Annotated in this window: 110 protein-coding genes, 1 pseudogene, 1 riboswitch and 1 other annotated feature (1 of these 113 running past the window's edge); of the genes and pseudogenes, 37 read left to right on the forward strand and 74 right to left on the reverse strand. The window is 37.4% G+C overall.

Features of this window, described 5'->3' with window-relative positions:
* Nucleotides 1-80: 80 nt before the first annotated feature.
* From ACFO5Y_RS05675 to ACFO5Y_RS05705, 7 genes are all read right to left on the reverse strand, one after another.
* Nucleotides 81-1229, reverse strand: a complete 1149-nt coding sequence (locus tag ACFO5Y_RS05675; protein ID WP_197103862.1) for a mannitol-1-phosphate 5-dehydrogenase — start codon at nt 1227-1229, stop codon at nt 81-83.
* A complete protein-coding gene (locus ACFO5Y_RS05680) occupies nt 1229-1672 on the reverse strand; it encodes a PTS mannitol transporter subunit IIA (protein ID WP_197103863.1) in 444 nt (147 codons plus the stop codon). Before ACFO5Y_RS05680 ends, ACFO5Y_RS05675 begins: the two co-directional genes overlap by 1 nt.
* Nucleotides 1673-1685: 13 nt before the next feature.
* Entirely contained in the window at nt 1686-3740 is a 2055-nt protein-coding gene (locus tag ACFO5Y_RS05685; protein WP_197103864.1) for a BglG family transcription antiterminator, read from the reverse strand.
* Between the two features lie 26 nt (nt 3741-3766).
* Nucleotides 3767-5539 (reverse strand): PTS mannitol transporter subunit IIBC, encoded by a 1773-nt coding sequence (locus tag ACFO5Y_RS05690; protein ID WP_331459501.1) that lies wholly within the window; start codon nt 5537-5539, stop codon nt 3767-3769.
* A 168-nt stretch (nt 5540-5707) separates the two neighbouring features.
* Nucleotides 5708-6541: a metal ABC transporter permease gene (locus tag ACFO5Y_RS05695; RefSeq protein WP_138404273.1), complete on the reverse strand. Its 834-nt coding sequence runs from the start codon at nt 6539-6541 to the stop codon at nt 5708-5710.
* Nucleotides 6502-7194, reverse strand: coding sequence for a metal ABC transporter ATP-binding protein (locus tag ACFO5Y_RS05700; protein ID WP_138404274.1), 693 nt, complete (start codon nt 7192-7194; stop codon nt 6502-6504). The genes ACFO5Y_RS05695 and ACFO5Y_RS05700 overlap by 40 nt, the downstream gene beginning before the upstream one ends.
* 27 nt (nt 7195-7221) lie before the next feature.
* Entirely contained in the window at nt 7222-8193 is a 972-nt protein-coding gene (locus ACFO5Y_RS05705) for a metal ABC transporter solute-binding protein, Zn/Mn family (protein WP_197103865.1), read from the reverse strand.
* A 316-nt stretch (nt 8194-8509) separates the two neighbouring features.
* Between ACFO5Y_RS05705 and ACFO5Y_RS05710 the strand changes: the two genes are divergently transcribed.
* Nucleotides 8510-9448, forward strand: coding sequence for an ABC transporter ATP-binding protein (locus ACFO5Y_RS05710; RefSeq protein WP_197103866.1), 939 nt, complete (start codon nt 8510-8512; stop codon nt 9446-9448).
* Nucleotides 9432-10193 carry a hypothetical protein gene (locus tag ACFO5Y_RS05715; RefSeq protein ID WP_197103867.1) on the forward strand — a complete coding sequence of 254 codons (762 nt, stop codon included), beginning with the start codon at nt 9432-9434 and terminating at the stop codon, nt 10191-10193. Before ACFO5Y_RS05710 ends, ACFO5Y_RS05715 begins: the two co-directional genes overlap by 17 nt.
* Before the next feature lie 21 nt (nt 10194-10214).
* Here ACFO5Y_RS05715 and ACFO5Y_RS05720 read toward each other — a convergent pair whose 3' ends face one another.
* The 12 genes from ACFO5Y_RS05720 to ACFO5Y_RS05775 all read right to left on the reverse strand — a co-directional run bounded on the left by ACFO5Y_RS05720 (nt 10215) and on the right by ACFO5Y_RS05775 (nt 23299).
* Nucleotides 10215-10622: a YbaN family protein gene (locus ACFO5Y_RS05720; RefSeq protein ID WP_197103959.1), complete on the reverse strand. Its 408-nt coding sequence runs from the start codon at nt 10620-10622 to the stop codon at nt 10215-10217.
* Between the two features lie 142 nt (nt 10623-10764).
* Nucleotides 10765-11967, reverse strand: a complete 1203-nt coding sequence (locus tag ACFO5Y_RS05725; protein WP_197103868.1) for a YcjF family protein — start codon at nt 11965-11967, stop codon at nt 10765-10767.
* Nucleotides 11968-11993: 26 nt separating this feature from the next.
* Nucleotides 11994-12671, reverse strand: a complete 678-nt coding sequence (locus tag ACFO5Y_RS05730; protein ID WP_197103869.1) for a zinc metallopeptidase — start codon at nt 12669-12671, stop codon at nt 11994-11996.
* 208 nt (nt 12672-12879) lie between these two features.
* The gene (locus ACFO5Y_RS05735; RefSeq protein ID WP_197103870.1) at nt 12880-14160 is read right to left on the reverse strand and encodes a uracil-xanthine permease family protein; all 1281 of its coding nucleotides are present in this window, start codon (nt 14158-14160) and stop codon (nt 12880-12882) included.
* Nucleotides 14161-15066: 906 nt separating this feature from the next.
* Nucleotides 15067-15882: an ABC transporter ATP-binding protein gene (locus tag ACFO5Y_RS05740; protein ID WP_197103871.1), complete on the reverse strand. Its 816-nt coding sequence runs from the start codon at nt 15880-15882 to the stop codon at nt 15067-15069.
* Nucleotides 15882-16799, reverse strand: a complete 918-nt coding sequence (locus ACFO5Y_RS05745) for an ABC transporter permease (RefSeq protein WP_197103872.1) — start codon at nt 16797-16799, stop codon at nt 15882-15884. The genes ACFO5Y_RS05740 and ACFO5Y_RS05745 overlap by 1 nt, the downstream gene beginning before the upstream one ends.
* Before the next feature lie 69 nt (nt 16800-16868).
* Nucleotides 16869-17819 (reverse strand): ABC transporter substrate-binding protein, encoded by a 951-nt coding sequence (locus ACFO5Y_RS05750; RefSeq protein WP_197103873.1) that lies wholly within the window; start codon nt 17817-17819, stop codon nt 16869-16871.
* A gap of 11 nt (nt 17820-17830) precedes the next feature.
* On the reverse strand, nt 17831-18787 hold the full coding sequence (locus ACFO5Y_RS05755; protein WP_197103874.1) for an ABC transporter substrate-binding protein: 957 nt from the start codon (nt 18785-18787) through the stop codon (nt 17831-17833).
* 19 nt (nt 18788-18806) lie between these two features.
* The gene (locus ACFO5Y_RS05760; RefSeq protein WP_197103875.1) at nt 18807-19814 is read right to left on the reverse strand and encodes an ABC transporter substrate-binding protein; all 1008 of its coding nucleotides are present in this window, start codon (nt 19812-19814) and stop codon (nt 18807-18809) included.
* Between the two features lie 395 nt (nt 19815-20209).
* A complete protein-coding gene (locus ACFO5Y_RS05765) occupies nt 20210-21208 on the reverse strand; it encodes a D-2-hydroxyacid dehydrogenase (RefSeq protein WP_269434907.1) in 999 nt (332 codons plus the stop codon).
* A 192-nt stretch (nt 21209-21400) separates the two neighbouring features.
* Nucleotides 21401-22072: a SanA/YdcF family protein gene (locus ACFO5Y_RS05770; RefSeq protein WP_197103876.1), complete on the reverse strand. Its 672-nt coding sequence runs from the start codon at nt 22070-22072 to the stop codon at nt 21401-21403.
* A 186-nt stretch (nt 22073-22258) separates the two neighbouring features.
* A complete protein-coding gene (locus tag ACFO5Y_RS05775; RefSeq protein ID WP_380706375.1) occupies nt 22259-23299 on the reverse strand; it encodes a branched-chain amino acid aminotransferase in 1041 nt (346 codons plus the stop codon).
* 219 nt (nt 23300-23518) lie between these two features.
* Here ACFO5Y_RS05775 and ACFO5Y_RS05780 point away from each other — a divergent pair, with 219 nt between their 5' ends.
* Nucleotides 23519-24187, forward strand: coding sequence for a hypothetical protein (locus ACFO5Y_RS05780; protein ID WP_138404287.1), 669 nt, complete (start codon nt 23519-23521; stop codon nt 24185-24187).
* Between the two features lie 55 nt (nt 24188-24242).
* Here ACFO5Y_RS05780 and ACFO5Y_RS05785 read toward each other — a convergent pair whose 3' ends face one another.
* The 4 genes from ACFO5Y_RS05785 to cls form a co-directional block, all read right to left on the reverse strand.
* The gene (locus ACFO5Y_RS05785; RefSeq protein ID WP_138404288.1) at nt 24243-25544 is read right to left on the reverse strand and encodes an RNA polymerase factor sigma-54; all 1302 of its coding nucleotides are present in this window, start codon (nt 25542-25544) and stop codon (nt 24243-24245) included.
* Between the two features lie 119 nt (nt 25545-25663).
* Complete coding sequence (locus ACFO5Y_RS05790; RefSeq protein ID WP_197103878.1) at nt 25664-27010, reverse strand: polysaccharide deacetylase family protein; 1347 nt, start codon at nt 27008-27010, stop codon at nt 25664-25666.
* A gap of 34 nt (nt 27011-27044) precedes the next feature.
* Entirely contained in the window at nt 27045-27989 is a 945-nt protein-coding gene (gene ypfJ / locus ACFO5Y_RS05795) for a KPN_02809 family neutral zinc metallopeptidase (protein WP_138404290.1), read from the reverse strand.
* A 27-nt stretch (nt 27990-28016) separates the two neighbouring features.
* Complete coding sequence (gene cls / locus ACFO5Y_RS05800; RefSeq protein ID WP_231606832.1) at nt 28017-29585, reverse strand: cardiolipin synthase; 1569 nt, start codon at nt 29583-29585, stop codon at nt 28017-28019.
* A 162-nt stretch (nt 29586-29747) separates the two neighbouring features.
* On the opposite strand from cls, the gene ACFO5Y_RS05805 reads away from it, so the two are divergent.
* Nucleotides 29748-30191 carry a YaiI/YqxD family protein gene (locus ACFO5Y_RS05805; RefSeq protein WP_197103879.1) on the forward strand — a complete coding sequence of 148 codons (444 nt, stop codon included), beginning with the start codon at nt 29748-29750 and terminating at the stop codon, nt 30189-30191.
* 77 nt (nt 30192-30268) lie between these two features.
* Here the strand turns inward: ACFO5Y_RS05805 and ACFO5Y_RS05810 are convergent, their stop codons facing one another.
* The 6 genes from ACFO5Y_RS05810 to ACFO5Y_RS05835 form a co-directional block, all read right to left on the reverse strand.
* The gene (locus ACFO5Y_RS05810; RefSeq protein ID WP_380706379.1) at nt 30269-30886 is read right to left on the reverse strand and encodes a hydrolase; all 618 of its coding nucleotides are present in this window, start codon (nt 30884-30886) and stop codon (nt 30269-30271) included.
* Nucleotides 30887-31194: 308 nt separating this feature from the next.
* A complete protein-coding gene (locus tag ACFO5Y_RS05815; protein WP_197103880.1) occupies nt 31195-31557 on the reverse strand; it encodes an ArsR/SmtB family transcription factor in 363 nt (120 codons plus the stop codon).
* 50 nt (nt 31558-31607) lie between these two features.
* A complete protein-coding gene (locus ACFO5Y_RS05820; RefSeq protein WP_197103881.1) occupies nt 31608-32357 on the reverse strand; it encodes a CPBP family intramembrane glutamic endopeptidase in 750 nt (249 codons plus the stop codon).
* A gap of 9 nt (nt 32358-32366) precedes the next feature.
* The gene (locus ACFO5Y_RS05825) at nt 32367-33518 is read right to left on the reverse strand and encodes a PX domain-containing protein (RefSeq protein ID WP_197103882.1); all 1152 of its coding nucleotides are present in this window, start codon (nt 33516-33518) and stop codon (nt 32367-32369) included.
* Nucleotides 33519-33544: 26 nt separating this feature from the next.
* Nucleotides 33545-34252, reverse strand: coding sequence for an HAD family hydrolase (locus ACFO5Y_RS05830; protein WP_197103883.1), 708 nt, complete (start codon nt 34250-34252; stop codon nt 33545-33547).
* 103 nt (nt 34253-34355) lie between these two features.
* Complete coding sequence (locus ACFO5Y_RS05835) at nt 34356-35045, reverse strand: hypothetical protein (RefSeq protein ID WP_197103884.1); 690 nt, start codon at nt 35043-35045, stop codon at nt 34356-34358.
* A gap of 211 nt (nt 35046-35256) precedes the next feature.
* Between ACFO5Y_RS05835 and ACFO5Y_RS05840 the strand changes: the two genes are divergently transcribed.
* The 4 genes from ACFO5Y_RS05840 (at nt 35257) to mgtA (ending at nt 41002) form a co-directional block, all read left to right on the forward strand.
* Nucleotides 35257-35985 carry a glucosamine-6-phosphate deaminase gene (locus ACFO5Y_RS05840; protein ID WP_197103885.1) on the forward strand — a complete coding sequence of 243 codons (729 nt, stop codon included), beginning with the start codon at nt 35257-35259 and terminating at the stop codon, nt 35983-35985.
* A gap of 18 nt (nt 35986-36003) precedes the next feature.
* On the forward strand, nt 36004-36813 hold the full coding sequence (locus tag ACFO5Y_RS05845) for a helix-turn-helix transcriptional regulator (protein WP_209494299.1): 810 nt from the start codon (nt 36004-36006) through the stop codon (nt 36811-36813).
* Between the two features lie 219 nt (nt 36814-37032).
* The gene (locus tag ACFO5Y_RS05850) at nt 37033-37842 is read left to right on the forward strand and encodes a helix-turn-helix domain-containing protein (RefSeq protein ID WP_197103887.1); all 810 of its coding nucleotides are present in this window, start codon (nt 37033-37035) and stop codon (nt 37840-37842) included.
* A gap of 111 nt (nt 37843-37953) precedes the next feature.
* A riboswitch (M-box (ykoK) riboswitch) is annotated at nt 37954-38120 on the forward strand.
* Nucleotides 38121-38359: 239 nt separating this feature from the next.
* Nucleotides 38360-41002: a magnesium-translocating P-type ATPase gene (gene mgtA / locus ACFO5Y_RS05855; RefSeq protein WP_197103888.1), complete on the forward strand. Its 2643-nt coding sequence runs from the start codon at nt 38360-38362 to the stop codon at nt 41000-41002.
* Between the two features lie 90 nt (nt 41003-41092).
* Here mgtA and ACFO5Y_RS05860 read toward each other — a convergent pair whose 3' ends face one another.
* The 8 genes from ACFO5Y_RS05860 to ACFO5Y_RS05895 all read right to left on the reverse strand — a co-directional run bounded on the left by ACFO5Y_RS05860 (nt 41093) and on the right by ACFO5Y_RS05895 (nt 48906).
* Nucleotides 41093-41917 (reverse strand): helix-turn-helix domain-containing protein, encoded by an 825-nt coding sequence (locus ACFO5Y_RS05860; protein WP_197103889.1) that lies wholly within the window; start codon nt 41915-41917, stop codon nt 41093-41095.
* 257 nt (nt 41918-42174) lie between these two features.
* Nucleotides 42175-43059, reverse strand: coding sequence for a putative RNA methyltransferase (locus tag ACFO5Y_RS05865; RefSeq protein WP_197103890.1), 885 nt, complete (start codon nt 43057-43059; stop codon nt 42175-42177).
* 98 nt (nt 43060-43157) lie between these two features.
* Complete coding sequence (gene glmM, locus ACFO5Y_RS05870) at nt 43158-44510, reverse strand: phosphoglucosamine mutase (RefSeq protein WP_197103891.1); 1353 nt, start codon at nt 44508-44510, stop codon at nt 43158-43160.
* A gap of 27 nt (nt 44511-44537) precedes the next feature.
* The gene (locus ACFO5Y_RS05875; protein WP_197103892.1) at nt 44538-45677 is read right to left on the reverse strand and encodes a CdaR family protein; all 1140 of its coding nucleotides are present in this window, start codon (nt 45675-45677) and stop codon (nt 44538-44540) included.
* The gene (cdaA, locus tag ACFO5Y_RS05880; RefSeq protein WP_197103963.1) at nt 45677-46507 is read right to left on the reverse strand and encodes a diadenylate cyclase CdaA; all 831 of its coding nucleotides are present in this window, start codon (nt 46505-46507) and stop codon (nt 45677-45679) included. Before cdaA ends, ACFO5Y_RS05875 begins: the two co-directional genes overlap by 1 nt.
* Nucleotides 46508-46923: 416 nt before the next feature.
* The gene (locus ACFO5Y_RS05885) at nt 46924-47904 is read right to left on the reverse strand and encodes a nuclease-related domain-containing protein (protein WP_197103893.1); all 981 of its coding nucleotides are present in this window, start codon (nt 47902-47904) and stop codon (nt 46924-46926) included.
* A gap of 111 nt (nt 47905-48015) precedes the next feature.
* The gene (gene yidD, locus ACFO5Y_RS05890) at nt 48016-48279 is read right to left on the reverse strand and encodes a membrane protein insertion efficiency factor YidD (protein WP_231606834.1); all 264 of its coding nucleotides are present in this window, start codon (nt 48277-48279) and stop codon (nt 48016-48018) included.
* A 24-nt stretch (nt 48280-48303) separates the two neighbouring features.
* Nucleotides 48304-48906: a TVP38/TMEM64 family protein gene (locus tag ACFO5Y_RS05895; RefSeq protein WP_197103894.1), complete on the reverse strand. Its 603-nt coding sequence runs from the start codon at nt 48904-48906 to the stop codon at nt 48304-48306.
* 113 nt (nt 48907-49019) lie between these two features.
* Here ACFO5Y_RS05895 and ACFO5Y_RS05900 point away from each other — a divergent pair, with 113 nt between their 5' ends.
* Nucleotides 49020-50096 carry a M24 family metallopeptidase gene (locus tag ACFO5Y_RS05900; RefSeq protein ID WP_197103895.1) on the forward strand — a complete coding sequence of 359 codons (1077 nt, stop codon included), beginning with the start codon at nt 49020-49022 and terminating at the stop codon, nt 50094-50096.
* A 44-nt stretch (nt 50097-50140) separates the two neighbouring features.
* Here the strand turns inward: ACFO5Y_RS05900 and ACFO5Y_RS05905 are convergent, their stop codons facing one another.
* Both ACFO5Y_RS05905 and ACFO5Y_RS05910 read right to left on the reverse strand, forming a co-directional pair.
* Nucleotides 50141-51637 carry an amidase gene (locus tag ACFO5Y_RS05905; protein WP_197103896.1) on the reverse strand — a complete coding sequence of 499 codons (1497 nt, stop codon included), beginning with the start codon at nt 51635-51637 and terminating at the stop codon, nt 50141-50143.
* A 63-nt stretch (nt 51638-51700) separates the two neighbouring features.
* Nucleotides 51701-52510: an aldo/keto reductase family protein gene (locus ACFO5Y_RS05910; RefSeq protein WP_197103897.1), complete on the reverse strand. Its 810-nt coding sequence runs from the start codon at nt 52508-52510 to the stop codon at nt 51701-51703.
* A gap of 228 nt (nt 52511-52738) precedes the next feature.
* On the opposite strand from ACFO5Y_RS05910, the gene ACFO5Y_RS05915 reads away from it, so the two are divergent.
* On the forward strand, nt 52739-55516 hold the full coding sequence (locus tag ACFO5Y_RS05915; RefSeq protein ID WP_197103898.1) for an LPXTG cell wall anchor domain-containing protein: 2778 nt from the start codon (nt 52739-52741) through the stop codon (nt 55514-55516).
* 257 nt (nt 55517-55773) lie between these two features.
* Here the strand turns inward: ACFO5Y_RS05915 and ACFO5Y_RS05920 are convergent, their stop codons facing one another.
* Together ACFO5Y_RS05920 and ACFO5Y_RS05925 are read right to left on the reverse strand one after the other, a co-directional pair.
* Nucleotides 55774-56646: a helix-turn-helix domain-containing protein gene (locus tag ACFO5Y_RS05920; RefSeq protein ID WP_197103899.1), complete on the reverse strand. Its 873-nt coding sequence runs from the start codon at nt 56644-56646 to the stop codon at nt 55774-55776.
* A 23-nt stretch (nt 56647-56669) separates the two neighbouring features.
* Nucleotides 56670-57212 (reverse strand): cysteine hydrolase family protein, encoded by a 543-nt coding sequence (locus ACFO5Y_RS05925; protein WP_197103900.1) that lies wholly within the window; start codon nt 57210-57212, stop codon nt 56670-56672.
* 205 nt (nt 57213-57417) lie between these two features.
* Between ACFO5Y_RS05925 and ACFO5Y_RS05930 the strand changes: the two genes are divergently transcribed.
* On the forward strand, nt 57418-59115 hold the full coding sequence (locus tag ACFO5Y_RS05930) for an aryl-sulfate sulfotransferase (RefSeq protein ID WP_197103901.1): 1698 nt from the start codon (nt 57418-57420) through the stop codon (nt 59113-59115).
* A 45-nt stretch (nt 59116-59160) separates the two neighbouring features.
* Here ACFO5Y_RS05930 and ACFO5Y_RS05935 read toward each other — a convergent pair whose 3' ends face one another.
* The gene (locus tag ACFO5Y_RS05935) at nt 59161-60060 is read right to left on the reverse strand and encodes an acetamidase/formamidase family protein (RefSeq protein WP_197103902.1); all 900 of its coding nucleotides are present in this window, start codon (nt 60058-60060) and stop codon (nt 59161-59163) included.
* 237 nt (nt 60061-60297) lie between these two features.
* On the opposite strand from ACFO5Y_RS05935, the gene ACFO5Y_RS05940 reads away from it, so the two are divergent.
* Nucleotides 60298-60939 carry a hypothetical protein gene (locus ACFO5Y_RS05940; protein ID WP_197103903.1) on the forward strand — a complete coding sequence of 214 codons (642 nt, stop codon included), beginning with the start codon at nt 60298-60300 and terminating at the stop codon, nt 60937-60939.
* Between the two features lie 109 nt (nt 60940-61048).
* Here the strand turns inward: ACFO5Y_RS05940 and ACFO5Y_RS05945 are convergent, their stop codons facing one another.
* From ACFO5Y_RS05945 to ACFO5Y_RS05960, 4 genes are all read right to left on the reverse strand, one after another.
* Complete coding sequence (locus ACFO5Y_RS05945; protein WP_380706376.1) at nt 61049-62029, reverse strand: ROK family glucokinase; 981 nt, start codon at nt 62027-62029, stop codon at nt 61049-61051.
* A 151-nt stretch (nt 62030-62180) separates the two neighbouring features.
* Nucleotides 62181-62747, reverse strand: coding sequence for a chromate transporter (locus ACFO5Y_RS05950; RefSeq protein WP_197103905.1), 567 nt, complete (start codon nt 62745-62747; stop codon nt 62181-62183).
* On the reverse strand, nt 62744-63331 hold the full coding sequence (locus tag ACFO5Y_RS05955; RefSeq protein WP_197103906.1) for a chromate transporter: 588 nt from the start codon (nt 63329-63331) through the stop codon (nt 62744-62746). The genes ACFO5Y_RS05950 and ACFO5Y_RS05955 overlap by 4 nt, the downstream gene beginning before the upstream one ends.
* A 123-nt stretch (nt 63332-63454) precedes the next feature.
* On the reverse strand, nt 63455-64777 hold the full coding sequence (locus ACFO5Y_RS05960) for a LysM peptidoglycan-binding domain-containing protein (protein ID WP_197103907.1): 1323 nt from the start codon (nt 64775-64777) through the stop codon (nt 63455-63457).
* Between the two features lie 407 nt (nt 64778-65184).
* On the opposite strand from ACFO5Y_RS05960, the gene thiW reads away from it, so the two are divergent.
* The 5 genes from thiW (at nt 65185) to ACFO5Y_RS05985 (ending at nt 68823) form a co-directional block, all read left to right on the forward strand.
* Nucleotides 65185-65715 carry an energy coupling factor transporter S component ThiW gene (gene thiW, locus ACFO5Y_RS05965; protein ID WP_197103908.1) on the forward strand — a complete coding sequence of 177 codons (531 nt, stop codon included), beginning with the start codon at nt 65185-65187 and terminating at the stop codon, nt 65713-65715.
* On the forward strand, nt 65702-66523 hold the full coding sequence (gene thiM, locus ACFO5Y_RS05970) for a hydroxyethylthiazole kinase (protein ID WP_197103909.1): 822 nt from the start codon (nt 65702-65704) through the stop codon (nt 66521-66523). Before thiW ends, thiM begins: the two co-directional genes overlap by 14 nt.
* Entirely contained in the window at nt 66513-67148 is a 636-nt protein-coding gene (thiE, locus tag ACFO5Y_RS05975; protein WP_197103910.1) for a thiamine phosphate synthase, read from the forward strand. Before thiM ends, thiE begins: the two co-directional genes overlap by 11 nt.
* A gap of 13 nt (nt 67149-67161) precedes the next feature.
* A complete protein-coding gene (thiD, locus tag ACFO5Y_RS05980; protein ID WP_197103911.1) occupies nt 67162-67980 on the forward strand; it encodes a bifunctional hydroxymethylpyrimidine kinase/phosphomethylpyrimidine kinase in 819 nt (272 codons plus the stop codon).
* Between the two features lie 390 nt (nt 67981-68370).
* The gene (locus ACFO5Y_RS05985; protein WP_197103912.1) at nt 68371-68823 is read left to right on the forward strand and encodes a hypothetical protein; all 453 of its coding nucleotides are present in this window, start codon (nt 68371-68373) and stop codon (nt 68821-68823) included.
* 26 nt (nt 68824-68849) lie between these two features.
* Here the strand turns inward: ACFO5Y_RS05985 and ACFO5Y_RS05990 are convergent, their stop codons facing one another.
* The 3 genes from ACFO5Y_RS05990 to ACFO5Y_RS06000 form a co-directional block, all read right to left on the reverse strand.
* Entirely contained in the window at nt 68850-69476 is a 627-nt protein-coding gene (locus tag ACFO5Y_RS05990) for a TVP38/TMEM64 family protein (RefSeq protein ID WP_197103913.1), read from the reverse strand.
* 235 nt (nt 69477-69711) lie between these two features.
* Nucleotides 69712-70209 (reverse strand): hypothetical protein, encoded by a 498-nt coding sequence (locus tag ACFO5Y_RS05995; protein ID WP_197103914.1) that lies wholly within the window; start codon nt 70207-70209, stop codon nt 69712-69714.
* Between the two features lie 120 nt (nt 70210-70329).
* Nucleotides 70330-70881, reverse strand: a complete 552-nt coding sequence (locus ACFO5Y_RS06000; RefSeq protein WP_197103915.1) for a 3'-5' exonuclease — start codon at nt 70879-70881, stop codon at nt 70330-70332.
* Nucleotides 70882-71031: 150 nt separating this feature from the next.
* On the opposite strand from ACFO5Y_RS06000, the gene ACFO5Y_RS06005 reads away from it, so the two are divergent.
* The 4 genes from ACFO5Y_RS06005 to ACFO5Y_RS06020 all read left to right on the forward strand — a co-directional run bounded on the left by ACFO5Y_RS06005 (nt 71032) and on the right by ACFO5Y_RS06020 (nt 74673).
* Nucleotides 71032-72456, forward strand: coding sequence for a Y-family DNA polymerase (locus ACFO5Y_RS06005; RefSeq protein WP_197103916.1), 1425 nt, complete (start codon nt 71032-71034; stop codon nt 72454-72456).
* Nucleotides 72453-72821 carry a DUF2642 domain-containing protein gene (locus tag ACFO5Y_RS06010; protein WP_197103917.1) on the forward strand — a complete coding sequence of 123 codons (369 nt, stop codon included), beginning with the start codon at nt 72453-72455 and terminating at the stop codon, nt 72819-72821. Before ACFO5Y_RS06005 ends, ACFO5Y_RS06010 begins: the two co-directional genes overlap by 4 nt.
* On the forward strand, nt 72811-73101 hold the full coding sequence (locus ACFO5Y_RS06015; RefSeq protein WP_197103918.1) for a DUF5960 family protein: 291 nt from the start codon (nt 72811-72813) through the stop codon (nt 73099-73101). The genes ACFO5Y_RS06010 and ACFO5Y_RS06015 overlap by 11 nt, the downstream gene beginning before the upstream one ends.
* A 462-nt stretch (nt 73102-73563) precedes the next feature.
* Entirely contained in the window at nt 73564-74673 is a 1110-nt protein-coding gene (locus tag ACFO5Y_RS06020) for an Ldh family oxidoreductase (protein WP_197103919.1), read from the forward strand.
* Between the two features lie 38 nt (nt 74674-74711).
* Here the strand turns inward: ACFO5Y_RS06020 and aroD are convergent, their stop codons facing one another.
* The 5 genes and pseudogenes from aroD to ACFO5Y_RS06045 all read right to left on the reverse strand — a co-directional run bounded on the left by aroD (nt 74712) and on the right by ACFO5Y_RS06045 (nt 80596).
* Entirely contained in the window at nt 74712-75461 is a 750-nt protein-coding gene (gene aroD / locus ACFO5Y_RS06025) for a type I 3-dehydroquinate dehydratase (protein ID WP_197103920.1), read from the reverse strand.
* Nucleotides 75462-75582: 121 nt separating this feature from the next.
* On the reverse strand, nt 75583-76734 hold the full coding sequence (locus ACFO5Y_RS06030) for an NAD(P)-dependent malic enzyme (RefSeq protein ID WP_197103921.1): 1152 nt from the start codon (nt 76732-76734) through the stop codon (nt 75583-75585).
* Nucleotides 76735-76771: 37 nt separating this feature from the next.
* Nucleotides 76772-78184: a hypothetical protein gene (locus ACFO5Y_RS06035; RefSeq protein WP_197103922.1), complete on the reverse strand. Its 1413-nt coding sequence runs from the start codon at nt 78182-78184 to the stop codon at nt 76772-76774.
* A gap of 145 nt (nt 78185-78329) precedes the next feature.
* Nucleotides 78330-79211: pseudogene (locus tag ACFO5Y_RS06040) on the reverse strand (ABC transporter ATP-binding protein); the annotation flags it as partial.
* Between the two features lie 251 nt (nt 79212-79462).
* Entirely contained in the window at nt 79463-80596 is a 1134-nt protein-coding gene (locus ACFO5Y_RS06045) for a glycerate kinase (RefSeq protein WP_197103924.1), read from the reverse strand.
* Between the two features lie 202 nt (nt 80597-80798).
* Here ACFO5Y_RS06045 and ACFO5Y_RS06050 point away from each other — a divergent pair, with 202 nt between their 5' ends.
* Together ACFO5Y_RS06050 and ACFO5Y_RS06055 are read left to right on the forward strand one after the other, a co-directional pair.
* Nucleotides 80799-80984 (forward strand): hypothetical protein, encoded by a 186-nt coding sequence (locus tag ACFO5Y_RS06050; RefSeq protein ID WP_197103925.1) that lies wholly within the window; start codon nt 80799-80801, stop codon nt 80982-80984.
* Nucleotides 80985-81291: 307 nt separating this feature from the next.
* Complete coding sequence (locus ACFO5Y_RS06055; RefSeq protein WP_197103926.1) at nt 81292-81444, forward strand: hypothetical protein; 153 nt, start codon at nt 81292-81294, stop codon at nt 81442-81444.
* An 89-nt stretch (nt 81445-81533) separates the two neighbouring features.
* Here ACFO5Y_RS06055 and ACFO5Y_RS06060 read toward each other — a convergent pair whose 3' ends face one another.
* The 9 genes from ACFO5Y_RS06060 to ACFO5Y_RS06100 form a co-directional block, all read right to left on the reverse strand.
* A complete protein-coding gene (locus tag ACFO5Y_RS06060) occupies nt 81534-82283 on the reverse strand; it encodes an SDR family NAD(P)-dependent oxidoreductase (protein ID WP_197103927.1) in 750 nt (249 codons plus the stop codon).
* Between the two features lie 33 nt (nt 82284-82316).
* Nucleotides 82317-83147, reverse strand: coding sequence for a MetQ/NlpA family ABC transporter substrate-binding protein (locus tag ACFO5Y_RS06065; RefSeq protein ID WP_197103928.1), 831 nt, complete (start codon nt 83145-83147; stop codon nt 82317-82319).
* 3 nt (nt 83148-83150) lie between these two features.
* Nucleotides 83151-83636, reverse strand: coding sequence for an S-ribosylhomocysteine lyase (locus tag ACFO5Y_RS06070; RefSeq protein ID WP_197103929.1), 486 nt, complete (start codon nt 83634-83636; stop codon nt 83151-83153).
* Between the two features lie 672 nt (nt 83637-84308).
* Entirely contained in the window at nt 84309-84596 is a 288-nt protein-coding gene (locus ACFO5Y_RS06075) for a hypothetical protein (RefSeq protein ID WP_197103930.1), read from the reverse strand.
* A 234-nt stretch (nt 84597-84830) separates the two neighbouring features.
* On the reverse strand, nt 84831-86183 hold the full coding sequence (locus ACFO5Y_RS06080) for a CHAP domain-containing protein (protein ID WP_197103931.1): 1353 nt from the start codon (nt 86181-86183) through the stop codon (nt 84831-84833).
* Nucleotides 86158-86388 carry a phage holin gene (locus ACFO5Y_RS06085; RefSeq protein WP_197103932.1) on the reverse strand — a complete coding sequence of 77 codons (231 nt, stop codon included), beginning with the start codon at nt 86386-86388 and terminating at the stop codon, nt 86158-86160. The genes ACFO5Y_RS06080 and ACFO5Y_RS06085 overlap by 26 nt, the downstream gene beginning before the upstream one ends.
* Entirely contained in the window at nt 86375-86641 is a 267-nt protein-coding gene (locus ACFO5Y_RS06090) for a hypothetical protein (protein ID WP_138405217.1), read from the reverse strand. The genes ACFO5Y_RS06085 and ACFO5Y_RS06090 overlap by 14 nt, the downstream gene beginning before the upstream one ends.
* A 73-nt stretch (nt 86642-86714) precedes the next feature.
* A complete protein-coding gene (locus tag ACFO5Y_RS06095) occupies nt 86715-86942 on the reverse strand; it encodes a DUF2922 domain-containing protein (protein WP_138405218.1) in 228 nt (75 codons plus the stop codon).
* A 48-nt stretch (nt 86943-86990) separates the two neighbouring features.
* Nucleotides 86991-87191, reverse strand: a complete 201-nt coding sequence (locus tag ACFO5Y_RS06100; protein WP_138405219.1) for a DUF1659 domain-containing protein — start codon at nt 87189-87191, stop codon at nt 86991-86993.
* A 225-nt stretch (nt 87192-87416) separates the two neighbouring features.
* On the opposite strand from ACFO5Y_RS06100, the gene ACFO5Y_RS06105 reads away from it, so the two are divergent.
* The gene (locus ACFO5Y_RS06105; protein WP_197103933.1) at nt 87417-89060 is read left to right on the forward strand and encodes a peptide ABC transporter substrate-binding protein; all 1644 of its coding nucleotides are present in this window, start codon (nt 87417-87419) and stop codon (nt 89058-89060) included.
* A gap of 61 nt (nt 89061-89121) precedes the next feature.
* Here the strand turns inward: ACFO5Y_RS06105 and pepT are convergent, their stop codons facing one another.
* Nucleotides 89122-90375 carry a peptidase T gene (pepT, locus tag ACFO5Y_RS06110; RefSeq protein ID WP_197103934.1) on the reverse strand — a complete coding sequence of 418 codons (1254 nt, stop codon included), beginning with the start codon at nt 90373-90375 and terminating at the stop codon, nt 89122-89124.
* 163 nt (nt 90376-90538) lie between these two features.
* Nucleotides 90539-90770, forward strand: a binding site (T-box leader).
* A 490-nt stretch (nt 90771-91260) separates the two neighbouring features.
* On the opposite strand from pepT, the gene ACFO5Y_RS06115 reads away from it, so the two are divergent.
* The 5 genes from ACFO5Y_RS06115 to ACFO5Y_RS06135 all read left to right on the forward strand — a co-directional run bounded on the left by ACFO5Y_RS06115 (nt 91261) and on the right by ACFO5Y_RS06135 (nt 95591).
* Nucleotides 91261-91500, forward strand: coding sequence for a hypothetical protein (locus ACFO5Y_RS06115; protein ID WP_197103935.1), 240 nt, complete (start codon nt 91261-91263; stop codon nt 91498-91500).
* Nucleotides 91501-91615: 115 nt separating this feature from the next.
* On the forward strand, nt 91616-92557 hold the full coding sequence (locus ACFO5Y_RS06120; RefSeq protein WP_197103936.1) for an ABC transporter permease: 942 nt from the start codon (nt 91616-91618) through the stop codon (nt 92555-92557).
* A complete protein-coding gene (gene opp3C, locus ACFO5Y_RS06125) occupies nt 92558-93631 on the forward strand; it encodes an oligopeptide ABC transporter permease (RefSeq protein ID WP_197103937.1) in 1074 nt (357 codons plus the stop codon).
* An 8-nt stretch (nt 93632-93639) separates the two neighbouring features.
* The gene (locus ACFO5Y_RS06130) at nt 93640-94689 is read left to right on the forward strand and encodes an ABC transporter ATP-binding protein (protein WP_197103938.1); all 1050 of its coding nucleotides are present in this window, start codon (nt 93640-93642) and stop codon (nt 94687-94689) included.
* The gene (locus tag ACFO5Y_RS06135; RefSeq protein ID WP_197103939.1) at nt 94686-95591 is read left to right on the forward strand and encodes an ABC transporter ATP-binding protein; all 906 of its coding nucleotides are present in this window, start codon (nt 94686-94688) and stop codon (nt 95589-95591) included. Before ACFO5Y_RS06130 ends, ACFO5Y_RS06135 begins: the two co-directional genes overlap by 4 nt.
* 521 nt (nt 95592-96112) lie before the next feature.
* Here the strand turns inward: ACFO5Y_RS06135 and ACFO5Y_RS06140 are convergent.
* On the reverse strand, nt 96113-96343 hold the full coding sequence (locus ACFO5Y_RS06140; RefSeq protein WP_197103940.1) for a helix-turn-helix transcriptional regulator: 231 nt from the start codon (nt 96341-96343) through the stop codon (nt 96113-96115).
* 409 nt (nt 96344-96752) lie between these two features.
* Here ACFO5Y_RS06140 and ACFO5Y_RS06145 point away from each other — a divergent pair, with 409 nt between their 5' ends.
* A complete protein-coding gene (locus ACFO5Y_RS06145; RefSeq protein WP_197103941.1) occupies nt 96753-96980 on the forward strand; it encodes a helix-turn-helix domain-containing protein in 228 nt (75 codons plus the stop codon).
* Nucleotides 96981-97108: 128 nt separating this feature from the next.
* Here the strand turns inward: ACFO5Y_RS06145 and ACFO5Y_RS06150 are convergent, their stop codons facing one another.
* Genes ACFO5Y_RS06150 through ACFO5Y_RS06170 form a run of 5 tightly spaced genes read right to left on the reverse strand, consistent with a single transcriptional unit; the run spans nt 97109 to nt 101357 of the window.
* Nucleotides 97109-98518, reverse strand: a complete 1410-nt coding sequence (locus ACFO5Y_RS06150) for a PTS mannitol transporter subunit IIBC (RefSeq protein ID WP_197103942.1) — start codon at nt 98516-98518, stop codon at nt 97109-97111.
* Nucleotide 98519: 1 nt separating this feature from the next.
* Nucleotides 98520-98942 (reverse strand): PTS sugar transporter subunit IIA, encoded by a 423-nt coding sequence (locus ACFO5Y_RS06155; RefSeq protein ID WP_197103943.1) that lies wholly within the window; start codon nt 98940-98942, stop codon nt 98520-98522.
* Between the two features lie 20 nt (nt 98943-98962).
* Nucleotides 98963-100105: a mannitol dehydrogenase family protein gene (locus tag ACFO5Y_RS06160; protein ID WP_197103944.1), complete on the reverse strand. Its 1143-nt coding sequence runs from the start codon at nt 100103-100105 to the stop codon at nt 98963-98965.
* Nucleotides 100106-100116: 11 nt separating this feature from the next.
* A complete protein-coding gene (gene hxlB / locus ACFO5Y_RS06165) occupies nt 100117-100674 on the reverse strand; it encodes a 6-phospho-3-hexuloisomerase (protein WP_197103945.1) in 558 nt (185 codons plus the stop codon).
* A gap of 2 nt (nt 100675-100676) precedes the next feature.
* Nucleotides 100677-101357 carry a ribulose-phosphate 3-epimerase gene (locus ACFO5Y_RS06170; RefSeq protein WP_197103946.1) on the reverse strand — a complete coding sequence of 227 codons (681 nt, stop codon included), beginning with the start codon at nt 101355-101357 and terminating at the stop codon, nt 100677-100679.
* Nucleotides 101358-101531: 174 nt separating this feature from the next.
* Here ACFO5Y_RS06170 and ACFO5Y_RS06175 point away from each other — a divergent pair, with 174 nt between their 5' ends.
* Nucleotides 101532-102236 (forward strand): DeoR/GlpR family DNA-binding transcription regulator, encoded by a 705-nt coding sequence (locus tag ACFO5Y_RS06175; RefSeq protein ID WP_197103947.1) that lies wholly within the window; start codon nt 101532-101534, stop codon nt 102234-102236.
* A 148-nt stretch (nt 102237-102384) separates the two neighbouring features.
* Here ACFO5Y_RS06175 and ACFO5Y_RS06180 read toward each other — a convergent pair whose 3' ends face one another.
* Nucleotides 102385-103563, reverse strand: a complete 1179-nt coding sequence (locus ACFO5Y_RS06180) for a phospholipase D-like domain-containing protein (RefSeq protein WP_197103948.1) — start codon at nt 103561-103563, stop codon at nt 102385-102387.
* A gap of 165 nt (nt 103564-103728) precedes the next feature.
* Here ACFO5Y_RS06180 and ACFO5Y_RS06185 point away from each other — a divergent pair, with 165 nt between their 5' ends.
* Together ACFO5Y_RS06185 and ACFO5Y_RS06190 are read left to right on the forward strand one after the other, a co-directional pair.
* Entirely contained in the window at nt 103729-104265 is a 537-nt protein-coding gene (locus tag ACFO5Y_RS06185) for a helix-turn-helix domain-containing protein (RefSeq protein ID WP_197103949.1), read from the forward strand.
* Nucleotides 104262-105128, forward strand: a complete 867-nt coding sequence (locus tag ACFO5Y_RS06190; protein WP_331459504.1) for an IS3 family transposase — start codon at nt 104262-104264, stop codon at nt 105126-105128. The genes ACFO5Y_RS06185 and ACFO5Y_RS06190 overlap by 4 nt, the downstream gene beginning before the upstream one ends.
* A 57-nt stretch (nt 105129-105185) precedes the next feature.
* On the opposite strand, the gene dcm (ACFO5Y_RS06195) is transcribed toward ACFO5Y_RS06190, so the two are convergent.
* The 3 genes from dcm (ACFO5Y_RS06195) to dcm (ACFO5Y_RS06205) form a co-directional block, all read right to left on the reverse strand.
* On the reverse strand, nt 105186-106175 hold the full coding sequence (gene dcm, locus ACFO5Y_RS06195) for a DNA cytosine methyltransferase (RefSeq protein WP_197103950.1): 990 nt from the start codon (nt 106173-106175) through the stop codon (nt 105186-105188).
* Between the two features lie 140 nt (nt 106176-106315).
* The gene (locus ACFO5Y_RS06200; protein WP_197103951.1) at nt 106316-106804 is read right to left on the reverse strand and encodes a hypothetical protein; all 489 of its coding nucleotides are present in this window, start codon (nt 106802-106804) and stop codon (nt 106316-106318) included.
* 10 nt (nt 106805-106814) lie between these two features.
* A complete protein-coding gene (gene dcm / locus ACFO5Y_RS06205) occupies nt 106815-108032 on the reverse strand; it encodes a DNA cytosine methyltransferase (RefSeq protein ID WP_197103952.1) in 1218 nt (405 codons plus the stop codon).
* A gap of 393 nt (nt 108033-108425) precedes the next feature.
* Here dcm (ACFO5Y_RS06205) and ACFO5Y_RS06210 point away from each other — a divergent pair, with 393 nt between their 5' ends.
* The 4 genes in view from ACFO5Y_RS06210 to ACFO5Y_RS06225 are tightly spaced (at most 6 nt apart) and all read left to right on the forward strand, a layout consistent with a single transcriptional unit that may run on beyond the window.
* A complete protein-coding gene (locus tag ACFO5Y_RS06210) occupies nt 108426-109892 on the forward strand; it encodes an ATP-binding protein (RefSeq protein WP_197103953.1) in 1467 nt (488 codons plus the stop codon).
* On the forward strand, nt 109889-112672 hold the full coding sequence (locus ACFO5Y_RS06215; RefSeq protein WP_197103954.1) for a Z1 domain-containing protein: 2784 nt from the start codon (nt 109889-109891) through the stop codon (nt 112670-112672). Before ACFO5Y_RS06210 ends, ACFO5Y_RS06215 begins: the two co-directional genes overlap by 4 nt.
* A 6-nt stretch (nt 112673-112678) precedes the next feature.
* On the forward strand, nt 112679-113587 hold the full coding sequence (locus ACFO5Y_RS06220) for a PD-(D/E)XK motif protein (protein ID WP_197103955.1): 909 nt from the start codon (nt 112679-112681) through the stop codon (nt 113585-113587).
* Nucleotides 113577-115343, forward strand: partial view of an AIPR family protein gene (locus ACFO5Y_RS06225; RefSeq protein ID WP_197103956.1) — the 5' portion only. Its footprint extends 297 nt past the window's final position; 1767 of the gene's 2064 nt are visible here — the first part of the coding sequence; it begins with the start codon at nt 113577-113579; the stop codon falls past the right edge of the window. Before ACFO5Y_RS06220 ends, ACFO5Y_RS06225 begins: the two co-directional genes overlap by 11 nt.

Genomic DNA, 115343 nt, shown 5'->3' on the forward strand with positions numbered 1-115343 from the left:
TATAACAAGAAAATGGTGCACAGTGTTTTAAATGTCATTCGGATTGCGAAGCAATCTCATGATTTTTTATTGAAGTAATATTATTTACTTAAATTTGCTTCCGCTGCCACAATACGATTTAAGATAATCTCATCGTCAATCTCTGTAACAGTACGGGCTACTTGCTCAATCGACTGCTCTTTCAACATCGCTTGTAGATGTTCACTTTCTTTGTCCTCTGGATTATCGTAGTGAAAAATCATGCCGACAACATCAATTAAGTTTTGGTACTCTAAGTCACGTTCTTTTGCTTCGCGAATTGGACGAATGAATCGTTCATTAGGCCCTAATTTGCGGATAGGCGTTCTAGCCACACGTGTTACGTCATCTGAAATATGCGGATTTTCAAAACGTCCAACAATCTTTTGAGCATATGCTTTATGTTCTTTCGCATCGAAGTTCCATTTATTAATTAATAATGCACCTGTTTCTTTCAGTACATTTTGTAATAAGTTTAAGATGCGCTCGTCACTAATTGCTTCATCAATTGTTTTGTAACCATAGAAAGCCCCGGCATATGCAACCGTCGCATGCCCCGTATTAACAGAAAATAACTTACGTTCGATAAAGGGTTCTAAATCTTCAACATAATGCACGCCTTCTAAACGAATATCTGTCGCTTTAGAAGCTGTCGTATCAATAACCCATTCTCTAAATGGCTCAACCGAAACAAATAATGGATCTTCATGGTGTTGATCAGGTACGATACGGTCAACTGCTGCATTAGGGAAACCAACGTATTTCTCAACATAAGCCGAATTATCTTCAGTTAAAAACGTTTCAACCTTCTCGCGTAAGAAGTCAGAGCCACCAATCATATTCTCGCACGCGATAATATCAATCCCTTCGGTAATATTTGCCGCTTGACGCGCTTGAATCCCTTGAGCGATCAATTCTGCGATATATGGTAAAACATTGGGTCCGATAGCTGTTGTTACTAGATTCGCTGAAGCGATCGCTTCGACGACTGCTTCAGGTTCTGTTCCGTTATTCAACCCATCAACGTTATCAATGTGAATTGTTTCTCCATCTTTGGCTGCGTATGCTATATCATACTCTTTACTCTCTTTTAAGGCATTGATGATTGATTCATTAATATCAACAAAATCAATGTGAAAACCATTTTTTGATAAGATTTCTCCGATAAAACCGCGGCCAATATTTCCTGCTCCAAAATGAACTGCTTTCATTAAACTTCTTCCTCCTCAAACATGGCGATAATTTCTTCAGCTGTATTAGCATTCGCAAGGCGAACAACATTTTCAACATCTGAACAGAATACGGCAATTTTAGATAGTACATCTAAATGTTCATTCCCAACGCCTGCAATACCGAAAATCATCATGGCCATTTTCTCTTCAGATTCACCGGGTGCAAAGTTTACCCCTTGAGGTACTTGTGCAATCGTAATGCTAGTTGCTTTAACAAATTCTTTTCCTTCGTCTGTTCCGTGTGGAATCGCCACAAAGTTCCCCATATGAGTTGTAACAACTTGTTCACGTGCCAACATTGAGTCGATATAACTTTCCTCAACTGAACCATCTTCAACTAATAGTTTTCCAACCGCTTTTATCGCGTCTTCTTTAGTTGAAAACGACTGATCTAATAATATATTTTTCGTTTTTAACTCCATGTTTATCTCTCCTTTAGTGTAAATGTTGCACTTCTCTAACAAAAAGTGAACTGATTAACTGGTATACCTCTTCTTCTGTACCCTGTTCATAAATAACTGTATTGATATCACTTTCAATAATAGATGAACTGATCAGCCCTAATAATTGTTGTTGATAGGCGCTCATCTTCTCCGGTGCAATCATTAATAGCATCCGTTTCAATTGAATTTCTTGACCATCCATCCCTATTAATGCGAAAGGCTGATCTAATTCATAAATACTAAAATAAGGCTGCTTGACCCACTGATTCGAACTATGGAACAACGCAACACTCGACTTGGGAATCCCAATCGGTGCTTTTAAATAGCGCTCATTCACCTCGCGGCATACACGGTTAGCATCTAAAATTATATTTTTATCAAGTGAGTTAATAATAAGTTCTAATGTTAATTCAACCGTTTCTTGTGATTCAATATGTAACACACTAATTTGATCTAATATTAATTTGGCGTCTTGTAAATAATCATACAACTGGTTGAACTCCACGTCTGTTTGGACCGCAACTTGCATATATTTAGACTCACTTTGTCGACTAATTGCTTGAATATCTTTTCGAATGCCTTCAATTTCTTTATCGGTTAAAAGCGGTGATATCACACGATAATCGCGTTCCATCCCAGATAAATAAATTGTTGATAAGATTAATTGATAATTAGAAAAATCAACATGTTGTAACCTAGATAATTGAATCACTGTCACAGAATTAATTTCGGGTAAGTAGCGTTTCAACCGACTTTCTAAAATCTTACCAGTCCCCACACCGCTTGAAGAAACGACAATCGCATTTACTTCACGCTGGATACTCGGATGTCTTTCAAGACTTGTCGCAAAGTGTATCACAATATAAGCTTTTTCATCATTGGTCAGCATATGTCCATCGAACACTTCATCCCAAGCCATATCTAAAGCGACGGCTAAGTTTGGATATTCTTCATTGATACGTTTTAATACGGGAGTATCTAGTTTGTAATCCAGCAAAACTGGGCGCTTTAAAGTTGCCTGAATATGAGCAACTAAATCATAAAATAAACTATCATCATATCGGAAATCATTCCCAGTGTGCTCTGTAACAACTCTTATGAGCTCTTTGACTTGATAAGTCAACTGCGAGTCAAAGGTTTCAAAAAAGATACTTTGACTTGTCTTATAATTCAACCCCTCAAGTTGCAAAGCAATAAAGTGTCGTTCATCCAAATCAATCGCAAGTGCGATTTTTGATGATATATAACCTAAAATCTCATGCGCTAAATAGATAATCTCTTGGGAGATAGCTTTAGCTGGAATAGGTTCGTTGATTAAATGCCCCGCTTGAATCCGATCAATCGTCATCGCAATCATGATAATCACATGTTGTAATTGATTATCTGTCACCTTACTAAATTGGTGGCTTGAATCATGATTAATTGACTCATTCGCATAATATAATGAGTCTGGTGAGAGTATTGATAGAAAATAATCATTAAATTTACTATCTCGGTCTTCTTTTAAACTGTTTAGATATTTAAAAAAATCATAATCTTCAACACTTCCATAAATAAGTCGACTGGCTATCTCACGACGCTTTCGCTCGGTCGCCAAAACGGTTATACCTTGGAACTTTATTCGGTCAATGTATACATCAAATCGCTCAAGTTCTTCTTCAACATCGGCTAAGTCACTTTGAATCGTGCTTTGACTAACCATTAATTCATCTGCCAAAGCTTCCATTGTCAACTCTTGGCTCAATAAAAGTCTTAATGATACAGCCCGTTGACGTTCTGGAATCGACATCTCGCTTGGATGTTTGTCTTCAACTTGAAGCCTCAGTGAATGAATATTGTCTTGTTCGCCTTCTAATTGATAACCGATTCCCCTCTGATTAATAATAGAAACGTTAGAATGGGCTAAAGTTTCTTCCAGAGTCGATAATTCACGATACACAGTCCGACGGCTTACATCTAGTAAGTCCGTCAATTCCCTTACCTTTACACCGCTTGGTGCATCCAGCAAAATTGACAATATGTGTCTTTCTCGATCTGTTAAGAACATTTCACCCCTCCTAACGTTAGTGTTTTTTAATTAAAATATTCAATTAACTGGTTGTAATGACTCTCATCTAATAGTTTATCATAAGACTCAACCATGACGTTAGCATATTGCTGACGAACTTTCTCTCCAACTTCCGGTGTTGCGATTACAAGTATTGACGCATCATTCGTTAATGCTGTAATATCTTTCGCTTCAACTGGAATTGTGATTCCTTTTTTCGTGAAGTGATTACGTAATTGTGACGCTGCCATTGTACTCGCTCCAACTTTACCGTCGTAAGCGACAACAACTTGTTTCACTGCACTGTAATCAGCTACTACTGGAGCCGGAGCCACTTTTTCAGGCTCATTTGTTGCCACTGGCTCATCTGATTTTTTGTACATATCATTTAAAATCTCATCGTAACGATCGCCATCTAAGAAGTTCTCAACTGATAAGTGAGTCGATGATGGTGATTGTTTGCGCGCACGATTTGTTAATTCTTCTTGAGTAATGACTAAAGTTTTCGAATCATCTTTTAAGTTATTAATCGCTGAATTCGTTACTTTAATATCAATTCCTTGAGATTTCACTTTCTTACGAAGTAATGAAGCTCCCATAGCACTTGACCCCATTCCGGCATCACAAGCGAAGATAATTTGGTCAATCTCTTCAAAGGCTGGTGCAGAATCTGATAATGCTTCTACATCTGTACTTTGACCTTTTGAAGATGCTTTTGCTGCTTGAGTCGCTGCTACTTGTTCTTCAAATGTATCATCGACACCGGCTTTACGATCTGATTTAATAATCACACCTGCAATTAAGAATGACACAATTGCTGAAGCTATCACACCTGCATAAACGCCTAAGTGACTACCTTGAGCAGTCATCGCTGTAATCGCAACAATTGAACCTGGTGACGCTGCACCTGTAAGACCAACATCAAATAGAGAGAATACGAATGTCCCTGTCATACCCCCAGCAATGACTGCTAAGAATAATAATGGTTTCATCATAACGTATGGGAAATAAATTTCGTGAATCCCACCTAAGAAATGAATAATCGCTGCACCCGGTGCTGAACCTTTTGCAGATCCTTTACCAAGGAACATGAAAGCAAGTAGTACCCCTAAACCTGGTCCAGGGTTAGTTTCTAATAGATATAGAATTGATTTTCCTGCTTCAGCTACTTGCTCAGAACCAAGAGGTGTAAAGATACCGTGGTTCAACGCATTATTTAAGAATAAAACTTTCGCTGGTTCGATAAGAATATTTGCTAATGGTAGTAAGCCTGCTTGAACTAAGGCTTCTACCCCAACACCAATCATTGACGTTAAACTAGCAACAACTGGTCCAACAACCACAAAAGCAATTAATGCTAATGCAAATCCAATTAAACCAGATGAGAAGTTATTGACTAACATCTCAAAACCAGATGGAATCTTATCTTGGTATCTCTCATCAAATTTCTTGATTAACCAACCACCTAAAGGTCCCATCACCATTGCACCAATAAACATCGTTACATCTGACCCAACAATCGCACCTACTGTTGCAATCGCACCTACGACCGCTCCGCGATCACCATGTACCATCTTACCTCCAGTGTACCCAATTAAGATTGGAAGTAAGTAAGTTAACATCGGCCCTACAATGCCTGCAAAATCTTCATTCGGGAAATATCCATCCGGAATGAATAGGGCTGTTAAAACACCCCACGCAATAAACGCTCCAATATTTGGCATAACCATACTACTTAAGTAACTACCGAGTTTCTGGACTTTTGCTTTCAGCCCTGCATTATTTTTTGTATTATCCACAACGACGCCTCCTTAATTTAATTTGTATTCAATTATTATAATATAGACTTTTTGGTAACGCTTCAATAGCAAGCAACTAGGAACTTTGGCACACTTCTTTGTGACAATGACACACTCTATATAAAATGACACAAAAAAGCCAAACTCTCACGAGCTTGGCTTTAAAGTTTACGATGGATTATTCTGTTTACGTTTGCGTAAAGTCACAAAGTAAGTAGCCAACGAAACAATGACAAAAATCACGATAAACGCTAAGGTAATCGACGCTCCTGGTGGTGTATCGTATTCGTAACTGGCAAATATTCCAGCAAATATTCCAATTAAATTAATGATAATACCAATTACAATCGACTTCCCAAAACTATCCGATATTTTAATGGCCGTTGCAGATGGGATAACGACTAAAGCTGACACAAGCAATGCCCCAACAATCGGCATCATTATACTAATCGCAACCCCCGTAAATACTGAGAAAATAATTGAAATCAAGCGAACTGGTAAGCCACTTGTATAAGCCGTCGCCTCATCATAACTCATCACATAAAGCGTTCTTCTAAAGATTAGATAGAAGATGACAATAGTAATTGAGAGCCCAACTAGAATTTTTACTTCACTTGGCGAAATTAATAAGATTGAACCAAATAAATATTGATCAATTTGGAAATTACCTGAGTTCGAGTTCAAACTCACCAATACTAAGGCTATCGCCATTCCGGCTGACATCATAATCGCAACGGAAATCTCTGAAAAGGTATTGTAAATCGTTCTTAAGTATTCAATGATAATCGATGCCCCGACAACAAATAATAATGTCGAAAGCGTTGGATCTACTTGCAGGAACATTCCTAAAGCCACTCCTGCTAAGGAAATATGCGATAAAGTATCGGCTAATAATGACTGTCTACGTAAAATTAATAATAAGCCGATGATTGGTGTAATAAAGGAAATCGCCACACCCGCAATTAATGCGCGTTGGATGAAGTCATACTGAAGCAACTCCATGGTGTTCCCCCCTCTCTAACAAGTCGAATTTCACGATCAAAAAAGCCATCAAGTTCATTATCTGCATGTGTGACCATAAGAATCGCTTTCCCATGAACTTTAGATGTATGGCGTAATAATTTATAGAAGGATTTTCTTGACGCGACATCCATCCCGGTTGTCGGCTCATCAAGGACGAAAAAGTCTGGGTCCATTGCAAAAGTACGAGCCAAATTAATTCGCTGCTTTTGACCGCCGGATAATTCCCCGACTTTACGGTCTCTTAAATGATCCATCCCGACAGATTTCAAAGCTCGATCCACATGTTCATAGTCTGTGTCGTCAAGCTTTTTGAACCAACGGCCTTTTGGGTAACGACCGGATTCAACTAATTTCTGAACGGTACTTGGAAAACCCGCATTGAAAGACGTTACGTTTTGCGGAACATATCCTATAGATAACTTCTCTCCAAATTGGTTTAGTTTTGAATAGATCACTCGTCCCGTTGCTGGGTTTAACAAACCGAGTATATTTTTAATTAAAGTTGATTTTGCTGCACCATTTTCCCCGGTTAAGATAACAAATTCACCAGGTTCAATTGTAAAGTTAATGCTGTCTAGCACTTTCTCATCATCATAGTAAAATGATAAGTCATGCACTTCTAATAGAGACATAATGTTACACCTTTCTAATTGTTCGTTTTATTTCGTTAATTGGGCTAAGTTCTCTCTCATTATACTGAAATAATCCTCACCTTGCTCAATTTCTTCTTCTGTAATGAATTCCAACGTTCTTAATGGTCGTAACTCTGCGCCGGTTGCTTGGCTCACTGTTTCTGAAATAGTCGTTGATGTTGTCGGGTCAACATAGATAACTTGGATATTTCTCTCGTTCACTACATTGGTCATTTCAGCTAACTGTTTAGCACTTGGTTCGGCATTATTCGCTAACCCACTAATGGCTAATTGTTCTAAATCATAAGCATGAGCTAAGTATCCGAAAGCTTCATGTTGAACGACAATTGTTCGGTTCTCTAGATCAGCTAAACCGACATTAAATTCTTCATTCAATGCTGTTAATTCTTCAGATAGTTTTGCCGCATTCTCAGTATAAGTTGCTTCATTCGCTGGATCGAGTTCAATTAAAGCATTTTTGACATTCTCTGCCTGCTGAGAGTAAAAGTTTGGATCTAACCACGTATGCGGATCAAACTCATGCGAATGACCTTCTTCGTGTTCATGGTCATGTTCGTGGTCGTGTTCCTCTTCATGGCCTTCCTCATGCTCATGATCATGTTCCTCTTCTTCATGGTTATGGTCACCTGATAATAATTCGATGCCTTCCGTTGATTCAAGCACTTGCGTTGCCTCTTGGTCAACAATACTTAATAAATCACTGACAAAAAACTCCATCTCATCATCTTGATAGATGAATAAATCCGCCTCTTGAACTGCCACAGCATCTTTAGCCGTAGATTCATACGAATGCGCATCTTGTCCACTTTCTAAGAGCATCTCAACATTGATAGCCTCTCCACCTATTCGACTCGCTAAGTAATACATTGGATAAAATGTAGTCATTACCGTCTTTTTGTCTTGGGCATGAACGCTAACTCCAGGTACGATTAAAGCAAAAGCAACAATAAATAAAATAAATTTCTTAAATAATTTCATAATGATTAACCTCTCTTAAATGTAATGGTTACTATTTAGACTTTCACTATGTTACTCCCGAAGTTTACGAAAGTCAAGACTATTAAACATGACAATTTAATCATATGAAAAAGCACACAATTATATACCTTACTCTTCGTATTTATTGTTTGACGGTGTTATTATATATAAAAGGATTAAGTGTGTTAAAAAATAGTCTGAATAATTCACATATATTTCAATATACAACTAGAGACCTATGAAAAATGCATTCAAGTCACGTATATTTAATTAGAAATGATCGCATAGCCAATCATGCGAATGAGAGGATAAGAAAATGAAAAATTCGCTAGTATTAGAAGTGAACAATGTATCTAAACAATACGGAAAACAACAAGCGTTAGACCACTTTAATTTAAAAGTGAACAAAGGTGAAATCGTAGGTGTCGCGGGTCCCAATGGTGCTGGAAAAACAACTTTATTTCGAATTATTACCGGGATGACTCCCGTTTATGATGGGGACTTAAAGTTATTTGGTTCCTTAGATGCGACCGGTTTAAGGGAAAATCGCAAGTATTTAGGGACGATTATTGAAGACCCTGCCTTCTTTCCGGAAATGTCCGCTAAACAAAATTTAGAGTTCTATCGGATTCAAAGAGGCGTTAAAGATAAGAACCGCATCGACGAACTATTAACACTTGTCGGCTTGGCCGATGTTGGAAACAAGAAATTTAAAGGTTTCTCATTAGGTATGAAGCAACGTTTAGCCATTGCTTTAGCTTTAATTCATGAACCTGAACTGCTTGTCTTTGATGAACCAACCAATGGTCTCGACCCCGCAGGTATTATTCAAGTGAGGAAGTTACTGCAAAAATTAGCTAAAGAAACACATTTAACTATTCTTGTCTCATCCCATATTCTTTCGGAGTTAGAAAACTTAGCGACCCGCTTTGTAATCGTAAACCATGGTAAGAAAATCGATGAGTTCACAAAAGAAGAATTACAAGAACGTCTGCAAAGTTACTTTGAGATTAAAGTAGATGACACTGACCGAGCTAGCCAACTGCTTGAAATAGAGTTAAATACAACTGAATTTGAAGTAACAGCTGACGGCGTGATTCATGTATTTGACGCTAATATTGAAGCTAGCGATATCGCTGATACGTTAGTGAAGAACAATCTGAAACTTTCTCATTTATCGCGTAAATCTCATAATCTTGAAGAGATGTTTATTAATTTAACTGAGGAGGCGCATTCTAATGATGAGATTATTTAAAGCTGAATTATACCAACTTTCAACCCGTCTTGCACCAAAAATTTGGTTACTTGTTGGTTTATTACTGGGTGCAGCCATTCCAATAATTTTCTATCTCGGCACTTGGTTAGAAGAAGGCGTTCGCCCGATTATTCAAGTCCTACCGGCAGAGACCTTAATTTACTTTGCCTTTATCCCATTAATGACAAGTACCGCTATTTTCCTATTAATTGGTCTAGGCAATACGGCTTATCACGACGAAACGAGAAACCGTACTTTAATTAATACAGTGAGTACAGGACACTCCCGAGTGAAGATTTATTTAACTAAATACTTGAGTAGTCTATTCTTAGCCTTTTGCTTTTTATTTATAGCTATCTCTGGATTTGCGATTGCCGGTTCTATGATTTTCAATGGAGGAATCTCGATTTATTATGAGATTTTATTTATGGAAACAGTTTTTAGTTACTTACCTATTTGGTTAATGTACTTGGCACTTTTTCAAATCATATATTTCTTCTCAACGAGCAATGCTTTAATGAATTTAACGATACTAGGTATCGTTGCCTTACCTTTAATCTTACAACTCTTGTCACTGCGCTTTGAGTTTATCGAAATGATTGAACCTTACATCTTTACCCAATTAAGTCCAGATAATCCAATCATGATTCAAGGGGTTGATTTCACACCATGGTTAGCCTTGATCTATTTTGCTATCTTTATGTTCATCGGAGTCAGTCTATTCAAACGACGTGAAATAAAATAGAAAAACACGAGCTACTTCGGATTAATTTCCGGTGTGGCTCGTGTTTTTTTCGTTGCAATGATATGACTCTTCCCTGTCAGGAACGACTAAGAACAAGACATATAGAATGCCTAACATTAATAAAGCTAAGATTATTTTTACAAACATGATTGGTGCGAAATAAATTGATATGCCCATTAAAATCACGATATTGACAAGCATTTTGTATTTCTTTTTACGTGGAATAGATTTAGTTTCAACGTAATCTGATACGTAAAACTGATACATTTTAGTTTGTTGCAACCAATTCGTAAAGCGTTCTGAACTTCGTGCAAAAAAGAAACCGGCTAATAATAAAAAGGGCGTCGTCGGCAATACAGGTAAGATAGTCCCGATAAAACCTATCGCAAACGTAATAAACCCGCAGATGATGTAAATATATTTTTTAATCAAATTATATCCCTCCTTTTTTATTATTTTAAGATGGTATCATTGTATACTTAATCACAAACTTTTTCAAAGATTCTTTTTAATTTATACAAAAAAAGTGATTGTTTCCAACATATTGGAAACAATCACTTTACTCTAGCGTCTATTGATTTAAAAATGTACTTAACCATTCAGGTAGATATTTTTCTTTAATGTCTTTAGGTAGATTTTCGTAAACAACATCAAGTTGTTCAGATAAATTTTTGTTCATTATTTGTTGAATTTCTTTAATCTTCATATCGCGTCCAATAATTTCAGCGATCGCAATTTGACGAAGTACTTCAATATAACTGAAAGCTAAAGCTACAGTCAATACACTTGCAGTTGTCCCAGAGATCATCCCACCAGCAACTGTCCCGATACCTGGTATGAGTTTAAAAGCTGATGAGACGAGGATTTTACCGAAGTAAGTCGCCCCACCAGTCCCGCCAATCCCTGCAATAATTGACACAATTTGTGATTTGTCCAATGACAAACCAAATATAGATGTAATGTGCGCTAACATTGTAATTTGCATCGGCACAAGGAGCGTGGCATCGGAAATCGGAATCGGTGAAAAACCAACCCCAAAAGCAGAAGCTACATACTTATTTGCCCAACGCCTAGCGTGTTCCACTTTAATGTTCAAATCTATTTGTTGGGCGTTGATAAAAGCCTTGTGAACCTCTGTTGGTACCACTTCAAGTGTTGTATCAATTAATTCTTGCAATCCATAGGCGGGTATTCTTTGTTCACCACGTATCAAATACGTTTTCGCTAACAATGGAATAATTGACTGAACTGGCATATCAAGCTCGTTTAAATATTTCTCAAAATCACTATTCTTCTCACCAATCGCTTGCGTCAAGATTAGTAACACAGGCACATGCTCAGCCATTGCTTCAATTAACTCTATTTCAAATGGCTCAATCCGCGCCATTGTACTGTTAATACAGTAATAAACTATATCAATGGCTTCATGAGGACCTTTTTCTTTTTGTGATTTAATTAAATCTGAAAGTGCCAGTAAAACTTCATGCTGCGCTTCAGGATTAAGTTCTAAACCTTTTGTGTCATACAAAGTCAGTGGGACACCCTCTTTAGTAATTTTCTCAACATGTTGAGTGATCGGTTGTCCAACACCGGTTTCTGCTAATTTTTCCCGGAAGACAGCATTAATTAAAGTGCTTTTACCGCTTCCTGTTTTTCCAGCAACTAAAATATTAATGGGTTCAATGCGGTCCACTTCTTGCTGAGTCTTCTCCATTAAATTATTCGCGATATCTCGATTCGCTTTTCTTTGTGTGATTTTATTCCATAAGCTCACAATCTACCATCCCTTCCAATTCATTCTTATCTTCTGCGGTTCGATATTAGAATGAGTCGTATTAACTGGAGCGCCGTACTTAACGTGGCTGCAATATATGTGAAAGCCGCTGCATCTAACACTTTTTTCGCTGCGGGCACTTCTTCCTGCACAAATACCCCTGTATCCCCTAAAATCGCTAGGGCTCTTTTACTTGCATCAAATTCTACGGGTAAAGTGACTAATTGGAAAACGACAACTAAACCAAAAGCAAGAATCCCAATATTCACTAAACCAGTAAATTGAAATAATAAACCAATTAAAATTAAAGGCATCGCGATAGATGACCCAATTTGAACGACCGGTGCAATCGCACTTCTTACTTTTAAGAAGGCGTAATCTTTTTGATCTTGAATCGCATGTCCAACCTCATGGGCTGCTACAGCTACAGCAGCTACTGAAGTTTGATTATAAGTTGCTTCTGATAAGCGTAATACTTTATTTCTAGGGTCATAATGGTCAGTTAAACGCCCTCTTACTTGTTCCACTTTTACGTTAGATATTCCGGCTGTTTGCAAGATATGCTCTGCTGCTTGCTTCCCTGTAATTCTTTTTTCTGTATCTAATTGATCGTATTTATTGAATGTCGATTGCACACGATTTTGTGCAAACATAACAATTCCCATCCCGATAAGGACTAAAATGTAAGTCCAATCCATATACATATGTATTCCTCCTTAGTTGAAATCACTATAATTATACCACATTTACCATTTTTCTTTGCATCCGACAACTTGTAATGATTATATAATACTGACATTAATTTAAGATGAATAAAAAATAACCGAAACGCTCTGAACGTTTCGGTTTGTAGATTAGCGTATATTTATTATCACATAATTTGATAAATTGACATCCAACTTAAGGCGGATATTATTTTTCTTCGGCAGGTAAAACTAAGTTTAAGATAATTCCAACAATCGCACTTAAAGCCGTCCCTGAAATAACTAAGGCTGAACCTACTTCAAGAACTGCCCCACCTAAACCAATAACTAGCATCGCACTTGCGATAATTAAGTTACGTGATTGGTTGAAGTCTGTTCTATTACTGATTAAAACTTTTAACCCATTACTTGCGATAACCCCGTAAAGTAAGATTGACATTCCACCTAAAACTGATTGAGGAATTGTCGAAATTAGAGCCGTAAATTTACCTAAGAAACTGATGATAATTGCAATAATAGCAGCGTTACGAATGACTGATATACTCGCAACTTTTGTCATACCAATAACTCCTGTATTTTCCCCGTAAGTTGTATTGGCTGGTCCTCCAATGAAAGCCGAGAATAAAGAGGCAATTCCATCACCGGCTAAAGTTCTGTCTAAACCAGGTTTTTTAATAAAATCATGCCCCGTAATTTCTCCCAGAACCATGACATCTCCCATATGCTCCGCAATTGTTACAAACGCAATTGGAATAATCGCTAATGCTTCAGCACCAAAGTAGAAGTTATATCGATCTGGACTGTTTCCAAATGGTAGGCGGATATCTGGTAACGCAAACCAACTTGCTTCATGAACCGGTGTTAAATCAACAATCCCTAGTAAAATCGCCACAATATAACCCACAATAATTGCGATTAAGAATGGAATCACTTTCGCAAAACCTTTTCCTTTAAATGTAACAAATACAGCTACTGCAAATGTCACCACTGCCGTTAGAATTTGTCTCCAATCCCCACCTTCAATAAAACCAGCATTTTGAACTGCTGTCGCTGATAAGCCTAATCCGATAACTATAATCATCGGACCAATAACGATTGGTGGGAATAATTTATTAATCCAGCCGCTTCCGATTTTATGTATGATAAATGCTACAACAACATAAACAAGTCCAACTAACATAATTCCAGTTTGAGCTGCATCAATACTTCCGCCCATTTGATCAATCGCAAATGACATCGCTGTAATATAAGCAAATGATGAACCTAAATATACCGGTACTTTAAACTGAGTCACAACCATATAAATCAGCGTCCCAACCCCACTTGCTAAAAGTGCCGTCGACACTGGTAAACCTAATACTAAAGGCACTAAAATTGTCGCACCGAACATCGCAAACACATGTTGGAAACTTAATAATAAACCAGGTATTAAAAATGGCTTCTCATGCACATCCAACAACATTCTTTTTTCTTTTCCTGAATTTTCCATATAAACAGCTCCTTTTTGTTTAGGTTCACTTTGGACAAAATAAATAGCCCTTAGCAAAAACAGGGCTTTAAAGAAGTTCATATGTAAATTGATGGCTCGCTCAACGCAATACCCTCTATAAAATGAAGTCTTTAGTAACCTCTCTGGATTACTTTAAAAGTCCCTTTAACCTGTCAAAATTTTACCATGTATAAGGAATATTGCAATAGAAAATGTAGGATTTATTGAATATAAATTTAGGAAAGGATGTTGATGGGGGTATTGGGTGTTGACATGGTTTGTTGGATGGTTAATGGGACGGGTCATTTGGTGACAGGGGAAATTGGACTGTTAACAGGACAGGTCAACACATGACAGGGGAAATTAAACACCTAACTGGACTCGTCATCTCATGACAAGGGATATTGGACGGCTAACAGAACACGTCATCGCATGACAGGGGAAATTAAACACCTAACTGGACTCGTCATCTCATGACAGGGGAAATTAAACACCTAACGGGACACGTCGCCTCTTGACACGGGAAATTAAACACCTAACAGGACTCGTCGCCTCTTGACACGGGAAATTAAACACCTAACGGGACAGGTCATCTCATGACAGTGGAAATTGGACGGTTAACAGGACAGGTCAACACATGACAGGGGAAATTGGACAGCTAACTGGTCACGTCACCTCATGACAGTGGAAATTGGACGGTTAACAGGACAGGCCAACACATGACAGGGGAAATTGGACAGTAAGCAGGACAGGTCATCTCATGACACGGGAAATTAAACATCTAACTGGACAGGTCAACACATGACATGTCCTATTAACCCACTCCCACCTCCAAACCCATCACAAAAACCGGCCAGCAGTTACAATTTGCAGACTGCTGGCCGGTATATTGGAATATGTTTCTAATTAAGATAATAACATTGCATCAGATGCTAATGTTTCACCTGATTCTTGACGGAAGAGTTCCATTAAACGATCAATCGTTAAGTTTTTCTTCTCTTCTCCGCTCACATCAAGGATTATTCTACCTTGGTGGAGCATAATCAGACGGTTACCGTATTTTACCGCATCATTCATATTATGGGTAATCATTAATGCAGTTAATTGTTGTTCGCTCACAATTCTATCTGTTAATCTGAGAACCATTTCACTTGTCTTAGGGTCTAGAGCTGCCGTATGCTCATCAAGTAGTAATACTTGTGGCTTACGTAATGTTGCCATTAATAGCGTTAGCGCTTGGCGTTGTCCACCAGATAAGTAAGCAACGTCCGTAGTTAAACGGTCTTCTAGTCCTAAATCTAATATCTTCAAGCGTTCGATCATTTGTTGGCGATCCGCTTCTTTGACACCTTTACGAAGGCCACGTTTTAAACCACGGCGATTTGCTAGCGCCATATTTTCCTGGATCGTTAAACGCGCGGCTGTTCCCATCTTAGTATCTTGGAACACGTACCCAATTGAGTCTGCACGTTTGTTCATCGGAAGGCGTGTCACGTCTTCGTAATTAATTTTAATTGATCCTTCATCAGGAGTAAGTGAACCGTTAATTGTATTTAGTAAAGTTGATTTACCCGCACCGTTACCACCAATAACCGTTACGAAATCTCCATCATAAAGTGTTAAATCGATGCCTTTAAGAACATGATTCTCATTCACTGTTCCACGTTCGAATGATTTTTGAATGCCTGATAGTTCTAATTTGATTTTTCTTTCTTCAGTCATTATTTCGCACCTCCACTCACTGCGCTCTTCTTCCGACTACCAAAATGTCTTTGAATTTGTGGGAAATACAATACAAATCCAAGTAAAATAGCAGAGAATAGACGTAAGTCTGTTGGTCGAATATCAATCCATGGTTGGTTTAAAATAAAGTCAATAATTAAGCGGTAAATGAAACTACCTAAGATGATTGAAGTTAAACGGAAACCAATTGATTGGTTAGGAATTACTACTTCAGCAATAATAACTGAGGCAAGTCCAATAACAATGGTACCAATTCCCATACTTAGATCAGCGAAGCCGTCTTTTTGTGCTACCATTGCACCACTTAAGGCAATCAACCCGTTACCAATAATATAGCCTAAAGTCTTCATGCGGTTTGTATTAATCCCGTTTGCTTCACTCATTCGTGGGTTATCCCCAGTTGCTCGAAGCGATAGACCCATTTCAGTATGTAGAAACAGAACTAATAAAATAATGATAATCGCTAGGATAATCAAACCAAGAACTGTTACGGACATATTTTTACTGAAACCAAACATATCTTCCATTGGTGTGAAAATCGTTTCTTGACCAAGTAAAGCTAAGTTTGAACGTCCACCCATGACTTGGAAGTTAACCGAATATAAACCTGTTTGAAGTAAAATACCCGTTAATAGTGGTGGGATATGAAGTTTTGTGTGTATCCAACCTGCGAGTAAACCACCGGCTGCCCCACCTGCGAAAGCTGCAGCAGTTGCGAAAAATGGGTTAAGACCATTTGTAATTAAAATGGCTGCGATGGCGCCCCCTAAGGGGAACACTCCTTCGGCTGATAAATCTGCGATATCAAGTAATCTGAAGGTAATGTATACCCCAATAGCCATGACTGCCCATACAACCCCTTGGCTAAAACTTGATGAAATAACATCTAGAATCATAAGTTAAACATACTCCTTTAATAAATTTTAAAAATCTATATTATCTTACCATATTTTAATGAATAAGCACTAATCTATTTGAATTGAACTTGCATCAATATCAACAGCTTCTGCGAATTCTTCATTTACAACTAACTCAAAGTTATTACCAACTTCAACTGGCATATCAGCTGGAGATAAATCTTCATCTAACATACGCTTAACCATGTCAGCTGTTTGTACACCGTAGTCGAAGTAAGAGTTTGAAATTGTTGCTAAACCATTGGCATTAATTGTTGAGTCAGATGAACCAATTAACGCTAAACCAGCTTCTTTTCCGATATCACCTACAAGTGAGATTGAACTATCAATCGTATTATCAGTCACTAATAAAATTGCATCGGATTCATTAACTAAAGCAGCCATGACTTGCGCAATATCATTCGTGTTCGTTACTGATTGGACAATATGATTTAGTCCTTTTTCTTCGATAACTTCTGTCGCAATATCAACTTGATGCTGTGCGTTAACTTCACTTGAATTGTAAATTGTTCCGATGTTTTGTGCATCAGGTACAACTTGTACTAATAAATCTACGTGATCGGCAATTGGACCTAAGTTTGTCGTTCCAGTTAAATTACGTCCGGGTGCTTCCATTGAATCAACTAACATGGCTTCAACGGGTGCTGCTACTGCTGCAAAAAATATTGGCTTCTCCTCTTCAACAGATGCTAAAGCTTGTGCAGCTGGTGTGGCAATCGCAAAGATAATATCATTATCACGCGCGACTTTCTCTGATAATGACTGTAATGTTGTCATATCGCTGTTCGCATTTTGTAAGTCCCACTCGACATTCCCATCTAATAGCTCATCGATGCGCTCTATAAAGCCGTCACGTGTGTCATCTAAAGCTTCATGACTGACATGCTGTAAGATACCGATTTTAATTGGTTCATCTTGGGCTTTAACCGTTTGAGTTGCTGGAAAAATAGATAAGAACGCTAAGGCAATGATTGAAACTAATTGAATTATTTTTTTCATTTTATATGCTCCTATTCAATCGTTGACGGATCGACACCGATGGCTTCAGCAAAATCTTCGTTCACTATGATTTGAAAATCTTTCCCTAATTCAATTTCCATTTCTCCAGGGTTTAAATCTTCATCCAACATGCGAATAACCATTTCTGCTGTTTGAACTCCGTAGTCTTCATAAGAGTTTGATAATGTTGCTAATCCGTTTGTGCGTACTACCGAATCTGATGAACCGATTGTTGGGATTCCCGCTTCTTTAGCAATATCTCCAACTAAAGTAATCGCACTATCAATCGTATTATCCGTTACCATGAACATTGCATCGACATTCCCAACAAGTGCATTCATCACTTGTGCAATATCGTTCGTACTAATCACTGTTTGAACCTCAGTCGCTAACCCTTGCTCTTCAAGTAATTCAACGGCTACACCCGCTTGAACTTGTGAGTTGACCTCACTTGAGTTATAAATTAATCCTACTGTTTTAACATCTGGAAAATTTCGTATTAATAAGTCGACTTGTTCTTCAATCGGAGCCATATCACTTGTACCCGTAATATTTCCTCCAGGTACTTCCATAGAGTCTGCTAAACCGGCTTCAACTGGATCCGTTACTGCTGCTATAAAGATTGGCTTCACTTGTTCAACTGATGCTAAAGTTTGAGCTGCGGGTGTTGCAATGGCAAAGAGTATATCGTTATCACGTGCAACTTTTTCACTTAATGATTGAAGACTCGCTTGGTCACCACTTGCATTATTAATATCCCATTCAATACGGTCGCCGTATGCAGAATCTTCTAGTGTCTCTTGAAAACCTTTCAGAACTGCATCTAAAGCTTCATGCTCTACATATTGAACGACACCAATATTGATTGTTTCTTCTTGCGCTTTGACTGCTTGACCACCTGCTAATATTGGAAGTAAAGCTAATACGACGGTAGTTATAATATTAATAAATTTAAATCGACTTTTCATTTTGAATTCTCCTTATCTTTTATTCGGAATCTTCAGAGCTCTCTTCTTCAGATTCTTCTGTATTTTCTTCTTCTGAACCTAAACTAATATTAGATAGGTCCAGACCTAATGTTTCTGCATTTTCTTCATTAACAACTAATTCTAAAGCATCTGCAGATTCAACTGGGATAATCTCACCTGATTCAATGATTTCCACTAACATTCCCGCTGTTTGTTTACCTAGTTCATAATAATCTAAACCGTATGTCGTTAATCCATTTGCTAACGTCATATCTTTTGATCCACCGATAATTGGTAGCTCAGCTTCTAATGCCAAATCTCCAACCAGTGACATCGCACTTGCGATGGTGTTATCAGTTACCGTAAATACTGCATCAACATCATCATTAACTAAGCCACTCATGATTTGAGAGATATCATTCGTTGAAGTCACAGTTGCTTCCACTACTTCAATGCCTGCTTCTTCTAAAGTGGCTGTTGCTTTTTCCGCTTCACTCACTGAGTTTGCTTCACCTGAGTTATAGATGATTCCAACACGCTCTGCGTCAGGAACAACTGCTTGTAGTAAGGCAACTTGGTCTTCAATTGGACCAGCGTCTGTTGTACCTGTAATATTTGCTTCTGGGTCTTCTAAGTTTTCGACTAAACCAGCACCAACCGGATCACTGACTGATGAGAACAATACGGGTTTCGTTTGTTCAACGTTCGCAATAGCTTGAGCGGCTGGAGTTGCAATAGCGAAGATATAATCACTACTGTTCGTCACATTCTCACTCATAGATTGTAAGTTTGCTGTGTCTCCTGATGCATTTAAATAATTTAAAATAAGATTTTCACCTTCAACATAACCGGCTTCTTCTAAGCCATCAATGAAACCTTGATAGTTTTGGTCTAATGATTCATGCTCTACAAATTGAAGGACACCTACGTTAATTGCTTCTTGATCTTGTGCTTCTGCAGACATTGGCGCTGCGATTGTACCTAATGCTAATAATGAAACTAAGGCTGTTTTTAAATATCGATACATAATTTATTCCTCCATTTTTTCCTATTTTTTATAACAAAAAACCCCTGTCAGATTTGATTAAAATCTAACAGGGGTAAAGAACTTCTCTTATCCTCTATATAGGTGAACCTCTTTGATACACCCGCTTTAGATTTTAATCTTTCGATTATTTATCTATGCGGGCATCATAATTGACAGCTCCTCATAGATACAAACGTTAACGTTTACGGTTTGTATCTATCGTTGTCAGATACAAACACTATCTAAAGTAGCTGTAAAAATATGCTGATAATTGTATGCAAAGATGTTTAGTCATCGAGAATGTTCCTTTCAGTACGTTTTTGTTGTATCTAATATAACTGACTCATTATTAAAAGTCAACACATATTTCAAGTTTATTATAATCTTCTTATCATTTAATTCACACGATGTTGATTTGTTCCCGTTTTGATTACTTCTAAAGCTGAGTTTAATCCACCTTCAACTAAATTTTGAACAGCAATATCTGTATAGTAAGCAATATGTGGTGTGTAATGAATCTTTGGATGATTCAGAATTTGAAGGAAAACTTCATCTTCAATTGTCTTCCCTTCCCAATTTTTAGGAATAAACGGACCTTCATCTTCATAAACATCTAAGGCAGCATTTCTAATTTGTCCACGATCGATGGCTTCAATTAAGTCTTGGGTATTCACTATCTTACCGCGAGCTGCATTGATTAAAGTCGCGCCAGGCTTCATCTGATTGAATAAATCATGGTTAAACTGGTGGTAATTATCTTCAGTCAACGGCATGTGGATGCTCACAATATCAGCATCTTTGATTGCTGTTTGCAAGTCAGGTTGATAAGCTACGTGTGTTTTGAACTCTTCACGTTCGACAATATCATATCCGACCACTTCAGCTCCAAAGCCATGTTTGTAGATTTTGGCTACTCTTGATCCAATTCGACCGACACCAATCACAGCCACTTTTAAGCTTTGAATCGAATGACTTCGAATGCTTGGCTCCCAAGTGAAGTTTTGTGATGCCACTCTTTGGTCAATTTCATCACTATTTCGAATGAGACGCATGGCAGCATAAACAGCAAACTCTGCGATTGATTCTGGAGAGTAACTTGGAACATTTGTAATGATGACATCATTATCACTCGCTGCTTTTATATCATACATCTCATAACCAGCGCTTCTTTGAGCAATAACTGGTATCCCCAATTCTTTGAGCTTCGAGTAGACAGGCTCTACAATATCGGAAGCTTGCATATTCGTTATCCCATCAAAGCCTTCTGCTAAGTGAACTGTCTCTGGCGTTATATATTCTGGTGTCATTTCGACATGAATCGAATGCGCCTTCGACCATTGCTCCATTACCTCTGCTTCTTCTGGTGTCACACCAAATGCGATGATTTTTGTCAAATGAATCTCTCCTTTTAATCTAAAAAAGCCCGTTCAGATTTAACTAAACGGACTTTCAAGTGATGTCGTTGAATCAATTTATGCACCGTTTATTCTTGTTGTCGCTAACCAAGATGGTATAAGATAAATTGTTAAATTCATATTACGCTATTATGTGACTCAAGTCAATTTGTTTTTAATTGAATTCTCATTTTAATTTAATTCTTCTTTGGTGTCGGTTAAATCACCTGAGTGTTTGAGACTAAAGCCGAGATTCATCTCCGGTTGATCATCTTCATATCCTAGGTAAACAATCCCAAAATCCTTCAACCTAGCAAATACCTCTCTAAATTCGCGTTCAAAGCGAGTAGAATTTACTTCTTCAGCAGCTACCCCAAGCGCCTCACAGCCTAAGCCTTTAGCAAGTAGTAGAGCTCGCGGAAGGTGGTAACCTTGAGTGACAATCACAACTTGATCCAAACCAATCACTTCTTTTAATCGGTATAAACTTGCATGTGTGGAATAACCTGCATGATCTAAATAAATTTGCTCACTTGGCACCCCTTTGTCGACTAGATATTGTTTCATAACGCCGACCTCATTGTAGTATTGGTCCGCATGATCTCCACTCATAATCAGCGGATTATCTGGATTCTCCAAATGAATTTCATATGCTTTATCTAAACGATTCGCTAATATTTGACTCGGGTATTCATTATTTACAACGCCCGCTCCAAGTACAAGGATTGGCACATCATCATTCATAGTTTGATTTATTTCGTTCGCATCGACGACATTCGAACTTGTTGAGAGAATAACAAACAAGTTAATTCCAATCACAGCTAGGGCAGCTAATGAAACAACGGTTAAAAGAAACTTGCCCACGCTTTTTATAATAAACCAAATAAAATTAACAATAATAACGATCGATATTCCCTCCCTTGAAATTTGACTGTTTAGTATATTACCAATCATTTTTAAGGGGTTCAATATATAACCGTTATATTTAATAAATAATTATACTTTAATAAAAAAACTACACTATCAAACGATAGTGCAGCTTTAATAAACTTATTTAGTTACATCGACGGTTTGAACCCAGCCTTCAGGTGCTTCAACGTCACCCTTTTGAATTCCTACTAATTCAGCATAAAGTTGTTGGGTAATTTCCCCTACTTTAACACCGTCTGTATAAGTATACTCTTTATCACCATGCGTAATTGAACTGATTGGCGCAATGACCGCAGCTGTACCCATAGCTCCCGTTTCACTGAACTGGTCTAATTCATCCACATAAACATCGCCTTCGACAACTTCTAAGTCTAAACGGTTTTCTGCTAACCAAATTAACGAACGTTTCGTAATACTTGGTAGAATCGATGGCGATTTAGGTGTGACAAATTTATTATCTTTTGTAATACCGAAGAAATTCGCAGAACCAACTTCTTCAATCTTCGTATGAGTCGCTGGATCTAAATAAATCGCGTCACTATACCCTTGGTCCTTCGCAAGTTTTCCTGGTAAGTAACTACTTGCATAGTTTCCACCAACTTTTTGTGCTCCCGTTCCTCTTGGTGCCGCACGGTCAAAATCACTCACTAAGAATTTAGACGGCGCCATTCCACCTTTAAAATACGGTCCCACAGGCGTCACAAAAACAGTGAATAAATATTCTTTTGCAGGTTGAACCCCAACTGTATCGCCGATTCCAATTAATAATGGACGAATATATAAAGTCGCTCCACTTTCATAAGGAGGGACCCACTCTTCATTGGCACGTACAACTTCATGAATTGCGTTAATAAAATCTTCTTCTGGATACGCTGGCATTAGTAATTTTTCAGCTGAATCTATTAAACGTTGTGCATTTAATTCTGGACGGAATAATTGAATTTTGCCTGTTTTAGTGCGGTAAGCTTTCATTCCTTCAAAGGCTTGTTGTCCGTAATGAAGTGCTGTTGATGCTTCAGAGATGAAGACATTCTTTTCTGTTTCAATACGTCCTTCAGACCACTCGCCATCTTTATAATATGCACGGAATTTTTTTCCCGTATCAATATATCCGAAGCCTAACTCGCCCCAATTAATCGTTTCTGGTGTTATCTTAGTCAAAACTCTCATCCTTCCAATAATAAAATCATAGTCATATACTACAACTTATTGATTAAAAAAGCTACAATTCTATGAGAAAACTATTTGAATTGTCTCATAATACTTTATTTATCCCTTATTTAACGTGTATTGCAATATACTTGTTATCTTTCTGTTATAGATTCATGTTACAATGCTTATACAATTTTACAAGAATATGCATGTCGAAAGGAAATATATATGAAGAAACTTTTACTACTCACTCTACTTTTCACTTTAAGTGGGTGTAGTTACTTTACGAGTGAACCTGAAAGTGTCACGACTCCAAATCAAGAAACGCAAACAGAAAGTCAAAGTGAGGAAGTTGCTCAAGAGGCAACTGAATCAACGCCAGCAAATAATACCTTTGACAATGTCTTTAACGAAACAGTTATTGGACAAGATCGCTACCCTGCGACAACGTTACCTGATTCAATTCCCATTAGCGACTTACGTGTAGCCATCGATGAGTTCTACACAGAAGCGATGCCAGAAGACGAAAAAGAAATGAATTATGAAAAAATAGATCCTGAAACGATCGAAACACTTCAAGAAACATTCAGTGAAAATGAAGTCTACGAGCCCCTTGATATTACCGTGGACCAAATTTCGCTTGAATTAGGTGGCGAAACAAATTATATCGCGCGTATCGTTGTTGGTATGCCTTATGAAGAAGCTGAGGATTTAATTGAGGAACATGATATTTTAGTCCTAAATGAAGCTCTCAGCCAATTAGAAAACCGTTTAGTACTCTTAGCTCATTACGATGGAGAGGCTGATACATTAACGCCGTATCATTTAAATAATAGTACAACGAGTATCTTCTCGCTCGCAGATTCTGAAGGCGAAACTTCTTCAGATTCTGAATAATAATTTATGACATAGTAAAAGCCCGTCACACTGTAAAAAGGTGACGGGCTTTTGTTTATTTACCTAAACTTTTACGGTAATTTTTAACAATTTGTTGGCCTACTATGATTTTATCTTCGAGTAAGATGCTTACGATTTCTTCATCCGTGAGCTCTCGATCAGAATCATCAATTATTTGGCTAATCGTATCTTTAATATAATTTGCAGACAATCCATCACGTGTTAGTGAACGGGATGTATTAATAAAGTCTGTAAAGGCTGAAACTTGCTTGTTAAATTCGATATTCTTATTCGATGCAATATGGTACACAATCGGCTCAGGTAAGCGGGTTTCTTTCGCAATATCCTTCATCGATAACGTTGCCTTATATTCATCTTTCCCTAAGAAATAACGTTTATGTGCTTTAACCATACACATGACCACTTCTAAGATGAGCTGTTCGCGAATACGCAAGTTATCTGCTAAGCGTTGGTAGCCTTCTTCATGCGGCTCAATATAATTATTCAGTTCTTCATCTTTTTTTGCAGCCATCTCATCAAAGTAAGTCTGATTAAAAGAAATTTTTGGATAGTATTGGCGGTTATAACGAATCTGTAAACCTTCACCGACCGGAGTAATTGTTACATCCGGAATCAAGTTAATCTTATCGACTTGATTAAATAAAGCAGCTGGGTTAGTACGCAATGTATGGAAGTAATTCACACTCTCCATAATCTCATCATAAGAAATTTGCGTTTGAGCTTGAATCTCAGCGTAATCTTTGTCGCGTAACTCATCGAAAAACACTTCTAATAAGTAGTAAGCTACATTTGGCGCATGTAAATCTTGTTCTGTTTGTAACATCATCGATTCTTGTAGATCATAAGCACCTATACCAGCGGGCTCCAGTTGCTTAATTAACGTCACCGCATCTAATGTAACGATAACTGGCATATCGATTTTCTTGGCTAATTCATCTACCGTGTATGGCAAATAGCCTCTTTCATCTAAATGTTCAATCGCTTTAACCATCGCATCACGAATATCAGTATGGCGATATAACAAAATCTGCTCGAATAAATACGTATCTAAACTTTGGGCACTTTCCTTTAATTCTTCGGCTTGTTTCGTACCTTCAAAGCGCTCAAAAGCAGGGATTTGTTGCTCAATACTATACTCTAAATCGATAAATGGATTATCTAATATCGCATCTTCTAAATAATAAGTTAATTGCTCAGCGTTTAAATCAAGTATATCTAATAATTGCGGATTACTCATAATGGCTGAATTTTTTAACCCTTCAAAGACTTTTACAGACTCATCCTCTTGAATGGTTATTTGATCTAATGGTTCTTTTTGAACGTCTCGTTCTTTCATCTTGTCACTCCTCTCACTTATCTTCTCTTTAATATTATAGATTATTAAAGGGCTTTCGTCTATTATATCAATGCAGCCGTTGCATTTTCACAACGGATGCATTTAGATTATTTTATAAATTATTCCGCAAAGAAACGGTGTTGGAAATCTAATTCCATCGGTGTCACGAATTCATACCCTTGTTCAATTAATTCAGGGACGAAGCGCGCCACAGCATCAACGGTATATTGCGCAGTATCATGCATTAGAACGAGCATATCATTCGATAAATTCGCCATCACATTCTGATAAATTAACTCCGCATCTTGAAGTTCCCAGTCTAAGGAATCCACATTCCAAATAATTGACGTCATATCTGAAAGTAGACGAACAACCCGTGCACCGCCCGCACCAAATGGCATTCGGTATAAGGTTGGTGCAACGCCCGTTGCATCCACAATTGATTCTTGCGTCCATTCGATTTCCTGAATTACTTCTTCATCCGAAATCTGGCTGAAATCAGGATGTGAATAACTATGGTTCGCAATGATATGTCCTTCTTCAACTACGCGTCTTGCCATCTCAGGATGATCATCAACATAGGCTCCGTAGACGAAGAATGTTGCTTTCACACCATTTTCTGCAAGGATTTCCAAAATTTGAGGTGTAAATTCCATATTCGGCCCATCATCAAAAGTTAAAGCAATTTGAGGTGACGGTTTGAGTGGTGTTCCCTTTAATCGTTCACTCAATACTGGGTTTGCGAAAATCGCATCCAAGGTTGGCTGCTCATAATTTCCGTAACTATGCCCGTTTATAATCGCCGCGACTAAATTATCCATTGATAGATGATATGACTCATAAGTTTGCGCCATATACGGCTGATCCGTAAAGTGGCCTGCTTGATGGGTTAACTCATTAGCTAACTGAACAACTTCATATAAGTTGCTACGTGTCACTGTTTCAATGCTTGTAAAATTCTCTAGTTCCCTACTTAATGCATCCATTTCTTGTAGTTTCCCAGGTGCTTGATTTAATAACTCATTGGCCTTAGCAACATATTCACTATCTTCATCTGGTAAAGCACTTTGGGTTTGAGCTATTAAATCCGGTGTAACTCTTTCTCTAACCAAAGGCACTTCATCCATCAAAGGATTCCCTGCGAATACTGGTGATAAAGCTTCTAGGACTTCAAACTGCATTTGAGCATCATCAACTGTAGTATTTAATTCTTCTCTTGATTCTGAAGGTAGCTTATTGACAGATATTTCTGCTTGCTGAATCTCCTCTTGGGTGACATCTGATCTTAATACTTGATTATTTTGATCTTCAAACAAGATACTAATATCTTCCTGGGCTGCTTGTAATCTCTCTTCTTCTGACGGATAGAAAACACTATATAAAACACCCAATACTAAAAACATCCCAAGTACTGATAATAATATTTTTCCTACATCTGATTTTACAAATTCTAATATAAATTTCATTACAACAAGTAGACCTACCTTCATTTTTTACTTTTTATTCATTCTCCAAATACGTATTAAATGTATCTCCGTGTTCAAAATCTCCATATTCAAAGCCGCGCATAAACCAAGCTTGACGTTGCTCTGCTGATCCGTGAGTGAAACTATCTGGTACAACCCGACCGGTTGCCCGTTCTTGAATCGTATCGTCTCCAACCGCAAAAGCTGCTTGTAGGGCTTCATTAATATCCCCGGATTCTAACAAGCCTTCTTCTTGAGCATATTTAGCCCAAACTCCGGCAAAGTAATCCGCTTGTAATTCTAAACGCACATTTAGTTCATTTGCTTCTGTCTCTGACAATGTTTGTCTCACTTCGTTATATTCATCCATCACACCAATTTCATTTTGGATATGATGACCAACCTCATGAGCAACAACATAGGCCATCGCAAAATCTCCTGGCGCCCCGTATTGTTGCGATAAATCACGCCAGAAAGATAAATCAATATAGACATTCGCATCGGCAGGGCAATAGAACGGACCTGCTTGAGAACTTCCAAAACCACAACCAGACGTTGCAGTCCCACCTTCATATATTACCATACCTGGCTCGTCATAAGTCATATTCTCAGTGGAAAATGACTCATTCCAAAAATCTTCTGTACTCGCTAATACAGAAGAGACAAAGTTAAACTCATCATCGGTGACGCCTGTCTCACTTTGTTGCGCCTCATTGTTCACTTGAATTTCATTTGTTGGTTGGTTCATATTGTTGCCACCAAGCAAATCACCAAAGCCACCTAAGGCGCCTCCACCTAAAACGGAGAATAGAATGACAGCAAGGACAACCCACTTACCTTTACCGGGTATTAGAAACAACAGATTTAATAATCCCCCACCCATCGATGAGCGCGAGCCGCCTCTGTTACGACCTGAACCGCCGGATTGTCCACGACGATCTTGAACATTTTTACTACGACGTAAATCTTCCCATTTCATAATTGTTCCTCCATTTTTTTGGTTTTTTTAAACAAATGGTGCTATAAGTCGAAGAACTGCGTCCCAAACACTACCAATGAGACCCACTTTAATATCTTGTAAATGGATACGTCTAGATTTCGCTTGAGAATCTAGAAAATCTTTACTAATATCTTCAATCACTGGGTGATAATAAAACATCGTGCTCGTTTCAAAGTGCAAATAAAGTGACCGATAATCTAAATTAATCGTACCGACGGTCGCTACTTTATCATCTGAAACAAACGTTTTTGCATGCAAGAAGCCGGGTGTATATTCATAAATTTTAATCCCAGCTTTCATTAACGGCCTGTAAAATGAACGCGTCAGCCTAAATACCATCTTTTTGTCCGGAATGCCGGGTGTCATTAAGCGAACATCTACTCCGCGCTTAGCCGCTAATTGCATTGCTGTTTGCAATTCATATGAAATGACGAGATACGGTGTATAAATATATACATAGTCTTGGGCATTATTTAAAATTTCACGGTAGACATTCTCCCCTACAGGTTCAACATCCAAAGGTGTATCTCCAAAAGGCTGAACAAAGCCCATCTCATCCATCGCTGTTTCATCTTCTTGTAATTCGCGTGTTTCATTCATAATATGATCAATTCGAAATGGTTCATAGGATTCGTCCGTATAATAGAAAGAATTCCACATATTTAAGAATAAATTCGTTAAATTCCATGTCGCTGGACCTTGAATTCGAACCATATTATCTTTCCAATAACCAAAGCGTTCCTTCACATTAATATATTCATCCGCAATATTTAAACCACCCGTATAACCAATCTCACTATCAATAATGACAAACTTTCGGTGGTCACGCGTATTATATACCATTGAAATTAACGGTTTTACCGGATTAAATTTCAAGGCTTTAATTCCTAATTCTTCGAGTTGCTCATCAAAGTCTTTGGGTAAGCGTGTAATTGATCCAAAATCATCATATAGGAACCGAACATCCACACCTTCCTTAGCCTTTTCCTTAAGCACTTCAAAAATTGAATCAAACATAACACCTGTTTCGACAATAAAAAACTCAATAAATATCGTCTTCTTAGCATTCTTTAAATCATATAATAATGATGACATCATCGATTCTCCATTCGGAAAATACTTTGCATCAGTATTTGTATACACCGGCATATGCGCATAATTGCTTATATATTGACTTAAAGCAGAAAGTCTTTTATCTTTCTTCTCTAAATATTCTTGCGCTGATGGAACCGATGTCATTTCTTTTGAATGCAGCTTTTGCAATAAATCCATGCTTCGACGCATCCAAATTATTGGTCGCTTGTTACCTATCATTAAATACAGTATCCCACCAAATAAGGGGAATAATGTAATGGCAATGATCCAACTCATTCGATATGCTGGACTCTCATCTTTATTCACTAGATACAAAACCATGATAATTGATGCAAAAGTGAAAGCAAACTGAATATAAGCTGAATAAGCAACAATATTGTTCATAATGATGACAAACCACACAATCTGAACAATAAATGCCACTGCAAGAACACCCACGCGTTCTAGCGTTGACTTTTTCTCTGGTTTCATTCTTTGCATACCCTCCATAATACTTATTTTTAACTACTATTTATTATAGTAAATATTTGCCCAGAAGACTATCAAACTATAGTCTTATTTTAGCTTTTTTGACTTTTTGTCCTTGATTTATCATAATACTCATATGAAATTCAACTATATACTTAAGAAAGGAGTCCCATTATGAAAATACTTATCGATGCAGATGCTAGTCCAGTAAAAAACGAAGTCATCCAACTAGCCGAAGAATTCCAACTAGAAGTAGTTATCGTCTCAAGCATTTCTCATTATACCTTCGACACTTATCCAGATTTCGTCAAAGTCATCTATGTTGAGACCGGTACAGACCGCGCTGACTTTAAAATCGTTCAACTTGCTCAGCCAGGAGACATCATCGTGACTCAAGATTACGGTCTTGCCTCATTATTACTGCCTAAGAAATGTCGCGTCATTCACCACAATAGTTACGAATATACCCAAGAAAATATCGATCTGCTTTTACATCGCCGACACTTTAGTGCTTTGGAAAGACAAAGTGGTATACGTACTAAAGGACCTAAAGCTTTTACAGATGGTGATCGCAAAAAGTTTTCACAATTTCTGTTACACATCTTAGAAAACTCATAAGAATGCCTATGAAAAAAGAGCCAAAAGGTTGAGTGATTCTCAACCCCTTGCTCAATGTAATAATTCTGATTTGTAATTTAGTTAGACTGCGAACGATAATTAACCATGACTTCTGCAAATATTTCAGCACTTGTCGGTGGTGTAAAGGTAATGGCATTCGCACCCGCTTCAATCGTTTCTTCAATTGATTCTTCGGTTGGCCCTCCGGTTGCTATGATTGGCACCATCGGTCCGACTTCATCACGAATTTGTTTAACTAAAGCGGCTGTATTAGCACCTGCCGATACGTTTAGCATGTCTGCCCCAGCGTTTAGCTTCGTGATGTAATCATCTTTGTCACTCGCAATCGTCGCAATCACAGGAATATCAATGCGTTTATTGATTTCTGTAATCACTTCTTTCTTCATCGGCGCATTGACAATAACACCATAAGCTCCCATTTGCTCAGCTTGAAAGGCAAGGTCTACACTTCTTTGACCGGTCGTTGTTCCGCCACCCACTCCTAGGAAAACAGGTACAGAAGCTACGTCAACGATCGATTGCATAATCGTTAATTGTGGTGTAAATGGATAGACAGCAATCACGGATTGAGCATTACTGTTTTTGATAATCGCTACATCCGTTGTAAATAAAAGTGATTTAATTCGCTTTCCTAATATTTTCACTCCAGATGCTTTATAGATCGCATCAGGCATTTCAACAATTCTTGTTTTTAACTCTGCTTGAAATTCTGGAATAAACTTCTCTTTCTTTTCAGGTTGTTCAGAAACAACATCTGTTAAAATTATACGTTGTTCATTGTCTTCTGTTATTTCCGTTGTGACAGCTTGATAACTGGGTCCTGGCTGTTCAAATCGATCACTGTTAAATTTTTCTTCGTTTGTCATAATTCACACTCCTTAATAATACTTCTACCATTCTATACAAAAAAGACCACAAATTAAAGTTTTCTCACCTACGGTTACCGAGAGCACTTTCTTTGCGGTCTTTTATAATTTTCTGATTAAACTTTTTCAGTCATCTTCGAAATATCTTTCGCTACATCTAGTAAAGACATCACTTCTTCATTTTCTAAGGCATAAACAACACGTTTACCGTGTTTTTCTGACGTTATCACACCACTGTTACGTAATGTAATTAAGTGATGAGACGTCGTTGCGACTGACGCATCGATAAATCGTGAAATTTCATACACGCATAATTGCTTATAGTGCGCTAGGAGTTCTACGATTTTAATTCGATTTAAATCACCTAATACTTTAAATATATCAGCTTTACCTTCTACTATATTAGTGTCGATTATATTTTTAACGTTAGCCATTTCCAAATCAATGGCTTCGTCATTTAGGCATTCATATTGAGACATATTGTCACCTCTCATTTTACAAATATTATAATTTGGTTATCACCATAGAATTATAGCATTTGTATTGCCATAAATCCAATGAAGTTTTGAATGATATGTAAAAGAATTGGATATTCAAGGCGTCTCGTATATAAATAAACAAAGGTAAACCCTGCAGATAATACAAAGTACACCATGAAATCAATCCAGTTAGCTGGACCATGTAACATCGTAAAGATGACTGCAGCCACAAATGCCCCAATGATTGGCATTAAAGAGAATGTATACTTCATGATTAGTCCTCTTAAGATATACTCCTCAGTAATCGGCGTTAAAATAACGATATTAATAAACATTAAAATTGGGTTCATATTTTGAACTAAGGACTCGACCGTCGTTTGGTTCCCTGGTTGGACATAATCCAGTGCCACAAACATAATAATCATATTAAGTAGCACTTGAAGTAAATAAATGAATACATATATTTTCAGTGCTGTGGTAACATTTTGCCAACTGAAGGATTTAAAATCAAAAAATTTAAACCCTAACAACTTGCCTGTCACAATGATTAAAACCGCTAGACCGAGCGTCTGTAGAAAATACTCCATCGGTGCATGCGTCATTAAATTAAGTAAATTGCCTTCTGTCAAAGTTTCAACAGTTAATTCAACTTCGGCATTCAGCGCACCTCGGCGAATGACCCATGTTTCAGCTAGGACCCGCACATAAAAGTAGGCGGCAATCAAAAGTGGGGCTTTCCACCAACTCCCTTTTACTTGGTCAGACCACGGTCTCTTTAATTCTTTCCATACACCTTGCATAACTTACCTCTATTCTTCAGTTGTCTCGAACATATCTGGCGTGAGTGTTGCTTCTAATTCATTGATTTCTTGAATAACATCAAAGCCTACAAATTCAGCGAACTCTTCATACGAATAAACGATCTCATCTGTAAAATCAATGATTGTCCCCGCACTTTCAAGTAAGTATAATTCGATACCTGTCATTTGTTCTTCATCGTTCATCGCAACGAGTCCCATACCGAACACACCATTCTCATAGTCGACGTTCATCGTCCCTTCAATCGCCGTTGTCGCTCGATCGAAGAACTCAGATAACTCTGGGTATTCTTCCTGTTTCGCTTGCGCAATTTCATTGTAAAGCGTTCCAATGTCCCCCGCAATCATGACTTGCTCGCCCATCTCGTTCGCTTCAAACGCATTGATGACTTCTTCATGACCTAACCACTCAATCGCAACTTCAGTTAAGAAATCTTCCACTCGAAACATTTCTAAATTGGCACTATTTAAACCACCTTCAGTCGAATCCAATTGCACAACTTTCCCTTGAAGTTCGTCATAGTTTTCTTGAGTGAAGACATAAAAATCTTCCACGACCGTCCCAGCATAAATTTGAGGCTGTGTATTCAAAGCATCGGCAGCATATTGAATTAAATCATCCACTGAAATATGTGCTTCTTGAATGGACTCACGGTCACTTCTTGAGAAGATGGCACTCGGTAAATAAGGAGGTCTTAATTGAGCGGTATAATATTTATCCCCGTCTTTCAATGAGTTTTGAGAGATTAAATCCATTTCCTCACCGACAACAACAAAACTAGCATATTCAACTGAACGTTGTTCTAATTGACTCACACCTTCTAAAAAGGCAAGCGGTGAAGAAGTATCCAAAGCTGATTCCATTGGTACTTCCTCAGTTTCTACAATACTTTCAACTTCCGAACTCTCTTCAGTTGATGCATCCTCTGTTGCCTCTTCTGATGTTTCTTCTGAAGTCTCCTCTACCGATTCATCAGAACTTTCTTGACTTTCTTCTTCAGCTGGAGCTTCCGATGTAGACTCTTGTCCCCACTCAACTGATTCGATGGGTGAGATGTTTTCCGCAAAAGTTGTTATGACAGGTGAAGATAAACCGAATAAAAGCGCCAACACAAGGAGGCTAAGACTTTTTTTATTGTTCATTTACTTTGTTCCTTTCTAAATGACTTTTACTGAGCTGCATTAATAATATCTAACGTATCTAGCAATTCATCAAAGTGGCTAATAATATAATCCGCTTCTTTAAGATGCTCACGGTGACTTTCTTCAGTAGCTAAACCAATCGATGCATGTGTATGCTTTCCATACTCCATATCAACCGTTGAGTCGCCGACATAAATCATCTCATCTAAACGAATATCATATCGTCTGGCAATTTCGTGAAGAGCTGTTGGGTTTGGCTTTGGTCCAAAGTCATCGGCACCGCCAACAAATTCAAAGTATTGATCAATGTTTGCTAACTTTAACGTTTCCTCAGCAATCCGGCGATTATCATTGGTAACAACAGCTAAAATATAATCATCTTTGAGGGCTTCCAGTGCATTCATTGCGCCGTCCATTACCAATACATGCTCACCGTGACCTTTGACATAGTCTAAATAAGTATCTTCTAAGATTTCTTCAATTTCAGAGACCGGCATATCCAAAATCTTACTAAATTCTCTAGCTTGGTCAATGATACTTCCCGCAGCATAAATTGAATTAGCCACAACTATATCACCTTCCACACCCATATGCTTTCTGAATGCTTCTTTGTCTTCATCATTCAAATCGGTTTTATCTAATAATAAGTTAGTCACATCGACACTCGGTTGGTCCCAAGTCCTTCCTAACTCTATTAATGTTCCATCTTTATCTAAAATAATTGCTTTAATCAATTGAAAGTCCTCCTAAAAGTTGTTAGATTCCCATTAATTGTATCATATTTGTATGCAAAAAAAGAATGCAAACAGCGTATGTTTACATTCTTCTAGATATAATTTAAATTTGTAATCCGAAAAAAATTAACTCATAGATATAAGACAATGGCATGAATGAACTTGACCAATACACCGGAACAAAATCCGCACTAATTAAAGCTTTAGAAATCATTGGTAATGAATATCTTTGTCTTCTTCCAAATTCCACCATTATATTAGCAAATTGACGAAATGATGTATTTGAGTTGTTACTGTTTGAAGCCATAACTGTTCCAAATGGTGACGTGTTTGCTTCGTTGTCTTGAGTGGATTCGTCGCCTTCAGGGGTTTCATCCACACTTTCAGAAGAATCCATATCTCCAGGTGTTTCTATTGTTGAAGATTCTGGTCGACTGCTTGAGCTATTATCTTCTTCACTTGATTGTGAAGATGTTTCCTCGTCTTCTTGACTTTCTTGGCCTGAACCTGGATTTGATGACTCTGGTGGTGTTTCTGATTCATCACTGCTCGATTCTTCAGGTTCAGATTCGATGTTTTCAGGTGGGTCTGGTGGAGGTGGTAACTCCCCTTCATCGCCTTCTGCAATGGGTTGTTCATAATCACCGCGACCTTCTTCTAAATAACTCCCTTCGTCTGAAGAGTTATCAATAGCAGCTACTTGAACTTGTGTTGTGTGGCTACTTATAAAAACTAAAAGCAACAAAACGACTAAGCCCAAGAAGAAATTTTGCTTACGCTTATTACAATTCATAAGAGCCTCCTTTGGTTTAATTTTTCCTTAGAATAAATATATCATAATATTTACCAAAGAAGTCGATTAACATACATTTGTAGCCATATCATAATAAATTTAATACAAATAGAAACTATTCTGTCACATTACTGTAAAATACAAATAAAAACTTGCATAATATAGAAGTTATAAAGTAAAATAAATTATATAATTAACAAGGAGGATATACATGAATATTTTTGTATTTGAAACATCCCTAGAAGCATCACAATACGCTTACGATTTAGTCGCAAAAGCTTTAGAATCTGGCGCAAACACATTTGGTCTAGCTACAGGGTCGACACCTGAGGAATTATACTCAATTATCCGTGACTCTGATTTAGACTTTACTGACGCTAAAGCAGTAAACTTAGATGAATATTACGGTTTACCTGCTGATAACGATCAAAGCTATGCTTACTTCATGAAAAAACATTTATTTGATGCAAAACCATTTGCACAAACGCATATTCCTGATGGAACAGCCACAGATGTTGAGAAAGAAATTGAAGATTACAACACAATTTTAAGCGAGAACCCAGTTGATTTACAAATTTTAGGTATTGGTTCAAACGGACACATTGGTTTCAACGAACCAGGTAGTCCTTTCGATTCAAAAACTCGTTTAGTTGATTTAACTGACGAAACAATCCAAGCGAACAAACGTAACTTTGAATCAGAAGCAGACGTTCCTAAAAAAGCTTTCTCAATGGGAATCGGTTCTATCTTAGAATCTAAACAAATTGTATTGATGGCTTTCGGAGAAAACAAAGCAAAAGCAGTTAAAGAAACTGTCCATGGTGAAGTTACTCCTGATGTCCCAGCAAGTGTCTTAAAAAACCATTCAAATACAGTCATCTTATTAGATAAAGCTGCAGCAAGCCAATTAGATCCAAGTGACTACGAAGTTATTGGCTAATTTGTTCATATAAAGATGATGAACAAAAACCAACATAACCGAATGAATCGTTCGGATTCTCTCTATTATCCTTTTCGTATTCAATCAGATACTGTTGCAGCGGGCAATTCAGCGAATTACTCAGGCTTTGCAACTTATACTCTTCTATTTGTTACGCAAGGAGCAGGAGAATTAATAACAAAATATGAGACCTTCAGTTTTGAAGGTCCTTTTTGCATACTTATCCCTAAACTCATCCCCTTTAACCTATCGGCTAAAGATAACTCCCCTTTATATTTACACACAATTGAATATACAGTGAACCAGCGGGAGCAGACTGAGAGAAATCTTGAGCAATTTAAAGTGATTGATATAGACAATGACAGTATAAATCTTTCTGTAACACTCTTGTTGAATGAAATCAATTCCCCTTCGAGACATTTTAATGCTATAATGGAACATATTTTCAATTTAGTTATGATTTATGACAATATTAACACGACTCAAACGTATGATGGCCCTGAACACTTCCATATCAGCGAAAACGTTCGCCAAGCCCAGTATTTTATCGAACATAATTTTCACAAAAAGATTTCAGTCAAAGATGTCGCAGCACAAACACAATTAAGTTCAGATTATTTTATTACTGTTTTTCATGATGAATTGGGCTTGACGCCCCATCAATATATCATTCGCTGTCGGATGGAACATTCACACTTTTTATTAGAAAATACGCACAAATCAATACAAGACATCGCCAAAGAATGTGGTTATAAATCATCGAATCATTTTTCTACAAAATTCAAGGAGTTTTTTGGGTATTCCCCACGAAATTTAAAAACAAAATAATACTTTTATGAAATATATTTAATTTATTTTATTTATTGAAGTTAGCATGTTAATATAGTTTATGAGTTAGGTCTTGATTGCGTTTTCGTAACCATTAGCAAGATACTGATAAAAAAATTGTATGAATTTAGTAAAAAAACATTTATATTATTCACTTTGTGTAATATAATGTATTTATAAAAATGATTACTCAATTTTTGAAAAAAGGAGGTTAGTTTTATGTATATATCAAATATTAATTCGTCTTCAATTAAACTACAGTCAATCGAAACCGAAAGTATTCCAACAACCGGTGAATCTATTACTGTTTTTTCAGAAAACAATTTAACATTATTATACATCGTTAAAGGTGCGGCAGATTTCAATGTGAATGATCGAGAAGGTCAAGTTAAGAAACGCGACATGATTTTACTTAATCCAGAAACAACATTGGAATTAACTACGATTCGTAAAGTTGAATGGATTAAAATCACGTTGACTGGTATTTTATTTACTTCAAGTCTTGATATTGATTCTAAAAGCCAGATGTTCGTGACTGAAGATACATCACAATCAATTAAACGTTACTTAGATCTTGCTATCTTAGAACATACACATCGTTTCCGTGGAACAGAATTAATTCTTAAGAAATTACTTGAGTGTATTATGGTCCATGTACTTAAAAACAGTGAGTTATCAATTAAAGATGCAAGTGTTCAAGTGAAAAATGATGAAATCGAACGTATTCAACAATACATTCGTAAAAATTATTCACAAAAAATCTCATTGGATGATTTATCAGATCATGTTGGAATCAACAAGTATTACTTAATTCGTCTATTCAAGCAAAAAACGGGTCTATCACCCATTGATTACTTGATTCATGTGCGTTTAGCCGAAGCTGAGAAGTTACTCGCTACTTCAAACATTACCATTTCTAAGATTTCTGATATGGTTGGTTTTCACTCACCATCTCATTTCTCAAAGACCTTTAAAGAGTCAAATCACTGTACACCCTCTGCTTTCCGTAAGAAGCACAGTACAGATTAAGTTATTAAGCTAATCTATAGCATTCTGTCTATAAAGTAGATAGAATGCTTATTTTTTAAAATTAAATTTGACTTTTTCTTCCTGCGTGATATGGTTGAGTTTGGAAAATTTAATAAGATTTGTTAGGTGAGGCTCCTATACATACATAGGCTATTGCCCAAAAACGTCCAGAGACGCCAATGGGTATAACAGGAATTGTCGAAATAAGGCTTTTCATAATGTAGCTAACAGTTATTGTTTACGATGTATAGTGCTGAAACTCCACAAAGAATCCGTATAAATTTTTTTGTGCGTTTTTTTGTGTCCTCGCTTGCATAAGTGAGGGCTTTTTCTATTTCTTATGAATTTCCAACGATTAATTAAAAAAGGAGGGAAAACAAATGGACTCGTCCAGGATACAGAGATTTCAAATAAATATCGTCGATGCATCAGGTCGTGCCTATTTGTCGACTGTCATAATCTCCTGATGTCTCACACTTTTGAAGTCTCATTAATATTAATTAAGGAGGCAGTAACAATGAAAGACAATAAATTATTAAATTACTTTGACTTAGCAAGTCTAAGCATTCAAGATTTAATGAAACAATTAGGTATAAAACAAGAGGGCTTTACATATCAAGAAGCCGCAGATATTCAAAGTATTGATGGAAAGAACGAAATTAATTATGGTGCAGATAAACCATTATGGAAAGTGTTTATTGATGCGTTCTCTTCTCCATTTACACTCGTACTTATTGTACTGGCATGCATTTCATTTTTAACTGAGTATATTCTAGTCAATCCAGGCGAGAAAGATGCGACCAGTGCGGTCATTATCATTTTGCTAGTTTTACTTAGTGGCATGATGTCATTTATTCAATCTGTTCGGTCAAACCGTGCGGCTCAAGCTTTAAATCAATTAGTTGAAGTTACTTCAACGGTGAAACGCGAAGGAACGTTTAGAGAAATCCCAACAGAAGATATTGTCTTAGGTGACATTGTACACCTTTCAGCCGGGGATATGATTCCGTCAGATATTCGTTTAATCCAGACGAAAGACTTATTCATCTCTCAAACATCCCTGACTGGAGAAAGTTACCCGGTTGAAAAATTCGCGAACACGATTATTACAGAATCCGACTCCGAAACGAACTACGACACGTTAGCATATATGGGAAGCGAAGTTGTGAGCGGAACTGCTGAAGGTATTGTTGTACGAACTGCAAACAATACTCTATTCGGACAAATTGCTCAAGATCTCAATCAAGAACCGATAAAAACTAGCTTCGATAAAGGAATCGAAAGCACATCTCAATTACTTATTCGCTTCATGATGGTCCTTGCCCCAACTGTCATTCTGATTAATGGCTTAACAAAAGGTGATTGGTTACAAGCTTTACTTTTTGGAATTTCAGTTGCGGTTGGCCTCACCCCAGAAATGTTACCCATGATTGTCACTTCTAACTTAGTCAAAGGTGCAAGTACTATGGCAAAAAAAGGGACAGTCATTCGAAACCTAAACTCAATTCAGAATTTTGGAGCCATAGATGTTCTTTGTACTGATAAAACAGGAACACTTACTCAAGATAAAATCGTCCTACAATATCATCTCGATATTGACGGCAATGAGAATAAACGCGTTCTCCATCATGCATTTTTAAACAGTTATTACCAAACAGGTTTAAAAAACCTCATGGATGTTGCCGTTATTGAAGCAACTGAAAAAGAACTCGAGATTGAAACTTTTAACTATAAAAAAATCGATGAAATTCCCTTTGACTTTAATCGTCGACGCATGAGCGTAGTTGTTGAAGATTTAACTGGGAAAACGCAAATGATTACCAAGGGCGCTATAGAAGAAATGCTTTCAATTAGTCAATACGTTGAAATCAATGGTGAAGTCCAACCACTCACTGAAGAAGCAAAAGTAAATGTACTGAACACAGTGGATGATTTAAATTCTAATGGTTTACGTGTTCTTGGACTTTCACAAAAAACAAATCCCGCAGGAATTGGCGCACTGTCAGTTAAAGATGAGTCTGACATGGTTCTCATTGGGTTCCTAGCCTTTTTAGATCCTCCTAAAGAATCGACGAAGGAAGCTCTGAATGCTTTAAGAGATCATAATGTTAACGTGAAAATATTGACCGGTGACAATGCTTTAGTTACTCAAGCGATTTGTTCACAAGTTGGAATTAATGCGGAACACTACTTAACTGGTGACATCGTGAGTCAAATGAGCGAAAATCAATTAGCCGAAGCTGTCGAAACTTACAATGTCTTCGTAAAACTCAATCCAACACAAAAAGCAGAAATCGTTCGCTTATTACGAAAAAATGATCATGTTGTTGGTTTTTTAGGTGATGGAATCAATGACTCACCTGCTATGAGAGCAGCTGACGTCGGTATTTCTGTAGATAATGCCGTTGATATCGCCAAAGATTCTGCAGATGTTATTCTGTTAGAAAAAGATTTAATGATCCTTGAAAAAGGGATTATTCTAGGCCGAAAAGTGTTTGGAAATATAATGAAGTATATTAATGCGACAACGAGTTCTAACTTCGGAAATATGTTCTCAGTACTGATTGCAAGTATTTTTCTACCATTCTTACCTATGCTACCCATGCAACTCTTATTCTTAAACTTACTATATGACATCTCTTGTATGTCAATGCCTTGGGATAATGTAGATGAAGAATATTTAAAAGCACCAAAAAAATGGGAATCTTCTAGTATTCAACGATTCATGATTTGGTTTGGACCAACAAGTTCAATTTTTGATATTCTGAGTTTTGCTGTTTTGTTCCTAATTATCTTACCGCAGTTTTTAGGTGGTAACTATTCTAGCCTAAATTCAGAAACACAAGAATTATTCATTGCTTTATTCCATTCGGGTTGGTTTGTTGTCTCTTTATGGACACAAACTCTAGTATTATATACATTACGCACTAAAAAGTTACCGTTCATTGAAAGTCGTCCATCAACGGTTATGACCTTTTTCACGTTGTTAGGAATTGTCATTGGGACGATTGTGCCATATACACAATTAGGAACTGCCTTAGACTTAACGGCGCTTCCAGATACTTTTTGGCTTCTGCTCTTAGGTATTGTTATTGCTTACTTAATTCTAGTCACTATCGTAAAGTACTACTATGTCAAACGATACGGTGAACTATTATAATAATTTTTAACGAGTTCTTCGGGACTCGTTTTTATTTACAAAAAAACCTAAAGTATCGGCTTTACCTTACTTTAGGGAGTGTCTGTTATATTATAAAATACGTTTATTCATTTCTTTTGTATTTTTTTTACGATATTCAGACGGCGTACAATCATTCACTTCTTTAAATGATTTTGAGAAATAGGATGGCGAATGAAAACCGACATAATCCGCAATCTTAGAAACCGTATAATTTGATTCTGCTAATAGTTTTTCTGCTTCAGCTAAACGAACTTGAATGAGATAGTCAATTGGCGACAAGCCTGTCCGTTGCTTAAACACACGAATAAAGTAATACTTCTTCATGCCAATATGACTCGCTAGTTGATCTAGCGTCAAACGCTTTGAATAATTCTCTCGAATAAAGCGTTGAACTAATTGAATTTCATCGTCCTCAACTTGCACACTATCATCTTTAATCGTTAAATCTTTACTTCTTAATATATGGGCCACCACGCATTCAATGAGCTTTTTAGTTATTAAAGCAGTCCCTTCAAACTCATTAGCGTCTTCAACAAGCGCTAAATTCAGATAAGCCTTCATTTGGCGCGTCTCATCTTGAGTGACATAAAGCTGTTTAGTCGAATCAATATCGATACTTGAAATAAATAAAATGCCCGACAAGGTAAATTTTATCCACTCGACCTTGCGAAGTGGTTCGATTGTCAATTCCATCCCAGGATTTAATATGATTAAATCTTCTTTTTTAAATTGCCCACTGCTTAACTTGGTTTCGTAATTCCCTCCACCTTTAATGATATAAAGCAATGTCACCTGATCTTCTGAATAAATAGTTATCGGTTGTTTTGTAGTCATTTCTTCTTTATTTATTGCATGTAATTTGATTGATGATGAATTGATATTTGAAATGTACATAACTATCCCCACCCTTTTCTTTAAATATAAAAAAGTGATTTTAGTTTTTAGCACTTACTGATTGACATGTCACTTCCTAAGCCAGAATCCCATAACAAAGCACACTCAATCCTCCATTAAAACATTATTAGCTAGGGTTGGAGCATATCTCACTCAATAAATGTCACATTCTAATCACTACTGAATAGCGTATCATATTCTTGCGAAAATTTCCCCTTAAAATGAACAAATTGTTGTCTAAGTAGTGTTGGGGAAGGTTAATTCTTACCATGTAATACGGTTACATCCAATGTAATGAAGCCATCTAGCTTCGTCAGTAATGTTTGGCGTTCTTCGTCACTTAATTGCCAAGTCAATGGCGTCATAACGACTAAATCTTCCAACTGACTACGGGTTAATTTTTGAGTCGCCTTAATTTCTTTCATCTTGGCATCTGGATAGTGCGTTTTGAAGACCTCGATGACATCTTCATTGGAGTATGGATGAATATTTCCAATTTCCATATCCATGAGAGCTTGTCTTATTTCCTGTAAATAGCCAGAGTTAGGAATGATTTTAATGAGCTCACCTGATGGCTTTAAAATTCGGTCAAATTCCGAGTAATTTGACGGTGAAAATATTGAAAAGACGATATCTATTTGATGATTAGCTACAGGTAACTCTGCCAAATCCGCAATCATCGATAACATATGGCCATTATAATCTGTCGCAGCTTGGACCGCACTTTTTGCTAAATCGACCCCTATCAAGCGATACTCATTATCTTTAACTTGGCGACTCATTTGCCACAAGTGACTGCCTTCTCCACTCCCTGCATCAATCATTGAAATATCTTTTTGATAATTTCCAACTAGATATTGTCCAATATATTCATGCAGAGGTCGATACAGCTTTGTATTTAAAATAATCTCACGTCTTGAGTGAAACAAGGACGCATCATATTTTGTATTCGATGCTTTCCTAGCCATGAAAAAATAGCCTTGTTTCGCCATATCAAAACGGTGACCATTCGTGCACACCAAACTATGCGAGTCTAACTCTAAGGCTTCCTGGCAATGGATACAGCTTAAATTGACAGCTTGATGAGTGTTAAGCCAATGTACTGTTCGGTCTTTCTTATTTAATTCATTTAACTGAGTCATCACGACTTTGCCTCCCATTTTTCTCTACTTTTTAGATGATTTATCATAAAACAAAAAAGTACTGAAGAAAGGACTTCTTCAGTACTAAGTTTAATTGCTTACTCCATACCACGAATGTCACGAATAACGTCTGCGATTTGATCCACGTAACGGTCAACACGTTCAGGTGTTGATGCTTCCGCCATGACACGTAAGATTGGTTCCGTTCCACTTGGACGTACTAAGATACGACCGTCGCCATCCATTTCCGCTTCAACTTTAGCGATGATTTCTTTCACTTCTGGCTCATCCATGACAGTATGTTTGTCGTGAACACGAATATTAACTAATTTTTGTGGGAAGATGGTTACTTCACCCGCTAATTCTGATAATTTCTTACCAGTTTCACGCATCACAGCCATTAATTGAACGGCTGTTAATAAGCCGTCTCCCGTTGTATTGTAATCTAACATCACAATATGACCTGATTGTTCGCCACCTAAAGTGTGGTTACCTTCTCGCATTGCTTCGACAACATATCGGTCTCCAACTTTAGTTTTTAAAGCTGTCATGTTATTTTCTTCAACAGCTTTATGGAATCCAATGTTACTCATAACTGTTGATACGATTGTATTGTTAGCTAAGCGTCCTTGAGATTGTAAATGTTTACCTAAGATAAACATAATTTTATCGCCATCAACAATGGCACCTGTCTCATCAACTGCGATTAAACGGTCTCCGTCGCCATCTAAAGCAACTCCAAGGTCTGCACCTTTTTCTTTAACCATTTCTTGTAAAGCTTCAGGGTGAGTTGATCCGACACCATTATTGATGTTAATTCCGTCAGGACGGTCTCCCATTGTATAGAAATCAGTCTCTAAATCTGCGAACAATTGGTTCACTAATGGGGCTGTTGCACCGTTGGCAGCATCCACACACACTTTTAAATCATCTAAGTTCGCTGAGATGGTTGATTGTAAGTATTGAATATATTTGATTGATCCTTCTGGGAAATCATCGGTTACTCCTAAGCCGTCTGCACTTGGGCGAGGTAGTTCATCAGCATCACTATCTAGTAATGCTTCGATTTCTGCTTCTTGATCATCAGAAAGTTTAAATCCGTTACTTCCGAAGAATTTAATTCCATTGTCTTGTGCTGGATTGTGAGAAGCACTGATCATTACTCCAGCAGCTGCCCCTTGAGTTTTTGTTAAATAAGCTACTGCTGGTGTTGAGATCACACCTAATCGCATAACTTCGATTCCGACAGATAATAATCCTGCTGTTAAAGCGTACTCTAATAATTCTCCAGAGATACGTGTGTCGCGCGCAACTAGTACGCGTGGATGTTCAACGTCAGAGTGTTGAAGTAACACATACCCTCCATAACGACCTAATTTAAAAGCTAATTCAGGTGTTAATTCACTATTTGCTACACCTCTGACACCATCTGTTCCAAAATATTTACCCATTATTGATTAATCTCCTAACTTTTCCTATTAGTTATTTCCTGATTCGTCCTCGACATTTTGCGATTCTACAACGGCTGACTCGTTGCTTTCAGTCGCGTTTTCTTCATCTTCCATTTCAGTTCCAGATTCAGATTCGGGTCCGTTGTTTTCTTCATTATCTTCGCTTGTCTCATTGGTTTCTTCAGAGCTTTGCTCCTCGTTCTCACTTGAAGCGATTGGTGTGATGCTTACTTCGATTTGAACATCGCCACCATTTATCACAGTCATACCTTCTGGCACTTGTAATTCACCCGTGATGGTTGTTGATTCTGTTAAACCACTGACATCAGCAACTACGCCAATTGTGTCAACATTCGGTTGACTCCCTTGAATTACCAAGCTCTGAGGCGTAGTAATCGTATATTCATACGTATACATCGCTTGGTCTTCCCCAAAAGGGATGATATGCATACCTACTTCACTTTGAGGTTGTACTACTTCAACTTGTGCTTCGATTTCCGTGACATTTGAATTCACATCTAATACTTCACCGTTGGCATTCACGATTTGTAAAACATATGATCCACTGAAGCTACTATTGGCTGGTTGTGGATTGGCAATCGTAATATAAACTCGGTCAATTTGTTGAATGGTTTCAACGTCACCAGTTAATTGTACTTCTTGAGGATTTAATGAAACACTTTCCACATTAAAACCGTCTTGAATGGCGTTCGGATCTATTTCATATTCAATTTCAGCCGTAATTTCTTCTAACTGTGATATTTTAACATATCTTCTCGATGGTGTAACTTGGTAATCGACTGTATCCGGTAAATCAGAAACGATAAACTGGATTTGTTGCGTTCCAGACGGGATATCTGTTAAATCTTCCGTTTGGACAGTAATTTCTTTTTCTAATACTTGGTTTATTACATTACGCGGTCCTGTTAATCGTACTTGAACCGATTCTGGTAAGCCACTAATAAATGTATTTTCTGGAATTTCTCCAACAGTAACTGGAACATTATCTATAGTTTCTGTTACGTTGATACTGGCAAACTGCTGGTTTGCTGCACTTTGAAAGACGAACGCATTATTTTCTGATGCGACAAAAATGTACAAGAAAATGGCAAAAAGCAGAGAGATGAGTCTTACGGCCCATTTATTCTCAAATAGTCCTCTATTCATTATTTATCACCTCTTTGTAAACTGTCATTAAGAAAGTCGCGAATGACTTGGAATATATCTTTCGAATCATCTTCATCTACAAACAAGTATTCTTCAAGTATGTTTCTAAATTCGTTTCGGTCAAGTGCGCGGTTCATCTTATCACCTTTAACTACACTAATATCTCCAGTTTCTTCTGATACGATAACTGTTACTGCATCAGAAACTTCACTTAAACCAATGGCAGCACGATGCCTTGTTCCTAACTCTTTCGGTATTAATGTACTGTCTGATAGAGGTAGATAACATGAAGCGGCTGCGATTTGATAATCTCTAATAATCACTGCTCCGTCATGTAAAGGTGTATTTGGAATGAATATGTTAATTAACAATTGATTTGTTATTTCTGCGTCAAGTGGTATCCCGGTTGAAATATAATCTCCCAAGCCGTCTTGACCTTCAATTGAAATCAAGGCACCAATTTTCCTTTTAGACATGTACTGAACTGATTTTTCGATATCATTTATTAATTTTTCACTTGGATTATTCCTACTCTTACGATTTTTAAATAAGTCTCGACCTAATATCTCAAGAGCGCGCCTCAATTCCGGTTGGAATAGAATAATCATCGCCACAACACCCCAAGATAGTACCTGACCTAATAGCCAATCCACTGTCTGAAGTCCTGCAAGTGAACTCACACTTTTGGCAATAAGGAAGATCCCTACCCCTTTTAAAAGATTCATCATCTGAGTTCCACGAGCATACATTAATAAGCGATAAATTAAATACCAGACTAATAAAATATCAAGTATTCGAATTATCGGCTGATTCGTCATAAACTGATTCATAAAATCTAACACCTTGTCACCTTCTTTCTAATCACTCTCTGATATTATAGCATATCAATCTTTCATACTTAATATTTTGAAGCAGAAAATTTGAAATGATTTTCTGAGATGGGGAAGATGTGGGGGTTGTGGTGGATTGGTGGGAGTAGTTGGGTTATCGGGACGGGTCATGTAGTGACAAGGGAAATTAGACGGTTAACGGGACACGTCATGTGATGACAGGGGAAATTAAACGGTTAACGGGACGGGTCATGTAGTGACAAGGGAAATTGGACGGGTAACAGGACGGGTCATCTTATGACAAGGGAAATTGGACGGGTAACAGGACGGGTCATCTTATGACAAGGGAAATTAAACAGCTAACGGGACGGGTCGTACAATGACTCGTCCCGTTAGCCGATTTCCCACTATTAAAATTACTTTGCTTTTGAATTTTTAAACGGAAACTCAACATTTTCGAAGGCATAGTCAAAAGAACTATTTTTATTGGCATAGGCTGCGTATCTTCCGCTATTCATTTTCCCAAAATACTTACTTAATGTGCGTGCGATATACTTTTTACTCACTTGGCCATCAAGAAACACTTCACATTCACTCACAGTGAGCGGTTCTCGGTAACGAATCAGTCCATATTCACATAAAGTACGAACGACCGATTTCTTTTTGACTTCATGATGGCCACATTGATTACAGATGACTTTATACATTGTCAGCGTTATATCAAAACTGTGACATTTAGCACATTTTATACCTCGTTTCATTTGGTTGATCTCTTTCATCGATTTAGGTACAGGTGGGTAAGGATTTTCAATTTGAAACTCATTCAGAATTCGTTCTTTTAAAGCTATTGGCAAGATATTAGCTAGCGGTAAATTTTGTTCATCACGGGCAATTCCTTTAATCCAATGTATAAATTCTGCTCGGTTCATCCCCACTTCTGAGGCCGGCTCATCTAAGCGAATCAATCCTTCTGGGTTTACAAATACAATCTTCCCCTGAATTTCGCCACTATATCTTAAATTATTGAACAGCAAATTAACTTTCTCCATCGAGCGTTCCAGTTGAATAAAAATACTTTTGCTTAATAATTTTCCATTCGCAAATGCTTGTTGATTCTGATGGACATATTCCGTTGCATAATTCTTTGCATCGATAATATAAACCCCACTCCCAGTTAAGACTACAAGATCAAGTTGTGTTGTGCCTCCAGTATTTATCCAAACATCATGGAGATAAATCCAGTTCGCATTGCCATATTTAAGTAATAATTGATAAACTTCCGCTTCCCCCTTAAATCCATCCCTGTTGACTTGATACTGATAGAATTCTTTTTGAGTTAAGCCTTCACGGTAATAGCATTCTTCTTGTTGCTGAAGTTCTAAATTTTTCTGTAACATCATTTTCTCCCTTTCTATAAATAGTTACATATATAGATACAAGAAAAAGAGCTGTTTTCATTTTTTTATTTTAAAATAATTAAAAAACCTACGAGCATCACTGCTAGTAGGTTAATCTTCTGGATGTGGTGGGTCGCCGTATTTTCTAAAATACTGACGTTTCAATGTAAAGTGATCTGGAACGTGATCAATGCCACCTTCTGCAAATGGATGGCATCGGCAAATTCGAGCCACTCCCATCGTCGTTCCCTTCGCCGCACCATGCTTTTCAACGGCTTCAATCATATAACTCGAGCAAGTTGGGTAATAACGGCAACTTGACGGAAGTCCGGGAGAGATAAATTTTTGGTAAAATCTCACTGGTTTGATAATCATATTTTTAATATTCTTCACCTTCTATTAACTAAAATATTCAAAAACAACTTGGATAAAATTCGATGTAAAATACGTATAAATGAAAACTGATACAGGTCGATACGCAATGACCATACCAATAAACTGCTTAAAACGTATGTTGGACACCCCAGCAATCATACAAAAGATATCATCTGGGAAGATTGGCGCGAGAAAGCCAATCCGAAGGAGGCGTTTAAAACGATGGCCATGATTCATAATTCCCATATACTTTATATAATCATCGTCTGAAATAAAAGCCCGTATCACTGCGTGACCGAAACGCGCGCCAATCACAAAGTTAATCGACGAACCAATAATCATTCCGATAGTATTGAACAGAAATCCCCACAGATGCCCAAAAAGTAAATCCCCAATAACATTGGTCAGTCCTAAAGGAATAATCGGGTAAATTATTTGACTGATTTGAACTAAAATAAAGATGATTGGCCCCATAAAGCCTAATCTACTCAGAAAATCAGAAAAGCCACCGTCTGGTTGGAAATATTCGGATTGGCTAATGTAGATTGAACCGACAATTGTAATAATAACACCAATGACTGTCGTGAAGCGAATGATGCGCCGCTTCGTTTCGATAGTTAGTTTCATACACGTACTCCTAAAATATTTTGGGGGTGAGTTGATTCTTTTATATACTTAAAACGCATTGTATACTCTATAATATATTGTAACGCAATTAAATCTTTAAGTGGAGGGATTTTTTGGAAAAATTAAAACAACTTGTAGCGGAAATGAATAATCATGACATTAGTAACATGATTATTACGGACACATACAGTATTCGCTATTTAATCGATTATTATACACAACCAGGTGAACGGTTATTAGCTTTCATAGCTACTGCAGCAGGTAAACATTATTTAGTGCTAAATAACTTATTCCCACGTGCTGATGAAAATGATGATTATTCAGTCATTTATTATCAAGATGGCGAAGCGATTATGGAACAAATTGCTGAAATCTTAACGGATGGTGTAACGAGTATCGATAAAGTATGGCCAAGTCACTTCTTACTTGAATTAATGGGTATCAAGAAAGACTTACAACCAGTCAATGCTTCTTATATCTTAGGCGATATCCGAGCAATTAAATCAGATGAAGAAATTGATATCATGCGTGAAGCTTCTCTGTTAAATGATCAAGTCATGGAAAAATTAATCGACTCTTTAACTACTGGTAAAACAGAAGCTGAATACGCTGAAGAATTAGCTCGATACTATAAAGAATCCGGTCATTCGGGATTTTCATTTGAGCCTATTGTTGGTTACGGACCAAACGGTGCCGATCCTCATCACACAACCGACGATTCCTTACCAAACGTTGGAGACCCAGTCGTTCTTGATATTGGCGGGATGTATAAAGGTTATGCTTCAGATATGACTCGAACAGTATTCTATGGTGAACCAAGTGAAGAAGCTATGGAAGTATATGATATAGTTCGCCAAGCAAATCTAGCGGGAATAGCTGCGGTTAAACCTGGTGTTCCGTTAAGTAGTATAGATTTAGCAGCACGTAAAGTGATTAACGATGCTGGTTACGGTGAATACTTTACACACCGTTTAGGACATTTCATCGGTCAAGAAGCGCATGAAGCTGGTGATGTATCACAATACAATGATGAATTAACTAAGGTAGGACAGGTATTCTCAATTGAACCTGGTGTTTATTTACCTGGTAAATTCGGTGTTCGAATTGAAGACTTAGTCGTTGTGACTGAAGATGGTTGTGAAGTTTTAAACCACGTGACAAAAGAACCTCTTATCATCGAAGTCAATTAAACACAAAAACTAGGACGGTCTAGAATGACCAGTCCTAGTTTTTTTTATAAAACATCTGCAATTGAAGTATCTAAGTATCCAGCATCTTCTAATTGCTTAGACAGTTGAAGTAGTAAGTACTCTCCACCTTTTCGTGTTGAAAATTGAGCACCTAACGGTAACCCATTATCTAGTTTATGCACTGGTAAACTAATTGCAGGTTGACCGGTTAGATTCATTTGCTGAGTAAACGGTGTCCATGCTAAACTTTCTGCAAACATTTCCCAAACTAGATTTTGCTGTTGTTGAACATCGTACTGTTCAATGTTTCTTAAATCATTCAACAGTTTATCCCCTTTAGCAAAAGCTGTATGTAGAGGTGCTGGTCCGTTTGTTGCTGGCATTAACAGTAAATCATAATCCTTGAAGAAGGCTTCAGATACAGCGGTTATGTCATCCCAATAAGATAAAACTTCAGAATACTCTACCCCGCTAATATTTAAACCTAACTGGTAAATCGCCCAACTCATTAATTCCATATCATCTTGAGTCATTGGTCTGTTTAATGCCTGTTCAAACCCTTTAAGCATCGAAGCAGTTTCAACACCATTTACTTTATAATACGTTTGCATTGCTTTAACACCATCGATTTCAGGCTCTGCTTCAACCAATATATGTCCTAATGATTCTAATACACGAATTGTTTCTTGCATTAAACTTTGTGCTTCCTTTGTCATTGGTTCTCCGATTGGTGTATTCATTGAATATGCAATACGAAGTGGTTGCTCTAAATCTACTAGTAACTCATGCGGTATTCGCGGTAATATAAAAGGGGCTTCAAACTGTTCGGTCTGCATCCATTTTAGTAATGTCCATGTATCTCGAACTGATTTAGTCAATGCAAAATTCACCGACGCCCCTTGCCAGCTTCGGTAATCGCTTGGTCCAACCGGTATACGCCCACGACTTGTTTTTAAACCGATTAAACCACTAAAAGATGCAGGAATTCGAATAGAGCCTCCTCCATCACTCGCCGTGACGATGGGAACAATTCCTGCTTTCAATGCTGCCGCCCCTCCACCACTAGATCCTCCAGGGTTTCGCTTTAAATCTAAAGGTGAATTTACACGACCTGTCCACTCAGAATCACTGACATTTTTAAAACCAAATTCTGGAACATTCGTCCGACCTACAACAATAAAGCCAGCAGATTCAATACTCTTGGTAAAATTGTCCGTTTGTGTCGCTTCAAATTGATCCATTAAACGGGCACCGCTTGTTGATTTTTGGCCTGTTTGATTTTGTCCTAGATCTTTTAATAGGATGGGGACACCGAAGAATGGGGGTAAATCTCCATAGCTTCCGGCGTCTAACTGTTCAAAGTAGTGATCAAAGCGATTAGCTATACTCCGTGCAAATTCATATTGCTTGTGTACAACGGCATTCAATGTATCGTTCCACTCTTCAATATTTTGAATGGCTCGTTCTACCAATTCCGTAGCTGTTGTTTCACCGTTTTTTAGTAATTCTGCATAATGAGTGGCATCTTCTTTAAATAACATCTCTTCTCTCCTTAAATATATATAAAAACACCACTTCCCTCTTTCAAAAGAAGTGGCTTGCTATTATAGGTTGTAAATTTCTTGTTTTTCTTCTTCAGTTAATTCAAAATCAAACACTTCTAAGTTGGATTTTTGACGATCGAAGTTGTGTGATTTTGGAATGACAATCACTTCGCGGTCAATTTGGAAATTTAAGACAACTAGTGCCCAAGATTTACCGTATTTTTCACCGATAGCATTTAGTCGTTCACGATCAGCATCACTTACACCAGATAGAGGTGACCATGCTTCCGCAAAGATATCATGTTCGCGACCAAATTCAATCACATCATGATTCCATTCTCCAGGATGAGACTTAATTTGGTTGACTGTCGGTTTAATTGTTGCATTATCTAATATTAATTGTAATTGTTCTTTAGAGAAGTTTGATACACCAATTGATTTTAAAGTACCTGCTTTTGCATGTTTCTCTAACACTTTCCAAGTCGCAACCATTTCTTCATCATTATCCCAGGGGTGGTGAATTAAATATAAATCAATATAATCTGTTTGGAATGCTTCTAAAGAGTTTTTCACAGCTTCATCAATCGTCGCTTCATCTTTCGTGTACTCTGGTTTACCTGGTAATTTTGAAGTTATAAAAAATTCTTCCCGAGGAACATTTGATTCTGCAATAGCTTTTCCAATAACTGCTTCATTGCGATAAGAAATAGCCGTATCGAAATGTCTGTATCCGTTAGTTATTGCTGACTGTAATTCAGTTGTATCAAAATTAATGTCCGCTGAATAGTCATTATTCACTTTACCAAACGTGTTTGTACCACTTCCGATAATTGGAATCTGCTTATTATTGTTTAATGTGATTAAGTTCATTTTACTTACACTCCTTTTAATAATCTCAGTGATAAGTGTATCAGAATATCAGCTACCGTCCTACTGAAGTGCTTCCGAAGGATTTGTCAAAACTTTCTTACTTTCTAATCTTTGAATATTTAATGATTTTTCATTGATTTATTGTAGTTTTATTGACTGATTTTTTACAAAGTTTTATATTTAATTGTATGAGTGTTATAATATAGTTATAAAAAGGAGGAGTTCTTTATGAAAAGTAAACGCTTACGTTATGCAATTTCTATGGCCCTCATAAGTCTTTTGGTCGCAACTCAAGTCACCCCCTTAGCCCTAGCTCAAACGGAAAGTGTTCCGCCTGAATCTGAGACTGTTCAACAACAGCAAGAAGCAACTTATCCCGTTGGCGTTGAAGTCCGCAATATAGAAGGCACTCGTACTGAACAGGTTGGTATTAGTTTAACCGATGAGGAAGGTAATATTTATGATGGTAGTTACAATGAGAACTCTCAATGGTTAACAGGTAGTTCTTTACCTGAAGGTCAATATTATATTGAATTGACGCCCCCTGAAGGAACAACGAGTCAAATTAATAACACGGCTCCACAATTTGCTGTAGCTACAGAGACACCAAATGTTTACTCAATCGATGTAAATGAAGAAAACTTAGGTGGCTTATCCGCTGTATACGGTGCATTCGAGCTCGTTAACGAACCGGTTAGTGAAACTTACCGCGTTGGAGCAGAAGTCCGTGGTTTAGATGGTACTCGTACAAGTGATGTTGGAATTACTGTATATGATGAAAATAGTACGGTATACGAAGGTGGATATAATGAATATGCACAATGGTTAACAACAAATGAATTACCTGAAGGGTTGTATTACATCGAACTGACAACTCCAGAAGGAACAACGAGTCAAATAAGTACAACTACAAATCAATCAGCTGTTCCAACAGAAACACCTAATCTTTATACAATTGAATTGAATGAAGAAACTTTAGGAAACTTAACTTCTGTATATGGCGCATTTGAATTGATTGAAACGGCTCCGGTTGAACAAACATTCCGATTAGGCGCTGAAGTGCGTGGATTAGATGGAAGACGTACAAGCGATGTTGGAATTACAGTTTGGGATGCCAATGAAATGTACTATGATGGAACTTACAACGAATATCTACAATGGTTAACTAATGATGAATTACCTGAAGGTGAGTATTTTATTACATTGACACCACCGGAGGGATTCTCTACAGAAATTAACTTAAGCACTGATCAATATGCGATGGAGACGAATACGCCGAATGTTTATTCAATTTTCTTAAGTGAAGATAATTTAGGTAATAGCTCAGCAATCTATGCTGCCTTTAATTTAGTTGAAGCTCCGGCTGAGACATATCAATTAGGTGTGGAAGTGCGTGGATTAGATGGTACTAGAACTGATGAAGTGGGAATTACTGTTGCTGATGTTGATGGCGTTACATTTGAAGGTGAGTATAACGAGTACTTACAATGGTTAACCACTGAAGAATTACCTGCTGGTCAGTATTCAATCACTTTAGATACTCCAGAAGGTACTGTTTCAACTATTAATGAAACTACGAATCAATATGCAATTCCTGCTGATGAGACCAATGTTTATAATATCATTTTAAACGAAGAGAACTTAGGCAATAACTCATCGATTTATGGGGCGTTTAATCTAGTTGAAGCTCCAGCTGAAACATACCAATTAGGTGTGGAAGTGCGTGGATTAGACGGTACTAGATCCGATGAAGCAGGAATTACTGTGACGGATGCTGATGGTGTTGTATTTGAAGGTGAGTATAACGAGTACTTACAATGGTTAACGAGTGAAAAATTAACTGAAGGTACTTATACAATCACTTTAGACACGCCGGCAGGTACTGTCTCTGAAATTAATGATACGACAAACCAATATGCAGTCGCTACTGATGAAGATGACGTTTATACAATTGAATTAAACGAAGATATTTTAGGTAGTAGTTCTGCAGTATATGGTGCATTTAATCTAGTTGAAGCTCCAGCTGAAACATACCAATTAGGTGTGGAAGTGCGTGGATTAGACGGTACTAGATCCGATGAAGCTGGAATTACTGTGACGGATGCTGATGGTGTTGTATTTGAAGGTGAGTATAACGAGTACTTACAATGGCTAACTGATGATGAATTGCCTGAAGGTACTTATACAATCACTTTAGACACGCCAGAAGGCACTGTCTCTGAAATTAATAACACGACAAACCAATATGCAGTCGCTACTGATGATGACGATGTTTATACAATTGAATTGAACGAAGATAATTTAGGTAGTAGTTCTGCAGTATATGGTGCGTTCAGACTTGTCGATGCACCACTCCCAAACCCTGATACATTTACTTTAGGTGTGGAAGTGCGTGGATTAGACGATCGACGTACTGATGAAGTAGGAGTGACTGTAACCGATAATGATGGTGACGTATTCACTGGTTCGTATAATGAATACTTACAATGGTTAACTGATGATGAATTGCCTGAAGGTGTTTATGTTATCACTTTAGACACTCCGGAAGGTACTGTCTCTGAAATTAATGAAACGACGAATCAATATGCAGTCGCTACTGATGAAGATGACGTTTATACAATTGAATTAAACGACGAAAATCTAGGTAGTAGTTCTGCAATATACGGTGCATTTAGATTGATCGAATCGGATGAAAATGGTGGTGGCGGTTCTGAGAGTTCTGATGAGTCAAGTGACGAATCAAGTGACGAATCAAGTGATGAATCTAGCGACGAATCTGACGGATCAGAAAGTTCTGACGAATCTAGCGATGATGAATCTGACGACGAATCAAATGGTTCAGATGAGTCAGATGATGAATCGGATGACGATGGAAACGTCATTGTAGACCAAGATGACGACATCTTACCAACAACTGGTGAAAGTAATACAATGATTATTACTGTTGTTGCTATCGGTTTACTAGCCGTTGGTGGACTTCTACTTTACCGTAGAAAACGTAGTTAATCTTGTATATAAATAACCATTAGAAAAAGAGCCTGCGGACATCATGTTCGCAGGCTCTTCTTTGTCCCCTGTAACCTTTGTATAGTTGAGGCTTTAAATTAAAAGGTTTTTCGTGTAATATGATCCATGCGTAGATATTCTCCTTATGTTATTGGGTGGTACTTTTAATATAATGAATATCTGCGTCTTTTTGTAGACTCAAATATAGGGTTGATGACTATTTCATTATTTGTCATCAACCTTTTTTTAGATCTAAATTATTTGCTTTCAGATGTGGAGTCTTCGATTGATTCACCAGACTCTTTTTTTAATTTTTCTCTTTCAAAATAAACTAAACCAACGCCTATACCGATTAATATTAACACGCCTAAGACATTCCAAACGGTAAATAATGGGATATTAAACTGCATACTGATGACTAAATTAATTATAATCACAACCGGTACTAAACCAAAGGCTGCAACTGCTAAGAAACGCCATGAAGATAGATGCATTCTTTTATAAATAAAGTATAACGCCCAAAGATAGATTAGAGAGACGAGAGTAATTGGAATAGCTACATTCACCAGTATATTATTCGCACTGATCACTAAGTTTAATAAGAATAAATATGGAATAATCAACACACTAAAAGCGATTAAACTAGACATGATTGGGGTGGTTAAACGGAAGAATAAAGGAAGTATAATTCCCCAAGCAAAAACTATTGAAACCGATGCAATACCTGACCAAGTAATCGTGTTAACACTAAGAAAATCAATGGTTAAACATGCCACGATAACAAATGCTAAGACTCCGGTAATCGCGATTAACCACTCCCTTCGAGTGTGTTTAAACTGTTCACTCATATTATTATTCGCATACTCTAAGACGTTTTGAGTAACATCATGTTCTGAAGGTGCTGATTCATCGAGTGAATAACGCTCACCACGTAATAATTCATTGACTGTGACCCCATAGAAATCTGCCAATGGTTGAACTTGATCCATCTCAGGTAACTTAGTGCCATCTTCCCATTTGACTAGCTCTTCTTCACTCACATTAATTGCTTCTGCCACTTCAGTAGTCGCCATTTCTTTATCTCGACGTAATTCCAGTAAAAAATGTCCCATTCTTTCTCGTTCAAGCATTTTCTATGGCTCCTTTCCTTACCTTAGTCAATAACCTCTGTATGAAAGCAACGTGTCATATGTTCGAGCATCACTTCACCAAGTTCGGTGAATGTTGCCACACCGCGACGATGAGTCACTGTTTTAAAGCCTTCGGCATCTGCTCCACCGATTGTTTGGAAAACACAAATATCAGTAGTAACGCCTACTACATGGACCGTATCAACCTCTAACTTACGTAAAGTTTCTGCTAATCCCGTTTCAAAAAATGAATTATAATTTTGTTTGGGGAAGTAATGAACATTCTTATATTCTCGATTCGCTTGTAACCAATCATTTAACTCTCCATATAATTCCTGCCCAGGAGTATTCACCACATTATGCACTGGCCACAATTCAAAATGCGGATCATTAGGTTCATGAGCATCCATCGCAATCACAACATGTTTGTTAGCGCTTAAAAAATCATCCGCCAAGTTCTTGATATAAGGTACAATTTCTTGACCTGGCTTCCCTACAGTCAGTGTCCCTTCATCAGCAACAAAATCATAACTCATATCTACAATTATTAATGCCTCTTTAGTCATATTATACGGCTCCTTCGCTTTTTCTTTATTATCCCATACTCCAGCTCAAATTTAAAAGTATATAACCTTTCGTATCAATAATCGTTAATGCTATCTCTTTGTTCTAAGTAAAAGTTTTCATTTCCTATTTTCAATATTTTTCTTACATGATAACATAGAGATAATAAGATATTTGTTGCTATTCATAATTAAACAGGAGGTTTTCATGCGCTTTAAAACTCTTTCTTGTGACTCCCTCACAAGAATTCTAATACTCTTTTCTTTTTTTCTTTTTGTTTTGACACCTGTCACAATCTTCTCTGAAAGTGATGATGGTTTCGAGGATATTGATATTCGACTTTATCAGGATAGTACATCTACGGTCTATGATTTTGTCTTACCTGAATCGGAATTTATCGCCCGAAATTTTAATCATACACACCCGGAAATACAGGATCAGTATGCTTCTGCAGTTCAAAAATTAGCAACTATCCATAATTATTCATTTGAAGACCCTCTCCTTATCTTAAACCCATACGGCACAGTCACAAATGGTCTGTATATTAATTTTGGTTATGATAATGAAGATATCGGCGTTAATTATACAATAACAACTGAAGGGAATGAGAAAAACCATATCTTCCAAAGATCTTTAAAAAATGTGAGTGAGGATTCTGACTTGTTTGAATCGCAAATTATTGGCCTCGTACCCGGTGTTGATAATCATATCGAATTAGAATTGGTGGATAATTCGAACGAGGTGATTGATACATTATCTTTTAACATTCAGATGCCTAAAACATCTTCTTTCTATCCAAGTTACTTATCAACTCAAGATGGGGACAGCACAAGACAATTATCTGATGGAATATTCTATTTAGTAGGCACTTCACAATTTAATGGCTTTACCTATTTCTTTGATAATGACGGCGTTCTTAGAGCTGAAATTGACACAAATTCATACCGCTTTGATAATTTATTATTCCACGAGGATTATATTATTATGGCAAATACGAGTACACAACTTATTGCCATGAATTCTTTGGGTCAAATTACACAGTACTATGATATGCCTGGCTATAACATGCATCATGATTTCATTATTGGACAAGAGGATGAAATGCTGATACTTGCCTCTTTAAACGATAGAAAATCGATTCGTCGAGAAGATATTATCTTATCGCTTGATTTGAATTCAGGTCAGGTTACTGAAGTATTGGATTTAAAAGATGTGTTAGGTGACTATATGCAAGTAACGACACCTTCATATAATCAAGCAGGTGATGCCACAGATTTAGACTGGATCCACATTAATTCGATTGAAAAAGTCAACGATGACGCAGTTCTGTTAAGCTCTCGGGAGACGTCAACGATTATTAAAGTTAGCAATCTTTATGATGAACCAAAAGTTGATTACTTAATTGGGCCAGAACCTGTTTGGATGGGAACTGACTACAGCAATTTACTATTATCACAAAAAGGAACATTCCCGCTTCACGGTGGCCAGCATTCACTGAATCTTTCTAGAACGTCAATTCAAAGTGATGGCGAATATTATGTTACATTCTTTAATAATAATTATTGGCGTTATTTAACACGTCCTGATTATATGGGTCACATTGAAGAGCACAATAGTCGCAACTTCGAGCCTAACCCTGATGATCTTTCTTATATGTATAAATATTTAATCGATGAAAGTGAAGGAACCTTTGAACTTATTCAATCATTCCCTGTTCCTTATTCGTCAATTGTAAGTAACGTTGATCCCTTACCAAATGGGAACTATGCTATTAACAGTGGTAAAGCTAACGTGTTTAGCGAGTACGATTCAAAAGGCAACTTAATTCGTTCATATCATTATGTGAGCGGAAACTTTGCGTATAGAGCCTTTAAAGACACTTTTTCTAACTTCTGGTTTCAATAAAATAAACGGTCTCCTTTTCAAACAAGAGACCGTTTTTGTTTGCTTTTATTTAAAGTCTTTAGCTAATTCTACGAATTCCTTCAGTATTCCAACACGCATAGATGCGTCCGGATTAACCGTTTGACAGGCAGCTAAGTCTGCTTTAATCGTCATTAACATCCCAGCTTGGTTAAAAGTGAGTCCCGCTTCTTTCATTAAGAATTCAACCATATGGTCATTTGCTATTACAATGGCTTCATCAGTAGTTTTACCATAGCCATATGTGTAAAAGGCTTCATCAGTTTCAACTAGTGGAACTGAATGTGGGTAATCCTTCATGACTTCAACAGTGACATGCGCTTCACCACCTGCTTCAACGCCACAACCCCAGACTTCACCATCACCCATTGAGGCATGCATATCACCAATCGCAAGTAAGGCTCCTTCTGTATAAACTGGTAAATACACGACTGACCCTTCTGCAATCATCGTATTATCCATATTCCCACCATGAGGTCCTGGTGTCCCTGTTGTAATGCCTTCATCAGCATTAGCTGTTCCAATCACACCGATCATTTTATTTAGTGGGAATTCAACACTTTGAAATTCAAAAGTACCTTTATCTTCGTGAATAGGACAAATGACTGTTTGTTCTTCCTCAATTCCTTTGGTGAACAGTTTATTTAAACCAGGTGCTGAAACAACGACACCGTAATCATTCAATTTAATCGCATTAATTGTTACTTTTAGCACATCCCCTGGCTGTGCTCCTTCAATGTATAAAGGTCCCGTAGCAGGGTTTACTTTATTAAAGTCAATTTCACTAATAACATCTGCTTCTGTTTTAATGGTATCTGAAAAGCAATCTTTCGTTTCAAATATCACTTGAGCTCCGCTTTTAACGGTCCCAACGGCTTGGTTTTCTTTATCCATACTATAAATAACATTGTCTTTTGAAATCCTCATGTTTATCCACCTTTCAAAATCATTATTATCCATATCATAGCAGACTCTAATCAAAATGACAGAAAAGTCCCTGTGGTGACAGTGAATAATGATTAAACATCCTGTTTTACCACTTTAAACACTTTTATTCTTAAATTATTCAACATTTTAACCAAATAATTTACTTTTTACCATTGCCTTTAAACGATTTATGGCTTAATCTTAAGTATATAAGAATATCATTAAGGAGAGAAAATCATGAGTGAATTAATCACTGTCAAACAATTAGCAGATAAGTTGGGTGTTCCTAAAAGTAAAGTATCCTACCAAAGTCGAAAGCTAGATGATAGTCTCATTCTTCAACAAAATGGCACTAATTACTTAACTGAACGTGCACAGTTATTAATTACTCAAGCTATACACGACCTGATGAATCCGCCTACGGCTGAAGATGTCGAAAAAAAAGCTGCTGAGGAAGTGGAAACTGATACAGAAACTGTTGAATCGGTTGAATCTGAACAGTCTGAGCAGCCAGCTCAAACTAAGTCATCTGAACAAACCGAACAAACTGATGAAACTAATGAAACTGACTCAGAGAAAGATGATGATGAAGACGAAGACCAAGACTCTTTATCTAAAGAAACAAGTCAAGAAATGATGGATCTACTATATGAGTGGATTGATAATCTAGACGATCAAATTGAAGTAAACCAAGAACAATTAGAGGTTTATCACGATCAATTGAAAGCTAAAGATGAACAAATTGATAAATTAACGCAATTATTAAATCAATCTCAACAGTTACAGTTACAACAGCAACAACAACAATTGAAACTGGTTGAAGACATTGAGTTTGAAAAGAGCTTGACTTGGTGGCAAAAGCTTTTTGGTAAGAAATAACCACTGTATAAAGTGTTTAAACACTATCTAAATGCACTTATCTTCAATATTCTGTAAAAATAAGCCCTGACTTCCAAGGAAATCAGGGCTTATTTTTTGTTATGCAATTTTATCCAACTAATTTACCATCATTCACTAACTCAGCTGCTCCTAAAAGCGCCGCATCATTACCTAATGATGCAATAACGATTTCAGTCTTACCTTTAAGTGCTGGGAAGATATAGTTATCGCAATGTCTTGCAACTATTTCACGTAGATACTCTCCCGCTTGTGCTACGCCCCCACCTAGAATGATTTTAGATGGGTTTAACATGTTCACGATATGTGAACAACCTAAGCCGAGGTACTCACCAAACTGTTCAACCACGTGTTTAGCAAATACATCATGTTGTTCTGATACTTCAAAGATATCTTTCGCACTCAGTTCTTCACCATTATCGATACGTTTTTTAATCTCAGAGTCTCCACTATATTCTTCAGAGTACTCACGTGTTAGATTCATCAATCCTGTCGCTGAAGCTAAAGCTTCTAAACACCCGATTTTTCCACAAGTACACGCAATACCACTATCTTTATCAATCGTCATGTGGCCGATTTCACCTGCTGCGCCTGAACTTCCATGGACGATTTTACTATCAACAATAATTCCGCCACCGACACCGGTTCCTAAAGTCACCATTACAACATCGGAAGCATTATCTCCTGATCCGTGACGTTGTTCACCTAAAGCAGCAATATTAGCGTCATTATCTAAGTAGAATGGTAAATTAAAGGCTTCGATAAATTGTTCTCCGACATTTTGAGTCTCCACCCAGTTTAAATTATACGCTCCCGTGACTGTTAAATCGATGTGGTTAACCGTTCCTGGACTTCCCATCCCAATGCCTAAAAAGTCTTCGGTTGTTAATTGATATAAATCCATTCTCTCTTGAATTGAATCAATCAAATTCGGAACAATTGCTTTTCCACCATTCAAAATAACTGTATGTTCAGACCATTTTTGGAGTATTTCTCCTTCTGTTGATACAATCGCTAATTTTGCTGATGTACCCCCTAAGTCAATTGCGATAATTTTGTCTTTCGTTGTCATCATTACTCCTCCATCTTTAACTGATATATTTCATTCACTCATTAACCTCTCCGAATGAAAATGCTTACTTTATTATTGTATCAAAATATTCTTGAATAACCACTCTATAGAAAAGAATAATTACTTTTTTTGCAAAATTAGGCTTTGCCACCTAAAATGCTCCAATGATAACTGACGCAATCCCATTTAATACACCTGCAAGTAACATGACTTTCACTGGATCTACTTTCCATTTCATAAGTAAGAAAAGACAGATTCCGAAGATGATAACCGCTGTGATCTTAATCGTCTCAATGCCTATCACTTCAGTTCCCCAAAAAGATGTCACTAAAATTGAAACACCTGCCGTTGCAATCATAGCGACGACTGCGGGACGAAGTGCTCTAAGCACATATTGTAAAACATCCATCTGACGGTATTTCATATATAGAAAAGCCAAAATTGTCACCAATATAACTGAGGGAAAAACTGAACCAAGTGTCGCAGCAACTGCCCCAAAGACACCCGCAATTTGAGTTCCCACAAAGGTAGCTGAGTTAATCGCAATAGGTCCCGGCGTCATCTGAGAAATGGTAATTAAATCTGTGAATTCTTGTAAAGTCAGCCATTGATGTGAGTCAACAATTTCTGCTTGAATTAAAGGTAAAGCCGCGTATCCTCCTCCAAAACTGAAAGCACCCACTTTTAAAAAGCTGACAAATAATTGCCAATAAATCATTGAGTCATACCTCCTTTATTGCGGTTAAAGAAAAATTGAATTAATCCAATACTAGCTGCCATTAGAATAATTAACATCACATTGACATTGAAAATATAATTAGCAATAAAGGCGATAAACATCATTGCAATAAGGAGTGGACTTTTTGTGTTGGTCACTTGTTGCCCCATTCCAATCACCACAGCTGTGATTACGGCACCAACACCCGCTTGCATCCCTTCAAGCATTAAGGCGATGAAAGTATTTTCCCGGAAAGCATCATAAAATAATGCAATGAGAGATATAATCGCGAATGGAGGAATGATCGTTGCGATTACAGCGGTTAATACTCCAAGCATCCCAGCTAATTTATAACCAACAACGATGGCTCCATTCACGGCAATCGCACCTGGAGCTGATTGTGCAATCGCGACTAAATCTAACATCTCATCTTCATCGATCCAGCCATAATCATCTACAAACGTTTTTTTCATTAGAGTGATAATGACATAGCCACCCCCAAAGGTAAAGCCACTTAACATTAAGGTTGATAAGAATAATTGCTTTAATATTTGCCCTTTTGATTGATTTTCATTTATCTTCATATAATTCTCCTTCAATCATCTTTGTAGTTATCATATTAGCTTAAACAGAATAAAATGTGAATTAAATGATTTTAGACAACAAAAAAGCTAAAGTGAATATATCACTCTAGCTTTAGTTTATTCTTAGTATGCTGGGTTGAATGAAACGTGAACATGGTCATAATGGTTGGCAGTGATACTTCCACGGTCTTCCATCGCTGTCCATTGTTGATTCCAATCTCCATAAATTTGTTGTTCCCAAATAACGTATGAGATATCATTTTCTGCCATACTATTGATTGAGTAATTAGCAATGTCATCTCCCACTTGAGATCCAACAGGTACCATAAAGTCAACGGCTAATCCTGCACCGTGATCTTGTGCGTCACCTGGACGGTAAAGGCTGAATGAATCAATACCATAGATTGCTGCAACTTCTTCTTTATAAGCTGCTACATGTGGTTGTAAGCCAGCGTTTTCAGGGTTAGCTGCCGGGTCTGTTGCTGGTTCTTCATAAACAGGCTCCTCGTAAACAGGCTCTTCATAGACTGGTTCTTCAGGTTCTTCGTATACTGGTTCGTCAACTACTGGTGTTTCTTCTTCAACTGGTTCCCAAGCTTGACTGTTTTCGTCAACAGTTAAATCAGTTTCGTAAGTTGGCTCTTCATAAACAGGTGCCTCAACCGGGACTTCCTCAATTGGAGCCGCTTCGATAGGCGCTTCCTCAATTGGAGCTTCTTCTACTGGTACTTCTCCGTAAACAGGTTCTTCGTAAACAGGTGCCGTTTCAGCTGGAACTTCTGTCGCTGGTGCTTCTGTATAAGCGGCCGCTTCGACAACTGGAACTTCTTCAACAACTTCTGTTTCAACGGGTGCTTCTTCAACTAGCGCTTCTACCGCTGGCTCTTCTTCTACCCATGCTGGAACTTCTTCAATAATTGTATTTGATGCTGCAGCACCACCTGCTGATGATTCCGTTTCTGTTTCTGAAACTGTTTCTTCAGGAACAATAACTTCTTCAACAACTTCTGTTTCTGTTTCAGCTTCAGGCATTGCTTCTGGAGCAACTTCTTCTACTTCTGGAATATCTGATAAGTTGACTGGAATACTTACTTCTAAAGTATCTCCATTTGGTGCATCAACTGTTAAGTTGCTTGCGCGGTCATTCGCATCATATTGAGCTGTTAAAACTGTCTCAGGGAAGATTAAGTCAACATCTTCAATATTATTAATTTCTGCTAAATAACGTGATTCAATATTCATCGCTTCAGAAATAACACTCAATGTATCTCCGTATTTTACTGTATAAGATAATTCATTTTCTTCAGTCACAACGATTTCTTCAAGCACTTCTTCTAACTGGCGAGCTTGCCATGTAATATCTGAATCAATCGCCATTGCGATTGGGCCATGTGACATCAATGCTAAGATTGATGATCCAAGCCATAATTTCTTTTTAAAGTTCATATATAAGTTCACCTTTTTTTAATTTATTTTTTTGACATGAATTACTTTAGCATAGTCAATTCTGGAAGCCAATGACATTTCAGCCATTTAAATGAACTGTATTTTGTCTGTAACATAACACTTACGTGTACATTTGATTGTAACAATTGACCCTATTCTAATAGCTTTTTACTTGCATGCGTTTGCAACCAACCTTACACTGTTGTACAATACTCCATAGATTACAACATTAAAAATACGGGGAGCTTTTGAAAGTAGAGCTGAGAGGAGTGTAATATTCGACCCGCTGAACCTGGCTGCTTGCAGTGTAGGGATCATAATTTGCCTTAAAAGCGATTGGCGGAGATGACCTATACTGGATATCTCTGCCTTTTTGTCTATTTAAATTAATTTAGAGGAGTGAGAACTTGAAAACATTAAAAACACAAAAACTTGTCTTAGCTGGTATCCTATCTGGACTAGCCGTCATTGGAAGCTTAATTTCTTTCCCAATTCTAGGCTCGCGAGCGTCACCGATTCAACATATTATTAATATGATTTGCGCAGTGCTTTTAGGACCTAGTTATGGCGTTGCTGTCGCTTTTATTGCTAGTCTATTACGAAATTTATTCGGTTTAGGTACGATTATGGCCTTTCCCGGAAGCATGATTGGTGCCTTTTTATGTGGCGTCATCTTTAGCAAAACAAAGAATCTTTTTCTCACTAGCCTGGGTGAAATAGTTGGAACCGGAATTCTAGGTGGGCTTGTCGCATGGCCACTCGCGATTTTATTTTTAGGAGAAAGTGTTGGAACGCTAGCCTTTTACGCTTACGTAATTCCTTTTCTTATTTCCACGATTACTGGAACAATCATTGCCGTTGGAATTATTAACATACTTAAACAAAATAATATCATCACCTGGCTAGAAAGGAGTGACCGATCAAATGATAGAGATTAATCATTTATGGGGAAAAGTTCGAGAAGCCAATCCACTTGTGCATACGATTAGTAATCTAGTCAGTGCCAATGACTGTGCTAACTTACTCCTTGCTGTGGGGGCAAGCCCAATCATGGCGAGCGCCATCCAAGAGATGGAAGACATTAGCCGAATTAGTCAATCAACAGTTTTAAACTTAGGCACACCCAATGATTCAAAATACGCTACTTGTACCAAAGCCGGCGTATATGCAAATAAATATTTCCATCCTGTGATTGTCGATCCCGTCGGCATTGGGGCGAGCCTTTATCGAAAAGAAAAAGTCACACAACTTTTAAATAAAGTTCAACCAACCATTATTAGAGCCAATGTTGGAGAAGTCCAAAGTTTGTTAGGGTCTAAAAGCCAAGCACGAGGCGTTGATAGTTTCGCTCAATCCCATTCTGATGATGGACAATCAGATGCCGTCGTCTTAGCCCAACAGTTGGATTGTGTTGTCTTGATGACTGGAAAAGATGACTTTGTTACCAACGGTACTCACTCTTACTTAATCGAAGGTGGTAGCTCAATTCTCACCAAAATTACCGGAACAGGTGATATGCTTTCTGTCCTATGTGGCGCTCTATCCAATGTGACTGACCCGCTAACAGCTGCGCTTAGCGCTTCCTATAGTTGGAAAGTCATAGGTAAACTGGTTAAAGAAAGTTCCGCAGGTTTGGGTCAAGCACACAGACAACTCTTCGATTATGCTAGTCAAATTGAACAAATTACCAAAATTCAACATACCGTGACGATTCACGAATCAGGAGGCCGTAAACATGTCAATTAAACCTGAACAACTCACCTTATATGCCATTACAGACCGAACTTGGTTAAATGGTGCTACCTTAGAAGACCATGTCAAAGAAGCTCTCGAGGGGGGCGCAACGATTTTACAGCTTCGAGAAAAGACTCTTTCTGATGCAGAGTTTCTTGAACAAGCTAAACGATTAAAACCTTTATGTCAGTCTTACAATGTCCCATTAATTATCAATGATCGCGTTGATATTGCCCTTGAAGCTGATGCTGATGGCGTTCACGTAGGTCAAAACGATATGCAAGCCGGTCAAGTCCGCGAAAAATTAGGCCCAAATAAGTTACTCGGTGTATCTTGCCGAACGGTTGAACATGCTTTAGCCGCTCAAGAGCATGGTGCTGATTACATCGGCGTTGGAGCTATGTTTCCCACTCAAACAAAGACTGATACTGAGCCCGTTTCAATTGAAACACTTAAAGCCATTTGTCAATCCGTAAACATTCCCGTTGTTGCTATTGGTGGCGTTACATTATCGAATGTTTCTCAGTTACAAGATACTGGTATTGCAGGTATTGTCGCCATCAGCGCGATTTTTTCTCAAGATGATATTCAAGAAGCGGCACACAATTTAAAAGAAGCTGTTTCAAACTTACTTTAAGGAGGTAACATGTATGAAAACTGTATTAACCATTGCCGGAAGCGATTCGAGTGGAGGCGCTGGAATTCAAGCAGACTTAAAGACGATGATTAGTCATGGGGTTTATGGCATGAGTGCGATTACTGCTTTAACTGCTCAAAATACTTTAGGTGTCACTGATGTCTTAGAATCAACGCCCGAATTTTTAGCTGCCCAGCTTGATGCTGTGTGCACAGATATTTACCCGGATGCGGTTAAAATTGGAATGGTCTCAAGTGCGCCGTTAATTAAAGTCATTGCGGATAAATTAAATGAGTACGACGTGCCTTTAGTCGTAGTAGATCCTGTCATGGTGGCAACCAGTGGTTCTACTTTGATGGAATCCGATGCTACGGAGACGCTGAAACAAGAATTACTCCCTATCGCGACTGTTCTCACACCAAATATCGAGGAAGCTGAAGCATTATCTGGCTTTAAAATTAAAACCCATGACGACATGGTCGCAGCTGCAAAGCATATTGGCGATACTTACCATTGTGCTGTCCTTTGTAAGGGTGGACACCGTCAAACGGATGCCAATGATGTTCTGTATCATGAAGGAAAGGTTCATTGGTTCGAAAGCGAACGCGTGGATAATCCAAACGCTCATGGAACAGGTTGTACTTTAGCAAGTGCTATCGCCTCTAACTTAGCGAAAGATTTTGATTTAATTACTTCTATTGAACGCGCAAAAGCTTATTTAACGAACGCATTAAGAGCAGGACTTGATTTAGGTAAAGGTTCTGGGCCTTTAGACCACGGCTTTGATATCCATTCTAAATACAGTGAGATGAATAATCATGACCGTATATGAGATGAAATTAAACTCAGAACCTTTTGATATGATTAAACAGGGACAAAAAACGATTGAACTCCGTCTAAATGATGAAAAGCGTCGCTAAGTTCAAGTTGGTGCTCAAATGATTTAACACAAAAAATTCAGGCGGATGTAATTGCTTTACATCCGTTCCCTTCTTTCGAGGAACTATATCAGGCTCTTCCTTTACTAGAATGTGGCTATACTTCTAATAATGTGGAGGCTGCTTCTCCAGAAGATATGGAAGCTCATTATTCATTAGAGCAACAAGCGCGCTATGGTGTTCTTGGGATTGAAATTAGTTTGCCTGATCATCTTTCTTAACCTTGCTCAGCTCCTATATATTTTCTGTTATAATATCTAAACAAAGGAGTTGTTTGCTTTTCCATGTTAACGATCATTATTTTAATTTTAATCGCCCTCTTGGGCTACACCCTTTTTCATCAATTCAATGCTTTTCGCCAGATACAAATTCGCGAGAATCATCAGCGATTATTTTATGCAACGCCTGTAATTATTGCGATTGTATTTCTTGAGGTAGGATTCGAATTTGGTGAGACTTTTATTCAATACGCCTTATTTATTTTAATCGCTATTAATTTTGTTGCGATTCCTTTTACGTCAGGCCTTTCAAATGATTTTATCTATTATAAGTCAAATAAAAGAGGCATCGCCGGTTTGATTCCTAAAAGTAAAGCTTTAACCGACGTTATCGGGAGTCAGATTGAAAAAGAGGATGATTATTTTACTGTTGATTTTTCTTTTGAAAAGGAGATTATCAGTTTACGTTTTTCAAATGAACAATTTGACGCTGTACATCAAATAATTTCACGTACATAAAAAGCCAGGCACTCGCCTGGCTTCTTTTATGAGAATAAATTTGAGAGTAAACCTAAGAAATTGTGCACCCCGGCCATAAATAAAAACATCGTGACCGGTTTAAATATCAATTGGATGATGACCATTCGCTTGTAAGTCAAATCACTTAAGCCACTGATCATGATGAATAACTCATCCGGCAATCCTGGTACTGCAAGCACCACCGCAAGTATCCACTCAATGTAATAACCTCTATCTAAATAACTCAAACCTTTTTCAACTAATTTTTCATCTAAAAAAGCATATAAAATTGGCTGCCCGAAGCGTTTCGCCAACCAAAATAATATCAATGACCCGAGAAAATTCGCTGAAAACGCCAAAATAAAGCCCAGTAGTGGCCCAAATGCGGCATAAGCAATCACACTCCCGAGCCCGCCGGGAACGATTGGATACACGGTATTGATGATAGATAGAAGGAAAAAGACAATCGGTGCGAATGCCCCAGTTTTCTCGAGTCTTTCTTGAAGAATTTCTGGATGATTAAATAAGTCAATTTTGAAAAAATAGGCAAATATGATGAACGTAATCACCGCTCCGACAATGGCTACCCACTTTAACACTTGCTTATTTCTTTTGAAAAACATAATATCTTTTGACAGTGGTGCCATATCCATAAAACCTACCCTCTCTGATTGAAACAAATCGTCTTTTATTAACTTTACAGTATTATATTTATAGCTAAACTTCATAGGGCTAAAGGACCAAATTTTATCATCCGCCCAATAAAAAAAGAGAGTCACGCTCTCTTTTCGCTATAATAAACATATCATAAATCATCAGATATTTTTAGGGTGAATTCGGAAAAAAAATGGCCATCCGGGTAGGAATGGCGGGAGGTTGGGTTTTATATTAATAATCTATACCTTCTACAAGAACTTTATGTACAAGTAAGACTGGAACTGTCTTTGTTCCGCCCATAACCGTGTCATAAGTATATAATCCATGAAGTGTTCCATATAAATCAATATCATCACCGTCCATTAATCGACTGTCAGGAAGCGTAGGAAAAAAGACAAAGTAAGCTGTATCTAGATCGTCGTTACGCATCACTAAACCATATGCCATATCTAAGTCTTCCGCTTCGTCATATTGTTGCACCGTTGCATAAAAGGTATGTTGAACGTCAGTCATACCATTACGTTCACGCATAATATCTTCATATTTAATAATTTCATAATCACTATCTTTATATTCTTTCGCAGTACCTAACACAATTTCCTGATATTCGTCTTTGATTGCTTCTGCAACATCATCCATTGAGGTAGCTACAGCTTGAGCACTAGTAGGTGAGAGGGTTAATAACGATAACATGACAAATGAAACGAGTAGTTTTTTTAGCTTATCCATAAAATCTCTCCTTATTCATAAATGTTATTTATATTATACCAAAGACTGTCAGGTTAATCAATGAACCGCTTACATAATTAGACTTTTAAAAACCAGACCCAGTTAGAGTCTGTTTTGGTTCTACAATCTATAAAACTGCTTCACATTTCCTGCCTTCAACAAATCCTCCACGGTCTGCGTCTTCGAATACATCGTTAAAGCGTGGATGACATAAGCAGCAGCTCGCGCATCTTCAAGAGCATTATGATGATTAAATTCAAATTTTATTTGCTGGCATAAAGATTTTAAACTGAAACTTGAAAGCTTTCCGCGCCATAAATTACGGGCCAACTGACAAGAATCAAAATAATCCATGCCTAACTCCGGGAGTCTGAATTTTTCATTGGCTGATCGAATCACGCCTCGGTCAAATTGAGTGTGACTCACAACTGGCGCGTCTCCCACGAATTCTTGAAACCGACCAATAACTTCATGATACGCCGGTTTTCCTTGAACTTGTTCGGGTGTTATTCCGTGAATACGAATATTGTTCGGTGCAAAAGATGTCAGTGGATCAATTAATTCATAAAAATGTCTAACCATAATTCCGTCAACAACTTTTACTGCCCCAAGCGAACAGGCTGACCACCGCTGACCGTTAGCTGTTTCAAAGTCAAATGCAACATATTCCATTGAATAACCCCTTCCTTATAATCTTAATCTCCATATCAGTATATACACTTCTTACCGCTCGTCAAGTCACAAGTTTTAAAATATTCCACTTGCTTATGCGAACATTTGTTCGTATAATAGACTCAAGGTTTTATCAAAAGGAGGATTATAATGGGAAACATTCAGTATGATAAAGAACCTAAATCTGACATAGCTTTCATTGATATGAAATCCTTTTACGCCAGCGTTGAGTGCGTGGAACGTGGGCTCCACCCTCTCTATACTTCTTTATGCGTGATGAGTCGAGCAGACAATGCGAACGGCTTGATCCTCGCCTCTTCACCAACGTTTAAAAAAGTTTTCGGAAAGGATAATGTAGGTAGAAGCTATGATTTACCTTTTAATATTCAGACACGACGGTTCAATTACTATGTCGCTAAACGACAAAATTTACCAATAAATCGTGAGTATGTTCGCTTTATTGAGAGTTGGGCACGAAAAACACTCATTGTTCCTCCAAGAATGAGCTTATATATTGAGAAAAATATGATTATTCATGACATTCTCCAAAATTATGCACCTAAGGAGGAAATTCTGCCCTACTCTATTGATGAAAGTTTCATTGATTTAACACGTTCGCTAGATTATTTTGCCAAGCGAAAAAATATCTCTCGCCGTGCTAAACTCGATGGAATTTCCGAACAAATTCAACGAGAAATTTGGAAAGCAACTGGCGTTTTTTCAACAGTCGGTATGAGTAACGCAAACCCTCTTCTTGCTAAATTAGCTCTGGACAATGAAGCAAAATACAACCCCAATATGCGCGCTAATTGGTCTTATGAAGATGTTGAAACGAAAGTCTGGAACATTAAAAAACTCACTGACTTTTGGGGAATCGGTCGGCGAACAGCCATTCGTCTTGAACGAATGAAAATTTACTCTATTAGAGATTTAGCTAACAGTAACCCTGAGCTACTCAAACAAGAGTTTGGTGTTATTGGTCTGCAACTCTGGTTTCATGCTAACGGAGTGGATGAAAGTGATGTGCGTTACCCTTATAAAGCCAAATCCAAAGGTTTAGGTAACTCACAAGTTCTGCACAAAGATTATTATAAGCAATCTGATATCGAACTCGTCTTAAGCGAAATGGCCGAGCAAGTAGCTATCCGTTTGCGTAAAGCTCATAAAAAGACAACCAGTGTGGCAATATCTGTTGGCTTCTCTCACACTGCTGAACGGTCATCCATTCATGTTCAAAGAAAAGTCGACCCCACTCAAAATACAAAAGTGCTCATCGGACATGTCATCAGTCTTTTTCGTTCAAAATATAATGGCGGTGCCGTTCGAAATATCGCTGTTCGCTATAATAATTTTGTCGATGAGAAATATGCTTTTATATCTTTATTTGATAATTTTGAACAAGTTGAGAAAGAAGAAACCCTTGAAAAAACAATTGATGATGTTCGCGAACGATTTGGCTTCTTATCCGTGCAGCGTGCAACCGTACTTAAAGAAAACTCCAGAAGTAAAGCGTGTAGCCAACTTATCGGTGGCCATGCGGCAGGTGGTGCTGGTGGCTTGGATGGGTTAGCATGACAGTTGATCGAAGCTATCTTCCTTACCGTTCTGCTCGTAACTACCAAGACCGGAAGATGGCAAAATGGATAGGATTTTTCCTATCAGAACACACCACCGCACTCACAACTGAAGTCGAGACGATTGATTTTAGCCAATCGCTCCCTTTAGGCGAGAAACTTCTCTTACTCAACCAATTATACCTGCAAAGGCTACCTGGTATTTTCCAAATCATACAAGACGAAAAGTCTAAAGAAATACGCGGGAAAATCGATTCCGTACAAGCAGATCAAGTTGGCGTGCAAAGTGAGGATGCTCACTACTTTATATCTATCAAACACATTATATCAATCAAATTAGAGGAGGAATTGGACGATGGATTCTAGAAACATACAGAATAGTAGTGTTCAATTCGATTATTTCAGCGAGAACTTTATGCGATTTGAACAAGATTTTAATGCTTATTCAAATTTGGTCATCCCTTTAACATTTATGGTCGATGACATTCTTTTTACTATGAATGAGTCGCAAACCAATTACTTTAAACTCCCCGCCATGAAATCAAAAGATAATAAAAATCATTACTTTATCTTCAGAGTGAAGATGCAAGAAAACAATTCGCAAGTCCGCATTTATGAATATATCCGACACACCTCACCCTTTTAAATGTCACTTTAATGCAGCTCAGCTTCTCATAAAAATAATATAAGCGACAAAGTATCTTATTATCTTGATACTTTGTCGCTTTTGTTGTGCTTTTCGGGGGTTGGGTCGGGAAGCTGCGGTGATTCGCCAGCTCGGGTGGACGAGCTGGTGGAGTTGGCCTGGATTCGCCAGCTCAGATGCGCGAGCTGGTGAAGTTCGACTTGATTCGCCAGCTCAGATGCGCGAGCTGGTGAAGTTCGACTTGATTCGCCAGCTCAGGTGCGCGAGCTGGTGAAGTTTGTCTTGATTCGCCAGCTCAGGTGCGCGAGCTGGCGAATCCTTCTGTTTCTGCATTTACAAATTATTTTTCTATCTACTATAAATACTTTTTATAAATTCCTTGTTATTTAAACTTGAATATGCTAATTTTAAGTTATCAGGAAACGTTTACAAAACCAGTTAAAATACTAGGAGGAATAGAAAATGGGTCAAACTTTTACTGTTGAATGGGAATGGGTAACGAAGTTTGTTAAAGATGTCTTTATGGCTTATGGGATTCCAGAAGAAGATGCGGATATTTGTACAGATGTGCTACTTGCGTCTGACCGCAAAGGGATTGAATCACATGGGGTAAATCGCTTTAAACCAATTTATCTTGATCGAATTAAGGCAGGTATTCAACATCCGGAGACAAATTTTGAAGTTGTTCGTGAAACACCGACAACAGCGGTTGTGGACGGACATGATGGGATGGGACAAGTGATTGGGTATAAAGCCATGCAGATGGCGATTGATAAAGCGAAAGAGTTTGGAATGGGTATGGTTGCGGTTCGAAACTCAACTCACTACGGAATTGCGGGTTATTACACAGATATGGCCGCAAAAGCAGGTTGTATCGGCATGACCGGAACAAATGCGCGCCCTTCGATTGCGCCTACTTTCGGTGTAGAAAATATGTTAGGAACTAACCCACTCACACTCGGTTTCCCAACCGATGAGGATTTTCCATTTTCATTAGACTGTGCGACTTCAATTAGTCAACGTGGAAAGATTGAATATTACGCACGTATTGGTCAAGATACACCTGCAGGAATGGTGATTGGTCGTGACGGAAAAGCAATGACTGACTCGCCTGAAATTCTAGAAGCGTTAGTTAATGGTCAAGCAGCGCTAGCACCACTTGGGGGTATCGGTGAAGAACTCGCTGGATATAAAGGTTATGGTTATGCAACCTTTGTAGAAGTATTATCAGCTGCCCTACAACAAGGAAACTTCTTGCATATGTTATCAGGTATTGGGGAAAATGGCGAGAAACAGAAATTCCATCTAGGACATTTCTTTATTGCTATTGATACCGAAGCTTTCGTTGGTTTAGACAGCTTCAAGAAGACAGCCGGAGATATCTTAAGAGCTTTAAGAAATTCAGAAGTGGCGCCAGGTGAAGATCGCATTTATACTGCCGGTGAAAAAGAACACCTTGTGTGGTTAGAGCGTAAAGATACAGGCTTACCTCTAAATGAAGGGGTGCAACAAGAAATGATCGCTATTCGCGATGAATTAGGCTGGACAGATTACAAATTACCATTTGAATAAACACTAAAGAAGGGGAGCATGGGTTGCTCCCCTTCTTTTTATAAACTCAAATTTTTTAAAGAGACTGCTAAATCTTCGACAGCCATTTGACCGGGAGCAGATGCTTTTCCTAAAGAACCGAAAGTTGCTGCAGAGCCAAATACTTCACCAGATAAGCGACTAATCATGCCCAAACTACCCATAGACATTGTTATTAAAGGTACTTTGGTAAATTGCTGACGCCGATGAGTGGCTTTTAAAAGCGTTAAAACATCTTCGGGCGTTTGTGGCATAACAGCTATCTTGCAAATATCTGCCCCTTTACTCTCCATCAACTCAAGACGACGAATAATCTCTTCCTCTGGAGGTGTTCGTTCAAAGTCATGATTACATAGCACCACATAAATCCCTTGACTGCGACACTCTTGAATAAGATCGTCTAACTTTTCTTCTGGGATAAATAACTCAATATCTAATAAATCAACGTGTCCTTCATTAATAATTTCTTGATAAAGGGCAACATATTGCTCATAAGATAGCTCGCGTTCCCCACCTTCTTCAAAAGTACGGAAGGTAATTAACAACGGCTTATTCACCAGTTGTTTAACTTCTTGAGAAAGTTCGCTCACTGCACCCGCCTTTTCCACATCTTCATAAAAATCAATGCGCCATTCCACTAAATCGCCTGATGACTTACTTGCATCTTTTGCCGCTTGAATAACCTCAGCCTGAGTTTTACCAACAATCGGTACAATTATTTTAGGTCTCCCTTGACCAATGGTTACATTATCTATCGTCACTCGCTTCATCTTCTGACCTCGCTTACTTGATGTAATTATCTCTACGTTTGATAATAGCTTATAAAGAAGTAAAAGGCTAAAAAAACCAATGAATCTTCATGAGATCCATTGGTTTTTAATGTTAAAATTATTATTTAGTCGCATTGCGAACACTATCCGCAACAACCTCAGCTACTTTAGGGTTAAAGGCATTCGGGATGATATTCTCCACACTTAATTCTGCCTCCGGAATCACACTCGCGATTCCTTGAGCGGCAGCAATTTGCATTTCATCTGTAATATCACTTGCGCGAGCATCTAAGGCACCACGGAAAATACCTGGGAAAGCTAGAACGTTATTGATTTGGTTAGGGAAATCACTACGCCCCGTTGCGACAATAAATGCGCCCCCTTCTTTCGCTTCGTCTGGCATGATTTCTGGAGTTGGGTTAGCCATCGCGAAGATAATTGGCTTTTCATTCATCGTTGCAATCCATTCTTTCTTCAACACACCTGGCGCTGATACACCAATGAAGACATCCGCATCTTTAACGGCTTCTTGTAAATCCCCTTTCAAGTTGTCAGGGTTTGTTAAACTCGCTAAGTCTTTGTGACGCTCATCTAAAGCAGGATCATCTTCAGCAATCATACCGTCGATATCACAGACGATAACATTTTTAGCGCCTGCGGCTAACATTTTCTTAGCGATGGCCGTTCCAGCAGATCCACCACCATTAATGACGATTTTTGCTGACTCGATTTTCTTATCAACAACTTTCAATGCATTGTATAAAGCACCTAATACGACAATCGCTGTCCCATGTTGGTCATCGTGGAATACTGGGATATCCAATTCTTCTTTCAAACGTCTTTCAATTTCAAAACAACGCGGTGCAGAAATATCTTCTAAGTTAATTCCACCAAAAGAAGGAGCAATTGCTTTAACATGTGAGATAATCTCTTCAACATCTTGTGTATCTAATGAAATTGGAACAGCGTCCACATCTGCGAACGCTTTGAATAAAGCAGCTTTCCCTTCCATCACTGGAATCGCAGCTTCAGGTCCGATATTTCCTAGTCCTAATACAGCTGATCCATCAGTGACAACTGCGACTAAATTACGTTTCGTTGTATATTTATAGACATCTTCTTTATTCTCCGCAATCGCTGAACTAACTGCCGCCACACCTGGTGTGTATGCTACGGATAATTCTTCCATATTTGTAATGGATACTTTAGGATTAACCTCAATCTTCCCGCCTAGTTCCTCGCCTAATCTAAGTGCTTCTTTCCTTACGTCCATGTTATATTGCTTCCTTTCTATAATTGAACTCTACTAATTACCACTCTGCATTCTCAAGTTCCCACTCTGTCCAAGGATACGGTGCTACTAAAATCTCCTCGCCTGTTTCAGGATGTGTGACTGTTATCACAGTTGTTGTTAAATTATTTTGATGCCTAAAACCCTCCACATGAAAATACCCATTACTATCAGCTACGGCATTTTCCATAGTTGTAGCATAACCATTTAGATGTGTTACTTTCACTTCAGCATTCGGGTAAGTATAACCTTCGACATATCCTTGATCCACAAAATATCTTTCAAGCGTTAAGTAGCCTGACTCATGTTCGAGTGCTGTTGGACGATATTGGTAAATACCTAATTCCATCTCATACACATTCTGACCATTCTCATTCAATACTTTTATCGTTGGTGGAGTTCCGATAGCTGCCTTAGCATCTAATGTGAAATAACCAGATGAATCAGGTGTCGCAGCAAAAACCTCTGACATCTCATCTGTGAAAACATTTTTTGTTGTCACTTCAACAGAATAATCTGGGTTAATATAACCTGAAATAATTCCCTCTCCATGAAAGACCGGTTCGATCGCAATCGTTTCGCCATCTCCAACTGATGTAAGGACCCAGGCTACAGGTGGAACATCCTTGCGTCGCGGTGAAAGCATGCGCCAATCATGTGCTAAACTCCAATCAGACGACGCACTAGATTCTGTATTGCCTGTGAGTTCCTCATAAGTTTCACGAGTCGTGTATTCAGCATACTCACCTACAGGTTTTTCTAAATCCCATTTAATCATACTTAAAGTGCCATACTTATTGTAGAAGAAATAAAAAACATAATCTGTACGATGTGCAGATAGTTCTTGAACGACCACTGCTGTATTTACATTTATATCTCTTGCTATCTCATCTGATGGATAGACCGCGAATGTTTGAGTAGCATTATCTTCTAAACGCCCATTAAATTCCCTAATCGATTTAACATGTGTAGCGTAGGCATTATATTCATTCTCGTAAATGGTTGGCTGCCCACCATTTTTCTTAACAATAAACTTCTCTTTACCCTCATGATAAAAGCGCATTTCCTCAGGTAATTCCGAAAAATCAACCGCATATGGATATAAATCCGCTTCATCACTCTCGTCCGTTTGACTATTCAAGTAATTAGTTAAATACTCAACTAGCTCAAGTGATTGTCCGGTAGAATGATTCCCGTCAATTCCGTAACTCGATAATGATCTCGTTTCTCCAGTTTCTAGAATCCTCGCTTCTTCCTCACTCAAATATGCATCCACTTCTTCATAAGAAAAATCTTGCGTAATCCCCATCATAAAACTTTCAATGACCTCTTCACGCTGCCTCTCAAGTGATTGAGCATGTCCAACTTCTCCCATAGAAATGAAAAAAAATAAACTAAACCCCACCATCAGCTTCATCAATCTCTTCATCATCGCTACCGTCCTTTATGTGTATTGGCATAAATATTATATATAGTTTTATTATAGCATGTTAGGAAGCGCTTTAATAAATTAAATGCAAAAAAGAACACAGAAACTAATTTAACTTAGCTTACCGTGTTCTTATGAAACCACTCTTTTATTTAATTACATTACCAGTCTCTTTATCAAAAAAGTGTGCTTTGTTCATATTAAATGATACTTCTAAAGTACTACCTGCTTCGTGGTGATCACGCGAATCAACGACTGCTATATACTCTGTTCCAAAAACATCTAGATATAATATAGATTCTGCTCCAGTTAATTCAGAAACTAATACTTTAGGTTTAAGAATAGATTCAGATGCATCTAAGGCAACTTGTTCTGTTTGAATATCTTCAGGTCGTATACCAAATAAGATTTCTTTACCATCATAGCCTTGTTTATCTAATAAGTCTCTCATAGGTTTATTCACCTGTATCACTAAACCATTATGATCTATGACTTTCCCGTTTTGGTAAGTTAGTTCAACAATATTCATCGCTGGTGAACCCATAAAGCTAGCTACAAAAGCATTATTTGGTGAATTGTACACTTCAAACGGTGTTCCAATTTGTTGGATGACACCCGCATTCATAATGACAATTCGGTCCGCTAAAGTCATTGCTTCAGTTTGATCATGCGTCACGTAAATCATTGTTGCGTTTAATTCATTATGTAATTTCGCAATTTCTTTTCTCATATGAACACGAAGCTTAGCGTCTAAGTTTGATAGTGGTTCATCCATTAAAAATACTTTAGGATCTCTCACTACAGAACGACCTAAAGCAACACGTTGTCGCTGCCCACCTGAAAGAGCTGCAGGCTTTCTATCAAGTAAATCAGTGATTTGTAGTAGTTCCGCCGCATGCTCCACTCGTTCTTTAATTTCATTCTCTGGTGTCTTTTTAAGCTTCAATCCAAAAGCCATGTTATCAAATACAGACATATGTGGATATAGTGCATAGTTTTGAAATACCATCGCTATGTCTCGATCTTTAGGCTGACTTGTTTCTATACTTATTTTATCTACAGTTTGATACTTTTCATTTCCAACCGCACAAACAAATTTTGTGCCCCCTGCCTCAATTGCCCCATATAACATTTAACTGCCTCCTCGTAATTTGAAACGTTTCATATTTTCGTTATAAAATATTTTTTCTCGATGTCAAGAACTTTTTGTAAGGGCTTTTATAGAATTTAAAAAATAATGCCGTTGAGTCTTTATTAAACTAAACAGCATTATTTCAACCTCTACCCCATCACCCTCACAACATTCTCCACCGTTCGGCTAATATTCTCCGAAGCCTTATCAATCAACTCTTCCAATGAACTCGCTCCAGGAGCCGTTGGAAACACGGCATCAATCCCTTCGGGATATAGCTCCTCAATACCTTCACCGATCTTACCAACCACAGCAATGACTTTTGCATCTGGATTAATTCCTTTCATCGCTTTCGCAACTCCGTAAGGTGTCTTACCAAATTTTGTTTGAAAATCCATCGCACCTTCACCGGTAAAGCACACATCTACTCCCTTGGCCTTCTCTTTAAAGCCAGAATACTCAAGGACAATATCAATGCCTCGCTTCATCTCTGCTTGGGTAAAAGCCAAGAGCCCTGCTCCCAAGCCACCCGCTGCACCCGCACCAGGAATATCCATCACTTCTCGTCCGAGACATCGCTCAATGACTCGTGAATAATGTTTCAAATTCGCATCTAAAATATCAATAACTTCTGAAGACGCGCCCTTTTGTGGTCCAAACACACTCGAAGCCCCATTCGGCCCACATAACGGATTCGTCACATCTGAAGCAACGATAAAGGAAACATCTTTTAATTTAGAATGAACTCTTTCCGTCGAAATATAATCAAGTTGGTCCAAGGCGCCTCCACCAAAGCCAATGTCCGATCCGTTGAAGTCAATCAGTTCGTACCCTAACGCTTGTGCCATCCCAGCACCACCATCATTTGTAGCTGATCCACCTAATCCTAATATGATCTTAGTAATTCCCGCTTCAATTAATAATTTTATCAATTCGCCCGTTCCGTAAGTCGTTGTCACAAGGGGGTTTTGAGTTACTGAATTTACATGGTTCAAACCGCTCGCTTCCGCCATCTCTATGACGCCGGTTACACCATCACCCAGTATGCCGTAGTGAGCCTCAACCGCTTTACCTAAAGGTCCTGTCACTTCTGCCTTTAATAGTTTGCCCTTGGTCGCATCAACTAAAGATTGTACAGTCCCTTCACCACCATCTGCCATAGGTAATTGAACCAACTCAACTTCCGGCAAGACCCGCCGAATCCCAGCTTCCATCGCTTGGCACACTTCTAACGCTGTCAAACTTCCCTTATAGGAATCTGGTGCAAGTAATATTTTTTTCATCACAAATCCCCCTTTTTTAAATGTGTCTCACTCTATATAATTTTATCTTAAAGGGTCTGGGGTCATTTCACAACAGATTTACTTTTCAAAATGCTCCTCGCTAAATTAGAGTAAGCAAACACAAGATAATAAATTTGTATTCTCTCCATATTATTTCTAAACTAGAGGTAGAGTGAGCGCTCTAAATTAGAGGAGGAATAGTATGATTGGCCTATGTTCAGTTACATTTCTCGATAGAAAAGTTGAAGAAGCATTCGCCTTAGCAAAAGAAGCGCAATTAGACGCTATTGAATGGGGAAGAGATACTCATGAGCCCGAAACCAATATAAAATACGCGCAAGAAGTCGCCCAGATGATGAATGCCGCTGGTTTAAAAACGATATCCTAAGGAAGTTATTACTCATTTAGCTATTTCCAGGAAATTGAACCCTTTCTAGGCACAACCAAAGCCTTATATGCACCGCTCTTTCGTATCTGGGGAAGAGATAGAGGATCAAATGATGCCGATGAAAAATACCGCCAACAAGTCATCGAGGATGTTTCGATTTACGAAAGTTTGTGCAATTACTATTTTATGATATTGAAGATGGTCCTCGTATCGGAGTTACAACCGTTGGAGTTCTAGAATCTTCTGATGGTCTATTCTTTAAGGATAGAATAACAATCAAGTATTAGACCCTTATGAAGACTGGCGATTGAATACAGCTGAACGTATTAAAGATATCTTATCAAAACTAACGATGGATCAAGATGAAGACTTTCTATCTGAAGTCTCAGGAGAAAGTTACGCTTACCAAAATGGTGATGGTAATTACTACGAAGCAGGATTTAAATTAACTTATGAATAGTATGAAATATAGATCATTGAATAGAAAAACAGCCCTGGCTTCGACTGAAGACAGGACTATTTTTTAGGTATTTATAAATTACTCTTTCATCAATGCATCGTCATGCCACCAGTCACATTAATCGCTTGCCCAGTCAAATAAGACGCTTCATCTGACGCCAGAAACGCAACGACTCCCGCTACCTCTTCTGGTTGCGCTGTACGACTCAATGGCACTTGCGAACAATCTTCTTTGTAGATTTCTTCTGCGGTCATACCTCGAATCTTCCCGCCATCCACGCGCTCACGGTGTTTCATGCTTGTCTCTACAATCCCCGGGCAGACTGCATTCACCAAGATATTTTTCGGAGCAAATTCAATAGCAGCAGATTTTGTTAAACCGATTACCGCATGTTTAGAAGCAACATAACCACTTAAACCACGGTACCCGTTCTTTCCAGCTTGTGACGAAATATTAATAATCCGCCCGCTTTGATTACCCGCAACTAAATGATTCGCAAAGACTTTTGAAACTTCGTATATGGCAAACACATTCAACTCAAACATATCGCGCCAATCTTGTAATTGACTGTCGATTAAGTAATCCATTCTGGAGATTCCTGCACTATTGACGATAATTTTTGGGACACCGTATTTCTCAACCAGTTCATCGCTCCAAGTTTTTAGCTGATCTAGATCAGTTAAATCAAAGACTTCTTTAATCTCATTCGCATTGTCTGCTTCCCCGGTATGAACTCGGTCCACATTAATTACTTTGTGTCCTTTTTCTAAGAAGCGCTTCACACACGCCTGCCCTATCCCAGAATTCCCACCTGTAACTAGCACTAATCCTTTCGCCATGAATCACCTATCCTTTCCTACATTCAACACGGCTTAACCTTCTGCAGATGCTCCCTCAAACACTGGGATAATTGAATTTCCAAAGTGCTCTGAGATAAAGTCCGCCACATTGGGTTGTTGGTATGCTTCGACAATTTGTTGATAAACTTCATTATCTTTATCCTCAGCTCTTGCCACAATAATGTTAATATACGGTTGCAGTGCTTCCTCTTCTGGATCAATTTCTATAGCGAAGATCGCATCTTGAACAGGATCAATCCCGAAATCAATGGCTAAATCACTGTTAGTAATCCCAGCAGCAGCATCAGGTAAAGCTTGTGGAATGATGGCTGGATCCGTTTCAACAATATCTAAATTTAATGGGTTTTCAATAATATCAATGACTTCGGGTAAGTGCCCTTTGTCTGGATCCAATTTAATCACACCCGCACTCTCAAGCACTTTTAAAGCTCGCCCGCGGTTGGTTACGTTGTTCGGAATTAAAATTGTATCCCCATCTTGTAATTCTGACAAATCAGAAATATTTTCTGAAAAAACGTTCATTGGACTTAAATAAGTATCCGCGATTACTTCAAACTCATACCCTTTATCAGCGGTTTCTTGTTCTAAGAATGCATTATGTTGAAAAGCCGTTAAGTCTAAATCCCCATCTGATAAGGCTCTATTAGCATAAACCCCATCCGTAAAGCTCACTAATTCGATTTGGATTTCCTCACCTAGATTTTCTTGTACAATTTCCCAAATGGGGTCATTTGAATCCCCAACCACGGCTACTTTCACAACTGTCTGTGCTTGTGTTAAAGACGGTAATAAGACAGCAAATGCGACAAGTAAGAACAGTACTTTTTTAATTATTTTCTTCATAATTTATCCCTCTTTCGATTCATAGGCGAATGACAAGTCCGTAATTTCAGTTAACACTTGATAATAATTTTGACTATAATAGCGAGCCATCGGCAAGTTTTGGTCTAAGAAATTACCGCAATCGCGTGCTGTGGCTCCAGGAATCTCATCCTCAAATTCCGAGATAAATTTAAAGGTCGCTTGAAGTAAAGAAAGCACCTCTTGCGGTTCAACGGCATCCGTTAAGATTAAGTAAAAGCCCGTCCGGCACCCCATCGGTCCGAAATAAATGACTTCATCTTTAAACGTTGGGTCATTACGTAAATAAGTCGCTCCCAAATGCTCAATCGTATGAATTTCTGCCGTATTCATTACCGGTTCAAAGTTTGGTGCCGTAAAGCGTAAGTCATAGGACTTTAATCCACGATCTCCCACCTGATCTTCTCTTGATAAATATAGTCCTGGTTTCAAATTTAAGTGATCCACTGTAAAGCTTGCGATTTTTTCCATTTGTACATTCTCCTATCTTTTTCGTTAAAATAATTCTCTAAGATGGTACTCATATAAAATTCTGGCCAGAACATTATATTAAGTAAATTTTTAAAATTGCTAAAAAAAAATACCCATCCCTTTATCTATCAATACTTTGATAAATAAAGGGACGGATACTTCCGTGTTACCACCCTTGTTTATGCCTGTCTCACAACAAACACCTCAACAATTCCGCTTTTCTGCTGAAATCTGGCAAGATATCGGTTGCTTCCCGTTCGAATAGCGTGAACCATTCAAAAACTCAGAGCTCATCTTCACTGCCTCTATCATGGACCCTTTCTCACCAACCGGGCTCTCTTGACCTGATTTCATCAGCTACTCTTCTCTTCAATGTAAAATATATATTAAAAATATGATAATCACATGAGTGATTGATTAGATTTTATCACCCGTTCCAATATAAGTCAAGCGGCGATCTCTACAACATATATAAAAACACTCTCCACAAAAATTGGGAAGTGCTCTATCATAATATTCAAGCAAGTAAATCAACCTCACTACATTAAAGTCTTGATAGATCTTTCTTACTTTTGAATCCGCTAAGAGCGCGTGATGAACTTGGTGAAGGCTAACGCCAAGCCACCTGTTCCCTTCCAAAAGACTCATGCCTTGATCTGTTAGAAAAACATCCTAGCCTACATAACTTATTCCCTTTTTTTGAACCCCGTTATCAGGATGGGCCCCATGCCAAGTCACTGTACCATCGGTTGGAATCATAGCACCCCCACCTAGCGGACCCGTTATCGGGTCAACTGCTACACTTAAGCCATGAAGACGGAAATTATCTGCGGGTGCAGATATATTTGTCCCCACCCTAAAGACAGAGGCTGCTATGAATACTTTCTGGCTTGTCTGATCAATCATTACAAAAGCCATCGGCATCAATGCCTTTCTTAACAACTTATGTGATATACCCATCTACTCCGCCCCCTCTTTAATCATCAAATTTCGTAAAACTTGTGACTCGCTAAATTCATTATACGCTTTATTGAACCACTTATAACTTTGTTGTTCCAACATTTTCATAATTCATATAACTAAGACGCTCACAGGCAAATTGATACTTGTCCTATCAATTAAATTTCATTGAAATGAGCAGTCAACTCAAATAAAAAAACTTCCCGCAATCGCGAGAAGTTCTTCCTATTTCAATTAAGCACTCAACACATCTGACTCTAATAGCCAACCTAACACGGTCCCATTATCCGCTAATAGAAAAGCTTTTTGCATTACTTCTTTCGTTTCAAATACATCAAAAGCCTTGCCTTTGACCCAAGTCGCCATCCGCTCACCGGTCTGCCAAGTGGTCGCATCGGTCGATACAATCACTTTCTCATTTCCTTCACTTCCAGCAAACCAGTCTGCATCTAACTTCTTCAACACACCCGGATTGGCTTTATCAATCCCTACTCTTCGCGCTTCCATGCGTTCTAAGTATTTGGAGTAGCCTAAAGCAGCGTAGTCATACTTGGATCCACCAACCTGAAACAGCCCTTTGACAGCCTCTTTGAAGTTCGTTTGACCACTCACTTTATATATCCCACCGGGTCGCAGTAAATATATCCAGTCTTCAAAGAAATCCTCCTCCGATGCATAGCGAAGATAGTAACCACCTTCGCTCTTAGGACGTGGACTGCCTTTTGCTTTCTTAATATCAGGGTTACCGACATAGCTGGCTGACCAAGTCATCCCGCCCCAATTATGATCTAATTTTGCGACATTGGACTGACCCCAAACCCCTTCAAAATGCAACATAACAATAAGTAGACTTGGTAAAATTTGATACTGCTTTGATAAGGCGAGTAACTTATCCAAATGTGCCTTCGATAACTGACCACCTTGATATATTAGAGCAGCTTCTGACACAACTACAGTCGGCATCTGAATTTTATCTACAAAGACTTGATTGACCTTACTTTGCACAAGTTTAAAGTCATAACCCGCAGCAGCGAGTTGAGCCATTCTTGCTTGGCCGACACCCCATTTTCCTGCGATAACTTCTTGAACCAACTCATCAATGGTCTTCTTCACTTCACCGACCACTTGATACTTCGGTCTAGCGTAGCCCATAATGCGCTTATCATTCCATTGAAAAGTATTCCGCTTCACTTTGGCTTGGCTATTACCCTCGATAGTCGTGACCTGGTTGTTCTCAACCGACTCAACAAACCCAATGTGATCAGCCCAACCATTCCCATCCCAATCAAAAGTAATAATGTCACCCACTTTAGGAAACTGTCTTCCTAACCAAATCCCTTTCGCTTTGAAGATGTTGATATGACGTTGGACACCACACTCTCGCCCAATCAAATCACTCATCCCAGCCTGATCGGAAACAACCGTTACAAACACGTCACACCAATCATCAGTCAACTTGACCTGATACCCCATCGGGATGGGGCGTATTGAATTATAGGCTGCAATTAAATTATTGAAGGTGTTCGTCCCCTCACTCACACCAATATAACTTTGTGCGACTTTAAGCAACGTCTGTACTGTGGCCATTCCCGTCACCTCCATTGTAATATTTACTTGAAATTTGTAAGATCGTCCCGAGAAAAACGGCGAATAAGTTAATGGTCGAAACGAGTATTTCCACATCCGCATAGCTATACAACTCTCCCAAACCTTGGAAAAGTACCGCCACAGCTGGTAAAACCACTAAGACAAACCACTTCAGTAAATCATACGTTCGATTAGTTAAACGCATAAGAGGTCAGCTCCTTTACTTGATTCGACAACGATATCTGTTCCATCTCTAAGGTATGAAGCTTCATATCATGGTTATTGACCCGTTGGGTTAAATCACTTAAACCATGTTTATTCGCTTCCAGCTCTGTTTGCATCGTATCTAGGCGGTTAATTAGATTTTGAATCGAAGTAATTAAACGAATCATCTTGGAGATGAGCGTTATTACCGTAATCATTGCCCCAGCCAAACTACCTAATTCAATCACAGACATGCCTTTTCCTCCTTTTTCGCAAAAAAATAAGCCCCGCTAATAACTATAGCGAGGCGTTGGGGGTGCGCTGCGATTAAGCAGCGTAAATGTCTTCAACCGTACGACGAACGTAGCGAGCTCCTACTGCTTGCGCGTAAGCATCACCATTCTCATTAACAAAGATTTCAGCGCCAGCAATTGCGTCCAATGCTGCTTGAGCCTCTTGTGCTGTTAGGCCCAACTTAGGGTTACGAAGTGTGACCTTTTTGTTTGATCCTGCTTCGTCTTTGAATAACAATTCTAAATTATTTGTTTCTTCCATTGTGTATACCACCCTTCTTTTCACTTAAGCATCTTCATCTGACACTATTTACGCAAACGCGAATGTGTGAACCGCTTCTACCGTTGCGATTGGCTCCTCAATCACACTTTGCAGTGCATTGCGAACAGCCTCAACATCCTCTACTGGCGCATCCTGAGTTAAATCATTCAACGTCACCGTTGTCTTCTTCTCCGTCACCGGATTAATCGCAGTAAGCTTTAAGCTTGCTGATAGGAATTCTTTGTTCATCGTACCCCTCCTCGTTTTTGTTTGTAAGTAAAACAACTTACACCCCTATAAACGTATTTTTTAGAAAAAGTGTCACCCCTATTTTGGGAAAATGTTAAAAATCCCTCAAACTTATTTATTTATCATTATTCTAATTATTTATTAATTGTAAGCTTTATCATTGACTTATTTTTAGAAAGTGCTAAATTGAAAGAAATATTATTTAGAAAAGGATGAGTGTTGAGAATGAAATTAAAAAGGAAAGTTGTATCTCTTTTTGTTAGTGCTTTGGCCTTAGGTAGCGTGTTTTCTAGTGTTCCTGTTTCTGCTCAAGATGCACCAGAGGTGGATCCTTCTGTTGAACAAACATTAAGTATCGCAACTAATGGAGAATTATCGACTTTAGATAGTGCATTATACAATGATGTCCCTACATCAGATATGATCGGTCAAATCAATGAAGGGTTGTACCGCGTAACAACGGGGAGTGAAGTTGAATTAGGTCAAGCTGAGGATGTTGATGTTAGTGATGATGGTCTCGTTTATACATTCACACTAAGAGATGGATTAACTTGGAGTAATGGAGATCCTCTCACGGCGCATGACTTTGTGTATAGTTACCAACGTTTGGTTGATCCTAATTCAGGTTCAGTTGCTTCAACGACGGTTGAAATCTTTAAAAATGCTGCAAGTATCCGAAACGGTGACATGGAACTGGATGAATTGGGCGTCGTAGCCTTAGATGATTTAACACTAGAAATTACACTTGAATATCCAGCGCCTTACTTACCAAAGCTGCTAACAGGAAGTCGATTCTTACCAGTTAGCAAAGCTTTCGTAGAAGAAGTGGGTAGTAGCTATGCTACTTCGTCAGAAAACCTTGTAAGTAATGGACCCTTCACATTAGAAAACTGGAACGGTTCAAACCTCGAATGGAATCTAGTGAAAAATCCTAACTACTGGGATGCTGATAATGTTTACTTAGAAGATGTTCTTGTTCAAGTAGTGAAAGAAACAGGTACGGGAGCTGATTTATTTGATGCGCAACAACTCGACTATGCTGTCTTAACAGATGACTTTGTACAACAATATGCTGGAAGTGAATTTTTCTACTCCGTACCTAAATCTACTGTTGGATATCTAAGTTATAATACAACTAGAGAAGCTACTGGTAACGCGAATATCCGTCGTGCTTTGTCACAAGCATTCGATAAAGAATTATATGCAGAATCGGTTATTCAAGATGGTTCAACACCATTAAATGGTTTAGTACCTGTCGGATTTGATGTGAGTGAAGACGGGGTTGATTTCCGTGATGAGCAAGGAGATATCTTAGTTTATGATGTCGAACAAGCTCAAGCAGATTGGCAAGCGGGACTTGATGAGTTAGGTGTGGATTCATTAGAACTTGAATTATTAACATCAGATGTTGACCTATCAGGTCGTACGGCTGAATATTTACAAGCTCAATTACAAGAAAACTTACCTGGTTTAACATTAACAATTCGTAGTGTCCCATTACAAAACCGTATTGAATTCCAAAGAAATCTAGAATTTGATATCTTCTATGGAACGTGGGCACCTGATTACCAAGATGCAATTAACTTTATTGAACAATATCGCACGGATGGCGGAATCAACTTTGCTGAATATTCAAATGAAGAGTACGATGCTCTCGTAGAAGCAGCACAGGTTGAATACGCAACTGATCCTCAACAACGTCGTGAAGCATTGCTAGAAGCTGAACGCATTGGTGTTGCAGAAGATGCAGTCACTGCACCGATTTACCAAGCTTCATCGTCATACTTACTAGATCCACGTGTTCAAAACTTTGAAGTCTATCCATTTGGTCGTACAATTAACTTACGTACAACTTATGTCACTGAATAACATGCCACAATAAAAGGTCGAACAAGGAGCTTAGCGCTCTTTGTTCGACCTTTTTTCTTGTTTAGATGTGATAAACCACTGGTTGATCTTGGACGAGTTCAATTATAGATAGTATGACATCACTCGCTAATTTCATTCTTTCCACGGTAACAAATTCGTATTGCCCATGAGAATTCTCAGACCCTTTAAATAAATTAGGTGTCGCAATGCCTTTAAAAGCGAGATGACTCCCGTCTGTTCCACCACGCATAGGGTTAATTCTCGGTGTCACACCAACTGCTGCGAAAGCTTGCTTCGCTAAATCAAATGATCTTGAATCATTTTTTATTATATTTCCCATATTTGCATATTGATTTGTAATCACACATGATATTCTTGGATAAGCATAAGTAGCGTTTTGTTCATCGACCCATTTCTTGATTTGTGCTTTTCGCTCTTCGAACTTATCAAAGTCATGATCGCGAATATTATAAATCGCAGTCACTGAGTTTAAGTCCCCAGTTTGACCTCCTAACATATAGTATCCTTCATAACCACTAGTAGTTTCAGGAGTTTCATTCGCTGGGATTTTTTGGTAAAACTTCGCTGCTTCCGCTAATGGATTTACCATGACATCTTTAGCTGCTCCTGGGTGAACACTCGTACCAGTAAAAGTTAAAACCGCTTGCGCCGCATTAAATGTTTCATAATCGAGTTGCCCAGTTCGTCCTCCATCAATGGTATAAGCAAATTCAACGGGCCATTTTTCTGCAATGAAGCGACTTGCACCAATCCCAATCTCCTCATCCGGTCCAAATGCTACCCAAATATCTCCATGAGGAATCTCAGGATTCTCGATAAGATGTTTCATCACCTCAACAATTGATGCCATCCCTGCTTTACAATCCGCTCCTAATAAAGTTGTTCCATCCGTTGTCACTAATGTTTCCCCAACATAATCTTTTAAATTGGGAAATTCTTTGACGGTCATTACAATATCTAACTCTTTGTTTAAGACAACATCTTTCCCATCATAATTGTAATGAACTTGTGGGTTTACATTCTCAGATGGGAAGTCAGCTGTATCTATGTGAGCCATAAAACCAATCGCTGGAATATCTTCGTCTGGTTGGTTGCTAGATACCTTAGCTGTGACGAAACCATCACGTTCATCATAGAATACCTCCTCTAGCCCTAATAAATTTAATTCGTTCTCAAGCTTCAGAGCAAATTCGACTTGTTCTGGTGATGAAGGGATCATATGTTTATTGGCTGGGTTACTTCGTGTATTAAACCGAGCGTATCGGATAAATCGTTCAAGTATTGTTGAGTACATCATAGTCCTTCTTTCTTTTCGTAATATAATTAAGATGTATTATAAAAGAACAAATATATATATTTCAACTTTTATTAAAAATAACTGAATAAAATTAAAAAACAAAAGCAGAACTATTGACTAACGCTTTTATAATTAGTACTATATCATTAATATTCCATGAGGAAATGCGACGAAGAGAAGAGTAATTTACTTAATTAACTTTATTAGAGAGTCTGGCTGGTGAAAACAGATAGTTAAAAGTGAATGAAGATGAACTTGGAGCATTCGAATGATTCAAATTAAATCGACGGGTGCGCCCGATAACGCGCAAAGTATTCATTGATACTTATTGAGCGATTACTTGTGAAAGTAATTCGGAACCTGGGTGGTAACACGATAAATTCGTCCCTTCTGTTAGAACATTTCTGACAGAAGGGCCTTTTTTTCATCGAAAGAGGTGATGGCTTTGGATGAAAAGACACTTGAAATTATTCTTGAGTACCAGGCTGATTACTTTCCAAAGTTATTTTTTAGCGACTCGCTTCTTGCCTGTGAAGAGGTTGGATCGGTGTAAACTTGGAATGGGCTTTTGTCAAAAATGATAATTATTGGGACGCTGAAAATGTATACCTTGATGTAGCTCACATATCTGTGATAAAAGAAATCGGAACTGGGATTGATTGATTCGAAGCTAGTGAACAGGAATTGATATTCTTCATACCCTTCCAAAAGCAAAGTTTGGTTACTTAGGTTTCAATACAGCTCGTGAAAACACGGGCAACATTGCTTTAAGACGTGCGATTTCTCAAGTCTTCGATAAAGAACTTTATAATTAATCGGATTGGAATACTGCCAAAGAAGAACTAGAATTTGATACAATAGACTTAGAACTACTTGTCTCTGATGATGACCTGTCGAGAAGAACTTATTCGTTCAGCTAAATATGACATCGTAAATGACTTAGATAGCCGTTGGGAAACTTTAATTGAAGCTGAAACACTAAGTATTAAAGAAGAAGTAGCTGTAGCTCCGATTTACCAAAGACCCAATCCTTTCTGGCTTACTCCAGAAGTAAAAGGCTTGAGAGTGTTACCTTTGGGTCGAAGTTATGATTTACGTCAAGTATATATTTCTGCTCAGTAGTTCAACGGACTTACGTCGCTAGTTCTTAAGATGTTGCTAGTGTAGTCAATTGTCAAATTGTATCATGATCGTATACCGATTCATGACACAGTTATATAATAGAAAGAGGTTTAGAATGACACAATATTTTCGTTATATATTACGAAGAGTTGCATTAATGGCAGTTACATTATTTATTATTATTTCTGTAACTTTTTTATTAGTGCAATTTTTACCAGGGTCACCTTTTGCCAACGAAGAATTATTAACTGAGACTCAACTTGCCTTATTATATGAAAAGTATGGATTAAACGAACCCATTCATATTCAATACTTTAATTATATAAGGAATGTACTCAAAGGAGACTTCGGTGTTTCCTTCCAGTTCAATAATATCCCTGTGACACAAATTCTTGCAGATAGAGCCGGACCTTCGATTCAGTTAGGACTCCAAGCGATGGTGCTTGGAACAACTGTGGGAACCATTCTTGGTATTATCGCAGCAGTTAAACAAAACACTTGGATTGATACTTTAACTTCAACGGTCGCTATTGGTGGGCGATCCGTGCCAAACTTTGTCTTTGCTGTATTACTTCAATTCATCTTTGCTGTTGTCTTAGAATGGCTACCGATTGCTTTTTGGCGCGATGGCTTCTTATCGAGCATCCTGCCGACGATTGCTTTAGCAATCTCACCGACGGCTGAAGCTGCCCGGTTCATTCGTACGGAGATGATTGAAGTGCTTAATAGCGATTATATTGAACTCGCCAAAGCCAAAGGTTTTTCAAGAATATATATTATCAGTAAACACGCGTTAAGAAATGCAATTATTCCTTTATTAACAATCTTGGGACCGGTAACTGCTAGTTTAATGACTGGATCACTCGTTATTGAGAATATCTTCTCCATTCCTGGAATTGGAGAACAGTTCACAAAGTCGATTCTAGTGAACGATTATCCAACTATTATGGGTGTGACAATCATGTATTCAGTTATTCTTGTTGTCATTATCCTCATTGTAGATATTCTTTACGGATTGATCGATCCTAAGATGCGTGTTACAAAAGGAGGTAAGTAAATGTCACATACAGAGATTCCTAATACAAACTATAATCAAAACATTTTAGAACACACAAAAGATATAGACGACTCACTATTTACAACAAAAGTTCAATTAGAATCTGATCGAAATGAGGAAATTGTCGCTCCTACACTAAACTTCCTCCAAGATTCTTGGCGTCGTCTCAAAAAGAATAAAGGCGCGATGATATCATTCTTTGTTATTTCTTTGATTATCATTATCGCAGTGTTTGCACCCTTCTTTGCGCCACATGATCCAAATGCGCAAAACCCTGCATGGTCAAATCTACCACCAAAAATTCCTGGTTTAGAAGGGTTTAGTTGGTTCAATGGAACGTCTATAAACCGTGGGGGTGCATTAATTGATAGTTATGACCAATCTGGTGTACCTGAAGGAGTTTATTATTATCTTGGAACTGACAGTTTAGGTCGAGACCTATTGTCTCGCATCATCTTCGGGACGCGGATTTCCTTAATCGTTGCCTTCGCAGCAGCGCTAATAAACTTAATATTCGGAATTGCATACGGTATGATTTCTGGATGGATGGGCGGACGCGTAGATAACTTCATGCAACGAGTGCTTGAAATTCTATCCGGCGTTCCTAACTTAGTTATTGTCGTACTCATGCTTTTAGTTATGAATCCCGGTTTGGTTTCGATTATTATTACCATTGCTTTAACCAGTTGGATTACGATGTCTCGGGTTGTGCGAGCTCAAACAATTCGACTCAAGCAACAGGAATATGTTTTAGCTGCACAAGTGTTAGGTCAACCAACTATTAAAATTATGTTCAAACATATCTTACCAAATATGATGGGCTTGATTATCGTACAAGTCATGTTTGCCTTACCGTCAGCAATATTCTTTGAAGCCTTTTTAAGCTTCATTGGTATCGGAATTCCAGCGCCTAACGCATCCCTTGGAACTCTTATTAATGACGGTTACAAAACATTCCGATTCTTACCTCATCTCATGTGGTATCCAGCAGCAGTGATTTCGATTATTATGCTTTCATTTAACCTTTTAGCTGATGGTTTAAGAGATGCATTCGATCCGAAAATGAAAGAATAGGTGATATTTTGAAGGAAGAAGTATTAACAGTAAAAGACTTAGCCATTAGTTTCCAAACTTTTTCTGGGAAATTACAAGCAATCAGAGGCTTGTCTTTTAATCTTTATCAAGGAGAAACCTTAGCCATTGTTGGTGAATCGGGATCAGGTAAGACTGTAACGGCTCGCTCAATTATAGGACTATTAAGCAAAAATGCACTTGTTGAAAGTGGCGAAGTTATCTTCAAAAATGATGACTTATTAAAGTATACAAACAAGCAAATGGAAGCAATTCGTGGAAATCAAATTGCGATGATTTTCCAAGATCCTATGACCGCTTTGAATCCAACACTTTCAATCGGAAGACAAATTACGGAAGTGCTTGAGAAGAAAAGAAAGATGAGCCGTAAAGATGCGGTGGATGAAGCGATTAATCTCTTAGATTTATGTGGTTTAGTCAATCCTAAAGAACGAATGAAGCAATATCCACATGAGTTTTCTGGAGGTCAAAGACAAAGAATCGTTATTGCAATTGCCCTTGCGGGAGACCCTGAGATATTAATCGCAGATGAACCCACCACAGCACTCGATGTAACCATTCAAGCTCAAATTATTGAACTACTTAAAAAGATTCAAAAAGAGAAACAAATGACTATTATCTTTATTACACATGACTTAGGTGTCGTCGCCAATGTGGCTGACCGAGTTGCCGTAATGTATGCAGGTAAGATTGTTGAAATTGGATCGGTCGATGATATTTACTATCATCCGCAGCACCCTTATACTTGGGGCTTATTAAGCTCAATGCCAACCCCAGATTCAAAAGGAAGCTTGTATGCAATACCTGGAACACCTCCGGACTTATTAAATCCACCTGAAGGAGATGCTTTTGCCTTTCGGAATGAATACTCATTGGCCATTGATTTTGTTAAACAACCACCCTTATTCGAAGTAAGACAGGGTCATTACGCTGCAACTTGGCTTTTACATCCAAAGGCGCCAGCAATTACAGTGCCAGAGCCCATTCAAAAACGCCATGAACACTTTGAATTGAAACTAAAGAGAGGGGAGATTCAATGACAGACAAGCCAATAAAGAAACAACCTCTTGTTCAGATTAAACAGTTAAAACAATACTATAATGAAGGTACTCGTAATGAAGTCAAAGCGGTCGACGGTGTCAGCTTTGATATCTACCGCGGTGAAACATTTGGTTTAGTTGGTGAATCAGGCAGTGGTAAATCAACAATTGGGCGTGCTATCGTTAATTTATATCAACCAACTGATGGGGATATTATCTTTGATGGTAAGTCATGGACCGAAAGACAATCCACTCAAAGTAAATTAGCCTTCAATAAAGAAGTTCAGATGATCTTCCAAGACCCTTACGCGTCACTTAACCCGCGTATGAAGGTTAACGATATTATTGCGGAAGGCTTGGATGTACACAATCTAGTAGGAAACAAGAAGGAAAGGTCTGAACGTGTCTATGAATTACTTGAGGCCGTAGGTTTAAACAAAGACCATGCTACGCGATATCCTTATGAGTTTTCTGGCGGACAGCGTCAAAGAATTGGTATTGCTCGGGCCTTAGCCGTTGAACCAACCTTCATCGTCTGTGATGAACCGATTTCTGCTTTAGACGTTTCAATCCAAGCACAAATTATTAACTTGTTGGAAGAGTTACAAGTCAAACATAACTTAACTTACTTATTCATTGCCCATGATTTATCAATGGTAAAGTACTTTAGTGACCGAATCGGTATGATGTACCAAGGAAAAATTGTTGAAGTCGCGGACGCTGATACTTTGTATGATCATCCGAAGCATCCTTATACACAAAGTTTACTATCAGCCATCCCATTACCAGATCCAGATTATGAAAAAGAGCGTCATCGAATTATTTATAAACCAGATGAAGCGTTCTATAATCCTGAGAATCAATTAATTGAGACAGAGCCTAATCATTGGGTGTATCAGTGATTATAAGGATTAATATAATATAAAGTTAAAACCATCCCGCTAAATTCACGTAACATGAATTTAGCGGGATGGTTTTATATATCATAATTAAAGTTAGATGTTCTAATTGCTTTATTCCACTACCTCATCAATCACTGCAGTATATAAAGCGAAGTCTTCATCTGAAACATCGCCACCCATTTGAAGTAATATATCTCCTTTTGAATAAGTATGAGAATATAGCATAGCTGCTTCCTTCCCTAAATCATCATACACAGCCTTTATAGTTTGAAGATCATTTTCATCTCTCACTAAAAATAATCTTCCGTTCTTCCCAAAATGCTGAATCCACAATTCGTTTCGCTACCATAATTAAAATCCTCCAAAAAATATTATTTTTTATAAAATTCGAACTTAAATGCACACTAAATAAACCCAATTAAAAACAGAATTTTTTAATTGAAGAAAAAATATAGATAATTTAAAAATAAGTATTAATTACTAGGAATAAATTGTTCCCAAAAAAGAACGATATGGGGTGTTTATACCGCTATTTTCGGTGGCCAAGGAAAGAAGACTTCTATCATGTCCTCTATAGATATTTCCAGGGCTACTTGAAGACGGGCGATGACGACATAGGAGGGATAAGTATTACCAAGGATGATATTACTCAGGGTGTTTGGTGTGATGTGAATGCGTTTTGCTAGTTGACGATTAGACATGCCACTCAATATAATGAGCCTCTTCAATAACTTACCATTTACATTTTTCAATCGTATTTTCTCCGATCTGTGATTTGATTTAATTTATTTTGTTTTTCCATATTAAATCTATTTATATAGTATAATATTAATATTATTTATTCAATAAATATCCGCTTGATTACAAAACATTTACACAAACTTAACATAGCAAAAAGATTTGCTTTTGTGATATATCATCTAATTGAAACCTATATAATTACTGTTATTTTTAGCAATCAATATTTAACTTACTTTTCACAAGAATAAAATAATAATTTTTTCTCACTACTCTCGTTTCGGTTTTCAATTGTAAATTTTTTGTAAACGATTGCACTGTAATGCACTACTAACCTTTGGTGGAAATTGCTATATAACGTTTCTAATAAAATGCTACTTATAGAATGTCGACTTATAAATAGCATTGTTAGAACATTATTCTATGAAAAATAATGAACAAATACTAAAAGCCGTCGAAAACAACATCAGAGAATATAGACAAATAAGGGGATTCACCCAGGAAGAATTAGCGTTCAAGTCGGATCTTCATAGAACTTATATCGGTGCAGTTGAACGAGTTGAGAAAAATATAACTGTATTAAGTTTAAGTAAAATATCAGCTGCGCTTGAGGTTGAAACAAGTAAGCTTTTGGATGGAATTGATTCTTAATATGAGCGACTGTAAGTTTAGAACAGTCTAATATCTTATACTTATTCCTAAAACGAAAAAGTGGGAAATGCATCAATTAGATGCATCTCCCACTTTTCAAATTTTAAATCTCGCTTTATATTACCAACCTATTTCTCAGATAACTTCTGTGCAAGTTTATCCAACTTATCATCCTGTAAATAGCTCTTCAATGTTATTATTTCCTTATTAGGATGAGCTCGCTTAGTCCGGTCAAGTAAGTCTTCATGTACTATAACAATATCAGCATCATCGGGCACTTCCTCAATTCGATAATTTTTTACAGTAATATCTTGAACTCCCGCATCTGTTATTTTTTTCTTGAATACAGAGGCACCCATCGCGCTACTTCCCATACCTGCGTCACAAGCAAAAGCAATATTACTAATAGTACCATTATTGCCAGCCACCACTGCTTGGGTATTGTTTGCATCTAATTTACCTTCTTGCTTCATTGTTTTAGACGCTTCGACTGAGTCATCAAAATCTTTTTCTGATTTGTCGAATCTTAAGATTACTGCTGTAACAAGGAATGATACTACAGTTGCAACCAATACACCCATTAACACTCCAAAGTAGTTACCTCGAGGTGTTAATGCAAGATATGAGAATATAGAACCTGGACTTGGTCCACCGACTAATCCAGCATCAAAGAATTGGAAAGTCAGTATCCCTGACATTCCTCCTAAAATCATTGAGATGATAGTAAGGGGTTTCATTAATACATATGGGAAATACAATTCATGAATCCCACCAAAGAAGTGAATAATAATCGCTCCCGGCGCTGTTCTTTTCGCTGCACCTTTTCCAAACATAGTGAAGGCTAATAGCAATCCTAAACCTGGTCCAGGGTTAGATGCGACCATAAAGAAGATTGATTTCCCAGCTTCAACCGTCTGTTGGATTCCTAATGGATAATAAATACCTTGATCAATCACATTATTTAAGAATAACACTTTTGCTGGCTCATTTATAAGTGACAGTAAGGGAAGGAAACCTGTTGAAACTAACGCTTCTACTCCGACTGTTACAAGATTATTCAATGATTCAACTAGCGGACCAATAATGTAATATGAAATTATTAGTAAGATTGCTCCTATAATACCAATTGAAAAGTTATTGATAATCATTTCAAATCCAGCTGGTATTTTACCATCTAAAAATGAATCGACTTTCTTCATAATCCAACCGCCAAGTGGCCCTACAATCATTGCACCAAGGAACATTGGTATTTCAGACCCAATGATTACTCCCATAGTACCAAGGGCTCCTAACACGCCACCTCGCTTACCACCAATCATTTCTCCACCTGTATAGGCAAGAAGTAATGGTAATAGATATTGCGATGTTGGTCCAACTAATTGGCTTAGTGCTTCATTTGGAAACCAGCCATCTGGAATAAACAGCGCAGTAATAATCCCCCAGGCAATAAAAGCACCAATATTTGGCAGAACCATATTCGTTAGAAAACCACCAAAGGATTGTACCCTTGCTCTAGTAGATACTTTCTTATTACTCATATCATTCACCTTTTTCTAAAATATTTTTTAAATCATCTACGTTTTCGGTATTCAACAATACATCCAAATTTTTTTCATCCGATAAAATTAAGGCAAATTCTTGTAAAATTTCTAAGTGTCGTTCGTTATCCGTTGAAGCGAAAGTGATGAATAACTTAACCGGTTTATTGTTTGGAAACTCTACACCTTCTTTTAATTTTAAGATACTAAAACCTGTATCTAATGCTCCATACTCTGATCTAGCATGAGGCATTGCGATGTATGGTGAAATGATTATATAGTTTCCGTTTACTTTAACATTATTAATCATTGCATCTACATATTCTTCATTCACAATATTGTTTACCAATAGAGGTTCAGCAGACTGTCTAATTCCTTCTTCCCAACTAGACACACCTGATATTACATTATAATATCTATTCATCCTCTAATCACAATCCTTTCTTAATCTAACAATAAATTCGTATCTTCAACGACCACTTTATATTCACTGATAATCTCATCCAGTAACTCTTCTGGTAAAGCCAAAAGATGAGGAACAGCTTCGTCTATGCCATTCTCTTCTATTATCTTCTCAATATAATTAGCCTCATCATCATTCTCATCTCTAAATAGCAATGCAGAAACAACTAATTTAAGACTGTTAGCATATGGCAAGCCTAGTTCAAATAAACTTCTGATAGGAGATATTATACGCTCATCTTTACTCAGCTTTCTTCTAGGGTTTCTTCCCACTCTTTTCACTGAATCATTAAGCTTTTTATTCCCAAACCGCTCTAAAATACTATTAAAGTAATCACGCAATTCATTAATATCATCACCATACTCATTGACGAAAATTTGCATATTTTCGTTAATAATATTTGTAACTAATCCTACTATCCTTTGATCGTCCATCGCATCTTGAATTGTCCGATAGCTGAATACATTACCAATATAAGCAAATGCAGCATGAGTTGCATTAACAATGAATAGTTTTCGTTTGATATAATATTCCATATTTTCTACATATTTGACGTGCTGTAGTTGATTAAAATTAGCATCCTTCTCAATAACCCATTCAAAGAACGGTTCAACTACAGGTAGCAATTTTCCATTTTCGTCGATAGTACTTGCTTGTCTATCAATTGCGGAATTTAAAAATAATGTATTCTTTTCGATTTCTTGCCATTCATCTGGCTCACTTACATTTTTTATTGCTTCTTTTAAAATATTCGTAGCATACATTACATTTTCGTTTGCAATGACTACTAAAGGTTTTTGCGCATTCCGCTCTAAAATACCTGCCTTAATTATTGGAGCAATCTTTTCTAAGTTTGGAACGCCAATAGCCGTAGTAAGTAATTGACTATTATTTATAACTTCAGAGATAGCTGGATCATTTATATGCATTGCCATTACATTATCAATCCAATGTTCTGTATTAGCTTCATCTAGATAACGAATAGCATAACCCTTATCAGCGTTGATCTGATCAATCACTTTATCATAAGCGTCCACAAAAGTTGTTTCAATATTGTTTTTGTGAAGCACTTCTCCTATAAACCCTCTACCTATACTCCCTGCTCCGAAATGGATTGCTTTCATAAAGTCTCCTTTTATTCTAAGTTGGCGTGAAATTCCCATAAACTTGGCATATCAATGTTTTTATTATCTATCATCATCAGGCAGATTGTATCGCCTAGAAGTAATAATGATTGTTCGAACAAACTAGTCATTGGTTGCACTGATTTCGTTTCATTTTCTAATCCGAGTTTTGTTTGAACAGGGATTCTCACAAAGTAATCACTATAATTACTCATTGTACTATTCGGGTTTGAACCAATATGAGCAACCGTTGCATTGAAACTTTTTGCTTTCTTAGCAATTATCAATGGAAATGAACTTTCACCGCTTCCTGAACCAACAATCAATAAATCATTCTCAGTAATGGCTGGCTCTGTAATATCTCCAACAATATGAGCATCAACGCCAATATGTGCTAATCTTTTAGCAAATGATTTTAATGATAGAAGCACTCGCCCAACAGCGACAAAAAATACTTTATCGGCTTTTTCAATCGCTTCAATTAATGCATTAACTTCATCTGCAGATATATTCTCAAAGGTCTGCTTAATCTCCGAAACAATCTCGTTTTGTGCTTTATTAAATTCCATGTTTACCCCCTGTTAATCCCTTTTAATATTTTTTCTTTATTATTTTCTAATGTGTCATCTGATCTAAATAGGCTCGTACTTCCTAGCACTAAATTACTCGCTCCTGCCTCAACTAAATCTGGAATTGTCTCAAGCGATACTCGTCCATCAACTTGGATATCCACATCGACATTGCGTTCCTCTATGTAAGACTTAAGTTTATTGATTTTCTTCAAAGCGTATGGCACCTGTTTCTCACCTTTATTAGTGGCGAATCCAGGGTTAATTAACATTAAACAAACCATATCGATTTCTTCTAAGACAATATCAAGTGTTTCAATTGGCGTTGCAGGATTTAATGCAATACCTACTTTCGCATCGCTATTCTTGATTAAGTTAATAAATCGATCCACATGTAAAGACGTTTCTAAGTGGAAAGTCACACTCTGTACACCAATCTCAAGCATCTCTTTAATAAAGTATTCGTTATTCGAAGACATAATATGAATGTCAAAATTCATATCCGTAATTTCTCTTAATCTTTTAACAGTCTCAATCCCTAACGGCATGCTAGGACTAAAATCTCCATCAATAATATCAATATGTAATGTATCCATTCCTAATTCTTCAAGTTCTCTAACACCGGCTTCTAAATTTACCAAGTCAGCACACATGATTGAAGGTGACAATGTAATATTTTTCATCTTATTCCTCCTAAAGTTTGTAACTACATAGTAACCGCTTTCGCTCATCTTGTCAATACAAACACGCAAATACTTTGCTTGTTTATGCATATTTTATGCGCGTTATTGTATTTTAAATCGATTTCAAGTATATTTATACTTATATTATGCGCATAAATGAGGCAGGTGGATTAATTGTTAAAAAACGAAAGACAACAAGAAATCATAGATATTCTTGAGGTTAGTAAAAAAGTAATAACAAAAGAATTAGTCTCTCATTTTAATGTCTCTGAGGATACAATTCGTAGAGACTTAAAAGAGTTAGAAGATTTAAATAGATTAAAAAGAGTATATAGCGGAGCCGTTCGCGTTGGACCAGCTGTTACTGACTTTAACTATCGAACTACCGTGAACTTAGAAGAAAAGAATGAGATGGCATTATCTGCCCTTGAGTATTTGAAAGAAGATTCTATTATATTAATAGATGGAAGTACTTCAAACCTAGCGCTTGCTAGAATGATACCTAACGAATTCAAAGCGACAGTCATTACCAACTCTCCGCCAATTGCTATTGAATTATCCAACCATCCCAATATTAACGTTATTAATATTGGCGGCGAGTATTACAAACGTTCCATGATCAATATCGGAGTAAGTGCATTTCAACAGATTAATAAAGTCAGAGCTGACTTATATGTGATGGGTGTTTACAATATAGATCCAGATGTAGGCAGTAGCGTCCCTACTCTCGCTGAAGCAGAAATTAAACAAGCAATGGTAAGTGTATCGACAGAGGTCCTTTCCATGGTTACACCTGATAAGTTTGATACTGTTAGTAATTATATAGTAGGAGATTATGATGAAATTACTTATTTGATAACTACTACTGGAGAAAAATAATACAATAATTAAAACTACTCCTTACCAAGTTTTAAGAGTGCATTTTTACTCTGTTACTTGGTAAGGGGTAGTTTTCTATTTAATAGTATGAAATTCTGTAATGAACGTAGTGATGACTCAAAGTTACTCCAAACGTGGACTTTTTACTCTAAACAGAGTTTTCTTGGAAGTCCTCATACGATCCAGTTTCCACAAAGTCTAAATAATAGTAATCATCACTCTTCTTCGTTAACTTAACACTATCAATTCCAATTTCATCTAGCATCTCCATCGTTACCAAATTACTTGGTTTAACTTTCAAGACATCCCTTAAGATCCATTCGCCTAATTCTTTATTAGGATTAGACATAAGCGCCTTCCCTCCAGCTTGAGCTACTTTACAATTCATTACTCGTCCGTTCGGTAATTCAACATCAAATGATGGTGAGTCTTTTGCGCTCTCTGTGCTTGTTTTACGCTCTCTTGAATAGACAAAGAAATCTTTATATTCTCTATGAATCCAAGATGGTATGGAGATATAAACTTCGTCATGATGACGCGGTCGCCCTTTCGCATTCCATTGGTTTAAACCAGACCGTTCTGGGACTTTGCCTTCCCTTGGTGAATAGAGTGGTAGTATTATGTAATTTTCTTCTTGAGTAACTGATGTTTCAGAGGTCACTATTTTTGGTTGCAACGATTTCAAGAAATCAAATGGATTCTCAAGTATTTCAACGTTGAATGTGATTATTCTATTTTGTTCTGTTGTATCAAACCGTTTAAGCAACGTGTTTTTTGACAAACTAAAGGAATATTCATTCAGTTTATCTTCGAATTTTATCGTATTCTTCCCTTGCTTTTTAGGTATCCTAATCGAATTGATATCGATTAAATCCATCCCAGTTTCATAGACATTCATTCTACCCGGTTCTCTAGTAATTAGGTGATAGATTGATGCTTCCGTGTCTACCATGTTTTGCGTCACATTAATACGCTTGTTCCTTAACTCAGCCACAGTATGGACAATATCTTCAACATTCTTAAAAGACCTTATCTTATCACTATCATTATTAAATTCCGCTACCTTCTGAAAGGTTCGTCCATTATTATTCAAGAAAGTTTTTAAACCAATCCCCATTTTCCCTTTGGTGGCATCATATGAGACATCCCCACGTGAAAGGTTCTTCGCATCAAATGAAGAACAAAATAAGTTCTCATGAGCACGATAATATAAATAAGGAGACGCATTATCTGAGAATAAGTTTGATAATGAACCAAGTATCTTTAACATTTCTATGTATTCATTTTGTTGATCACGAGTCTGCTGACCCCAAAAATCGTGTTCCATGTCGCTCACTTCCTCTTCGTTATTGCATTTAAAACGCTTCAATACATATATAATACCAAATATGTAAATAAAGTTCTCTCAATTAAGAGAAATAAAAAAGCTAGCAATCACTCTGGATTATGTAGTGACCCCCTAAATCCGGACATGGATTTAGGGGGTTTTTAGATGGAAAAAGAATATAATAAAGAGCTAAGATTGATGGTAGTTAAAGAAAATGAAGCGGGTGTTTCACAACAGAGCTTAGCTAAAAAATATGGTGTGGCACGTAGTACAATTAAAAATTGGTGTTATCAATATCAAATGTATGGTGAGGCTGGGATTGAAAATAGCTTGTCTAAAACGAAATATAGTGGCGAATTCAAGTTATCTGTTTTAAACTATAGACACATACATCAGGTGTCTTATAGAGAAGCGGCTGAACACTTTAATATCAAACAAGGCTCCACGATTGCCAACTGGCAGAGAGCGTATGATAGTCAAGGGTTTGAAGGCTTAACTGGGGCACCCGGACGTCCAAAAAACAAAGGAGACCGTGCAATGACTCATCAAGATAAGCAACCTCGAAACCTATCACAATCTGAACTAGAAGAACTTATTGAATTAAGAGAAAAAACTATGTATTTAGAAGCGGAAAACGCGTATCTAAAAAAGTTGAAGGCCTTGATCCAGAAACAATCAAACACAAAGAAAAAACAAAAATAATTCTGGAATTAAGGCGTGAATTCCCAGTGATTAAGCTTAAGACTTGGCTTGAGTTGGTAGCCATTCCTAAGAGTTCATTCTATGAATGGAAAGCGAAATTAAATCAATCCGAGGAGGATACGGAAGAGAATACACTCATCGAAGCAATTAAAGCAATCATTGATGCGTCAAGTCAAAGTTATGGGTATCGCAGGGTCACCTTAGCTCTAAATCAGCGAGGACGTAAAATTAATCATAAGCGTGTCTTAAGAATTATGCGAGAAAATCAACTCTTGTGTGTGAAATTCCGCCGTAAAAGTCGTCGATATAGTTCATTCAAAGGAGAAGTTGGAACCATCGCTGATAATCATCTGGATCGCCAATTTGTTACGGAAGAACCGAATCAAGTTTGGGTGAGTGATGTGACCGAATTTAAAGTAGCCCATTCAGAAAGTAAATTGTATTTATCGCCGATCATGGATCTCTATAACAGTGAAATTATCGCGTATAGTCTCAGTCAATCTCCGACAGTTAAATTTACCAATCAATCGCTTGAAGATGCATTAACAACGTTACCTGAGCAACACGACTTAATGGTACACACCGACCAAGGATTTCATTATCAACACTGGTCATGGGTCAAGCTACTTGAAGAAAACAATATTTGTCAGAGTATGTCCCGACGAGGGAACTGTCTAGATAATGCACCGATGGAAAACTTTTTTGGTTTATTGAAGCAAGAAATGTACTACGGTGAAACTTTCGAAAGTATCGAGGAGTTAGAAGCACGAATCAGATCATATATTTACTGGTACAACCACGAACGTATTAAAACAAAACTAAACGGCCTGTCACCTATTCAATATAGGTTACAAGCCGCTTAGAAAAATTATTCAATTAAAGTCCGTTTTTAAGGGTGCACTACATTACTAGCCTCGGATTTATACAAATAACTCCAATTGAACAACACCTGATTGTACCCCATCCAAGGCAATAGCTATCTGGTCTGCTATCCGTTCAATCACAGGTACAACGACTGAGTTACCTGCTTGCTTATATAAATGAGATAAAGCCATATCTTCTGGTAATTGGTAAGTGTCAGGATAACCTTGTGCATTAAAGCATTCTCTTGGAGTTAGTTTGCGGATGCCGTGATCGCCTAATACCAACGGTACATTATTACCACCTGTACCCATATTCGCTGTCAATGTTGGTACAACACCACTTTTATTTTCACGGACATACTTACGTCGCCATTGATAGACTGTTTCCTGCGAAGTAATTCCTTCAGCAAGTGCCGGATAATAGCTGTGTTTCTCAGGTGTGTAGTAGAAATAATCATCAATTTTACGTTCAAAATCAATAATATCACTCAAGGTAGTTTGGCGCTCAATCGCTTCTGGAAAGCTAAAATTCAAGTAATCTTCCTTATTATCAAAGCCAACAATATAGATACGCTCTCTATTTTGTGGAATATCTCCGTAATCTTTCGCATTCATAACTTTGTATTTTATATAGTACCCGTGGTAAGTCAATGCTTCTTTGATAACTTTAAAAGTATTCCCGTTGTCATGCGTTACTAAGTTTTTTACGTTTTCTAAGAAGACAACACGTGGTCGTTTTTCTTTAATAATCCGAAGTGTTTCAAAGAATAAGTCACCCCGCTCATCCTCAAACCCTTTACGGTATCCCGCTACGGAGAAAGCTTGGCATGGAAAGCCTGACAACAGTACGTCAAAGTCGGGCAATTCTGTAGCGTCAATGTTATGAATATCTTCAACGAGTATTTGATTATTAAAATTCAAGGCATAGGTCTTCGCCGCATTTGAATCAAACTCATTAGCTAGTATTGTTTCGAATTGTCCGGTTTGCTCAAAGCCGAGGTCAATCCCTCCAACTCCCGCAAACAATGAAAGCACCTTATAAGTCATGTCATCTTCCTCCATAAAAAATTCGTTAAAACCATTATACAGAACATTTGTTCGTATAGCAATTTAATTTGCTATATAAGTAAAAAAAGACCCCAAATCACTTTGGGATCAAACTTCTTATTCGCTTTAAGTCAATGCCTCTAGACATTATCCAACATAGGATTCCAATACACTTGATACCTAGGAACTCCTCTAATCAAATCAATCAATTTATCATCAATTCGATCATCTTCACGTAACTTCTTTTCATATATTTCATAATCACCGTTACTATAAACACCTGCCAATACATCCCCACCAAGACTAACTTTCCTTGTTACATAGAGCGTTGTGTTCAACCCCATATCAGCAACCATATATATTTTCTTACACTCACCTAAATTACTTGTTGCAGGCAATGATAATTCAAATTTAAATACTGTATCTGTTAAATCAGCAAATGTTACACTGAAGTCCTCCACAGAGAAAGGACAATCTACAGCATGTTTTCTATAATAACTCTCCAGTGATTTGAATAGATAATTAGCTCCACCACTTCGTAAGTTTCTTGCAAATTGAATTGGATTGTTAAAGTATACGGTTGGTAGCTCAAAATGTTCAAATCGAAAACGGGTTACTTTTTGCTTCATAGTTAGGCTCCTATAATTGAACAATTGAATAGAATTTCATTGATTTTCTCTTCCGAACAAGCTCCATGTACTCTGTATCATGGATGAGTGGGAAGCGGTCATCAATTTGATCTAAAGCAGCTTCGGCTTCTTCGTAGGAATTATAATAGTCATGCGTATAACTTTCTCCGGCGTAATTACCTTGAAGGTCAGTGTATACGAGGGCATAGTTGGCGTCCTGGATATTCATCGCATCATCAACATCATGCTTGCTTAATACATCAGAGATATTCTCTGCAATTCGTTTAATGACCGGCACTACGACGCTGTTCCCTGCTTGCTTATAAAGATGTGAATTGGCTAATTCTGGCAATTTATACTCTTCTGGGTAACCCTGAGCGTTAAACGTTTCTCTTGGTGTAAGTTTACGCACACCATTTTTTGTATAGACTAGTGGCACGTTATGTCCACCTGTTCCCATATTAGCTGTTAGGGTTGGCACAACACCTGACTTATTCTCACGAACATACTGTCTACGCCATTGATAGACTGTATCATAAGAAATCACCGCTTCTTCAATCTTGTCGTAAAAAGGCTGTTTGCCTTCACGATAATAATACTTCTCATCTTCTTGTGAGTTGTAGTCAATGATATCACTTAATTCAGTCGTCATTTCAACAGGCTCTGGAAACTCAAACGCATCATAAGTTTCTTTGTTGTTGAATCCTACAACATAGATACGCTCCCGGTTTTGAGGAATATTACCGTAATCTTTTCCGTTAAGTACTTTCCACTTAATATAGTAACCATTCGCTACTAGTGACTCACGGATGACTTTGAAGGTATTCCCTTTATCATGAGTCACCATATTTTTTACATTCTCAATGAATATAACTTTTGGGCGGTTCTCTTTGATAACACGAAGTAGTTCAAAGAATAGATCCCCACGTTCATCTTCAAAACCTTTACGGTAACCCGCAATACTGAAGGCTTGACAGGGGAATCCGCCGGTTACAATATCCACTTTAGGAACTTCCGTGGCCTCTACTTCTTTTATGTCTCTAATATCTAAGTTGATCTCCGGAAAGTTCGTTTGATATGTAATTTGCGCATTTTTATCAACTTCGTTGGCATATACAGCTTTAAAGTCATTTGTTTGCTCAAAACCTAGCTCAATTCCGCCAACACCAGCAAAAAAAGATGCGATTGTATGCTTATTATTTGGTCCAGATTTTTCGGTATGTAGCATATGGCACTCTCCTTTTCGTTAGTTTACAATCTTATATTCTATCATAAACTGAGGAAAATGCAGCTACGAATAATCTCCTTATACGGAAGCCAAGTCAATATTTTAAAAAGACGATTTGTCAAATCATCAAAACATTAAGATTGCTATAAAAAATTAAATGATATCTCAAATGAATTTTTACACTAATTATTAAAAAATTTACTTAAAATTTACACAAACCCTATTTTGATCTCATTGTATGTCTACTAATATCAAAATAATGATTGAAAAGGTATACAAATATAGAGAATAATAATATATACTATTATTACATTGAATATGTTTTTAATAAATATTATATAAAAATTTTGGTTAGATATTTCTTCCTAATAATTTGAGAAAGTAGTGATTTTTTTGCGAGAAATTAAATTAACACCTTTTGCTCCTAATTTAGTCGAATCAACCAGGTCTATTGGCTACTCATTCGAAACAGCTATGGCTGACATTATAGATAATTCAATTAGTAATTTAGCATCTAGGGTGGATGTCCTCTTCGATGATAATGAAGAAAATCCTTATATAGCAATTATCGATGATGGCACCGGTATGTCAGCAAAAACCCTTCAACAAGCAATGAGATACGGAAGCACATCAACACTTGAAGAAAGAGCTGAAAATGACTTAGGTAGATTCGGTTTAGGATTAAAAATGGCATCTATGTCACAGTGTAGAAAACTGACCGTTATTTCTAAGCAAAGAAATAAAATTAACGCAGTTTGTTGGGACTTAGATCATATTCATAAAACTTCCGAATGGTCATTAATTGTGTATTCAGACGACCAAATTAAACAGTTAAAGCACTACGATAAGTTAGAAAATTATAAATCTGGAACTATCGTTCTTTGGGAGAAACTTGACCGTATATCTGAATCTGAGATCCACTTCTCAAAAGAATTTAACCAAAAACTAGATTTCGCTGACAGACATTTAGGATTAGTATTCCACAGATACTTAGAAAACAAACTAAGTAATAATTATTTCGAACTCTACTTTAACAATAGATTGGTTGAACCTATCGATCCATTTATCACAACAAACAAGGCTACACAACCACTTGAAGAAGAAACAATATTCATTAATAAAGTACCTATTCAAATTAAACCATTTATAATTCCATACAAAAGTAAACTGAGCGCTGAAGAAAGAAGCGTTCAAAATTCTTACAACGATTTAAATCTTAAACAAGGATTATACATATATAGAAATAAAAGATTGATTGTTTGGGGTAAATGGTTCCATCTATTACGAGATTCAGAATTGAATCGATTAGCACGCGTTAGAATAGATCTTCCCAATTCTATCGATGATGTTTGGACAATTGATGTTAAAAAGTCGAATGCTACCATACCAAGTTCAATTAAAGATACTCTAAAAAATATTATTATTCGAGCTGTTGGAAGAAGTGAAAAAGTTTATAGATACAGAGGTAGGAAAGCTAATCAAACTAGTTATGAGCACATATGGAATCGCATTTCAAATCGGGATAACATTCAATATGTGATTAATAGAGACATTCCTATGTTCAAAGCACTTGAAAACTCATTAACAGATGAACAATCCCGCCTATTCGAAAGTTTTATTAACTCCGTTGAGGATGGATTCCCATACACCGGGGTTTACTATGATCTTGCAAAAGACAGAAATATAGAAGAAAACTCGTTGAGTTTAGAAGAAGCTTATGACATGGCAAAAAATGTCATTGACTCTTTTGGTGATAATGTTGAAGCTAAGCTGCAGCAACTAGAGGTTTTTCAGAAAATTGATATATTCCAAAAGTACCCATCCGTTTTGACTATGATTGAGGAGGAGCTAAATAAATGATAAATAATAGTAACATCGAAAATTTAGAAACTTACATAGATACAGGAATTTCAGTTGCAAAATCTAATGATGAATCAGTGGTTATCGATGAGTACAGGATTAACGAACTCGCAGATTTATATAGCAAATTCATTCCTGATATAACTGATGAAGAAAAAAATAAAGCTATTATTAATATTCAGCAAAAGGTAGATATAGTGATGGATAAGGGGGTTACTTTACGAGATAAAGACACCTATAAAAAATGGTACGAAGCTGCTTTAGCAGAACGAGGGAATGATTATTGGGATAGGTACAAACGATACTTAAAAAAACAAAAACTTCCCACAAACGTGATTGATAACATTGATGATATTAGTATGCAAATAATGGATAGTCTTGCTGATCCTTTATCTGAAGAAGCTTTTAATCGTAAAGGGCTAGTTATCGGTTCTGTCCAATCAGGAAAAACCTCAAATTATATCGCTCTCATGAATAAAGCCATGGATAGTGGATACAAAGTATTTATTATACTAACGGGTACTATTGAGAAATTGCGTGTTCAGACACAATCAAGAGTCGATGAAGGTTTTATTGGAAAGGATAGTTCTCAAACTCAAAAGATTGTTGGTGTTGGCCTAGAAAAAGAACTCGATCTTATTCCTGCCTTTACTAGTACAGACAATGATTTTTCTTCAAGAGATCGTGTTCCTTTGTACCAGGATGTAGCTTCAGTATTTGTTATTAAGAAAAATAAACACGTTTTAGAAAAACTAGGATCTTGGTTAAAGAACAATAATACAAATGGTGAGACCAGCAAGATCGAGCTCCCCTTATTATTGATTGATGACGAGGCTGATAACGCTTCAATAAACACCTCACAAGATAGTGATGATCCTACCACAATAAATAAATCGATTAGAAAAATATTAAAGTTATTCAGTAAGTCATCATACGTAGGATTTACAGCAACACCATTCGCAAATATTTTTATTAATCCACAGTTAGATGAAGAAGAAAAAGATGACCTATTTCCGCGTGACTTTATCACCTTGCTAGAGCAGCCATCAAACTATGTCGGTCCCTATGATATGTATATGGAAAATGGAAAATACAATTATATGATTCGATACAATGACGATTTAGAAGAACTGCTACCATTAAAACACAGTAAAACTGACTATTTATCTCATTTGCCAAAATCACTTCAAGATTCAATAATTACATTCTTTCTAGCAAACGCAATTAGAGATCTACGTTTGGATAACAAAAAACACAGATCGATGTTAATCCATATATCAAGATTCATCGATGTTCAAAACTATGCTCGCGGAACAATTAGTAACTATGTTAAGACTCTACAAACTGAAATTAAACATTACATTTTAAGTGATGGAAGTGAACGGCCAACTATTTCACGAATAAAAAAAGTATTCGAAAATGAATTTAAAAACAAACAGCTTGATGATTCGGTGTTCCCTATTAAAGAATCTTGGGATGAAGTTAGAGGTGTATTATATGAATCCGTTAGAAACATTCAAATTAGGGTTGTCAATAGTGGTACGGCAGCCCAAAACTTAAATTACGAAGATTATCCAAATGGTTTACGAATAATTGCAATTGGTGGACTATCGTTAGCTAGGGGGCTTACCTTGGAAGGTTTAATGACTAGTTATTTCTATAGAAACACTAAAATGTATGATACTTTGATGCAGATGGGACGTTGGTTCGGATATAGAGATGGTTACCAAGATTTATGTCGGCTGTGGACTTCAGAAGAGTCTGAAGGATGGTATGCTCATATAGCTGAAGCAACACAGCAACTTGGTCTTGACATACGTAGGATGCATGCTCAAAGAAAACGACCAATAGAATTTGGGTTAAGAGTGCTTTCTTCTCAGGACATGCCCCTAATCGTCACAGCTTTAAATAAAAAAAGGAGCTCTAAAAAAGCCAAAATATACCGTGAACTAAATGGAACTATAATGGAAACTACTTTACTTGAAAAATACCCTGATAAATTAGAAGCGAATAACTTATCTATAACTTCATGGTTAGAAAGTAATTTAAAATATTTAGTCAAAGATGAATCCATTCTTCAAAGTAAAGCACCTACATTCAAGGATGTTCCAAAGTCAGAAATTGAAAACTTGTTGGTCAGCACTTCATTCCCAAGAATTAATGGTCATGAAGAGGCTATCCAGGAATTACTAACCCAAAATAATCCCATTCTAGATTATTGGGATGTAGTTATAGCAACTCAAATTAAAGATCGAAATTTAGATTTTGGTCCAATAAAAATTAATCCACATAGACGGTCTTTCGACCTATTTGGTGACAAAAACAACTACATAAGAATGAACCGTAGTAAAAAGAGATTAGGAACTGTCGCATATTCTTATGCCGGGTTGACTAAAGAAGAATATAAAAAAATCAAAATTAGTGTAGATGATCAAAGAAAATTATTAGGTAAAACTAAAAGCGGCTCCCTAAAGGCGGCTTCAGATTACATGTATTTCAATTCCGGGATCAAACGTAACCCGCAGATAGTAATATATCCGATAAAATTAAAAAACGCTGACAGTGATAGAGTGGATCACAAAGAAATTAATGAATATGTTAAAGAGAATCAGAACTTAGCCACAGGAATTTCAATTGGTATTCCAGAGATTAACAATAGTAATAATATTAGGTACGAATATGAAATTAATGACATTTACCAACGTGAACTTCTAGGAATCCCATTAGATTCGGATGAACCTGACGATGAAGATGACGAATTTTTATTAAATTGGAATTGATGAATTATGACAAATAATACGCATAAAAGAATTAAAGGGACCGACCAAGTAGGAATATTTATAGGTGAAGATGAAGAACAACGATTTAGTTTATTAATCGTATTCACTGAAAAACCAAAAGTCACCGTAAATAGTAATGTTATTTTAAGTTCAGTTAGATTAAGAAAAGATAGAGATTGGGCATTAGAAATTTCATTACTTGATGAAAATTATAGGGGCGTATTTCAAATCTTAATTGATGACTTAGTTAGCGTCGTTTTGCCCGAAAAGAATCAACTCTTTGCAGAAAGAAAAATATTAAAACGTTACAATGAATGGACCCAATTATTTGAAGAGTTTCGTGAAAATAGACTGTCATATCCTATGATGCAAGGTCTAGCTGGTGAACTGTTTTTTATCAATAATGTTTTAACTAAGCACTATGAAATAGAGGATATCATTAAAGCGTGGATTGGGCCAAATGGTGGAAATCAAGATTTTCATTTTTCTGATAATTGGTATGAAGTAAAGACAAAATCCAGAAATAAAAATTCCGTTACCATAAGTAATGATTTTCAACTTAATGCTACATCTGATGGCGACTTGGTTGTTATTGACTGTGAAAAGACCAGTATAAATAATGCAAAAGGCGTTAATATTATGGATCTCTATGAAAGTATCGCAGATAAAATTTACGATCAGCAAACTTTACACAATTATAATAAGAAACTATATAATTTGAAATTTGTTCCTTCAGAAGAATATCGTGAACCAAATTTTTTAATTTCAAAAATCGTTCATTATAATATCACTGAAGAGTTTCCTAAATTAATCGAAACACCTAATTTGAATGCATTTCACAACATTAAATTTGACGTAAGCTTACCCGCTATCAAACAATTTATTAGTAAAGAGGTGGACTTGAATGACCTATAGAGAGGATCTAGTAAATGAAATAAACTCAAGTGCAAGCGCTGAGGGGATATCCGCCCGTGAAGCATTTTTTGAGTTATATTTGCAAAAATTAGAAGATTCAGACTTAATTGAAGATTATCATTATTTGTACTTTGAAGGTGTTGGAAAGAGGAACAGAAAGCTTCAAATTGATGGATATGCTTTTAACGAATTTGATAAAAAGCTCACCCTCTTTATCATTCCTCCACTAACTTATTACAAGAAGAAAACTCTTACTGCTACTGAATCAAATTCACTATTCTCTAGAGCTTCTAATTTTTACTTCGATGCAGATCGAGTGTTGAGTGAGGCTGAGGAAAGTAGTATGGGTTATGGTCTTGCATTTGATATTGTAAATAAAAAAATGGATGTAGCCATAATCGAAACGATTATTATTACAGACTATATAAAATCTGACAGAATAGATGTTATTGACTCCCAGATAGTAAATAATGTTCGCGTGGATTACAAAATATACGATATTACTACAATGCAACAAATCGATGAGTCCGAACAAGGGAAAGAACCGGTAGTTATTGACCTTGAAAATGAATTCGATAGCAAGGGAATACCAGCTTTAGCAGCTTCCAAAACAAAGGATTATGAGTCATATTTATGTATGATTCCAGGGAAAATTCTCGCTCAAATGTATGACAAATATCAATCTCGCTTACTAGAAGGGAATGTGCGTTCCTTTTTACAAACAAGAGGAAAAGTAAATAAAGGGATTCGTAACACGATTCTGAATGATCCTGAAATGTTCTTTGCTTATAACAATGGGATTGCAGCAACTGTACAGGATTTAATATTAGATAAAACCGAGGATGGCTTAGTTATCAAGGGTTTTGATTCTTTACAGATTGTAAACGGCGGTCAAACAACTGCCTCACTAGCAAGCGCTTGGGTTAATGATACAAGACATGGTTCGAGGAAAAAAATCGAGGAGATTCAAGTTCCGATGAAAATCTCCGTTGTTGATCACAAAGTAGGACAAGAACTTATACCGAATATTTCTAGATTTGCCAACAGTCAGAACAAAGTAAGTGAATCAGACTTATCTTCCAATCATCCTTTCCATGTGAAGATCGAAGAATTTTCAAGACGTCTCGTCGCTCCAGCAACTGGTGGAGCACAATTTGGTACTTATTGGTATTATGAAAGAGCTAATGGACAATATCGCCAAGAGACATACAAAGCAACAGTCTCTGCAAAGAAAAAGTTCAACTCCCAATACCCTAAAAACCAAATGTTCAAAAAGACAGACCTGGCTAAATATTGGAATATCTATTTAGGAAAACCTCATTCTGCAAGTGCCGGGGCACAAAAGAGTTTCAGTATATTTAGTACTTGGATGGTTCCGAAATATGATAAAAAACCTGAATTTGTAAACGAAAATTTCTTCAGAAAAACAGTTGCGCTGGCTATTTTATTTAAAAAATCGGATTATATCGTAAGACATCAATCATGGTACGATAGTTATAAAGCTAATATTGTTGCCTATACCCTATCTTCTATTATTTATAGAGTAAAGGAAGAATATAAGGACTTAGATATTGATTATAATAAAATATGGAAAAACCAAGACTTGTCACGTGCTTGGGTTAAACAAATCCAAACCGTATCAAAGCTAATGTATGAACATTTAACAAGTCCTGACAGGCTTGTAGAAAACGTTACTGAATGGGCTAAGCGCTTGAACAGTTGGGAAATAGCTCGAGAGATTGAATATGATTTTCAT

This window comes from Ruoffia tabacinasalis, from assembly GCF_042652985.1.
Classification (GTDB): domain Bacteria; phylum Bacillota; class Bacilli; order Lactobacillales; family Aerococcaceae; genus Ruoffia; species Ruoffia tabacinasalis.

Excerpts from the sequence above, each read along its gene's own strand:
- ACFO5Y_RS05675 (WP_197103862.1), bottom strand. The coding sequence starts at position 1,229 with ATGAAAGCAGTTCATTTTGGAGCAGGAAATATTGGCCGCGGTTTTATC.
- ACFO5Y_RS05680 (WP_197103863.1), bottom strand. The coding sequence starts at position 1,672 with ATGGAGTTAAAAACGAAAAATATATTATTAGATCAGTCGTTTTCAACT.
- ACFO5Y_RS05685 (WP_197103864.1), bottom strand. The coding sequence starts at position 3,740 with ATGTTCTTAACAGATCGAGAAAGACACATATTGTCAATTTTGCTGGAT.
- ACFO5Y_RS05695 (WP_138404273.1), bottom strand. The coding sequence starts at position 6,541 with ATGGAGTTGCTTCAGTATGACTTCATCCAACGCGCATTAATTGCGGGT.
- ACFO5Y_RS05700 (WP_138404274.1), bottom strand. The coding sequence starts at position 7,194 with ATGTCTCTATTAGAAGTGCATGACTTATCATTTTACTATGATGATGAG.
- ACFO5Y_RS05705 (WP_197103865.1), bottom strand. The coding sequence starts at position 8,193 with ATGAAATTATTTAAGAAATTTATTTTATTTATTGTTGCTTTTGCTTTA.
- ACFO5Y_RS05710 (WP_197103866.1), top strand. The coding sequence starts at position 8,510 with ATGAAAAATTCGCTAGTATTAGAAGTGAACAATGTATCTAAACAATAC.
- ACFO5Y_RS05715 (WP_197103867.1), top strand. The coding sequence starts at position 9,432 with ATGATGAGATTATTTAAAGCTGAATTATACCAACTTTCAACCCGTCTT.
- ACFO5Y_RS05730 (WP_197103869.1), bottom strand. The coding sequence starts at position 12,671 with ATGTATATGGATTGGACTTACATTTTAGTCCTTATCGGGATGGGAATT.
- ACFO5Y_RS05735 (WP_197103870.1), bottom strand. The coding sequence starts at position 14,160 with ATGGAAAATTCAGGAAAAGAAAAAAGAATGTTGTTGGATGTGCATGAG.
- ACFO5Y_RS05740 (WP_197103871.1), bottom strand. The coding sequence starts at position 15,882 with ATGACTGAAGAAAGAAAAATCAAATTAGAACTATCAGGCATTCAAAAA.
- ACFO5Y_RS05745 (WP_197103872.1), bottom strand. The coding sequence starts at position 16,799 with ATGATTCTAGATGTTATTTCATCAAGTTTTAGCCAAGGGGTTGTATGG.
- ACFO5Y_RS05750 (WP_197103873.1), bottom strand. The coding sequence starts at position 17,819 with ATGAAAAAAATAATTCAATTAGTTTCAATCATTGCCTTAGCGTTCTTA.
- ACFO5Y_RS05755 (WP_197103874.1), bottom strand. The coding sequence starts at position 18,787 with ATGAAAAGTCGATTTAAATTTATTAATATTATAACTACCGTCGTATTA.
- ACFO5Y_RS05760 (WP_197103875.1), bottom strand. The coding sequence starts at position 19,814 with ATGTATCGATATTTAAAAACAGCCTTAGTTTCATTATTAGCATTAGGT.
- ACFO5Y_RS05780 (WP_138404287.1), top strand. The coding sequence starts at position 23,519 with ATGAAGAAACTTTTACTACTCACTCTACTTTTCACTTTAAGTGGGTGT.
- ACFO5Y_RS05785 (WP_138404288.1), bottom strand. The coding sequence starts at position 25,544 with ATGAAAGAACGAGACGTTCAAAAAGAACCATTAGATCAAATAACCATT.
- ACFO5Y_RS05790 (WP_197103878.1), bottom strand. The coding sequence starts at position 27,010 with ATGAAATTTATATTAGAATTTGTAAAATCAGATGTAGGAAAAATATTA.
- ypfJ (WP_138404290.1), bottom strand. The coding sequence starts at position 27,989 with ATGAAATGGGAAGATTTACGTCGTAGTAAAAATGTTCAAGATCGTCGT.
- cls (WP_231606832.1), bottom strand. The coding sequence starts at position 29,585 with ATGCAAAGAATGAAACCAGAGAAAAAGTCAACGCTAGAACGCGTGGGT.
- ACFO5Y_RS05805 (WP_197103879.1), top strand. The coding sequence starts at position 29,748 with ATGAAAATACTTATCGATGCAGATGCTAGTCCAGTAAAAAACGAAGTC.
- ACFO5Y_RS05810 (WP_380706379.1), bottom strand. The coding sequence starts at position 30,886 with ATGCCTGATGCGATCTATAAAGCATCTGGAGTGAAAATATTAGGAAAG.
- ACFO5Y_RS05815 (WP_197103880.1), bottom strand. The coding sequence starts at position 31,557 with ATGTCTCAATATGAATGCCTAAATGACGAAGCCATTGATTTGGAAATG.
- ACFO5Y_RS05820 (WP_197103881.1), bottom strand. The coding sequence starts at position 32,357 with ATGCAAGGTGTATGGAAAGAATTAAAGAGACCGTGGTCTGACCAAGTA.
- ACFO5Y_RS05825 (WP_197103882.1), bottom strand. The coding sequence starts at position 33,518 with ATGAACAATAAAAAAAGTCTTAGCCTCCTTGTGTTGGCGCTTTTATTC.
- ACFO5Y_RS05835 (WP_197103884.1), bottom strand. The coding sequence starts at position 35,045 with ATGAATTGTAATAAGCGTAAGCAAAATTTCTTCTTGGGCTTAGTCGTT.
- ACFO5Y_RS05840 (WP_197103885.1), top strand. The coding sequence starts at position 35,257 with ATGAATATTTTTGTATTTGAAACATCCCTAGAAGCATCACAATACGCT.
- ACFO5Y_RS05845 (WP_209494299.1), top strand. The coding sequence starts at position 36,004 with ATGAACAAAAACCAACATAACCGAATGAATCGTTCGGATTCTCTCTAT.
- ACFO5Y_RS05850 (WP_197103887.1), top strand. The coding sequence starts at position 37,033 with ATGTATATATCAAATATTAATTCGTCTTCAATTAAACTACAGTCAATC.
- mgtA (WP_197103888.1), top strand. The coding sequence starts at position 38,360 with ATGAAAGACAATAAATTATTAAATTACTTTGACTTAGCAAGTCTAAGC.
- ACFO5Y_RS05860 (WP_197103889.1), bottom strand. The coding sequence starts at position 41,917 with ATGTACATTTCAAATATCAATTCATCATCAATCAAATTACATGCAATA.
- ACFO5Y_RS05865 (WP_197103890.1), bottom strand. The coding sequence starts at position 43,059 with ATGACTCAGTTAAATGAATTAAATAAGAAAGACCGAACAGTACATTGG.
- glmM (WP_197103891.1), bottom strand. The coding sequence starts at position 44,510 with ATGGGTAAATATTTTGGAACAGATGGTGTCAGAGGTGTAGCAAATAGT.
- ACFO5Y_RS05875 (WP_197103892.1), bottom strand. The coding sequence starts at position 45,677 with ATGAATAGAGGACTATTTGAGAATAAATGGGCCGTAAGACTCATCTCT.
- cdaA (WP_197103963.1), bottom strand. The coding sequence starts at position 46,507 with ATGAATCAGTTTATGACGAATCAGCCGATAATTCGAATACTTGATATT.
- ACFO5Y_RS05885 (WP_197103893.1), bottom strand. The coding sequence starts at position 47,904 with ATGTTACAGAAAAATTTAGAACTTCAGCAACAAGAAGAATGCTATTAC.
- yidD (WP_231606834.1), bottom strand. The coding sequence starts at position 48,279 with ATGATTATCAAACCAGTGAGATTTTACCAAAAATTTATCTCTCCCGGA.
- ACFO5Y_RS05895 (WP_197103894.1), bottom strand. The coding sequence starts at position 48,906 with ATGAAACTAACTATCGAAACGAAGCGGCGCATCATTCGCTTCACGACA.
- ACFO5Y_RS05905 (WP_197103896.1), bottom strand. The coding sequence starts at position 51,637 with ATGTTATTTAAAGAAGATGCCACTCATTATGCAGAATTACTAAAAAAC.
- ACFO5Y_RS05910 (WP_197103897.1), bottom strand. The coding sequence starts at position 52,510 with ATGAACTTAATCACATTAAACAATAATAAGCAGATTCCAATTATCGGA.
- ACFO5Y_RS05915 (WP_197103898.1), top strand. The coding sequence starts at position 52,739 with ATGAAAAGTAAACGCTTACGTTATGCAATTTCTATGGCCCTCATAAGT.
- ACFO5Y_RS05920 (WP_197103899.1), bottom strand. The coding sequence starts at position 56,646 with ATGCTTGAACGAGAAAGAATGGGACATTTTTTACTGGAATTACGTCGA.
- ACFO5Y_RS05925 (WP_197103900.1), bottom strand. The coding sequence starts at position 57,212 with ATGACTAAAGAGGCATTAATAATTGTAGATATGAGTTATGATTTTGTT.
- ACFO5Y_RS05930 (WP_197103901.1), top strand. The coding sequence starts at position 57,418 with ATGCGCTTTAAAACTCTTTCTTGTGACTCCCTCACAAGAATTCTAATA.
- ACFO5Y_RS05935 (WP_197103902.1), bottom strand. The coding sequence starts at position 60,060 with ATGAGGATTTCAAAAGACAATGTTATTTATAGTATGGATAAAGAAAAC.
- ACFO5Y_RS05940 (WP_197103903.1), top strand. The coding sequence starts at position 60,298 with ATGAGTGAATTAATCACTGTCAAACAATTAGCAGATAAGTTGGGTGTT.
- ACFO5Y_RS05945 (WP_380706376.1), bottom strand. The coding sequence starts at position 62,029 with ATGACAACGAAAGACAAAATTATCGCAATTGACTTAGGGGGTACATCA.
- ACFO5Y_RS05950 (WP_197103905.1), bottom strand. The coding sequence starts at position 62,747 with ATGATTTATTGGCAATTATTTGTCAGCTTTTTAAAAGTGGGTGCTTTC.
- ACFO5Y_RS05955 (WP_197103906.1), bottom strand. The coding sequence starts at position 63,331 with ATGAAGATAAATGAAAATCAATCAAAAGGGCAAATATTAAAGCAATTA.
- ACFO5Y_RS05960 (WP_197103907.1), bottom strand. The coding sequence starts at position 64,777 with ATGAACTTTAAAAAGAAATTATGGCTTGGATCATCAATCTTAGCATTG.
- thiM (WP_197103909.1), top strand. The coding sequence starts at position 65,702 with ATGATAGAGATTAATCATTTATGGGGAAAAGTTCGAGAAGCCAATCCA.
- thiE (WP_197103910.1), top strand. The coding sequence starts at position 66,513 with ATGTCAATTAAACCTGAACAACTCACCTTATATGCCATTACAGACCGA.
- thiD (WP_197103911.1), top strand. The coding sequence starts at position 67,162 with ATGAAAACTGTATTAACCATTGCCGGAAGCGATTCGAGTGGAGGCGCT.
- ACFO5Y_RS05985 (WP_197103912.1), top strand. The coding sequence starts at position 68,371 with ATGTTAACGATCATTATTTTAATTTTAATCGCCCTCTTGGGCTACACC.
- ACFO5Y_RS05990 (WP_197103913.1), bottom strand. The coding sequence starts at position 69,476 with ATGGATATGGCACCACTGTCAAAAGATATTATGTTTTTCAAAAGAAAT.
- ACFO5Y_RS05995 (WP_197103914.1), bottom strand. The coding sequence starts at position 70,209 with ATGGATAAGCTAAAAAAACTACTCGTTTCATTTGTCATGTTATCGTTA.
- ACFO5Y_RS06000 (WP_197103915.1), bottom strand. The coding sequence starts at position 70,881 with ATGGAATATGTTGCATTTGACTTTGAAACAGCTAACGGTCAGCGGTGG.
- ACFO5Y_RS06005 (WP_197103916.1), top strand. The coding sequence starts at position 71,032 with ATGGGAAACATTCAGTATGATAAAGAACCTAAATCTGACATAGCTTTC.
- ACFO5Y_RS06010 (WP_197103917.1), top strand. The coding sequence starts at position 72,453 with ATGACAGTTGATCGAAGCTATCTTCCTTACCGTTCTGCTCGTAACTAC.
- ACFO5Y_RS06015 (WP_197103918.1), top strand. The coding sequence starts at position 72,811 with ATGGATTCTAGAAACATACAGAATAGTAGTGTTCAATTCGATTATTTC.
- ACFO5Y_RS06020 (WP_197103919.1), top strand. The coding sequence starts at position 73,564 with ATGGGTCAAACTTTTACTGTTGAATGGGAATGGGTAACGAAGTTTGTT.
- aroD (WP_197103920.1), bottom strand. The coding sequence starts at position 75,461 with ATGAAGCGAGTGACGATAGATAATGTAACCATTGGTCAAGGGAGACCT.
- ACFO5Y_RS06030 (WP_197103921.1), bottom strand. The coding sequence starts at position 76,734 with ATGGACGTAAGGAAAGAAGCACTTAGATTAGGCGAGGAACTAGGCGGG.
- ACFO5Y_RS06035 (WP_197103922.1), bottom strand. The coding sequence starts at position 78,184 with ATGATGAAGAGATTGATGAAGCTGATGGTGGGGTTTAGTTTATTTTTT.
- ACFO5Y_RS06045 (WP_197103924.1), bottom strand. The coding sequence starts at position 80,596 with ATGAAAAAAATATTACTTGCACCAGATTCCTATAAGGGAAGTTTGACA.
- ACFO5Y_RS06050 (WP_197103925.1), top strand. The coding sequence starts at position 80,799 with ATGATTGGCCTATGTTCAGTTACATTTCTCGATAGAAAAGTTGAAGAA.
- ACFO5Y_RS06060 (WP_197103927.1), bottom strand. The coding sequence starts at position 82,283 with ATGGCGAAAGGATTAGTGCTAGTTACAGGTGGGAATTCTGGGATAGGG.
- ACFO5Y_RS06065 (WP_197103928.1), bottom strand. The coding sequence starts at position 83,147 with ATGAAGAAAATAATTAAAAAAGTACTGTTCTTACTTGTCGCATTTGCT.
- ACFO5Y_RS06070 (WP_197103929.1), bottom strand. The coding sequence starts at position 83,636 with ATGGAAAAAATCGCAAGCTTTACAGTGGATCACTTAAATTTGAAACCA.
- ACFO5Y_RS06075 (WP_197103930.1), bottom strand. The coding sequence starts at position 84,596 with ATGGGTATATCACATAAGTTGTTAAGAAAGGCATTGATGCCGATGGCT.
- ACFO5Y_RS06080 (WP_197103931.1), bottom strand. The coding sequence starts at position 86,183 with ATGGCCACAGTACAGACGTTGCTTAAAGTCGCACAAAGTTATATTGGT.
- ACFO5Y_RS06085 (WP_197103932.1), bottom strand. The coding sequence starts at position 86,388 with ATGCGTTTAACTAATCGAACGTATGATTTACTGAAGTGGTTTGTCTTA.
- ACFO5Y_RS06090 (WP_138405217.1), bottom strand. The coding sequence starts at position 86,641 with ATGTCTGTGATTGAATTAGGTAGTTTGGCTGGGGCAATGATTACGGTA.
- ACFO5Y_RS06095 (WP_138405218.1), bottom strand. The coding sequence starts at position 86,942 with ATGGAAGAAACAAATAATTTAGAATTGTTATTCAAAGACGAAGCAGGA.
- ACFO5Y_RS06100 (WP_138405219.1), bottom strand. The coding sequence starts at position 87,191 with ATGAACAAAGAATTCCTATCAGCAAGCTTAAAGCTTACTGCGATTAAT.
- ACFO5Y_RS06105 (WP_197103933.1), top strand. The coding sequence starts at position 87,417 with ATGAAATTAAAAAGGAAAGTTGTATCTCTTTTTGTTAGTGCTTTGGCC.
- pepT (WP_197103934.1), bottom strand. The coding sequence starts at position 90,375 with ATGTACTCAACAATACTTGAACGATTTATCCGATACGCTCGGTTTAAT.
- ACFO5Y_RS06115 (WP_197103935.1), top strand. The coding sequence starts at position 91,261 with ATGATGACCTGTCGAGAAGAACTTATTCGTTCAGCTAAATATGACATC.
- ACFO5Y_RS06120 (WP_197103936.1), top strand. The coding sequence starts at position 91,616 with ATGACACAATATTTTCGTTATATATTACGAAGAGTTGCATTAATGGCA.
- opp3C (WP_197103937.1), top strand. The coding sequence starts at position 92,558 with ATGTCACATACAGAGATTCCTAATACAAACTATAATCAAAACATTTTA.
- ACFO5Y_RS06135 (WP_197103939.1), top strand. The coding sequence starts at position 94,686 with ATGACAGACAAGCCAATAAAGAAACAACCTCTTGTTCAGATTAAACAG.
- ACFO5Y_RS06145 (WP_197103941.1), top strand. The coding sequence starts at position 96,753 with ATGAAAAATAATGAACAAATACTAAAAGCCGTCGAAAACAACATCAGA.
- ACFO5Y_RS06150 (WP_197103942.1), bottom strand. The coding sequence starts at position 98,518 with ATGAGTAATAAGAAAGTATCTACTAGAGCAAGGGTACAATCCTTTGGT.
- ACFO5Y_RS06155 (WP_197103943.1), bottom strand. The coding sequence starts at position 98,942 with ATGAATAGATATTATAATGTAATATCAGGTGTGTCTAGTTGGGAAGAA.
- ACFO5Y_RS06160 (WP_197103944.1), bottom strand. The coding sequence starts at position 100,105 with ATGAAAGCAATCCATTTCGGAGCAGGGAGTATAGGTAGAGGGTTTATA.
- hxlB (WP_197103945.1), bottom strand. The coding sequence starts at position 100,674 with ATGGAATTTAATAAAGCACAAAACGAGATTGTTTCGGAGATTAAGCAG.
- ACFO5Y_RS06170 (WP_197103946.1), bottom strand. The coding sequence starts at position 101,357 with ATGAAAAATATTACATTGTCACCTTCAATCATGTGTGCTGACTTGGTA.
- ACFO5Y_RS06180 (WP_197103948.1), bottom strand. The coding sequence starts at position 103,563 with ATGGAACACGATTTTTGGGGTCAGCAGACTCGTGATCAACAAAATGAA.
- ACFO5Y_RS06185 (WP_197103949.1), top strand. The coding sequence starts at position 103,729 with ATGGAAAAAGAATATAATAAAGAGCTAAGATTGATGGTAGTTAAAGAA.
- dcm (WP_197103950.1), bottom strand. The coding sequence starts at position 106,175 with ATGACTTATAAGGTGCTTTCATTGTTTGCGGGAGTTGGAGGGATTGAC.
- ACFO5Y_RS06200 (WP_197103951.1), bottom strand. The coding sequence starts at position 106,804 with ATGAAGCAAAAAGTAACCCGTTTTCGATTTGAACATTTTGAGCTACCA.
- dcm (WP_197103952.1), bottom strand. The coding sequence starts at position 108,032 with ATGCTACATACCGAAAAATCTGGACCAAATAATAAGCATACAATCGCA.
- ACFO5Y_RS06215 (WP_197103954.1), top strand. The coding sequence starts at position 109,889 with ATGATAAATAATAGTAACATCGAAAATTTAGAAACTTACATAGATACA.
- ACFO5Y_RS06220 (WP_197103955.1), top strand. The coding sequence starts at position 112,679 with ATGACAAATAATACGCATAAAAGAATTAAAGGGACCGACCAAGTAGGA.